This window comes from Streptomyces sp. TRM49041, assembly GCF_008271805.1.
GTDB lineage: Bacteria > Actinomycetota > Actinomycetes > Streptomycetales > Streptomycetaceae > Streptomyces.
The window spans coordinates 172017-285052 of the sequence record NZ_VSRY01000152.1; the positions used below are offsets into that span (position 1 = coordinate 172017).

The following is a 113036-nucleotide window of genomic DNA, read 5'->3' on the forward strand; positions in this document are numbered from 1 at the left end:
CGACACGAAGAACATCAGCGGCTGCATCAGCCCGCTGTTGAACTGCGCCCGGAACCCCGCCTCGTACAGCTCGTCGTTCTGCTCGCGGAAGTCCCGGGCCGCCTCCTCCTGCCGGCCGAAGACCTTCACCAGCGAGTGCCCCGAGTACATCTCCTCGACGTGCGCGTTCAGCTGCCCCGTGGCCTTCCACTGCCGCACGAACTGCGGCTGCGACCGCTTGCCGACCCGCGTCGCCACGACCACCGACACCGGCACGGTCACCAGCGCCACCAGCGCGAGCAGCGGCGAGATCCAGAACATCATCACCAGGACGCCCAGGATCGTCAGCGCCGAGTTGATCAGCTGGCCCATGGTCTGCTGCATGGTCTGGCCGATGTTGTCGATGTCGTTCGTCGCCCGGCTCAGCACCTCGCCGCGCCTGGACCGGTCGAAGTACGACAGCGGCAGCCGCTCCAGCTTCGCCTGCACGTCCTCGCGGAGCCGGTACACCGTCCGGTTGATCACCAGGATGGACATCCGGGTCGACACCAGCATCAGCAGCCCGGCGACCGCGTACACCGCCAGGGCCAGCAGCAGGACGTCCCCGACCGCGCCGAAGTCGATGCCCCGGCCCGGTGTGAAGTCCACCCCGGACAGCATGTCCGCGAGCCCGTGCTCACCGTCCGCCCGCAGGGCCGCGACGGCCTCCTCCTTCGTGCTGCCCTCCGGCATGCCACGGCCGACGACACCCGCGAACACCAGGTCCGTCGCCCGGCCGAGGATCTTCGGCCCGATCACCGCCAGCGCCACGCTCAGCACACCGGCCGTGACCATCACCCAGAGCGCGGCCCTCTCCAGGGCCAGACGCCGCAGCAGCCGCTTGAACGAGCCCTTGAAGTCCATCGACCGATCGCCCGGGCCGCCACCGGCCCGCATCATTCCGCCAGGACCGGCCATCAGGCAGCCTCCGCCTCGGTCAGCTGGGAGAGCACGATCTCCCGGTACGTCTCGTTGGTCGCCATGAGTTCGTGGTGCCGTCCCACGCCCACGACCCTGCCCTCGTCCAGGACCACGATCCGGTCCGCGTCACGGATCGTCGACACCCGCTGGGCGACGATCACCACGGTCGCCTCCGCGGTCTCACGTGCGAGCGCGGCCCGCAACAGGGCGTCCGTCGTGTAGTCCAGCGCCGAGAAGGAGTCGTCGAAGAGGTAGATCTCCGGCCTCCGCACCAGCGTCCGGGCGATCGCCAGCCGCTGCCGCTGCCCGCCGGACACATTCGTGCCGCCCTGCGCGATGGGCGCGTTCAGCCCGCCTTCCAGCTCCCGTACGAAGTCGGCGGCCTGCGCCGTCTCCAGGGCCTGCCACAGCTCCTCGTCGGTCGCGTCCGGCCGCCCGTAGCGGAGGTTCGTCGCGACCGTCCCCGAGAACAGATACGGCTTCTGCGGGACGAGCCCCACCGTACGGGCCATCAGCGCGGGGTCCAGCTGCCGCACGTCGACCCCGTCCACCAGCACCTGACCGCCCGTCACATCGAACAGCCGCGGCACCAGGCCCAGCAGCGTCGACTTGCCGCTGCCCGTCGACCCGATCACCGCGGTGGTCTCGCCCGGCCCGGCCGTCAGGTCGATGCCGTGCAGCACGGCCTCCTCGGCCCCCGGGTAGCGGAATTCGGCACCCCGGATCTCCAGGCGGCCGCGGCGGGTCAGCTCCCGCACCGGCACGGCGGGCGGCAGCACGCTCGTCTCCGTACGCAGCACCTCTTCGATGCGCTCGGCGCACACCTCGGCCCGCGGCACCATCATGAACATGAACGTGGCCATCATCACGGCCATCACGATCTGCATCAGATACGCGAGGAACGCGGTCAGCGCACCGATCTGCATCCCGCCGCTGTCGATCCGGTGGGCGCCGAACCAGACGACGGCGACGCTGGAGACGTTCACCACGGTCATCACCGTCGGGAACATCAGTGCCATCAGCCGGCCCGCCGCCATCGACACGTCGGTGAGCTCCTCGTTGGCGCCCTTGAACCGCTCGCGCTCGTAGGCGTCCCGGACGAACGCGCGGATGACCCGGTTGCCGGTGATCTGCTCGCGCAGCACCCGGTTCACCGAGTCCAGCCGCTTCTGCATCGTGCGGAACAGCGGACGCATCCGCATCACGATCAGGGTGACCGCGATACCGAGCACCGGCACCACGGCCAGCAGCACCGCCGACAGCGGCACGTCCTGCCCCAGCGCCATGACGATCCCGCCGACACACATGATCGGCGCCGACACCATCAGCGTGAACGCCATCAGCACGAGCGTCTGCACCTGCTGGACGTCATTGGTGGTACGGGTGATGAGCGACGGCGCCCCGAAGTGCCCGAGCTCCCGCGCCGAGAACGACTGCACCCGGTCGAAGACGGCCGCCCGCACGTCCCGGCCGAGCGCAGCGGCCGTGCGCGCGCCGTAGAACACTGCACCGATGTTGCCCGCGACCTGCACAACCGACACCGCGATCATCAGGGCGCCGTACCGCAGGATGTAGCCGGTGTCGCCGGTCACGACACCCTTGTCGATGATGTCCGCGTTGAGCGTGGGCAGATAGAGGGTGGCGCTCGTCTGGAGCAGTTGGAGCGCCACCAAGAGAAGTATGGGCCGTTTGTACGGCCCCAGATGGTTGCGGAGAAGTTGTCTGAGCACGGCTTCAACTATCGCCCGCCACCCGCGGCCGTTACGAGCGAGTTTCGCAGCGTCCGCTACGAGCCGAACGCTCCCGGGTGCAACTGGTCCCGCGTCGCCCCGTACTGCTGACGCACCGCCTGCCCCACCGCCAGCTCGTCACCCGGCTCGAACACCTGCGCCGCGGCGCCCTGCCAGGCGGGCGGCGCCTGCGGGGACAGCGTGCCTTGCGCAACCCCGAGCGCCCACGCCGCCTGCCGGGCGGCGCCCAGCGCCGTGTAGTCGGCGGGCTGCGGTACGACGACCTGCGCACCGAAGATCGCGGGCGCGGCGGCCTGCACGGCCGGCAGCTCCGCGGCGGCGCCCAGCAGGAACACCCGCCGCACCTCCACACCGCGCCGGCGCAGCACGTCCATCGCGTCGGCCAGCGAGCACAGCATGCCCTCGAACGCGGCCCGCGCCAGGTGCTCCGGCTTCATCGACTCGCGCCGCAGCCCGCTCAGCGTGCCCGCCGTGTGCGGCAGCGGCGGCGTCCGCTCACCCTCCAGATAGGGGAGCAGCACCAGCCCCGAGGCGCCCGGCGTCGACTTCAGCGCCAGCGCCGACAGCTCCTCCAGACCGTCCACACCCAGCAGTTCCGCGGTACCCCGCAGTGCCCGGACCGCGTTGGACGTGTGGACCACCGGCAGATGCGTCCCGACCGCGTCCGCGAACGCCGTGATCATCCCCTGGGGGTCGGCCGGCGCCTCGTGGTGCACCGCCATCACGGAGCCGGACGCCCCGAGCGACACCACGGCGTCCCCCGGGCCCAGGCCCAGACCGAACGCGGCGGCCATCGTCTCCCCGGTGCCCGCCGAGATCAGCAGCCCCTCGGGCGTCGTCCCCGCGGCCTCCGCCGGGCCGAGCACCTCGGGCAGCGCCACCTGGTGCCCCAGCGCCAGCTCCACCAGGTCCGGCCGGTACGAGCCGGTGGCCGCCGACCAGTACCCCGTGCCGGACGCGCCGCCGCGGTCCGTGGTCCGCCGGGCGGGCCGGCCCAGCAGCTGCCACACCAGCCAGTCCTGAGGCTGCAGCACCGCCGCGACCCGCCGCGCCGCCTCCGGCTCGGTCCGCGCCAGCCAGCGCAGCTTCGACACCGGCTGCGCCGACTGCGGTACGCAGCCCACCGCCTCCGCCCACGCCTGACGGCCGCCCAGCGCCTCGACCAGATCCGCGGCCGCCACCTGCGCCCGCTTGTCGTTGCCGACCAGCGCGGGCCGCACCGGCGCGCCCTGCTGGTCCAGGAGGACCAGACCGTGCTGCTGCGCGGACACCCCGATGGCCTGCACGCCCTCGAGCAGCCCGCCCGTGGCGGCCTCGCCGAGCGAGAGCAGCCACGCCTGCGGGTCCACCTCGGTGGCCTTCGGCTCGACGGGGTGCGCGGCGTACCCCTGCCGCAGAACGGCGCCCGTGTCCGTGTCGCAGACGACGATGCGCGTGAAACCCGACGAACTCTCCAACCCGGCGACTATCCCCATGAAGAAGATTCTGCCGTACTCCGCCCGGTATCCGGCCCGCCCGGAACACCCGTCTCCGAGGTGTCAGGCGTCACGTCGGGTGTCGGTCAGGTGTTACTGGTGCCCCAGTCGTCCTCGCCGGCCTGGCCGCGGCCCCGCAGCGAGCGGACCCGCTCGGCGACCGACTCGGGCATCCGGTCCCCGACCCTGTCGCTCACCACCCGGTACGCGCGGCCGGCCACCCCCCGGCCGGTCTGCGCGGCCGACTCGGCGGCGTTGCGCACGGCGGGGTTCTCCGAGAGCTCGCGTGCGGACTTCCGCAGCTGTTCGTACCGCTCGCGCCCGGCCCGGGTCCCGAGGACGTACCCGACGGCCAGTCCAACGACGAACGTGAGCTTGTACCGCATGGCTGCCACCCTTCCGTAGGCGTCGGTGCCGGCCGCCTGCCCGTGGGGGCTGACGTCACCCGGCCAGGCCGGGGCGATACCGATTGGCGGAGCACCCCCCAGCTTGCGCTAATGTATGTGTCGCAGCGAGCGAGCGCCGCCCGGAACGCCCCGGGTGGGTACGTTCGGTGCAACGCAGCAATCCCCTGTAGCTCAATTGGCAGAGCAGCCGGCTGTTAACCGGCAGGTTACTGGTTCGAGTCCAGTCGGGGGAGCGCGATCCCCTGTAGCTCAATTGGCAGAGCATTCGGCTGTTAACCGGAGGGTTGCTGGTTCGAGTCCAGCCGGGGGAGCGGTGACGAGAGAGGACCCTCCCGGGTCCTCTCTTTCGTTTTCTCGGCTGATCCGGAACCGTGCGGGGGCGGCGGCAGTCTTCAACGGTGTGCGTTGCCGACCATCCGGAGCAGGAGATCGTATGAGCGGCTATGCTGCGGCAGACGGCGCGCACAAATGTGCGCGACGCACCGCACGGGGCGGTAGCTCAGCCGGTTAGAGCAGCGGACTCATAATCCGTCGGCCGTGGGTTCGAGTCCCACCCGCCCCACCGTCTGCCAGTCGAGCAGAAACCTTCTTACCTGCAGATACGCAGGTCTGAGGGCCCTCACAGTCGCTGTGAGGGCCCTCACTGTAGCTCCGGCCGACACCAGCTCCCGGGACAGTCACGCGGCGGGTCGCGACGGGTTCACCCCATCGGCTGCGGGGCCGGAGACCGGGGTGAAGTCGGGCGAGGACCTCCTGGACGCGGCTCACCGGCTCGTCGAGGCGGAGGCGGGCGCGGGCGTTCACGTGGCCGAGGTGGCCGAGGTGGCCGAGGCGATATGGCGGCCGACGATCACCAGGGCATGCGGCAGGCGGCCGAGCGTGTCGGCGGGCTCGCACGGCGGGACCCGTACATACCCGCCGACGCCCGGGCCGGTGACCCGGACACCCGGGCCCTGGCCTCGCCCATGGCGTGTGCAGGGCGCGGCTCCAGGCGGCCGTCAGGTCCTTGTCGTCCGTGGTGAGCACGCGCATCAACGCCGGAAGGAGATCGGAATTGGGCCCGCGCAGCTGAATGACGAAATCATCCGGTGTGCGAATTCCGTCGTCGACTTCCGGCGTCTGCGACACGTGAGCCGTTCCCTCCCCTGAAGTGCCAAGACCGTTGATCCATGCGCGGGTCGGTGTCACCGTGCCGCCGCACGGTACGCCACCGTAGTCAACTGCGATCCCGCGTGATGGGCAGGGAGTCGGCCGGTCGGGAGCGGCCTCCGGTTCCCGGCCCGGGAAGATTCTCCGGCGGCCTTAGTATGCAACGCGACGGGGGCGTGGGGGAATTGAGCGGCGCGTGTTCCCGGTGAATTCGGCTTTGTCGCGCTGCTTCTGCCGCTCTTCTTCTGGGTGTTACATGGGGGCCTCGCCGGCGTGGCCGCGCCCGGTCTCCGCCCGGGCGGGGTGGAGACGGCGGCGATGGCCGCCGAGCCGACGACCACCGGGTCGTACGAGAGGAGCGCGTTGTAGCTGATGCCGCCGCCCTCGCTCGCGACGAACGCGCCGATCTGGTGGAGGAACCACATCAGGCCCAGCGCCGGGCCGCCCCGGCGTTTCCGGCCAGTGGGACAGAGCAGGGGTGCGCTGCTCTTCGTGGATGACACCTGGATCGGGGGCAGGAACCGCCTACGTTGTCCTACGGAATGTCTATTCATCAATAAGAGTGATGCGAATTCAGATTTTCGGCGCCTTCGCACAAGAATGACGAATCCCACGTCGTAGGAGGTGCTGTTGTCCCGCTCCGTCACCCCGACCGGTCCGTCCCACATGACGACGCTCGGATACGCCCTGTTCGCCACGCGATGGCTCCAGGCGCCGCTGTACTTCGGCCTCGTGGCCGCCCAGGGGGTATACGTCTACAAGTTCTTCAACGAGCTCTGGAGACTCATCGCGCACGTCCTGAGCGGCCAGGCCGACGAGACGCACGTCATGCTGGCCGTGCTCAAACTGGTGGACGTGGTGATGATCGCCAACCTGCTGATCATGGTGATCGTCGGCGGGTACGAGACGTTCGTCTCGCGCATCGGTCTGCAGGGCCACCGCGACCAGCCGGAGTGGCTGTCGCACGTCAACTCCAACGTGCTGAAGGTGAAGCTGGCCACCGCCATCGTCGGGATCTCGTCGGTGCACCTGCTCCAGATGTTCGTCGACGTGCACCACACGCCCGAGCACGACCTGCTGTGGGGCACGGTGATCCACATGGCGTTCATCCTCTCGGCGGCGATCCTGGCGTACATGTCCGGGCCCATGGCGCCGCACGGGGCGCGGGCGTCGCACGGGGCGAAGGCCGGCGGTGACGCGGAGGGCGGCTCGGTGACGGGCGATGCGTCGGTGCGTCGGGGCCCGGCGCCGGATGACGCGGTGACGGGCGACGCGGTGATGCGTGACGCGGTGGCCGTCGTGCCGCGGCAGGGGACGGCCTGGCGGGTCACCGCCGGGACGGAGGAGCGGATCGCGGCGGCCGGGTTCCCCGGGCGCAAACAGCTGGAGGCGTTCGACACCGGCCATCTGCGCGCCCCGGACCCGCTGGTCATCGACCGGCTGGGCCGGCTCGACTTCGTCGCGAGCCACGCCAACGTGGTGTTCCTCGGCGGCCCCGGCACCGGCAAGACGCATCTGGCCGCCGCGCTCGGCGTACGGGCCTGCGAGGCAGGGCACCGGGTGCTGTTCGCCACGGCCCTCGAGTGGGGCACCCGGCTGCGCCGCGCCCAGGCCGATGGACGGCTGGCCGACGAGCTGGCCTCGCTCGACGCGTACCCGCTGCTCATCGTGGACGAGCTCGGCTACGTGCCGCTCGACAAGGAGGCCGCCAACCTCTTCTTCCAGCTGGTCGCGCACCGCTATGAGCGCGCCTCGCTGATCGTCACCAGTGACCGGCCCTTCGGGCGGTGGGCCGAGGTGTTCGGCGACGGCGACACCGCGTCCGCCACCGTGGACCGGCTGGTCCACCACGCCGACGTCGTCACCCTGGAGGGCGAGAGCTACCGCACCCGGGGGCTGGAGACCGCGGCGGTCGCGGGATGGGCCGGACCGGGCGCCTGAGAACCCTTCGCGGCGCCGCGAAGGGCCCCGGACCTGCGCGGTCCGGGGCCCTTCGGCCGTGTGCGGTTCAGGTCACTCGATGACCAGCCGCACGTCGATGTTGCCGCGCGTGGCCTTGGAGTACGGGCAGTACGCGTGGGTCTTCTCCAGCAGATCGCGGCCGGCGTCGCCCTGGAGGTGGTCCGGGAGCTCGACGCGCATGACCACCGCGAGACCGAAGCCGTTGTCGGCCTCGTCCTTGCCGATGCTGACCTCCGCGGTGACCGAGGCGTCCTTGACGTCGATCTTCTCCTGGCGGCCTATCGCACCCATCGCGCTGGCGAAGCACGCGGCGTAACCGGCGGCGAAGAGCTGCTCGGGGTTGGTGCCCTTGTCGTTGCCGCCCAGAGCCTTCGGGAGGCCGAGCGGAAGGTCGATCTGGCCGTCGGAGCTGACGGCGCGGCCCTCGCGGCCGTTGGCCGTGGCGACAGCGGTGTACAGGGCGTTCATGTGCCCGTCCTCTCGGTCAGGGGAAAGTGCGTCGGCGTTATTTCTAGCAAGCAATTCAATTGCACACAACTTGATTGGGTGGGGGTAGCATGGTGGTATGCACCACACGGACACGCACGGCTCGCACGGCGGCGCGCGGGACGAGGACTTCCTCCGTCTCGACCACCAGATCTGCTTCTCGCTGCACGCCGCGACCCGCGCCTTCAACGGCGTCTACCGCATCGCCCTCAAGGACCTGGGCCTGACCTACCCCCAGTACCTCGTGATGCTGGTGCTGTGGGAGCACGGCGAGCTGCCCGTCAAGCGGATCGGCGAGCACCTGCGCCTCGACTCCGGCACGCTCTCCCCACTGCTGAAGCGGCTGGAGGCGGCCGGTTACGTGGAGCGGCGGCGCAGCCCCGAGGACGAGCGGTCCGTCACCGTACGGCCCACCCCGGACGGCACGGCGCTGCGACGGCGGGCCCTCGGGGTGCCGCGCCGCATCTCCGCCGTGACCGGGATGAGCCTGGACGAGCTTCGCGACCTGCGCACCCGGCTGGGCGCCCTGACCGACGCCCTGGACGAGCTCGGCGCCGACGAGCTGGAGAACCTCGCGAACTGCGCCGTCGAGCCGGTCGGCCCGGAGCCGGTCGGCCACGAGACGACCGGCGCGCAGGCCGGGGCCGCCTCCTAGGAGGGCGTCCGCGTCACACGATGCCGCGTACGACCCCCAGCTCCACCAGGTCCTGGGGGCGCAGCCGCAGTTGCTCGGCCGTGTGCGGGGCGTCTTCCGGCGGGCGCTTCAGTATCGCCGCCGCCGGCTCCGGGGCGATCACCGAGAAGTAGCTGTCGGGCGTCGCCCAGGTGTTGTCCGGCGCCGCGAGGGCCAGTGCCCCACCCGAGCCGCCCTCGCCGATCACCAGCGTCGTCACCGGGACCCGCGCCCCGGCCACCGCCGCGAACATGTCCGCGATGGCCGCGCCCGCGCCCGCCCGCTCGGCCTCCGCGTCATTCGCGGCGCCCGGCGTGTCCACCAGAGTCAGCACCGGCAGCCCCAGCCGGTCCGCGAGCCGGACGATCCGCGCGGCCGTGCGGTACCCGGCGGGCCTGGTCGCCGTCCCGCACTGGGCCGCGTACGCGATGCCGTAGCCGTCGCGGAGGCCGATCCCGCACAGCATCCCCGGGTCCGTACCGCCGCACCGGTCACCGACGAGCGGCAGACGTTCGGTGAAGTACGCGTCCAGATAGGCCTCCGCGCGCGGCCGCGCCGTGTCCCGTGCCCTCCGCACCGCTTCCCAGCCGCTCCCCGGGAGCCCGCCGCCCCCGCCGAGGGCCAGCGGTGGGGGAGCCGCGCCGGACGCGGGGCGGCTGAGCGCGGCCAGCCAGTGTCCCAGCGCCGTACGCAGCTCACCGGCCGGCACCACCGCGTCGACGTGCCCCGCCGCCAGCTGCCCTTCGGCCGTGTACGCCGCCGGGTCCGCGTCCGCGGGCCGCACTCGCGCCCCGGCGAACCCGATCTGCGCGCCGGGCAGGGCAAGGCGCACATCGGCGCCCGCGCCGACCGTCGCCCAACCGCCGCCGGTCGCCGGATCCCGCAGCACCGTGACGTGCGGTACGCCCGCGTCCCGCAGGAGCACCGTCTCGCGCGCGACCCGCTGGAGCTGGGTGAGCGCGACCATGCCCTCCTGCATCCGGCTCCCGCCCGTCGCGACCAGCGATACCAGCGGGACGCGGCGTTCGCGCGCGAGCCGGTACGCGGCACCGATCCGGTCGCCGGTGCGCTCGCCCAGCGAGCCGCCCAGGAAGCCGAACTCGAACGCCAGCAGCGCGCACGGCACGCCGGAGACCTCCGCCTCGCCGTACACCACCGACTCGTCCTCGCCGGTCCGCTCCGCCGCCCGGCCGCGCGCGGCGCCGTACCCCTCCCACGCGAGGGGCCCGTCGGGCGCCGCCGCCGTGCCTTCGGGAGCGGGCGGGGGGTGCTCGGTGAAGGCGTCCGTCACCAGCGCTATCGCCTCACGGGCCGTCAGCCGTGCCGTCGGCTCAGCCATGGAGGGCCCGCTTCATGACCTTGCCCATGTCGTTGCGGGGCAGCGCGTCCAGGTAGCGCACGACGCGGGGGCGCTTGTACGGGGCGAGCTGCGCCGCGACATGACCGGCGAGCTCCTCCGCCGACGGGGGCGCCCCCGGGTCGGCCGGTACGACCCAGGCCACGACCCGCTCACCCAGATCCGTGTCCGGCTCCCCGGTCACGGCCGCCTCGCGCACGGAGGGATGGCCGAGGAGCACGTTCTCGATCTCCCCCGCACCGATCTTGTAGCCGCCGCTCTTGATGAGGTCCGTGGCCTTGCGCCCCACGAGCCGTACCGACCCGTCCGCGTCCCGCACGGCCATGTCGCCGGTCCGGAACCAGTCGCCGTCGAAGGCGGCGGCCGTGGCGTCCGGGCGGTTCAGGTACTCCGTGAACAGGTTCGGCCCGCGCACCTGGATCTCGCCCACCGTCTCCCCGTCGTTGGTGGGGAGGGGCGTCCCGTCCTCCTGGACCAGTCGCAGCTCGACGCCGTGCAGCGGCAGGCCGACGGAGCCGGGGCGTGAACCGGGGGCGTTGGGGTCGATCCCCACGGAGCAGAGCATCAGCGTCTCCGTCATGCCGTACCGCTCGACGATCCGCCGCCCGGTCGCGGCGGTGATCCGCTCGTGGTCGGGCAGCGGCAGCGCGGCCGAGCCGGAGACCAGCAGCCGGGCGCCCGCGAGCGCCTTGGCCAGCTCCGGGTCCGTGTCGAGTGCCTCGGCGATGCGGTGGTACATCGTCGGCACGCCGAACAGCATGGTCGCGCCGTCCGCCAGTTCGCGCCGTACGCCCTCGGCCGAGAACCGGCCCAGGTGCCGGACGCTCCCGCCGCGGCGCAGCGGGCCGAGCACGCCGAGGACCAGGCCGTGGACGTGGAACAGCGGCAGCGCGTGGACGAGGACGTCGTCGGCGGTCCATGCCCAGGCGTCGGCGAGCGCGTCGAGCGTCGCCGCGACGGCCCGCCGGGGGAGGACGGCGCCCTTGGGCGGGCCGGTCGTGCCGGACGTGTAGACGATCAGCGCGGGGGCGTCGGGCCCTGGCTCGGCGGGCGGTCGCCCCGCTTCGTCCCCGGATGTGGGCACGTCGACGCGGGGCAGCCGGGCGAGGGGACCGGGGAGCTCGTCGCCGGGGGCGGCCAGCACCAGGGCGGGCGCGCTGTCGGTGACGATGTGCGTCAGCTCCCGCTCGCCGGTTCTCGGATTGAGCGGTACGGCCGGGACGCCGGCGAGCAGGGCGGCGACCACCGCGACGGCGGTCTCCGGGGCCGGTGTCGCCCACACGGCGACCCGTCCGGCGCCCGCCAGCCGGGGCGTCAGAGCGGCCGCCGCTGCCCGGAGTCCGCCGTAGGTGAGGGTGCGCTCGCCGAACCGCAGGGCGGGCCGCCGGTCGTCCGGTCCGGCGGTGAGCGCCGGAAAGAGGGAACTCACGGGTCGTCCTCCTCGCATCGCTGCACAGGCTGTCCCGCCATGGTCGCAGCCGCCACCGACAACACTGCGGCCGGCCGGGCCGCGCGGCCGAAAGGACCCGGTGAGGCCACCTCTGTCCGTCCGCGCCTCCGCCTGTCCGCCCGTCCGCCCGGCCGCGCCCGCGTCAAGACCCCGGCGGGGTGCCCGGCGCGGCCGGGCCGCGCTGGACCGCGTACACGTACACCGTCGCCGGAGCCTTCGGGCTCACGGGCCTTCAGGAGGCTCTTGCGGCTCAGCGCTTGAGGTGGAACCCCAGCAGCGCGCCTCGCTGCCGTTGCGCTCCGCGGGCGTGATGTCGACGTGCCCGCCGGTGCCGCTGAAGTGGCCCGTGCCGCCGGTGGCGGCGAACGTCACACACGTCGCCAGGTTCGCGACCTCCTCGCCGCCCGTGAAGACGAGGTTGCCCATGTCGGTGAGACGCACGGTGCCGTCGAGAAGGAGGCTGCCGCCTTCGAGGAACCGGATCCGGGTCGGCGCGTCACCGGCCTTCCTCCCGTTCATGAACGCGGGGTCCTCGGTGAGGACGGTGTCTCCGGGGTCCGTCTCGGTGAAGCTGCCGAAGGCCGGCTCCTGGCTGACGAGTACGCTCGCCGCCTCACTCGGCGTCGGCGAGCGGGTCCAGCGTCAGCGGCTCGATACGGCCTTCGAGCATCTCGCCGAGCCCGAGGACGGAGCAGACGTCCGGACGTTCGGCGATCTGGACGGGCATACCGGTCGCGTTGCGCAGCATCTGGTCCAGGCCGGGCAGCCGGGCGCTGCCGCCGACCATCATGATTCCTCGGTCGGCGAGGTCGGCGACCAGGTCGGGCGGGCAGTCCCGCAGTACCTTGCCGATGCCGTCGAGTACGGCGGTGAGCGGGGTGTGAATGGCCTGGCGCACCGCCGCGGTGTCCACGAGCACCGACCGGGCCAGGCCGGTCGCCACGTCCCGGCCGTGGATCTCCGTGGAGGACGGGCCCTGGGTGGTGAGGCCGTTGCCGTGCAGGGCCAGCTGGAGGGGGCGTACGGACTGGCTGGGCAGCATCAGCTCGTGCTGGTGGCGCAGGTACTGGATGACTGCGTGGTCGATGGCGTCGCCGCCGATCGGGATGCGCTCTGCGGTGACGATCGAGCCGAGGGAGAGCACCGCGACCTGGGTGGTCGCCGCCCCGCACACCAGGATCATGGTCGCGGTCGGCTGCGCGATGGGCAGTCCGCAGCCGACGGCCGCCGCGATCAGGGTGTCGACGAGTTCGACGCGCCGCGCGCCCAGCCCGACCATGGTCTCGATGGTCGCGCGCTGTGCGAGCGGGTCGCTGTCGTGCGGGGTGCAGGCGGCGGCGCGGAGCATCGGCTTGCGGCGCAGCTGACGGCGGAGCTTCTCGCCGAGGAGGCTGCAGAGCATCCGCTGGGCCATGTCGATGTCGACGACGCTGCCGCCGGAGACGGGGCGGACGACGCGGATGTAGTCGGGCGTGCGGCCGGTCATCTTCTCGGCGAACGCCCCGACCGCGATGAGGGCGCCGGTGCGGGTGTTCACGGCGGCCACGCTCGGCTCGTCGACGACGAGCCCGGCGCCCTTCACGAAGACCCGGGTCCTGGCGGCCCCGAGGTCGACGGCGACATGGCAGCGGCGCAACTGCTCAAGACTGACGGTCACGGCAGATCCTCCCGAGAGCGGTGTGTGTCTGCATCGTGCGATCAGCCGGGCCTACGCGCGCGCTGGGCTGCGCCGTAGGGGGTACGGACCTGACGGGTGGTCAGTCGAGTGGCGCAGGCGTCGCCCGGCGCGACACGCGCGCGGGGCGGGCGCACTATGGGAGGAGGGCACAACGCCAGGACGGAGGTGCGGACGTCATGGGTAGGTTCATGGACGTTCACCACGAGATGAAGGGCATCACCACGGAGCAGCTGCGTGAGGCCCACCAGGCGGACCTCGCCCACGAGAAGCCGGAAGGCGTGCACTTCGAGCGCGCCTGGGCCGACCCGCAGTCCGGGATCGTGTACTGCCTGTCCTCGGGGCCGTCGAAGGAGGCGGTGCAGCGCGTCCACGAGAAGTCCGGTCACAAGGCCGACGAGATCCACGAGGTACCCATCGAGGTGTGAGCGACCGGTCACGGTGGGTGCGATTACACCGTTACGTCCGAGGGGTCGAACAGGCGCACCCGAGTGAGGGTCTTCCACACGAGATCCTCACATGGTCTCCAGTGCTTGGGCTCGGTCCGCCGCATACTCTGCGGGCGCCATGGATTACTGCCACCAGTGTCAGCGGCACCTCAACGGAGCCCTGGCCTGCGCCGGGTGCGGTACGCCTGTCGAGGAGCTCCGGCGTGACGACCCCCACATATCCGCGGCGGACCGCGTCTTCGAGCTGGCTCGCGACGAGGAGGTGCCGCCGGCGGCACCTCGCCGTGCGCAGCGTGGCACGTCCCGCCGTGCCACCCGGGCGAGCGGCCGCCGGGCTCGCAGACGCCGCGGCCGCAACATCCTGCTCGGTTTCACGGGCCTGGTGCTGGCGGCGGGCGCCCTGAGCCTGGCCCGGCTGGCGATGGAGCACCCGGCGGGCGGCGGCCCGGCGACCGCCGTACGGCAGGACGACGTGGCCGAGCCCGAGCCGCTGCCCGACCCGTCAGACAGCGCCGAGCCCCCGGAGGACCCGGACACGGTCGACGAGTCCGCCTCCGTGTCGGAGCCGTCGGGCGGCGTGTCCGTCTCGGCCGACGCCGGCGCCGGCGAGGACGACGGCGAGGACGACGGCGGCGGTGGCGCGTCGGGTGTGCCGGGGGCCTCCGCGTCCGGCGACGGCGCGGGCGTCGGCTCCGAGGAGGGTGCCGGGCCGGACAAGGCCAAGGGCGGGCTGAAGGGCTCGTCGAAGCCGGACGCGTCCCCGTCCTCCTCCGCCTCGCTCCCCGCGTCGTCCTCCGTGGCGCCGTCGGCCACGTCCTCGGCGCCGATCGGCGACCCGGCCCCGGACCCCACCACGGTCACCCCCGCTCCGGCGTCCACGGAGACCTGCCGCCAGTGGCTGTGGTGGTGCTTCTGACCGCACGCCGAGCCGCGGGACCGGCCCTGCGCCGGCCCCGTCGCACAGCGGTGCGATCAGCGGTGCGCTGACCCTGGTCCGGAGCCGCGCGGCCCGGTGGGCGGGCGTTCGGGCGAGGGGCAGGCAGGCAGGCGGTCAGGCGGGCGGTTCGCCCAGCATGCGGCGCAGGAGGTCCCGCAGCAGGGCCCGTTCCGCCGCCGTCAGGCCGGCCAGCGGTTCGCGGGCGAAGTCCAGGGCCTCCCGCAGGCGGCGCGCGGTGGCGCGGCCCTCGGCCGTCGGGGCGGCCAGTTTGACGCGGCGGTCCGCCGGGTCGGGGCGCCGCTCCACGAGGCCACGGGCCTCCAGGCGGTCGACGATGCCCGTCACGTTGGACGGCTCGCAGCGCAGCGACACGGCGATGCGCCGCATCGGCATGGGCTCCAGCCAGAGCAGGCTCAGGACTCGCGCCTGGGCACCGGTCAGCGAGTGCTGCGCGGCGGCCTGCTCGTACTCCTCGTGGTAGCGGGCCACGACCGTGCCGATGAGTTCCACGACCTCGAGTGTGAGCGGGTCTGTGCGTGTGCTGGCCATGTCCACAAGCTTACCCCTTTACTTGACAACCTGAAATATCGAGGAGCATGGTTGTTTCACGTCATGAAACATCTCCAGGAGGCACGCAGCATGTCCGCACTCCCCGCCACCGGCCGTGAATGGCACCTCGTCGCCCGCCCGCACGGCTGGCCGAAGCCGGAGGACTTCGCGCTCCGCGAGGCCCCGGTCGCGGCGCCGGGCGAGGGCCGCATCCTCGTTCGCAACCTGCACTTCTCCGTGGACCCGTACATGCGCGGCCGCATGAACGACGTGAAGTCGTACGTCCCGCCGTTCCAGCTGGACCAGCCCATGGAGGGCGGCGCGGTCGGCGAGGTCATCGCCTCCGAGGCCGAGGGCTTCGCGGTCGGCGACCACGTCCTGCACGGTCTCGGCTGGCGAGAGTACGCCGAGGTGGCGGCCCGGCACGCCACCAAGGTCGACGGCTCCGTCGCCCCCCTCAGCGCCTACCTCGGCGTCCTCGGCATGCCGGGCCTGACCGCCTACGCCGGTCTCTTCGAGACGGCCTCCTTCAAGGAGGGCGACGCGGTCTTCGTCTCCGGCGCGGCCGGTGCCGTCGGCAGCCAGGTCGGCCAGATGGCCAAGCTCAAGGGTGCCTCCCGGGTGATCGGCTCCGCCGGCTCGGACGAGAAGGTCAGGCTGCTGGTGGAGGAGTACGGCTTCGACGCCGCCTTCAACTACAAGGACGGCCCGGTGGCCAAGCAGCTGAAGGAGGCCGCCCCCGACGGCATCGACGTCTACTTCGACAACGTCGGCGGAGACCACCTGGAAGCCGCGATCTCCTCGCTCAATGTGCACGGCCGCGCCACCATCTGCGGCATGATCGCCCAGTACAACGACACGGAGCCGGCCCCGGGCCCGCGCAACCTGGCGCTGGTCATAGGCAAGCGGCTGCGCCTCCAGGGCGTGCTCGTCAGTGACCACGCCGCCCTCCAGCCGCGCTTCGTCGAAGAGGTCGCCGGCTGGCTCCGCTCCGGCGAGCTGAAGTACAACGAGACGGTCGTCGAGGGCATGGAGAAGGGCGTCGACGCCTTCCTCGGCCTGCTCCGCGGTGACAACACGGGCAAGATGATCGTTTCACCTGCCCGCTAGGCTCCCTCCAGGCCGTCGCGATCGTGGGCGCGAGTCGCGGCGCATCACAGGAGGAACCTCTACATGTCCATCCAGCAGTCCGACGTCGTGTACACCGCTGTCGCCACCGCCGAGAACGGCCGGGACGGCCGCGTGGCCACGGACGACGGGGCGCTCGACGTGGTCGTCAACCCGCCCAAGGCGATGGGCGGCTCCGGTGCGGGCACCAACCCGGAGCAGCTCTTCGCCGCCGGCTTCAGCGCGTGCTTCCAGGGCGCGCTCGGCGTCGTCGCCCGTCAGGAGAACGCCGACGTGTCCGGCTCGAAGGTCACCGCCGAGGTCGGCATCGGCAAGAACGACGACGGCTTCGGGATCATAGTGAAGATCTCCGCCACGATCCCGAACGTGGACGCCACCACCGCCAGGGACCTCATCGAGAAGGCCCACCGGGTCTGCCCGTACTCCAAGGCGACCCGCGGCAACATCGAGGTCGAGCTCGCCGTCTGATCGCACGGACGCGCGCGCAGCACCTCACACGGCAAGGGCCGCGCCCCGCTCAGGGGGCGCGGCCCTTCGCCGTACGCGCCCGAGCCACGGGGTGAGGGGAGTCATGGGCCGCCCCGGGTCACGGAGAGACCGGAGGCACGGGCCGGCCGGCCAAGCCGCCTCGATAGGGTGACCCCATGGGTGATCTTCGCAAGGGCTTCGGCTATCTCGTGCAGGGGCAGCGGTGGGTCGGCCGGCACGGCCGCTGGTACGGCTTCGGGCTGCTCCCGGGCCTCCTCACCCTCGTCCTGTACGCGGGCGCCCTGACCGGTCTCGCCTACGGCGCCGACGACCTGACCGCCTGGGCGACGCCCTTCGCCGACGACTGGTCGTCGCCCTGGCAGGCCCTGTTCCGCGGCTTCCTCACCGTCCTGGTCTTCGCCCTCGGCCTGTTCCTCGCCGTGATCACCTTCACCGCGGTGACGCTGCTGGTCGGCCAGCCCTTCTACGAGTCGCTCTCCGAGGAGGTCGACCGCACCGAGGGCGGCTACGTCGCGCACTCCGGGCTGCCCCTCTGGCGCGAGCTGTGGATCTCCGCCAGGGACAGCCTGCGGATCCTGGTGCGCGTGGCGTTCTACGGCGTGCTGCTCTTCGCCGCCGGGTTCATCCCGGTCGTCGGCCAGACCGTCGTCCCCGTGATCGGCTTCTGCGTCTCCGGCTTCTTCCTCACCGAGGAGCTCACGGCCGTCGCGTTCCAGCGCCGCCGCCTCGAACTGAAGGAGCGCCTGGAGCTGCTGCGCGGCCGCCGCATGCTGACCCTCGGCTTCGGCGTCCCGCTGACCCTGGCGTACCTGGTGCCGCTGGCGGCGGTCTTCCTGATGCCGGGCGCGGTGGCAGGCGCGACCCTGATGGCCCGCGAACTCGCGCCCGCCGCGCAGGATCCGGACCCGGAGCCCGGCTCCCGGCCGTACAGCCTCCAGAAGGACTGAGGGCCGCCACCAGGGGCCGACCGGCCCGCCGCGGCCCTGTCTCCCATGTCCGTGGGGCTGGGTGTCAGCCCGGACCGAGCGGGCTCACGCCTGCCTCACCGCCCCGCGCCGACCGCGACCGTGATGATCGCGCGGACCTGTGCCGTGATCGCCGCCCTGTTCCGCAGGAACTCCGCGTCCTGCACCTCGCCCGTGTCGCCCTCGCCGAACCGCAGCACCGGCGTGTGCACATGCCCGCCCGGCAGCCCGGACAGCCCCAGACGGTCGCGGAGCAGGGTGGCCCGGTAGGCGATCTCGTTGGACAGGTAGTCACCCCCGCCGCCCGCACGGGCCGCCGACCCGGGCGTCGGCCCGTCGGGGCGCACCACCGGGCCGGATGCGCCCGCCGGCACCTCGGTCACCCGTGTGTTGTCGTACACCGGGAACGGACCGGTGTCCGCCGCCACGATCGCCGCGTACGGCAGGCTCGTCACCGTCCACTGCGGCTGCCCGGCCGGGTCGTCGACCGGCACGGTCCCGGTCACGGAGACGTTGTCGTTGTCCGGGAACCCGCCCCGCCAGGCCCCGTTGAACCGCTCGATGTCGAACCGTCCCACCCGGCCCTGGCTGACGGTCGTGAACAGGTCCACGCGCGGCAGCTGCCGGCGCAGCGTGCGCTCCACGGTGGCGTCCGCGAAGTCCTGCCAGCGCACCGGGAACACCGCAGTCTCCACCCGCGCCCACGATCCGTCCGACGTACGGATCAGCGCTCCGTCGAGGGCCAGCGCCGCCGCGCCCGACGGATTGCTGATCCGGATGTCCCGGTCCAGAGTGAACGGGTCGAACCCGGTCATCACCACACGCTTGACGCCGCGGCCCGCCGGGAAGCGGATCGAGTCCTGGCCGCGCGACGCCGACTCCAGCCGGTCGAGCAGCCGTGCCCGCGCCCCCGCCGAGAGTCCGAAGTCCGGCTCCCAGGAGCGCAGTTCCCGGGTCATACCGAGCCGCGCCCAGTACAGCGGCCGGTCGTCGTCCCGGGCCAGATCGCCACGCGCCGGGCCCCGGCCCTGCGCTCGGTCCACGGCCCGCCGCCACAGCGCCGACCCGTGCCGTACGACGGCCCGCTCGGCCTCCGCGTACGACCCCGCCCGCGTCAGCGCCGCCGCGAACCGCGGCGCCGTGGTGTCGAACCCGGCGCGCCGCAGGATCTCTCGCGGCACGGCCCGGTCGAGGCGGCGCTCCTCGACGGTGGAGCCCGGCGCCGCCTCCGCCGCCGTCCCGCCGGGGGACGCGGACGCCGGCGCTGTGCCGAGGGTGAGCCAGGTGACGACTGACGTGAGGGCGAGGCCCAGCGTGGTGGTGCGTATCCGTGGCACGGGAATCCTTCCGTCGGGTGCGGGAAGTATCCCGGCCCGCCCGCAACTCCCGCCACCACGCGTCTACTTGTTCTCCCCAGCCTCTGACGGCCCCGGCTGCTCCGACGGTCCCGGCCGCTCCGACGTCCCCGCCGGGCCGGACGAGTCCCGCATCCCCAACAGGCCCAGGAGGTCACGGAACGCCGATGCCATGTCCACCGCCTCCGGATCCAGCAGCCACTGGTACTGGAGCCCGTCCAGCACCGCCGTCAGCAGCGGAGCGGCGCGCTCCGGGGTGAGGCCGCCCGGCAGCCGCTCGCCGAACTCGGCCCGCAGCAGCGCCGCCATGTCGGCTCGCACCTGGGTGTAGCGGCGGGTGAAGAAGTCCCGCGCCGGGTGCTCCTCCGTGACGCTCTCGCCGAGCAGCGCCGAGAAGGTCTGGACGATGCCGGGGCGCATCGCGTTGTAGTCGACGAGCGTGGCCAGCAGGTCCAGCCGCCAGGCCCCCCGGCCGGTCGCCCCTGCGCCGCCCGTGTCCCACTGGTCGCGCTCCTCCAGCACGGCGACGAGCAGCGCCTCCTTGCTGGGGTAGTGGTGCAGCAGCCCCTGCTGGGTGAGCCCCGCCCGCTCGGCGACGGCCGCCAGCGACGCACCCCGGTAGCCGCGTTCGGCGATCACCTCGAAGGCCGCGCGGAGGATGTCCGCGCGGCGCTCCTCGCTCCTGGGTCTGGCAGCCGTCATCTCGCGCTTCCTTCCCGTCGTTCCCGCATCAGGACGGTACGCCATCCACGGACAGTGAAGTCACGAAGGGATAACAACGCCTACTGGTCGACAGATTGGAGGTCCACCATGGACGCTCACACCCCCCGAGGGACAGGAGGTGCGGTCATGACGGCCGACAAGGCGGTGGAGGCGGCGCTCGGCGCACTCGACCTGGACACCAAGGCGCGGCTCCTGGCAGGCCAGGACATGTGGACCCTCCCGGCCGTTCCCGCGATCGGCCTCGCGTCCCTCGTCATGTCGGACGGCCCCGTCGGCGTGCGGGGCGTCCGCTGGACCGCCGACGACCCGTCCGTCACCCTGCCGTCGCCGACCGCGCTCGCCGCCACCTGGGACCCGGACCTCGCCCGCCGCGCCGGCCGCCTCCTCGCCCAGGAGGCCCGCCGCAAGGGTGTCCACGTACTGCTCGCCCCGACCGTGAACCTGCACCGCTCGCCGCTGGGCGGCCGCCACTTCGAGGCGTACAGCGAGGACCCGTACCTCACCGGCGAGATCGGCACCGGTTACGTACGCGGTGTACAGGACGGCGGAGTCGCCGCCACCGTCAAGCACTTCGTCGCCAACGACGCCGAGACCGACCGTTTCACCGTCGACAACGTCGTCGCCCCCCGCGCGCTGCGCGAGCTGTACCTCGCCCCGTTCGAGGCGATCGTCCATGACGCCCGCCCCTGGGGCGTCATGGCCGCGTACAACCAGGTCAACGGCGTCACGATGACCGAGCACCGGCACCTCCAGACCGACGTCCTGCGAGGCGAGTGGGGCTTCGACGGGTTCATCGTCTCCGACTGGCTGGCCGCCCGCTCCACCACCGGGGCGCTGCGGGGCGGCCTCGACGTCGCCATGCCGGGGCCGTACACCGTGTACGGGGAGGCACTGGCCGCCGCCGTCCGGGCCGGGGCGCTCGACGAGGCGCTCGTCGACGCGGCCGTACGGAACGTGCTGCGCCTCGCCGCCCGAGTCGGTGCCCTGGACGGGGTCGAACCGGCCGTCACCGCGCTGCCGGAACCCGTCGACGGCGCGGCGCTCGCCCGCGAGATCGCCTGCCGCTCCTTCGTCCTCGTACGGAACGCGGACGACGTACTGCCCCTCGACCTCGACTCCGACCTCGACTCCGGCGCCGACTTCGACCTCGACTCCGGCCCCGGCCGCCGTATCGCCCTCATCGGCTCCGCCGCCCGCGACGCCCGGATCCTCGGCGGCGGCTCCGCCGAGGTCTTTCCCGCCCGTACGGTCTCCCCGCTCGACGGTCTCACGGGCGCCCTGCCCGACGGCGTCACTCTCACGTACGCCGTCGGCGCCACCCCCAGCGACGAAGCGTCCCCCGCCGGACCGGGGTTCACGCTGCGCGCCGTCTGCCGCGAAGCCACCGGCGCCGTCCTCGCCGACACCCCGCTGCCCACCGGTCAGATCCAGTGGCTCGGCACCGACCTGCCCGCCGGCGTGACGCACGAGAAGCTGCACAGCGTCGAGATCAACGGTATGTTCACCCCGCGCGCGAGCGGCGCCCACAGCTTCGGCACACGCGGCCCCGGCGCCTTCACGCTCACCGTCGCCGGGCGGACCCTGTACGACGGGGTCCAGGCGATGGGTGACGAGGCCGACCCGTTCGAGGCGTTCACCGGCACCCCCGTCGAGCGCGGCACGGTGGCCCTCACCGAGGGCGTACCCGTCCAGGTGTCCCTCCGCCACACCGTCGACCGCGGCCGGCCGCGCCCGCTGCCCGCCGTCGTGTTCTCGCTCGTGCACCGCCCGCCGCTCCGCGACCCCGACGAGCTGATCGCCGAGGCCGCCGCGGCCGCCCGCGCCGCCGACACCGCCATCGTGGTGGTCGCCACGACGGAGCGCGTCGAGTCCGAAGGCTACGACCGCACCGACCTGAAGCTCCCCGGCCGCCAGGACGACCTCGTAAGGTCCGTGGCCGCCGCCAACCCGCGCACGGTCGTCGTCGTCAACGCGGGCGCGCCCGTGGAGATGCCCTGGCGCGAGGACGTCGCCGCGGTGCTGCTCGGCTGGTTCCCGGGCCAGGAGGGCGGCGCCGCGCTTGCCGACGTCCTCCTCGGCGCCGAGGAGCCGGGCGGCCGCCTGCCCACCACCTGGCCGGCCACGCTCGCCGACGCCCCGGTCACCGATGTCACCCCGACGGACGGGGAACTCCACTACACGGAGGGCCTGTTCATCGGCTACCGAGCCTGGGACCGGGCGTCCGGTCCCGCACCCGCGTACCCGTTCGGCCACGGCCTCGGCTACACCACCTGGGAGTACGAGTCCCTGGAGGCCACCCCCACCACGGCCCGGGTCCAGATCCGCAACACCGGCACCCGCCCCGGCCGCGAGATCGTCCAGCTCTACGTCGCCCCCCGCGCCGACCTGGCCGAACGGCCCGCCCGCTGGCTCATCGGCTTCGCGACCGCCGAGGCCGCGCCCGGCGAGGCCGTCGAGGCGGAGATCCGGCTGGCGCCCCGGCTCTTCGACATCTGGGACGAGGAGGCAGAGGCCTGGACGACCGTGCCCGGCGTGTACGAGATCCAGGCAGGCCGCTCACTCACGGACTCCCGCCTCCGCGTCACCCTGGAACTCGACTGACGGCCCGGCCTCAGCGCGTCCCGAAGCCGTACCGCGTCTCAAGCCCGGCCCCGTCCAGGTGGTCCGGCGCGTACACCTGTGGCCGGGCTTCGTCGTCCACACCGTCACCAGACGGCCCGTCACCGGCGAGTACAGCTCGGCGACAAGACCGCGCCCCGGCCCGTCGGAGTCCGCGTCCAGCACGTCGCACCGCCGTGCCCTCGGCGAGCCGGCCCCCCACTCCTCAAGCTCAGTGATCACGCTCGCCGGGGCTACGCGGGCGGCCGCGCGGCGGTGACGGTACGGTAGGCGATCTCCGCCAGCCGCCCCTGACCGTCCTGGCTCGGATGGAACACGTCCCAGGGGCTCAACTGCTCCACGCTGAACCGGTGGTCGAAGACCGCGCCCCCGTCGTACCGGCACCGCTCGTCGCGGGCACAGACGTCCCGGAGCACCTCGTTGTAGGCGACCACCCGCTGCCGCACCGCGGCCCGGCGCTGCTCGGCCACCGCGCCCAGATCGTCGGCGTCGGCCAGCATCGACGCACAGACGCCCAGCTTCCACACCTGCCGGCCCACCGGATGGTCCCGCCCCGCCGACCAGAGCCGCCGCAGATCCGGCACGCTCGCCACGTACACCTGCGTCGTGGGCGCCGACCGTCGCAGCCGCGCCATCGCCGACTTGAACGACGTCCGGAAGTCGGTCACGGGCGTCATCAGGCCGACGGATGCGCGGCACGCGTCGTTCGCGCCCACCATGACGGTGACGAGGCCGGGCTTCAGCTCCGCCGCCTGCGCCATCTGCCCGGGCAGTTCCGCGACACGCGCGCCGGACCTGGCCAGGTTCCAGGAGCGTGACGCCAGCGCGGGCGCGCCGAGCAGGCGCAGCGCCAGGCTGTTCACCCGGGTGTCCGAACCGGTGGCCCAGGACAGCTCCGGACAGTCCGTCAGCACGCCGCAGGCGTCGAAGCCCCGGGTGATGGAGTCGCCGACCGCGGCGATCGACGCCGGACGGGTGTTCCACGCGGGGGTGGGGGAGGGGCTCGGCGAGGGGCTGGGCGGCGCCGCCGCGGGCCGTCGCCCGGCCTCGGCGGTGTTACCGCTTTCGGTGGACGCGACACACCCGGACAGTGCGGCACCGCAGATCAGGGCCATGACCGCCGCCACCGCGCCACCCCGCCGCGTCCGCGTCCGGCGCGTGCGGTCGGCATCCTGGCGAGTGAAAGCTTCGTGTCGACGGGCCACGGGACCGACCGTACGTCATCCCAAGCGCCCCGGCGCACGGTAGCTTTTCCCCGTCGAACCAGAGGCGCCTGGCCGACCGGCTCCGGTAAATTACATCAAGTCACAAGCTGTCCCTTTTGCGGAGTTTCGCTCCCGATGCTGTTTACTGAGGCCGCTGGGAAAAGGCGAACCTCGTCCCACCCTGGAGGTCCCGGTGACGACACGTGGAGTCCTGTACGTCCACTCCGCGCCGCGCGCGCTGTGCCCGCACGTCGAATGGGCGGTCGCGGGGGTGCTCGGCGCGAGGGTCCAGCTCGACTGGATCCGGCAGCCGGCCTCACCGGGCACCTGGAGAGCCGAGTTCTCCTGGCAGGGCGAACCGGGCACCGCCTCCAAGCTGGCCTCCGCGCTGCGCGGCTGGCAGATGCTCCGCTTCGAGGTGACCGCCGAGCCCTGCTCCACCGCCGAGGGGGAGCGCTACAGCGCCACGCCCGACCTGGGCATCTTCCACGCGGTCATCGGCATCCACGGCGACATCATGATCCCCGAGGACCGGCTGCGCGCCGCCCTGGCCCGCTCGGCGCAGGGCGAGACCCGGCTGGAGGCCGAGATCGCCAAACTGCTGGGCAAGCCGTGGGACGACGAGCTGGAGCCCTTCCGCTACGCGGGCGAGGGGGCCCCGGTCCGCTGGCTGCACCAGGTGGTCTGATCGCTCGGCGCGCCGTGTGCGTACACCCGCGTACGGAACCACTGCGCGTGCCCGCCCTCCGGGAGAGGCGAGAGGCCCCCGCCCGGACGGGTGGGGGCCTCTTCACGCGGTACGAGCGGTGCGTCAGACCGTCCGGAACGCCAGGACGACGTTGTGGCCGCCGAAGCCGAACGAGTTGTTGATCGCCGCGATGGTGCCCTCGGGCAGCTGACGGGGCTCGCCGCGCACGATGTCCGCGTCGACCTCCTCGTCCAGGTCGTCGACGTTGATGGTCGGCGGGGCCACGCGGCGGTACAGCGCCAGGACCGTCGCGACGGTCTCGATGCCGCCCGCGCCGCCCAGCAGGTGGCCCGTCATGGACTTGGTGGCCGAGATCGCGACATGGTCGAGGTCCTCGCCGAGGATCTTGCGCAGCGCCTTCACCTCGGCGACATCACCCTGCGGCGTCGACGTGGCGTGCGCGTTCAGGTGCACGACCTCCGACGGTTTGAGGTCCGTGTCGTCCAGCAGGTTCTGCAGGGCGGCGGCGATACCGCGGCCGGTCGGCTCGGGCTGCGCGATGTGGTGGCTGTCGGCGGACAGGCCCTGGCCCAGCGCCTCGCAGTACACGCGGGCGCCGCGCGCGGCGGCGTGCTCGGCCGACTCCAGGATGACCACACCCGCGCCCTCGCCCAGGACGAAGCCGTCACGGGCCTTGTCGTACGGGCGGGAGGCCTTCTCGGGCTCGTCGTTGCTCTTGGACATCGCCATCATGTTGGCGAAGGCCGCGATGGGCAGTGGGTGGATGGCCGCCTCGGTGCCACCCGCCACGACCACGTCGGCGCGGCCGGTGCGGATCATCTCGATGGCGTAGCCGATGGCCTCGGCACCCGACGCGCACGCCGACACCGGGGTGTGGACGCCCGCCCGGGCGTTCACCTCCAGGCCGACGTTGGCGGAGGGGCTGTTCGGCATGAGCATGGGCACGGTGTGCGGGGAGACACGGCGGACGCCCTTCTCCTTCAGCACGTCGTACTGGTCGAGGAGCGTGGTCACGCCGCCGATGCCGGAGGCGATGACGGAACCGAGCCGCTCCGGCGCGATGTTCTCGTCCTCGCCGGCGGGCGCGGTGTAACCGGCGTCCGCCCAGGCCTCACGGGCGGCGATGACGGCGAACTGCGCCGAGCGGTCGAGCTTGCGGGCCAGCGGCCGAGGCAGGACCTCGAGCGGTTCGACGGCCACCTGGGCCGCGATCTGCACAGGCAGGTCGGCGAAGCGCTCGCCCTCGAGGGGCCTGACGCCGGAGCGCCCGGCCATCAGCCCCTCCCAGGTCGAGGCGGAGTCGCCACCCAGCGGTGTGGTTGCGCCGATACCGGTGACGACCACGGTGCGATTGGTCGAGCTCACAGGAATTCTTTCTCCACGTGTAAGAGGTAAGCGTGAATATGGCGCCACCGCCGGGTGGCGAACCGATCAGGCCTGGTGCTTGAGGATGTAGTCGGCAGCGTCGCGGACCGTCTTGAGGCCCTTGACGTCGTCGTCCGGGATCTTCACGTCGAAGCGCTCCTCGGCGGCGACGACGACCTCGACCATGGACAGCGAGTCGACGTCCAGGTCGTCGGTGAAGGACTTGTCCAGCTGGACGTCCTCGGTGGGGATGCCGGCGATCTCGTTGACGATGTCGGCGAGACCTTCGACGATCTCTTCCAGGGTGGCGGCCATATCGGCGCTCCTTCGGTGTGTAGCTCTGGGTTTCTCAGAGGATGTGACGGCTTGCCGTCCGGTCCGGAAGATCGGAACGGTGCCTAGGGGAGGGTAACGACCGTCGCGGCGTAGACGAGCCCCGCCCCGAAGCCGATGACGAGCGCGGTGTCACCGCTCTTCGCCTGACCGGTCGCCAGGAGCCGCTCCATCGCGAGCGGGATCGAGGCGGCCGAGGTGTTGCCGGTGGTCTCCACGTCACGGGCGACCGTGACGTGCTCCGGCAGCTTCAGCGTCTTCACCATCGAGTCGATGATCCGCATATTGGCCTGGTGCGGGATGAAGACGTCCAGGTCGGCCACGGTGATGCCGGCCGCGTCGAGCGCCTGCTGGGCGACCTTGGCCATCTCGAAGACGGCCCAGCGGAACACCGCCTGGCCCTCCTGGGTGATGGCCGGGAACTTCTCTACCGAGCCGTCGCGGTAGTCCGTCCACGGCACCGTCTGCTTGATCGTCTCGGACTTGTCGCCCTCGGATCCCCAGACGGTCGGGCCGATCGCCGGCTCCTGGGCCGGGCCGACGACCACCGCGCCCGCGCCGTCGCCGAACAGGAAGGCCGTGGCGCGGTCCTCCAGGTCGGTCAGGTCGCTGAGCCGCTCGACGCCGATGACGAGTACGTGCTCCGCCGAGCCCTCGACGATCATGCCCTTGGCGAGCGTCAGGCCGTAGCCGAAGCCGGCACAGCCCGCCGAGATGTCGAAAGCGGCCGGCTTGTTCGCGCCGATCTGGTCCGCGATCTCGGTGGCGACCGCCGGGGTCTGCTTGAAGTGCGAGACGGTGGAGACGATGACGCCACCGATCTGCTCGGGCGTGATCCCGGCGTCCGCGATGGCCTTGCCCGCGGCCTCGACCGACATCGCGGTCACGGTCTCCTCGGGCGACGCCCAGTGGCGGGTCGCGATGCCGGAGCGGGAGCGGATCCACTCGTCGGACGAGTCGATCGTCTCGAGGATCACCTCGTTCGGCACGACACGGGTCGGGCGGTAGCCGCCGACACCCATGATGCGCGCGTACGGGGCGCCCTTGCTGGGCTTGATCTTCGCCATGCTCTGCGGCTCCTTGCTCCGGTTCAGGAGGCGGCGCCGGCGTGCTCGGCGATGAGCGCGCGTGCCGCGTCGAGGTCGTCGGGGGTCTTGAGCGCGAGCGTCTTGACCCCGGGCAGGGCCCGCTTGGCGATACCGGTGAGGGTGCCGCCCGGGCACACCTCGACCAGCGCGGTCGCGCCGAGCCGCTGGAACGTTTCCATGCAGAGGTCCCAGCGGACCGGGTTCGCGACCTGGCCCACGAGGCGGGTGACGACATCGGCACCCGTGGCGACGGTCTGCCCGTCCTTGTTGGAGACATAGGCGACCTTCGGGTCCGCCGGGTCCAGGCCCTGTGCGGTCTCCTCCAGCTTCGCCACGGCGGGCGCCATGTGGTGCGTGTGGAACGCGCCGGCGACCTGGAGCGTGATCACGCGGCGGACACCCTCGGGCTTGTCCGACTCCAGCGCGGCGATCTGCTCCATGGTGCCGGCGGCGACGATCTGGCCGGCGCCGTTCACGTTCGCCGGGGTCAGGCCGAGCTTCTCCAGGTGCGGGACGGTGACCTCGGGGTCGCCGCCGAGCAGCGCCGCCATGCCGGTCCGGGTGACGGCGGCGGCCTCGGCCATCGCCAGACCCCGGGTCCGTACGAGACGGAGCGCGGCCGTGTCGTCGAGGACGCCCGCGAACACGGCGGCGGTGATCTCACCGACGCTGTGGCCGGCGACGGCGTCCGGCGTGATGTCACCGAGCGCGGCCGCGGACAGCAGTCCGGCCGCCACCAGCAGCGGCTGGGCGACCGACGTGTCGCGGATCTCCTCCGCGTCTGCCTTCGTGCCGTAGTGGACGAGGTCCAGCCCGATGGCCTCCGACCACGCGCCGACACGGTCGGCGGCGCCCGGGAGATCGAGCCAGGGAGTCAGGAAGCCTGGCGTCTGAGCGCCTTGGCCGGGAGCGACGAGTACGAGCACCCTCACACTCTCTCTTGTGGACGGTCCTGGACGCCCGTGGGGACTAGGACGAAGAACCGTCGGGTGAATTGTTGATCCCCCACAAAACCCTAGGACTGTGTCTCGCTGTCGGCCAGACGCCCCAGGATCAGTGCGATCCGCAGCGTAAAGGCCGACCGTACATCGGACGGTGACCATCCGGTGACGTCCGTCACACGTCGGAGCCGGTAGCGCACGGTGTTGGGATGGACGAACAACATCCTGGCGGCCCCTTCGAGGCTGCTCGCCTGCTCCAGGTACACGCTCAGCGTCTCCAGGAGCGCCGAGCCCGCCTCCTCCAGCGGTCTGTAGATCTCCTCCACCAACTGCTCACGCGCGGAGGGGTCCGACGCGATCGCGCGCTCCGGCAGGAGATCGTCGGCGAGGACCGGCCGCGGTGCGTCCTGCCAGGCAGAACAGGCCTTCAGCCCGGCCGCCGCCGCCTGCGCGGACCGCGTCGCCGCCAGCAGATCCGGCACCACGGGGCCGGCCACGACAGGTCCGGCCGCGTACGGGCCGATCAGCGCCTTGGCGACGGCCAGGGGATTGTCGCTGCCGCCCGCGATCACCACGAGGCGGTCGCCGAGCACACCGGTGAGGACCTGGAGCTTGGCGTGGCGGGCCGCGCGGCGGATCGCCTCGACGGTCAGCTCGCTGTCGCCGTCCGGCGCGGTGCCGAGGATCACACAGACGTGCTCCGGCGAGTTCCAGCCCAGCGCGGCGGCCCGGCTGACCGCGCCCTCGTCGGCCTCGCCCGAAAGCACCGCGTTCACGACGAGGGACTCCAGCCGGGCGTCCCAGGCGCCACGGGCCTCGGCGGCCTGCGCGTACACCTGCGCCGTCGCGAAGGCGATCTCCCTGGCGTAGACGAGCAGGGCCTCGCGGAGTACGGACTCGTCGCCGGGGGCGGCGACCTCCTCGATGGCCGACTCCATGACCTCGATGGTGGTGCGGACCATCTCCACGGTCTGCCGCAGGGTGATCGCCCGGGTCAGCTCGCGGGGGGCGGTACCGAAGACGTCCGTGGAGATCGCCTGAGGGGTCTCCGGGTGCCGGAACCACTCGGTGAACGCGGCGATACCGGCCTGGGCGACCAGACCGATCCAGGACCGGTTCTCCGGAGGCATCGCTCGGTACCACGGCAGCGTCTCGTCCATGCGGGCGATGGCGTTCGCGGCGAGCCGGCCGGAGGACTGTTCGAGGCGCTTCAGGGTCGCTGCGTGCGGGTGGGCGTTGTTCGCTGCGGGTTCAGGCACGGGGACAAGACTGCCTTATCGGGACGGCGCTCCGCCCAGCCGGTCTACCGTTGGGCCCGTGATGTCACTGCACAGAGCCGGGGACCGGTACCCCGGCGGCGACCCGGACGCCGGGATCGAGACCCGGCACGCCTTCTCGTTCGGCCCGCACTACGACCCCGACAACCTCCGCTTCGGGGCGCTCATCGCCTGCAACGAGGAGCGGCTCGCTCCGGGTGCCGGCTTCGACGAGCACCCGCACAGCCACACCGAGATCGTCACATGGGTCGTCGAGGGCGAGCTGACGCACCGCGACTCGGCCGGGCACGCGACGCTGGTGCGGCCCGGCGATGTGCAGCACCTCAGCTCGGCGGGCGGCGTGCGGCACGTGGAGCGCAACGACGGGACGGCGCCGCTGACCTTCGTACAGATGTGGCTGTCCCCGCTGGAGCCGGGCGGCGAGCCGTCGTACGAGACCGTCCGCGGCCTCGCCGACGCCACCCCGTACGCCCTGCCCGCCGCAGGGGCGCTGCTGCATGTGCGCCGCCCGGCCGCGGGTGAGCGCACCGCCGTCCCGGACGGGGACTCCGTGTACGTCCACGTGGTGCGCGGCGGCGTGCGCCTCGCCGACGACGGCGCGGTGGCGGAGCTGGGGCCGGGCGACGCGGCCCGGATCACCGACGCGCGGGGCGTGGACCTGACCGCTGTCACGGCGGCCGAGGTGCTGATCTGGGAGATGACCCGGGCGGTGCCCGCCGGGAGCTAGGCGTGCTCGCTAGGCGCGGTCGCTGGTCGCGCTCGCTAGGCAGGGCTGCCCGGACGCCGGCGGAGTTCGGCGAGGACCGCGTCCGTGAACGGCGGCCACGCCTCGATCGCCCACTGGCCGAAGTCCCGGTCGGTGAGAGCGACGCACGCAGCCCGGGCGTCCGGGTCCACCCACAGGAACGTCCCCGACTGGCCGAAGTGCCCGAACGCGCGGGGTGACGACGAACCGCCCGTCCAGTGCGGCGCCTTGCTGTCCCGTATCTCGAAGCCGAGGCCCCAGCCGTTGGGCTTCTGGTGCCCGTAGCCGGGCAGGATGCCGGTCAGGCCCGGGTGGACGACCGTCATGGCCTCAAGGACCGTGCGCGCGTCCAGGAGCCGCGGTGCCTGCAGCTCCGCCGCGAACCGTGCGAGATCGTCGACCGTCGACACCCCGTCCTTCGCGGGCGAGCCGTCCAGCGTCGTCGCCGTCATCCCGAGCGGGACGAGGACGGCCTGGCGCAGATACTCCGCGAACGGGATGTCGGTCGCCTTCGCGACATGGTCCGCCAGCACCTCGAACCCGGCGTTGGAGTAGATCCGCCGCGTGCCCGGCGCCGCCGTCACGCGGGGCTCGTCGAAGGCCAGCCCCGAGGTGTGCGCGAGCAGATGCCGCACGGTCGAGCCCTCAGGGCCCGCCGGCTCGTCCAGTTCGACCGCGCCCTCCTCGTAGGCGACGAGCACGGCGTACGCCGCCAGCGGCTTGGTCACCGAGGCGAGCGGGAACCGTCGCCCGGTGGGTCCGTGGGCCCCCGCGAGGGTGCCGTCCGCACGGACGACGGCGGCGGCCGCGGTCGGCACGGGCCAGTTCTCGATCATCGCCAGGCTCTGCATGCGGACGAGGGTACTTGCTCGCCCCGGCACTTGCTTCGAGTGCACTCGAACGTCCTAGCGTGGGGGCCATGACGGTGATCGAGACCACCCCGGCGGACACCAAGGCCAGCACCGACACCACCGACACCACCGACGGCACCGACATCTGTGCTGCCGCACCGCCTCGGCACCCCCGCCCCGACGGGCAGGACCGCTACACCATCAGCGAGGTCGCCGCCTGGACCGGCCTCACCGCCCACACCCTCCGGTGGTACGAGCGCATCGGACTGATGCCGCACGTCGACCGCTCCGCCACCGGCCAGCGCCGGTTCACCAACCGGGACCTGGACTGGCTGACCCTGGTCGGCAAGCTACGCCTGACGGGCATGTCCGTCGCCGCGATGGTGCGTTACGCAGAGCTGGTGCGCGCCGGCGAGCACACCTTCGACGAACGGCGCGCACTCCTCGAGGCCACCCGCCAGGACGTGCTGTCCCGCATCGCGGAACTCCAGGAGACGCTCGCCGTACTCGACTTCAAGATCTATATGTATGCGGGCGCCCACGGGGCGCAGGAAGGGGCATGAGGATGACCGAGGGCCACACGATCAGCCAGGTCCGGCTCGGCACGACGGGCCCGATGGTCGGCGTCCAGGGACTGGGCGCCATGGGCATGAGCGAGTTCTACGGCGACACCGACGAGGCCGCGGCCAGGGACACCCTCGACGCCGCTCTGGAGGCGGGCGTCAACCTCATCGACACCGCCGACATCTACGGACGCGGAGCCAACGAGGAGTTCCTCGCCCCATTCGTCGCCGCCCACCGCGACGAGATCACGCTGGCCACCAAGTTCGCCGTCGTCCGCAGCGACGATCCGCGCTACCGCGGTATCCGCAACGACCCCGCCTACATCAAGTCCGCCGTCGAGGACAGCCTGCGCCGCCTCGGCGTCGATGTCATCGACCTCTACTACATGCACCGCCGCGACCCCGCCGTGCAGCTCGCCGAGTCCGTCGGGGCCATGGCCGAACTAGTACGGGAGGGCAAGGTCAAGCACCTCGGCCTCAGCGAGGTCACCGGCCAGGAACTGCGCGAGGCGCACGCCGTCCACCCCATCGCCGCCCTCCAGTCCGAGTGGTCGCTGTTCTCCCGGGACGTCGAGGAGAGCGCCGTGCCGGCGGCGGCCGAACTGGGCGTCGCCCTCGTGCCGTACTCGCCGCTCGGCCGGGGCTTCCTCACCGGTGCGTTCACCGACGCCGCCAAGGAGCTCACCGAGGGCGACTTCCGTCGCACCCAGCCGCGGTTCTCCGGCGACAACGCCCGCCGGAACGCCGCGCTCCTGGAGCCCGTCCGCACCATCGCCGCCGCCCACGGCGTGACCGCCGCGCAGGTGGCCCTCGCCTGGGTGCACCAGCGGGCCGCCGTCCACGGCCTCCCGGTCGTGCCCATCCCCGGCACCCGCAAGCGCGGCCGCCTTCTGGAGAACACCGCCGCCACCCACCTCACCCTCACCTCGGCCGAACTCGCCCTCCTTGACCCCATCGCCTCCCAAGTCACCGGCTCCCGCTACTCGGACATGTCCCACACCTCCGCCGCCCGCGAGGAGTAACCCCACCGGGTCGCCGACCTGCCGGCCCCGGCACCCCCCCGACACCCCCGACACTCCCGACACCCGCCACCCCCGGTACGAAGGTTCCGGCCCGCGCCCGGGCCCCCAGCGCCGGCCACGCCGTGCCCGCCGAACCCGTGTACCCCCCACCGGGCCTCAGGCCAGCCCGAGGGCGAAGGCCGTGAAGCCCGCCGCGAGGAGCCCCGCCGCTGCCCGGCGGGCCTTCGTGGCCTTCTTCCAGGGCGACTCGAAGCCGCAGGCGTACCGGGCTATGAGGGCCAGCAGCGCGGCGAACAGCGGCAGCCACGCGAGCCGGGCCAGGATCCATCCGACGGTCTCGGGGGCGGTGGTCAGGCCGGGGACCGCGCCTGCGGTCAGCGACGCGGGCACGGCAGCGGCCAGCATGGCCGTCTGGTGCCAGCACAGGATGGTCATCGCCGACAGGTTGACCACGACCACCGGCGCCCACAGCGCCGGCCTGCGCAGCAGCGCCCCGAGCCGGTCCCGCAGGAGTATCGCGGCGCCGCTCTGCACCGCCGCCAGGGCGAGGACGAGCAGCGACGGTGGATGCGAGTTGGTGCGGGCTTCGCCGGGTACGCCGACCATCGACGCCGGGTAGTGGAAGACGACGAGCAGAGCCGCGAACAGCACGGCGCCGCCTACGAACAGCACCCACGCCTCGCGCCTGCCGATCCGCCGTTCACCCCAGGACACTCCGAGCTGGTAGGCGAACAGCCAGCCCGGCAGCAGGTTGAGGACGCTCAGCCACGACGGCATGGCCTCGGCGTACGGGCCGTACCGCACCAGGTCTACGACGGCGACCGAGCCGAGCAGTGGCGCCGCCGCCCACGGGCCCATCACCCGCGCAGCCCGCACGCAGCAGGGCGTGAGCGCGGTCACGACCGTGTACACGCCGACGAACCACAGCGGCTGTATCACCAGCGTCGCCCCGGTACGCAGCGTGTCGCCGGGCACGCCCACCGCGGTACCCACCGCTATCAGCACGGCCCACACGGCGGTGACCCCCAGCACGGGCCGGCCGAGCCGGGCGATCCTGCCCCGCAGCCACTCCCCGGTGCCGGCTGCGCGGCGCCGGTAGGACAGCACGGACGCGTACCCGCCGACCAGAAAGAAGACGCCGAGCATCTGCAGCACCCAGCTGGCGGGCGCGAGGCCCCCGAACGTCGAGAGCGGGCTCGCGTTGTGGATCGCCCGCTCGCCGTCCAGCGTGAAGCCGCCGAGCATCCAGTGCCCGGTGGGCACGGCGAGCAGGGCCAGGGCACGCAACCCGTCGACGCCACGGTCCCGGTGGGCCGGCGTCCGCCGCTCGATCCGTTCGGCGAGTCTCATACCGCCACCCCCCGCGCGATCGCGGCGAACGTACGGAGCGACGCGGTGCCGGGCGCGAAGTACCCGCTGTGGCCCCGGGCGTCCCCGGCGGGCACCCGCCGCGCACCGAACGCGTCCGACGCGGGGTCGGAGCCGTGCCCGAGGCCCAGAAATTCGACGTTGGGCACCTTGGAGATCCAGTCGGTGGGGTCCTTCGCGGCCCACACCCGGGCGGACGTACCGAGCTCCGCGACGTTCCCCGCGCGCATCCCGGGTGAGCCGAACACCACCAGGTCCTTAGCCTTCAGCTCCGCGGCGGCCAGCCCGCACACCACGGAGCCGTAGCTGTGGCAGAACACGGCCGGGGCGGCGGCACCGGTGGCGGCGAGCCCGTCGGCCAGGCGGACCAGCCGCTCGGCGCCCACCTCGGCGAGGTCACCGGTCGCGGCGTCGAGGCCGACCCCGACCGGCGTGGTGTACCCGGCCCAGGCGATCACCGCCGTACGGCCGCCGGTCGCGGCGCGCAGCTGCTTCGCCATCCCGGCCGGCGTGCCGTACGAGTCATGGGCGCGGTCGTACGATCCGGCGTCGATGTCCGAGCCGGGCACCACGACCGCCACATGACGGCTGCGTTCCAGGTCCCCGAAGACCTCGGCGGCCAGCCCGCGGCCGCGCGGGTCGAAGGCGAGTATCCGCCGCCCCTTGAGACGTGCGTACCGCGCGTCACGGCTGACGGCGAGCGCGTTCGCCTCGTAGCGCAGCGCCACCGGCACACCGTCCAGGTTGCCCACGACGCCCGGGTGACGCCAGGTCAGCTGTTTCTGATCCTTGCGCGTCAGGCCGCGGAAGAACGCGGTGATCTCCGATGGTGAGGCCCGCGCGGGGTCCGGCAGGGTCCGCCCCAGTGACGTGTCCGCGCGCCAGGCCGAACTGCCCGGCGGCGGGCCGGTCATGGCCTGCTGCGCGGTCCCGGAGGCCCATCCCGCGGTCCCGGCGACGACGGTCGTCGCCAGCACGGCGGCCACCAGAGCCCTCTTGTAGCGGCGCATGACGCCCCCCTGTTTCTGCCTCGTCCGGTGTTGACGAGGAGGAAGCTAGGGAGACGACATATGAGCGATCGTCAACCCGGGGAGCCAACTGCGCAGTGATACCGGGGTAGGGGGTGTCCCACGCCCCACGCCCCACCGCAGCCGCGGCGGACGGGGCGACGCCGCTCGGCGTCAGGCCACGTCGCCGGGCGTGACCACCCCGGACTCGTAGGCGAAGACAACGGCCTGCGCCCGGTCCCGCAGGCCCAGCTTGGCCAGTACCCGGCCGATGTGCGTCTTCACCGTCTGCTCCGCCAGCACCAGATGCTCGGCGATCTCCTGGTTGGACAGGCCGCGGGCGACCAGCTCCAGGACCTCCGTCTCCCGTGGCGTGAGCCCGTTCAGCCGCACCGCACGGTCCTTGCGCGGTGCGGGCCGCTGAGCCGCGAAGTCCTCGATCAGCCGCCGCGTCACCGATGGGGCGAGCAGCGCCTCACCCGCCGCCACCACACGGACCGCGGCGATCAGGTCCGCCGGTGGGGCGTCCTTCAGCAGGAAGCCGGACGCGCCGGCGCGCAACGCCTCGTACACGTAGTCGTCCACGTCGAAGGTGGTCAGCATCAGGACCTTCGGCCGGTGTGTCACACCGGCCGGCGGGTTCAGCAACTCCCGTGCCGCGGCGAGGCCGTCCATCTCGGGCATGCGCACATCCATCAGGACCACGTCCGGGTGCGCTGACCTGCCCACCGCGACACCGGCCCGGCCGTCGGCGGCCTCCCCGACCACATCGATGTCGGGCTGCGCCGACAGCAGCGCGGCGAACCCCGCCCGCACCATGGCCTGGTCGTCGACGATGATCACGCGGATGGTCACGGGGGTCCCTTCAGACGGTCAGGGGAGCGGTGCGGTCAGCGGCAGCCGTGCCGCGACCCGGAAACCGCCGTCCGGCAGCGGTCCGGTGTCGAGCATCCCGCCGGTCAACCGTACGCGCTCCCGCATGCCCACCAGGCCGTGTCCCGTGCCGGACGTCTCCAGCGGTGAAGTCGGTTCGGTCGGCGGGCCGTTGACGACCAGTACGATCAGCCACTCCAGGTTGGGCGACCTCGACACGGACACCCTCGTCCGGGCGCCCGGTGCGTGCCGCACCACATTGGACAGCGCCTCCTGCACGATCCGGTACGCGGACAGGTCCACGGTCGGCGGCACCGTGCCCAGCTCCGCCGCCAGCGAGAGCTCGACGGGCGCACCCGCCCGTACCGTCGCCTCGACCAGTTGCTGCACCCGGTCGACACCCGGCTGCGGCGCCCGTTCACCCTCGGTGTTCTCGCTGCGCAGCACCGCCAGCAGCCGCCGCATCTCGGTGAGGGACTCACGCGCCGACGCCGCGATCGACGTGAACTCCTCGCGTGCGGCCTCCGGAATCCCCTCGATTCGGTAGGGCGCCGAGTCGGCCTGCACGGTGATCACCGACATGTGGTGGGCCACCACGTCGTGCAGTTCCCGTGCGATCCGGGCACGCTCCTCGAGCAGCGTCCGCCGGGCCCGCTCGGCCTCACTGATCGTCTCCTGTTCCACCAGCCGCCGCTTGGCGTCGCCGCGCTCGCGGAGCATGCCGGTTATCAGCAGGACGACCCCGCTGAGTACGAACATCACCAGGTGGAGATTGTCCCCCCGCTGCTGTGTGAACAGTTCGAACGCGAACCCGGCCGCGCCGGTCACCAGCCACACGCTGACCAGCGTCCGCCGCTGTTCGCGCAGCCCGACGGTGAGCATGAGCGCCAGGTAGCCGACTACGACCATCGGCGTCCAGGGCCAGGGTCTGCCCTCGCTCAGATCCGAGTTCATCGTCGCCAAGGCGCCGAGCACGTCGGCGGTGAAGACGATCCACCATGCCTGCAGCGGCCGGGAGACGGCCATAAGCAGCGGGGCGGTCTGCGCGGTGGCCAGCACCCCGGCGAACCCGCCGTTCACCCCGTAGTCCTGGATGAGCACGACGACGGTGACCGGCAGCAGTGAGGCGACGAAGGCGAGCGCCAGGACGTACGGCACGAGCCGCACCCACCGCGACGCGGCGTGCCCCAGCAGCCGCGCCCCCGGCTCCGTGGGCGTCGAAAGCGCGTTGCCCAGCGCCCGCAGGGCGCCCTGCAGGGCCTCCTGCAGGGCCCGCCCCGCATGCCCGGCGGGCGTGCCGGGTCCGCCGAGCCCCCGTGCGGGCGAGGGCGTCGGCGGGACGTCGGGCGGGGGAACGCTGCTCATGATCCGGTCAGCCTAGGCTCGGCCCGGCCGGTGCGGCGTCATACCAGGGAGCCAGTTCACCGCCTCATACCCCGGTATGACACGGCCGCCGTTGCGCCCGTACCGCCCGACTCACAGTCCCGCGCATGCAGGCCCCGCACCTCGCCCGCACCGCACGGCGCGTGCCCGGATGCCCGCGCGACTACAACTCCGCCAGCAGCTCGGCCTTCTTCGCCGCGAACTCCTCGTCCGTCACCAGTCCCGCCTGGTGAAGCTCGCCGAGGTGCCTGATGCGGTCGGCGATGTCCGCCGGGTCGCGCCGTCCGGCGGCCACGGGGACCGGGACCGGCACCGCGCCGTCCTGGTTCCGCACGGCCTGCAGCACGGCGGCCGCGAACGGCAGCGACTCGTGGACCGGCCCGTAGCCGAGGCCGAAGACGACCGCGGCCGGGTCCTGGTCGGCCTGGGCGGGCCGACTCTCGCCACCGCGCCGCAGCAGCCGCAGACAGCCGTCCAGGACGTCCGGCGACCGCCATTCGACGCCGCTGAGATCGCTCACCGCGAAGCTCTGGTCGCCCGCCTTCCACTTGGCGGACGACGCGCCCGTCCAGAACCAGCGGAACGACACATTCCGGCCATCGAAGGAAGCCTTGCCGTCGTACGCCTTGAACTGCAGGGGCGGTTCGGGCACCTTCACGAGGAACCGCTCGGCAACCTCGGAGCGCTCCTGCCCGAGGCGTGCCCGCAACTCGTCCGCGTAGTACTCGGCGAGGGTCTCCCGCTCTGCGGGCAGCACCAGCCGGTACGGGTCACAGCCCTCCTTCAGCTGGCCGTCGGCCGCTTCCATCAGAGGGTCTGCTCCCGTACGCGGCACCGCGTGCAGAACCACCGTGCCCCGCTTGCCCGGGGCGAGCGTCACCGATGCCAGCGCCTCGTGCGGGATACGTCTTTCGCGCAGCACCTGGAACAGCTTCGGCGCGCGGATCCCGCGTTCGAAGCGGATGAGCACGGCGTCGGGTTCGAACTCCCAGGTGGCATGATTTCCGGCCAGCACATCACCCATGCGCCTCATCGTATGCGGCGTGCGCCCGCGCGTCGCCCCTGGAAGAGGAGCGGAAATGGACTACCGTCCCCGACTTCTACGCGGGTCAGAGCGATGCGGCGCCGTAAATTCCACTCCGGCAGATGCCGTCCGCGTCGGCGCAGCGCACGCTGTCGTAGGCGCCGACCCCTATGTCCGCGAAGTTGCGCAGACTGTCCGTACCGGGCACGAAGTAGCCGCCGTGACCTGCGGCGCCGTCCGCGGACAGCAGCCGCGCGCCGAATTCGGGGGCCACCGGATCGGCGCCGTGTCCGAGCCCGCCGACGTCCAGGTACGGCACGTCGGCGATCCAGTCGTCGGCGTCCCGCATCGCCCATACCTGGGCCCGGGTGCCGAGCGCGGCCGCGTTCTCGGCCCGCATCCCGGGGCTGCCGGCCACGGCGATGTCGGTGACCCGCTCGGGCAGCCGGTGCGCGGCCAGTCCGCACACCACCGAGCCGTAGCTGTGGCAGAACAGCGAGACCCGTGATGTGCCGGGCAGCGCCCCGGTCAGGGAGACGAGCCGTACCGCGCCGTCCGCGGCGAGCCTCCCGGTGGCCGCGTCCATGCCGACGCCGGTGGGCGCGGTGTAGTCGGCCCAGGCGATGACGGCGGTACGGATGTCCGGCGCCGCCTCGCGTTGGGCGGCGTACAGCGACTCGGCCATGCCGACCGGTGCCGTGTACCGGCGGGCGGTCTTCTGGAAGGTCAGCAGATGGGTGTCGACGCCCGGCACGACCACCGAGACCCGCTGGGCCTTCTCCAGGTCACCGAACACCTCCGCGACCCTGCCGTTGCCCGACGGGTCGAAGGCGAGGATCTGCCTGCCGTCGCTCATGAGGGACGAGAAGCGGTGGACCCGCCGTACGGCCTCGTGATGCCCGTCGGCGGAGAGCCTCCGGTCCTCCACGCGCACGCGTTCGGCGGCGAGCGCCCTGTTGAGCGTCCGCTGGTTGGCGCGGTAGCGCAGGGCCACCGGCACCCCGTCGAGATTGCCCACGACGAGCGGGTGTTCGTCGGCGAGCCGCGCGCGCTGTCCGGGCTTCAGGGAGGCGAAGAACGCGGCCACGGCGGTCGGCGGCGACGCCGGGTCCGGCAGCGTACGTGCGCCGATCCGGCCGGTGCGCCATGAAGCCATCGCCGTGTCCCACGAGTCCCGCACTCCGTCGCGCGGGCGCTGTTCGGTGGTCCAGCCGGTCGTGGCGAGGAGGACGAAGACCACCGAGAGGGCGAGCATGGTGCGCCAGACGGTGAGCGTGGGGGAGGCGATGAGAGAAGTCACTACGAGACACCCTAGGAGACGCCGAAGGCCGCCCAGGTCGACCGTGACGTAGATCACGGTTCGACGTGCGTGTGCGGGGAAGAGCCGGGCTGTGCGCACGGCGATGTCACCACCTGTGCGTCACCCCCAGGGGTGTGGCTACGGAGTGTGGGGGCTCTCGGTGTGCCCCCAGGGCCTCGGGGGCGGCGCTTTTTCGCCAGTCCGAGACCCTGTGGTTCGCCCTGCCTCGGTCTGGGTCTCGCGCCTGTCGTGGTGGGCGCGACCGAGGTCGTCGTCGGGCATGTCCGGCATGGGGCCGGCCTTCATCGTCGCGGGTGTCGTGGCCGTCGTCGCCGCCCTCGGCGTGCCCGGTGGCCGCGGTGTCACCCGTCCGGGTGGATCCGGCAGACAGCTCTTCCCATCGAAGGTCACGCAGCGTCAAGCTGTGGCGAGGCGTTCAACACGGAGCGTCACGACACGGGGGTAGATTCAACATGCGTACGACATCACGGCCTTACTTCACCGCGACCGCGCTCGGCGTCACAGCGGTCGCCGTCGCGGCCCTCTCCACCTGCGCCGCACCGGCCGACGCCGCGACGCCGTCCCGCCTCGGCCCGTGCGACAGCGGACAGCTCTGCCTCTGGGAGAAGGAGGAGTTCAACGGCACGCGCCTGACACACGAGCTGGCCACCACCGACATCGAGAGCTGCATCCCGCTTCCCGCCGGCACGACCGCCGCGGCCCTGGCCAACCGCACGGGACGGCCCGTCACCACCTACCAGTCCGCGACCTGCGCCGAGACCGGCGAGTTCGAAACCTACCCCGGGGGCGGCACCTGGGTGCCCCGCTCGCCCTACCAGGTGCGGGCCTTCAAGATCTGGGAGAACTGATCCCGGACGCGGAGCTCTGCTCCGGCACCGGGCTCCCCGCCGTGCTTCCCATGGGGCTTCCCGCTGGGCTTCCGGACAGGCTCATCGGCGGATGCCCCGACGACTCGGCGGACGGGGTCCCCGAGAGCCGGGCGACCTCCGCCCGCAGCTCGCGGACCTCGTGCGTCAGGGACTCCAGGAGTGCCGTCCTGTGACGCTCCTCGGCGTCGTCCCGTTCGAAACGGGAGATGAACCACGCGGCGATGTTCGCCGTGACCACACCCAGCAGCGCGATGCCCGACAGCATCAGACCCACCGCCAGCAACCGCCCGAGCCCGGTCGTCGGCGAATGGTCTCCGTAGCCCACGGTCGTCATCGTCGTGAACGACCACCACACCGCGTCGCCCAGGGTCTTGATGTTCCCGCCGGGCGCGTCCCGCTCCACCTGGAGGACGGCCAGTGAGCCGAACATCAGCAGCCCCGCCACTGAGCCCGCCACATACGTCGTCAGCGTCACCTGCGACGCCATCCGGCCCCGCCTGCCCATCAGCAGCAGCGCCGACACCAGCCGCAGCAGCCGCAGCGGCTGTATCAGCGGAAGCAGCACCGCGAGGAGGTCCAGCCAGTGACCACGCACGAAAACCCACCGCGACGGAGCGAGGAAGAGCCGCACGAGGTAGTCGACCGCGAACGCCCCCCACACCAGCCACTCCACGGCGATGCACAGCTTGTGCACCCAGGGGGCCGCGTCCGTGGCGACGATCGAGACGGCGTACGCGACACCGAACACCACCGCCAGCGAGAGCAGCGGCCTCTGTGTGCGCTCTTCCCACCGGACCTGCGCCGTCGGTTCCTTCATGCCGCGCATACTAAGGGGCGCCCCGGGGGCCGGGCGCCCGCGCACCCAGACCCCCCACGGCACGTCTCAGGCGTCGCCGCCCGCCGGGCCCGGGTCGGCCGCCGCCACATCCAGCAGCTGGTAGCGGTCTACCGCCTGCTTCAGCACCGAGCGGTCCACCTTGCCCTGCCGCGCCAGCTCCGTGAGCACCGCCAGCACGATCGACTGCGCGTCGATGTGGAAGTAGCGGCGGGCCGCACCCCGGGTGTCCGCGAAGCCGAAGCCGTCCGCCCCGAGCGAGGTGTACGGCCCCGGCACCCAGCGCGAGATCTGGTCCGGAACCGACCGCATCCAGTCGGAGACGGCCACGAAAGGACCCTCCGCGGACGAGAGCTTCCGCGTCACGTACGGAATACGCGGCTCCTCCTCCGGGTGCAGCAGGTTGTACTTCTCGGCCTCCACCGCGTCGCGGCGCAACTCGTTCCAGGACGTCGCCGACCACACGTCCGCCCGGACGTTCCACTCCTCGGCCAGGATCCGCTGCGCTTCCACGGCCCAAGGCACGCCCACACCGGACGCCATGATCTGCGCCGGGATCGACCCGGCCTCACCGGCCCGGAACCGGTGGATGCCCTTGACGATGCCCTCCACGTCGACGTCGGCGGGCTCCGCCGGGTGCTGGATCGGCTCGTTGTAGACGGTCAGGTAGTAGAAGACGTCCTCGCCGTGCGGATGCTCCTCCGAGGAGCCGTACATCCGCCGCAGCCCGTCCTGGACGATGTGCGCGATCTCGAACCCGAAGGCCGGGTCGTACGCCACACAGCCCGGGTTCGTCGAGGCGAGCAGCTGGGAGTGGCCGTCCGCGTGCTGCAGACCCTCACCGGTCAGCGTCGTACGGCCGGCGGTCGCACCGAGGACGAAGCCGCGCGCGAGCTGGTCGGCCATCTGCCAGAACTGGTCGCCGGTCCGCTGGAAACCGAACATCGAGTAGAAGACGTACACCGGGATGAGCGGCTCGCCATGCGTGGCGTACGCCGAGCCCGCCGCGATCAGCGACGCCGTGCAGCCGGCCTCCGAGATCCCGTCGTGCAGCATCTGCCCGGTCGGGGACTCCTTGTAGGCGAGCAGCAGCTCCCGGTCCACGGCCTCGTACTGCTGGCCCAGCGGGTTGTAGATCTTGGCGCTCGGGAAGAACGAGTCCATACCGAAGGTGCGGTACTCGTCGGGCGCGATCAGCACGAACCGCTTGCCGATCTCCTTGTCCCGCATCAGGTCCTTCAGCAGCCGCACGAACGCCATCGTCGTCGCGATGGACTGCTGCCCCGACCCCTTCTTCACCGCCGCGTACGTCTGGTCGTCCGGCAGCGTCAGCGGCTTCGACCGCACGACGCGGGTCGGCACATAGCCGCCCAGCCCCTTGCGGCGGTCGTGCATGTACTGGATCTCCTCCGACTCCCGGCCCGGGTGGTAGTACGGCGGAAGGCCGGACTCCAGCTCGCTGTCGGGGATCGGCAGGTGCAGCCGGTCGCGGAACCGCTTCAGATCGTCGACCGTGAGCTTCTTCATCTGGTGCGTCGCGTTGCGGCCCTCGAAGTTCGGGCCGAGCGTCCAGCCCTTGACCGTCTGGGCCAGGATCACCGTCGGCTGGCCCCTGTGGGCCTTGGCCGCGGCGTAGGCCGCATAGATCTTCCGGTGGTCGTGACCGCCGCGGCCCAGGTGGAGCAGCTGCTGGTCGGTCATGCCCTCGGCCATCGCGCGCAGCCGGTGGTCGTCGCCGAAGAAGTGCTCCCGGATGTACGCACCCGACTCGGTGGCGTACGTCTGGAACTGCCCGTCCGGCGTGGTGTTCATCCTGTTGACCAGGATCCCGTCCCGGTCCTGCGCGAGCAGTGGGTCCCAGGACCGGTCCCAGATCAGCTTGATCACGTTCCAGCCGGCGCCGCGGAAGACCGACTCCAGCTCCTGGATGATCTTGCCATTGCCGCGCACCGGGCCGTCCAGGCGCTGCAGATTGCAGTTCACGACGAAGGTCAGGTTGTCCAGGCCCTCGCGGGCGGCCAGGGTGAGCTGCCCCAGCGACTCCGGCTCGTCCATCTCGCCGTCGCCGAGGAACGCCCACACGTGCGACCGCGACGTCTCGGCGATGCCACGCGCCTGCATGTAGCGGTTCATCCGCGCCTGGTAGATCGCGCCCAGCGGGCCGAGGCCCATGGAGACCGTCGGGAACTCCCAGAAGTCCGGCATCAGCCGGGGGTGCGGATAGGACGACAGACCGTTCGGGTACTTCGACTTCTCCTGGCGGAAGCCGTCGAGCTGCGTCTCGTTCAGCCGGTCGAGCAGGAAGGCGCGGGCGTAGATGCCGGGCGAGGCGTGGCCCTGGAAGAAGATCTGGTCGCCGCCGTCACCCTCGTCCTTGCCACGGAAGAAGTGGTTGAAGCCCACGTCGTACAGGGACGCGGAGGAGGCGAACGTGGCGATGTGGCCGCCGACGCCGATACCGGGCCGCTGCGCACGCGAGACCATGACGGCCGCGTTCCAGCGCGTCGCGTTGAGGATCCTGCGCTCGATCTCCTCGTTGCCGGGGAAGAAGGGCTCGTCCTTGGTCGCGATGGTGTTGACGTAGTCCGTGCTGCGCATCTCGGGCACGGCCACGCGCTTCTCGCGGGCCCGCTCGATCAGGCGGAGCATCAGGTAGCGAGCGCGTTCGCGGCCCCGCTCGTCGACGGCGGCGTCGAGGGAGTCGAGCCATTCCTGGGTCTCTTCCGGATCGAAGTCCGGGACCTGGCTGGGAAGGCCGCCAATGATGATCGGGTTGCGATCGGATGCGGAAGCCACGCTGTTCCTTCGCTGTTCGATGTGCCTACGGGGGATGGCCTGCGGGCAGGGGTGTCGGCTCTGTGGTCGTCGCCACCATCGTGTACCCCGTGAGCGCCCACGTCACCTCTACCGGGGGGTAACCCGCATCGGCCGGCCCGTGGCGAGTGCGGCCAGGCTGCCGGCGCGGTGCCCGACGGGCACGCAAGGAATACAACGCCCTAAAGTGGGTCAAGAGGTGTGGTGTGTGTCACGACCTCGGGAGGATGGGTACCCGGAGTTGCGGCAAGACGGCCCCAAAAGTCACCGTTTCGGCGGTCTAGGTCGCCGGGTACTTGCGCGATCCGTCCAGCACGTGTGGACTACGCCCAATGCCACGCGTACGCGCGCGGCCCAAGCACTTTCCCATTCATGATCAGGAGGCAAGCCGTGAGCGCGACCGCGGACCACGCGGAGGAGCGGACCAACCCGGCCGCAAGGCTGGGGTTCGAGCCCGGACAGGTGGTCCAGGAGATCGGCTACGACGACGATGTCGAGCAGGAGCTCCGTGAGGATATCGAGGCCGTCATCGGCCAGGAACTCGTCGACGAGGACTACGACGATGTCGCTGACGTCGTCCTGCTGTGGTTCCGCGACGACGACGGCGACCTCACGGACGCGCTGGTCGACGCCATCGGCCTGATCGAGGAGGGCGGCCAGATCTGGCTGATGACGCCCAAGACCGGCCGGGACGGCTACATCGAGCCCAGCGACATCAACGAGGCCGCACAGACCGCGGGCCTGTCCCAGACCCGGAGCATCAACGCGGGCAAGGACTGGGCCGGCAGCCGTCTGGTCACCCCCAAGAGCAAGGCCAAGCAGCGCTGACCGTCGCTCCCCGCAGCCCTGGGGCCCCCGCCGAGCACATCGGCGGGGGCCCCGTTGCGTAGGGTGGGACCCCACCGCACCGGTCCACCGAAGGGATGCGTTTGTCATGGCGATCGAGGTCGGCACGAAGGCCCCGGACTTCGAACTGAAGGACAACCACGGGCGCACCGTGCGACTCGGCGACTACCGCGGCGAGAAGAACGTCGTGGTGCTCTTCTACCCGTTCGCGTTCACCGGCGTCTGCACCGGCGAGCTGTGCGCGCTCCGGGACCAGCTGCCGCGCTTCGTCAACGACGACACCCAGCTGCTGGCCGTCTCCAACGACTCCATCCACACCCTGCGCGTCTTCGCCGAGCAGGAGGGGCTGGAGTACCCGCTGCTCTCGGACTTCTGGCCGCACGGCGAGGTCTCCCGGGCGTACGGCGTCTTCGACGAGGAGAAGGGCTGCGCGGTCCGCGGCACCTTCATCATCGACAAGGACGGCATCGTGCAGTGGACGGTCGTCAACGGCCTGCCGGACGCTCGCGACCTGAATGAGTACGTCAAGGCCCTCGACGCCCTCTGATGCCGGTGGGGCGGCGGGCGGCCACCGTGTCGAGTGGAGGCTCGGCGCCCGCGCGGCTGTACGCCCGTACAGCCGACACCTGTGATTCGTCGGTTCAAGAGCCTGCTCACGACGGGAACCCGTCACTAGGATCCAGTCGTTGATCCGATGCCAACGCACGACGGGGGCGCTGCCCCTGGAAACCAATGGAGGGACTCGTGGGAGTCAGCCTCAGCAAGGGCGGCAACGTCTCGCTGACCAAGGCCGCACCCAACCTGACCGCCGTCACGGTCGGTCTGGGCTGGGACGTCCGCACCACCACCGGTACGGACTTCGACCTGGACGCGAGCGCTCTGCTGCTGAACGACCAGGGCAAGGTCGCCACCGATGGCAACTTCGTCTTCTTCAACAACCTGAAGAGCGCCGACGGCTCCGTCGAGCACACCGGTGACAACCTCACGGGTGAGGGCGAGGGCGACGACGAGCAGATCAAGGTCAACCTCGCGTCGGTCCCGGCCGACGTCGACAAGATCGTCTTCCCCGTCTCCATCTACGACGCCGAGAACCGCCAGCAGTCCTTCGGCCAGGTCCGCAACGCGTTCATCCGCGTCGTGAACCAGGCCAACAACGACGAGCTGGCGCGGTACGACCTGAGCGAGGACGCCTCGACGGAGACCGCGATGGTCTTCGGCGAGCTCTACCGCCACGGCGCGGAGTGGAAGTTCCGCGCCATCGGCCAGGGGTATGCCTCGGGTCTGCGCGGCATCGCGCAGGACTTCGGCGTGAACGTCTGAGCCGAGAACGCAGCTTCGTCCGGCGCCGCACCCGTCCGTGCGGCGCCGGACGTGCCCTTTTCCGCACCGCACGGCACACGGGCACCGCGCGGCACAGGGCGGGGGCGCACAACCACGGCGCACCGGTACCGCGCGGCGGCCCGCAGGGCCGCGGTGACCGCGGCACGGGCGCGTCACACGGACGCATGACACGCAGTACGTCACCGGGGAGGATCATCGTCATGGGCGTCACGCTCGCCAAGGGAGGCAACGTCTCCCTCTCCAAGGCCGCACCCAACCTGACGCAGGTGCTGGTCGGACTCGGCTGGGACGCGCGCTCCACCACAGGAGCGCCCTTCGACCTCGACGCCAGCGCGCTGCTCTGCCAGTCCGGCAGGGTCCTCGGCGACGAGTGGTTCATCTTCTACAACCAGCTCTCGAGCCCCGACGGCTCCGTCCAGCACACCGGTGACAACCTCACCGGTGAGGGCGACGGCGACGACGAGTCGCTGATCGTCGACCTCACCGCGGTCCCGGCCCACTGCGACAAGATTATTTTCCCGGTCTCCATCCATGAGGCCGACAACCGCGGCCAGACCTTCGGCCAGGTCAGCAACGCCTTCATCCGCGTCGTCAACCAGGCCGACGGTCAGGAGCTCGCCCGCTACGACCTGAGCGAGGACGCCTCCACGGAAACCGCGATGATCTTCGGCGAGCTGTACCGCTACGGCGGCGAATGGAAATTCCGGGCAGTGGGACAGGGGTACGCGTCCGGGCTTCGAGGGATCGCTCTAGACTTCGGGGTCAATGTTTCCTAAAGCTCGTCACAGGGTTCGTTCAAGGCCCGGCGCGCTCGGCGTGGAGGAACCCCTCCCGCAGGCTTCGCCCGGGGGGACCCCCAACACGATTGGGTAGTCAGTGGTTCTGAAAACCTTCGGCTGGTCGTTCGCCGTCACGGCGGCCGGCCTCGCCTTCGCCGCCTGGCAGTGGGGGTGGGAGGCGTTCGGGATCGTACTGATCCTGTCGATCCTCGAGATCTCCCTGTCCTTCGACAACGCGGTCGTCAACGCCGGAATCCTCAAGAAGATGAATGCCTTCTGGCAGCGGATCTTCCTGACGATCGGCATCCTGATCGCGGTGTTCGGCATGCGACTGGTCTTCCCCGTCGTCATTGTGGCGATCAGCGCCCAGGTCGGTCCCGTCGAGGCCGTCCAACTGGCACTCGACCAGCCGGAGCAGTACGAAGCACTGGTCACCGACGCGCACGCGGCCATCGCCGCCTTCGGTGGAATGTTCCTGCTGATGATCTTCCTCGACTTCGTCTTCGAGGAGCGCGAGTTCAAGTGGCTGGCGTGGCTGGAGCGCCCGCTGGCGAAGCTCGGCAAGATCGACATGCTGTCGGTCTGCGTCGCCCTGATCATCCTCCTGCTCACCGCCGTCACCTTCGCGACCCAGGCACACACCAGCACCGGTCATGTGGACAAGGCGGCCACGGTGCTGCTCTCCGGCGTCGCCGGCCTGATCACCTACCTGGTCGTCGGCGGCCTCTCCGGCTACTTCGAGGACAAGCTGGAGGAAGAGGAGGAGCGCGAGCACGAGGAGGAGGAGAAGGCCAAGCAGCAGGGCAAGCCGGTCTCCGCGGTCGGCCTGGCCGGCAAGGCCGCCTTCTTCCTCTTCCTGTACCTCGAGGTCCTGGACGCGTCCTTCTCCTTCGACGGCGTCATCGGCGCGTTCGCCATCACCAACCACATCTTCTGGATGGCGCTCGGCCTCGGCATCGGCGCCATGTACGTCCGGTCGCTCACGGTCTACCTCGTCCGCCAGGGCACCCTCGACGACTACGTGTACCTGGAGCACGGTGCCCACTACGCGATCGGCGCTCTCGCCGTGATCCTGCTGATCACCATCCAGCACGAGATCAGCGAGATCATCACCGGCCTCGTCGGTGTCTTCCTCATCGCGGCGTCCTTCCTCTCCTCCGTGCGCCGCAACCGACTCCTCGCGGAGGCGGAGGGCGGCAACGCGGACGGCCCCGGCGAGAAGCAAGAGATCTCGTCCGGAGTGTGACGACCACTGCATGAGACCGGGGTGTGACCACTCCGGCAATGCGGAACGCTTCTGAGCGGGGCGGCCGGGTGCTCCCGGCCGCCCCGCACGCGTATCAGGACACTGGGGGTGGGGCATGGCCTTCTGGGACAGCCTGTGGCAGAACAAGGCGGCGCAGTTCGACTCGGGCAGCGCCGCCTCCAACACGATCGATCTCACGCGGCGGCGCCCGACGATCTCGCTCACCAAACAGGGCGCCGCGACCGGCAATCTGCGTGTCAACCTCTCCTGGAAGATGCGTACATCCGATATCGAGGGCAGGTCCCGGCAGAGCGGCCGGCTGCTGCGGCACCCTCTCAAGTTCTTCCAGCCCGAGCCGGTCCAGGCCCACACACAGGGTGTGGCCACGGTCGACCTCGACATCGGCTGCCTGTACGAACTCACCGACGGCAGTAAGGGCGTCGTACAACCGCTGGGCGGCTACTTCGGCGACCTCAACGACCCGCCGTACGTGAAGCTCAGCGGCGACGACCGGTTCGGCTCACCGTCCGGCGAGACGATCTTCGTCAACCTCGACCACCGCGACGACATCAAGCGGCTGCTGTTCTTCGTCTACATCTACGACCAGACACCGGCCTTCGACCGCACCCACGCCAAGATGACGCTCTACCCGAGCAACGGCCCGCGCATCGAGATCGAACTCGACGAGCGCGCTCCCGAGGCACGCTCCTGTGCCGTGTTCCTGCTGGAGAACGTCAAGGGCGAACTGCTGGTGCGCCGCGAGGTGAAGTTCGTCTACGGCTTCCAGGGCGAGCTGGACCGGATGTACGGGTGGGGCATGCAGTGGGGGCGGGGCTTCAAGGCGGGAACGCCCTGACGACAGACGGGCGCCCACTCCCCTTGCGGGGCGCGGCCCCCCCGTGCGGGTCGCGGCCGCCCCCCTGCGGGTCGCGGCCGCCCGCGCCGCCGCTCAGCCGCGCATGAACTGGGGCCCCATGGGCGGTAGCTGGAAGTGCGGGTCGGGCACGGGACCCGCGGCGGCCGCAGGGGCCGGGTGGGCCGCCGGGGCCGCGTGGGGGTAGCCGTACGCGGGCTGCGGCGCCGGGGAACCGTACGGCGGCGCGGAGGTGGGCTGCGGGTACCCGTACGCGGGCTGCGGTGCCCCGGCGTGCGGGTAGCCGTATGCGGGCGGGGCGGCGGGTGCGGGCGGCACCACCGGGGCGACCGCGGGCGGCGTCAGCGGGGGAGCGGGGATCGCCTGCGTGGCGGCCTCGGGCTCCACGTCCGGCGCCGCGGCGGGGGCCGGCTCCACATCCGCGTCCGGCTCGGCGTCCGGCTCGGCGTCCGCGTCCGGCTCGGCGTCCGGCTGCGCTGCCGCTGCCGCTGCCGCTTCCTCCACGTCTTCGCCTTCGGCCTGGCCCTCGCTCCCGTCCTCGTCGACCGAGATGCCGAACGCCGTGGCGAGCCCGATCAGCCCCGACGGGTAGCCTTGGCCCACCGCGCGGAACTTCCAGCCGTCCCCCCGGCGGTACAGCTCGCCGCAGATGATGGCCGTCTCCTCGCCCGTCTCCGGCCGGACCTCGAACAGCGCCAGCGGCTCGGTGCCCTCGTCGGCGTCGGCGGCCGCGTCGTACAGCAGAATCCGCAGATCCGGTACGCGTTCGAAGGTGTCGCCGTCCGAGGACGCGGCGAGCACCACCTGGTCCACCGAGGGGTCCAGCGCCGCCAGGTCGGCCTCGACCGTGTCGGTGAGTCCGTCCTCCACGCGCTTCTTCGGCAGGTGCCGCACCAGCCCGGAAGGGTGCCGCGGCTGGTTGTAGAAGACGAAGTCCTCGTCGGAACGCACTTGCCCGTCCGAGCCGAGCAGCAGGGCAGAGGCGTCCACGTCGGGGACCCCCGGGCCAGGGGTCCAGCACAGTACGGCCCGTACGGCCGCGGCGTCGAGCGGGACGTTCGAGCCCTTCGGCATCTCGTGCGTCATGCCCGTCATCCTGCCTGGCCGCCCTCCGAAGGGACAACGCGGGGGCCCGTCCCGGGCACGGCGCACCCCGTCACCTGGCGTTCATGTGGCCGGGGAACCGGTGGCACCTCTCCTTACGTACTATTACCGGCCACATGTCATCAGGCCGTATGGCAGTACGCCACGGCAGTACGGGGAATCCGCATGCGTCATTTCGGGCATATCTCGCCTGCCGAACGGGCCGGGCTGTTCCACCAGGAGCCGTGCGCGTTCGACGCGCACTCACCCGCGCGGGTGCTCGCGGCGGCCCTCGGCGCGACCTTGTACAGCCCCGCGACCCGCCCCAGGCTCGCCGACGACGTGTTCAAGCAGGTCGCACGCGGGGTCGTGTCGATGGTGCTGTGCCTGGAGGACTCCATCGACGACGGCGACGTCGAGACGGCCGAGGAGAACCTCGTACGCCAGTTCACCGACCTTGACGCGCGGAGCGGCGACACGCCCCTGCTCTTCGTCCGGGTCCGCGAGCCCGAGCAGATCCCCGACCTGGCACGGCGGCTCGGCCCGGCCGCACGGCTGCTGTCCGGATTCGTACTGCCCAAGTTCACCGAGAAGCGCGGCGGGCCCTTCCTGGAGGCCCTCGAGGCGGCCGAGAGCGAGCCCGGCATCGCGGAGGCGCTCGGCGGCCGCCCCCTGTACGCCATGCCCGTCCTGGAGTCGCCCGAGCTGCTCCACCTCGAGACCCGCGCCGACACCCTCGCCGGAATCGCCCGCTCCGTCGCCGCGTACCGCGACCGGGTCCTCGCGCTCCGGCTCGGTGTCACCGACTTCTGCTCCGCTTACGGGCTGCGCCGCTCGCCCGACATGACCGCGTACGACGTCCAGATCGTCGCCCATGTCATCGCGGACGTCGTGAACGTCCTCGGCCGTGCCGACGGCACCGGCTTCACCATCACCGGACCGGTGTGGGAGTACTTCCGCCTCCAGGAGCGGATGTTCAAGCCGATGCTGCGACGCAGCCCCTTCATGGAGGGCCGGGCCGAGGCCCTGCGCACCGCGCTCATCGAACACGACCTGGACGGGCTGCTCCGCGAGATCGAACTCGACCGGGCCAACGGCCTGCTGGGCAAGACCTGCATCCACCCCTCCCACGTCCAGCCCGTGCACGCCCTCTCCGTCGTCAGCCACGAGGAGTACAGCGACGCCCGTGACATCCTCCACCCGGAGCGGAACGGCGGCGGGGTCGTGCGGTCCGCGTACACGAACAAGATGAACGAGGTGAAGCCGCACCGCGCCTGGGCGCAGCGCACGCTTCAGCGGGCCGAGGTGTTCGGCGTCGCCAAGGCGGACGTGGGGTTCGTGGAGCTGCTCGCGGCGGGCCTGGCCGTCCGGTGAGCGGCGCGCGGCGGCACCCGGCAGAGCTTCAGCACCTGAGAGAGAAGAGGCACATCATTCACAGCGCGGTGTGGACCGGAACATGGGTCGCCGAGCGGCTCGGCGTGGAGCTCACCGGACAGCAGGCGGACGAGGAACTGCGCGGCCTGCTGGGCCTGGCCCTGCGTAACAACAAGAAGCGGGCGCACCTCCTCGTCTCCAACGTGCTGGGCAAGCACGTGCCGCAGAGCCCCGCGGTGGTGCGGCGGTCCGGCTACGAGCTGGGGCGCCGCGTCCGCGCGCTGCTGGGCGACGCCGAGGCGCGGCGCGCGGTCGTGCTCGGGTACGCGGAGACGGCGACCGGGCTCGGCCACTGCGTCGCCGACGGCCTGGCCCTCGCCCCGTATCTGCACTCCACCCGCCGCCCGGTGCCCGGCGTGGCCCGGGCGGCCGGGTTCGAGGAGTCGCACTCCCACCACACCTCGCACCTCCTGCTCCCCGAGGACCCGGAGCTGCTGGCCGGACCGGGGCCGCTGGTGCTGGTCGACGACGAGTTCTCGACCGGCAACACCGTCCTCAATACCGTGCGGGCGCTGCACGAGCGGTACCCCCGCGCGCGGTATGTGATCGTGGCGCTGGTCGACATGCGCTCGGCGGAGGACCAGGGACGGCTGGCGGAGTTCGCCGCCGAGATCGGCGCGCGGGTGGACCTGGTGACCCTCGCCGCCGGGACGGTACGCCTCCCGGCCGGCGTCCTGGAGCGGGGCCGCGCCCTGGTCGCCGCCCACGAGACCCCGCCGCCCGCACGGGCCGGCGACGTGGCGGCGGTACGGCGGGTCGACCTGCGCTGGCCCGCGCGCGTCCCCGACGGCGGCCGTCACGGCTTCACCCCGGACCACCGGGCCCTCCTGGACGAGGCGCTGCCGGCCATGGCCGACCGTCTGGCGGAGGCGCTGGACCTGGACGGGGCACCGCGCGGAGCCGCCGCGCAGCGCCTCCGCTCCCGCCCCCGCGTCCTGGTCCTCGGCTGCGAGGAGCTCATGTACGCGCCCCTCGCCCTGGCCGCCGCGCTGGAGAGGCGGGCCCCGCACGCCGACGTACGGTTCTCGACCACCACCCGGTCGCCGGTCCTCGCGGTCGACGACCCCGGGTACGCGATCCGGACCCGGCTGGTCTTCCCCGCCCACGACGACCCCGCCGACGGGCCCGGCGACCGGTACGCCTACAACGTCGCGGGCGGCGGCTTCGACGCGGTGGCCGTCGTCGTCGACTCGGCCGCCGACACGCCCGTACTCCACGCCCCGGACGGCCTGCTGGCGCAGCTCGTCGCGCACGTGCCGCACGTCGTACTCGCCGCCCTCCCCTCGTACGTACCCGACGCGCTCGACGTTCCGGACGCACCCCGCGTAGCCGAGGTTTCCCGCGTATCGCCCGTTTCCCGCGTATCCCCCGTTCCGGAAAGAGCCGGCATGCCACCCGAGCCGCTGCGCGGACCCGCGTTCTCCTCCTACGCCCCCGACGAGGTCGGCTGGCTCCTCCAGGACCTCTCGGACGTCGAGCTGGAGGCGCCCACGGAGGAGCGCGAGGAGGCCGTCCAGCGCGGCGGCGCCCACTACGCCGAGTCGCTCCCCGTCGAGTACCAGCCCAGCGACGACTACCAGAAGCTGTTCCGCGCCGCCCTCGACGGCTCGGCCGCGCGGATCGCCCGCGCCGTCGGCGCGGTCACCGAGACGGTCCTCGCCGAGCGGTCCCCGCGTCCCGTCCTGGTGTCGCTGGCCCGCGCCGGCACCCCCGTCGGCGTACTGATGCGCCGCTGGGCCCGGCACCGCCACGGCCTGGATCTCCCCCACTACGCCGTGTCCATCGTGCGCGGCCGGGGCATCGACACCAACGCCCTGCGCTGGCTGCGCGCCAACCACGACCCGGCTGACGTCGTGTTCGTCGACGGCTGGACCGGCAAGGGAGCCATCACCCGCGAACTCGCCGAGGCGCTCGCCGACTTCCCGGACTTCGACCCGGAGATAGCCGTACTGGCCGACCCCGGCTCGTGCGTCCGCACCTACGGCACCCGCGAGGACTTCCTCATCCCCTCAGCCTGCCTCAACTCCACGGTCTCCGGCCTCGTCTCGCGCACCGTCCTCCGCGCCGACCTCGTCGGCCCGGACGACTACCACGGCGCCAAGTTCTACCGGGAGCTGGCGGGCGTGGACGTGTCCGGGGACTTCCTGGACGCGATCAGCGACCGTTTCGACGAGGTCGCCGACGCCGCCGGCGCGGACGCCGCCCGGCTCGTCGCCGAGGACCGCACCCCGGCATGGGAGGGCTGGGAGGCCGTCGAGCGGATCAGCGAGGAGTACGGGATCCACGACGTCAACCTGGTCAAGCCCGGAGTCGGCGAGACCACCCGGGTCCTGCTGCGCCGCGTCCCCTGGAAGGTCCTCGCCCGGCGCGGCGCGGGCCCCGACCTGGACCACGTAAGGCTGCTGGCCGAGCAGCGCGGTGTACCGGTGGAGGAGGTCGACGGCCTGCCGTACACATGCGTGGGCCTCATCCACCCGAAGTACACGCGCGGCGCGACGGGCGCGGACGGGCGGGCGGTGACGGCGCCGTGAACACTCCGCGTACGACCCCCGGCGCGTCCGCCGCGACGCCCGCGTCGCCCGTGTCCCCCGCCTCCGCCGCGACGCCCGCGTCCCCCGCACCCGCCGTGATGCCCGCCTCGCCCATGACCACCGCCTCGCCCGCCACGGCTCCGGTGCCCGCGACGACCTCCGCGCCCGCGACGCGGTCGCCCGACGCCCTCGTCGCCAGCGACCTCGACCGCACGCTGATCTACTCCAGCGCCGCGCTCGCGCTCACCGCGCCCGACGCCGAGGCGCCGCGTCTGCTGTGCGTGGAGATCTACCAGGGCAAGCCGCTCTCGTACGTCACCGAGGCGGCCGCGGGACTGCTCGGCGAACTCGCCCGTACGGCCGCGTTCATGCCGGTCACCACCCGCACCCGCGAGCAGTACCGGCGCATCCGGCTGCCCTGCCCGCCGCCCCGGTACGCCATCTGTGCCAACGGCGGCCACCTGCTGGTCGACGGCGAGTCCGACCCGGACTGGCGGGCGGCGGTCGCGGCGCGCCTGGCCGACGAGTGCGCGTCGCTGGACGAGGTACGGGCGCATCTGCTCGCCGCCGCCGACCCGGCCTGGCTGCTCAAGGAGCGGGTCGCCGAGGACCTCTTCGCGTACCTCGTCGTGGAGCGCGCCCTGCTGCCGGACGGCTGGCTGGAGGAGCTGGCCGCGTGGGCCGGCACCCGGGGCTGGACGGTCTCGCTGCAGGGCCGCAAGGTGTACGCGGTGCCGAAGCCGCTCACGAAGAGCGCGGCGGTACGGGAGGTGGCGCGCCGCACCGGGGCCCGTACGGTCCTCGCCGCGGGCGACTCGCTGCTGGACGCCGATCTGCTGCTGGCCGCCGACCGCGCATGGCGGCCCGCTCACGGCGAGCTCGCCGACGCGGACTGGCGCGCGGGCAACGTCGAGGTGCTACCGGACCGGGGTGTCGAGGCGGGGGAGGAGATCCTGCGCCGGTTCCTGGCGGCGGCGAGAGGCCCGGGCGTGGTGGGCTGAGGCCGTGGCCGGGACTCCGGCCGTACGGAACTGTGCCGGACGGCGCGGCGGCCGGGCTCTCCGCCCGGTCACCGTTCCCGCCCGGCCGGCGTTTCTCCCCCGGCCAGCGGTCCTCTGCCCGGGGTCAGCCCCCGCAGCACCCGCCTCCGCAGCAGCCACCGCCCCCGCCCGCGGGCTGTGCGGCGGCACCCCTCGCCGTACCGCTCGCGGTGCCGCCGACCGCGACCGTGGACAGCAGCTTCACCGTGTCGTCGTGACCGGTCGGGCACGCGGCGGGCGCGGAGGACTCCGCCATGGGGCGGCTCAGTTCGAAGGTGTCGCCGCACGTGCGGCAGCGGTATTCGTAGCGAGGCATACGCACAGGTTATAGGGGATGTCGATCCCGGGGCCCGTGCCGTTCCCGCCCGGACAGCCCGCACAGAACCAGCACCACGCCGAGGCCGAAGCCGGCCAGGACGTTGGAGGGCCGGAACGCCAGGACGTTGAGCCGGGTGTCCAGCAGGGCGAGGTTGACGAACCCACTGACCAGGAAGGCCGTACCGAGCACCAGGTCCAGCGTCGACACGAAGGTGCCGCCGAGGGCCGCGCCCAGGAGCAGCAGGAGCCCGGCGCAGAGGGAGAGGAGGCTCAGCGCGCCGTTGGTGCCCAGCCCGGCGACGGTGGCGCCGTCGGTGTCGAAGAACCCGACCGGGCGGAAGAGCCCGAGGCCGCCGAACAGCAGGAGCAGCACCCCGGCCGACGCGGCCCCTGCCCGGGGCGCCTGGCGCCTGGCGTGGCGCCACGACGGGAGGAGGCGGTGGGCGGCCATGGGGCCTCCAGGGTGTTGCTGGTGTACGGCCAGAATAGAGCCGGACAGCCACGAACTGGAGGGCTCCGGGCCCTGTCCTGCGCCCAAGCCGCACAGAACTCCCAAGCCCGCCCCGGCAGCCGACCCGGAAGCCCGCCCCGGCAGCCGACCCGGAAGCCCGCCCCGGCAGCCGACCCGGAAGCCCAGGCCGCCCTAGCCCCGGCCCGCGCCCCCGCGCTCCCCGCGGATCTGCTCCACGACCCGGGCCGCGGCCGCCCGCACCGCCTCCGTCTCGGTGAGGAAGTGCCAGTAGTCGGGGTGCCGCCCCTCCAGGCCGCCGATGGCGCGGTCGAGGCGGGCGACCGCGTCGTCGAGGGGCCGGGCGTGCCGGGGGTCCGGGGTGTGGCGGCCGGCCATGGCGAGCCGCTGCGCGTCGCGGATCGCGAAGCGGGTGCGCTCGATCTCCTGCTGGGGGTCCTTGGACACGGCGTTCAGCCGCTGCAGCCGGTCGCCGGCGGCGGACACCGCCTCGTCGGTGGCGTTGAGCAGTGCCCGTACCGTACCGAGCAGCGCCGTCGCGTCGGCCCAGCGCTGCTCCTCGCGCGCGTGCCCGGCCTCTCCCAGCTTCGCCTCGGCCCGTCGCACGTTGTCGGCGGCCTGCGCCGGTACGGGCTGGAGGTCCTGCCAGCACGCGGCGCTGAACCGGCGGCGCAGCTCGCTCAGTACCGGCTCCACGGAGGCGGCCCGGTTGGCGAGGGCCTGCGCGCGCGTACGGAGGGAGACCAGGCGCTTGTCGGTCTCGGCGGCCCGCTCGGGCAGGCGCTCGGCCTCGGCGCGTACGGCTTCGGCCCCGCGCACGACGTGGTCGGCGCGCTGGAGGGTCTCCGTCACGCCGTGCTGCCCGGCGCCCTGGTTGAGCCGCGTCAGCTCGGGCGCGAGGGCGGCGAGCCGTGCGGCCAGGTCGTCGGCGCGGAGGCCCGAGGCGCGTACCGCGTCCAGGGCTTCGCTCGCGGCGAGCAGCGCGGCGCGGGCCCGTTCGACGGCCGGGGCGAGCCGGGCCAGTTGGGTCTCGGCCTTGTCGAGGAGCGGCCCGAGCCGCTGCTCGAACCGCTCCAGCTCCCCCTTGACGCGTACGAGATCGTCCTTGGCGCGGGTCAGATCGGTGCGCGCGCGGGCGGCGACGGAGGCTTCGAGGTCGACCCGGTCGAGGTCGTAGCTGTCCACGGCGTCGATGTAGGCGTGGCTCACCTCGTCGATGCGCCGCCCGAGCTCGGAGAACTCGTCGGCGGCGCGGCGCGCGTCGGGGGAGCCGTCCACCGCGGTGATCGTCTCGATGGAGATGCGCAGGCCGCGCTGGGCGGTGTCCAGCTCGTAGAAGGCGGCGGCCGCGTCGTCCTTCGCGGCCTGCGCGTCGGCCCGCTGGCTCTCGGCGCGCCCGCCGCCGAACCAGCGCCGCGTACCGCCCCCGCCGCCACCGGCGAAGGCGGCGGCCGACGCGGTGACGAGCAGCGGCAGTGGCAACAGCACGAGGGCGAGCACATCGTTCGCGTACCGCCGTGTGCGTCTCACCGTCACGTCCGCTCCCCGTACCGTCCGACTCCGTGCTGGGCCGGTTCATTCTCCCACCAGGTACGACGAACGGGGGAGCGGATCAGTTCGCGGTGCGCACGGTCACCGCTCGCCGCTTGGACCCCGAGTGCCGCGACCAGCACTCCGATCACCGTACAAGCGGTCCGACGAGGAACACGATCCGTGACCACGGAGGCTCCCCCAGACCTGACCAGCCCCACCCCGACGAGCCCCAAGGTCACGGTTTGCGAACCCCACCCAGGGGCCATGTACGCTGTTGCCTCACTCCACGGGTGCGTAGCTCAGGGGTAGAGCGCTGCTCTTACAAAGCAGATGTCGGCGGTTCGAAACCGTCCGCGCCCACCGCGCTGACCAGCGCTGCAGCATCAAGAAGGGCCCTCCGAAGATCATCTGGAGGGCCCTTTGGGTGTCTGTGGGGACAATGTGGGGACGCGGGTCTACGCGACCGCCTCCGTGGGGACAGGCGAGGGTGCGGCCGGGGATTCCTGGCCCTTGCGTGGCACGAGCGCCAGGGGCGCGTCGGCCGCCGCCTGTTCCATCTGCGGCAGCACGCTGGTGTAGGTGTCGGCGGTGAGCTGGTACGAGGAGTGGCCGAGCAGGGACTGGATCGTCTTCATGTGGACGCCGGCCGCGAGGGAGAGCGTCGCGGCGCAATGCCGCAGGTCGTGCAGCCGTACGGGCGGCAGGCCGAGCTTCTCGACGAGCCGGGCGAAGACCTGGGAGAGGTACTCCGGGTGGTACGGCCGCCCGTCCTCCCAGGTGAAGACGCGCCCCGAGTCGACGTAGGGGCCGTACTTCTTCGGCTCCTTCTGGTGCTTCTCCTCCCACTCCACGCGCTCTGCCTGCTGCCTCCGCCTCCAGAACAGCAGGAGCTCGCGGGACTGGGCGTCCAGCAGGATCGTGCGGGCGCCGCTGTCGCTCTTGGGGGTGTCCTCCCAGACGTCGTATGAGAAGGAGACGAGCTGCTCCGTGATGTGGACGACGCCGGTCTGCAGGTCGGTCTCTGCCCAGGGCAGGCCGGCCGACTCGCCCCGCCTGGGCCCGCGGAAGATCATGAGGTGGAACATCGGGTAGAGCCGGTGCTCGGCGACGCCGTCGAGGAACTCGCCTGTCTGCTCCGGTGTCCAGACCATCACGGGCCCGGGTTTCTCGCCGGTCTCGCGCCAGCGGGCGACGCGCTCACGGGTCCAGATGAAGGGCTTGGGCGGCGTGTACTTCGGCAGCACGACGTGCTTCGTCCAGTTCTCACTGATGAGCTTCTCGGTCAGTACTGCGTAGTCCAGAGCCGAGCTGAGTTCGTTCTTCATCTTGAGCTGGGCGCCGGGGCCGGTGATGTGGCGGGGCTTCCTCCGCTCGTCGCGCAGCGCCTGCTTGGCGTCGTTCCACCGCTGGCGCAGCTCGAGTGGGCGCGGTCTCGCGGCGGCTTTCCACGCCGTGTGCGCGGCGTCGACCTCGGCTTCGGCGGCGGCTGCCGTGGCGCGGTTCGCCGCGTGCGTCTCGTTGTCGCGCCAGATCTGCTCGAACATCTCCTGGATGTGCCGGGTGCGGAGGTCACGCATCTTCAGATGGCCGAGGTGCGGGACGAAAACGCGGTCGATGTGGTCCTGGTAGCCCTTCCTGGTCGACCGCTTGAGGTTGACCTTCTTCTCGATCCAGCGCCGTAGGAACTGCTCGACGGTCTCGTCCGAGAGGACGTCGATGCCTCCTTGGGCCTGGTCCCAGATCGCTTGGGCTTCGTCCTCGGCCTTCTTCTTGGTGAGGAAGCCGCCCTTGCGTGCTCTTCGTCGCTTGCCGCCGGGGCCGTTGGGCAGTTCGACGTAGTAGTACCAGGTGCCGTGGTCGCGCTTGCTCAACTGTGGGCAGTCCGCGCCGATTTCCTTCGTCTTTGGCCTGCCGTCGCTGCCGAGTAGTGGTTCGCCGTCTTCGCTGGTGACGGGTGTCCTGCAGGCGCAGCGCTTGTAGACGGACCCCTTGAACACGTTGTCTCCCCTCCGGTGCTGAGCAGTGTCGGCGTCATCCCGAACGCACCCGATCATATGTGGAGACAGTTACATGTCTCCCTGATATCGTCGGCGTAGATGGATGGCCTGGTCGATTTGGTGTCTGGCTGGTGTGCGCTCGGGTTTGCTCGCCCTGCACGTGCACATACCTATGTGGTGGCGGTCTGATTCCGGGTGTAACCCATTTGGGTGGACGCGGATCTTGGCGCCCTCGCTGAGGAGACTCTAGGCCCGGCCGGGACTGTCCGGGAGGCGCGGGGGCGAGACGGGAGAGCCTGAACATGGGTGGTCGTCGAGATTCAGCCACGCGCGGTGCGGCGCCTGGCGACGGTGCCGGGATGACGCGGGAGGAAGTGCTGGAGCTGCCGGTAGCGATCGACGTCCTGACCGCCGGCAGGGCGTTCGGCCTCGGCCGGAACACGACGTACGAGTTGATCAATGCCGGAGAGTTCCCGGTGAAAGTCCACCAGTACGGCAAGGGCAACCGCAGGGTCCTGACCTCCGAGCTGTGGGCGGCACTCGGGGTGGAGCCGAAATAGAGGCGGGCGCGAGGGGGCGACTCGGCCGCCCCCTCGCCGCCGCCGCGGAGTCGCCCAGCCCCCGACGCAGCCCGCTCAATTGAGTGGGCTGCGACCCCGCGCCCCGGGAAGCGCTACGCGCCCTGCCAATGGCGATCGACGTGTCGACTGCGGAGGCGTTCGGGGTGGGCGGGACGCTGGCCTATCGCCTGGTGCGCGATGGCGAGTTCCCCGTGGCTGTGATCCGAGCGGGCAACAAGCTTCGGGTCCGCACGGCGGACGCGTGGGAGGTGCTGGGTGTCGGGCCGGGCTGACGGGGCCGCGGAAGCAGCGACTCACGTGAGTCGCTGCACGTCGCCGAGTCTGCGACTTGTCGCGGGCGGCGCTGGGGTGACAGCGGCGCTTCCCCGGGAAACACCTGCCCGGTCCGGAGGGGTGGAACAGCCGTGCTGAACCCAGTGCGCTGTCAGCCAGCGGGGACGCGCTGTCGACTGCCCCGCCCTCGCTGAGAGTCGACTCCTGCTGCAGGGCGCAGCCTCCGTCGGGGTTGGCGGGGAGGCCAACCCCGACGGAGGCCAATGACGAGTTGGCATACTTTGACTATGCATACTGCGAGTCTGCAGGTCGTGGCCCGTCGCAGAGGTGGTCTGCCCTCGCTGGATGTAACCGCCGGGTAGGTAGACGAGGCTGGAACAGGTCGGCTACGGTGCCGCGAACCCAGTTGGTGTGCACATTGTGTAGACCATTACATGTCGGGCTGACAGTGATGGGTTCTGGCATACCCTGGTGCAGGGGGATACCGGGGGATATGGGCTGGAGAGGTGATGAGGGCATACGGCCACGAGACGGACGGAGTGACTGCCGTCCCCGAGGAAGCCGCCTACTTGGCGGCGGCGGCTGAGCGCCTGCTGGAGGGTGCGGCGACGCTCGCGGACACCGCGCAGTGGATGACGGAGACCGCCGGGCCGACAGTGTTCGGGCGGCCGTGGTCGCCGACGACGCTACGTCGCAGACTGCGCAATCCCGGGATCGCGGGACTGCGGGAGAACGCGGACGGTGAGCTGGTGAAGGGGCCGGCCGAGCCTCTCGTCGACCGCGACACCTTCGACGCGCTGCAGGAGTTGTTCACGCGCAACGAGCGAGGTCAGGGCAGTAAGCCGGCGCATGTCCATCTGCTGTCCGGGGGGACCGCGGTGTGCGACTTGTGCGACAGTCCGCTGGTGTCCCGGTCTACAGCGAACGGCGGGCGCGGATACGTCTGCGAGACCGCGGGATGCGGCAAGGTCCGGATCGCTGCGGAGCCGCTGGACAAGTACGTCGCCGAGCGTGCCATCGCGAGACTGGGGCGCGCGGGCATGATGAAGCGGCTGGCCGATCTGCGGGACGGGTTTGTCGCGGAGTCCGAGGAGGCCGCCAGGTTCCTGGACGGGCTGCGGAGCCACAAGGATGAATTGGCCCGGGCCTTCGGGGCGAAGGATCTGAGTCTTGGGGAGTTCAAGAAGGCGAAGGAAGCTCTGGAGGCGCGGCGCTCGCAGGCCATGGCCGCCATGCGAAGGGGTAAGTACCTCGGCGAGCTGCCGGAGTTGACTGTCGAGGCGCTGGTCGAGTGGTGGAACGAGACTGCGGGTCAGGAGCAGCGGCGGGCACTCTTGCAGTTGATCGTGGCCGAGGTGCGAGTCGGCCCGGCCGCGGTACGTGGATCACGCCGATTCGACGAGACTCGGTTCGACATCCTCTGGCGGTAGGGGAGTTCTGCCGCTGGCCGTCGGTCTACAGAGGGAGGAGCTGTCGGAAGCGGACCCCTTCGTCCGCACATATGTTTGCGCTCCGGTGGATCGGGTCGTAGTCTAAACGATCTCGCGCTCTGTGTAACGCTTAGTCACCGACCGTGCTGCGCCCGGTGCTACCTACGAGGGAGCGAGTCGGGGCGCAGGGAGTCGCCTGCGTCATAGCTTTGGGGAGAAGTGCGTGGACGGGCGTATCTCGCTGGCCGCAGTGAAGGGGTGGGTAGAGGTGGACGGGGCCGAGGGCGTCGGTGTCGGACATGAGGGCAGGGAAGAGGAGCTGGCGCTGGAATGCCTCAAGGTCCTGATGGGCGCGGACGTGGAGTTCGAGCCCTCTGATTTGGGGCCGACATGTGTTGAGGCAGAGTTTAGCTAGCTTGGCAAGTCATTTCGAGGGTGCGCCCCGGTGGTCTCTGTGGACTGCCGGGGCCTCCGTGTTTGACGTTCGGGCGCCCGCGAAGGTTGCGCGAAATCAAAGTAAATGACACTTGACGTTCATGAGTTGGTGATCATAGAATGTAGTCACAACCTCACAGGAATCCATCCTGCGAGACCGAAGAGTGCGAGGAGTCAGTGACATGAGCGTCAGCGAGGCGAGCATCGAGGTCATCGCCATCCCCCTCGGTGAGATCGAGCCCAACCCGGACCAGCCCCGGAAGTTCTTCGACGAGGCCAAGCTGGAAGAACTGGCCGCCCAGTTCCGCTCGGTCGGCCAGCTCCAGCCGATCGTGGTCCGCCCAGCCGGCGACCGGTTCCAGATCGTGATGGGCGAGCGCCGCTGGCGGGCCATGCATCTGGTGGAGGGTGCCACCGCCATCGAGGCCAAGGTCGTCTCGAGCGTCGACGACGAGAACGCGTTCATCATGGGCATCTCCGAGAATGTCGGCCGTGCGGACATGACCCTCATGGAAGAGGCGCAGGCGTACGCGGACCTGGTCGGGTTCGGATACCAGGCGGAGCGCATCGCGGAGATGTTCGGCAAGACCACCGACTACGTGAAGTGGCGGATGGACCTGCTCAACCTCACCACGGACATCGCGGAGCTCGTCTCCGCGGGCAAGATCAAGGCGGACTTCGCCTGGTACCTGTCGAAGCTCACGCCGGCGAACCAGAAGGTGGCCGTCACCCGGTACATGAAGGGCGACTTCAGGACGGAGACCGACGCCTCCACCTTCGCGCAGGCCCTGCGGATGAAGGAGAACCAGGAGGGCTTCTTCTCCGAGAAGGAGCTGTCGGAGAAGGAGAAGGAGGACAAGGCCAAGGAGCGCAAGCAGGCCAAGTCCAAGGTGGACCACGTCGAGCGCGCGGGCGGGCTGCTGGAGGAGCTGGCGAAGCTGACGCCGTCGGAGCTGGCCGAGCTGTTCGAAGGCGAGGTCGGGAAGCAGCTGGACGCGGTGGAGCGGGTGCGCAAGGCGGCGGCTGAGGCGGTGAAGAAGCTGCGGAAGGCGAAGGCGATGTCCGAAGCGAAGCAGCTGACGGTCCGGCCCGAGCTGGAGGTCGAGCCCGAGGCGGAGGATCTGACTGAAGAGGGGCCGAGCGAGGCGGAGCTGGCTGATCTGGAGGCCGCAGAGCCGACGGAAGTTGAGCTGGAGGAGGCGGCCTGATCGGTCAGGTTTCAGTGGCCGGGCCCCCCCGCGGTGGGGTGCCCGGCCACTGGTCTTTGGGTGCCCGGCTGGCGGTGCGGGCGCGGCGCCTGGGGTGGGGCGGAAGTGGGGTGCAAGTGGGGTGCGCCGGAGTCTGGGAGGGGTCTCCGGCGGGCTCGCCTGGAGGGGGGTGTCGGAGTGCCCGCGAGCGCACCACAGGTATAAACATAGCTTGACGTTCAGGCTGACTGACGATAGAATGTAGTTCTCAAGTTTGCTCCATGTCAACTCAAAAGTGGATCCCGGAAAGAGAGTCAGTCAGGGCTGGCGGGGTCAGTGACCTGGCGAGCCAGTTCTCGATGTAGAGAGAGGCGTGGCAATGCGTTCTGTGGAGTTCGAAGGGAAGAAGTGGGTCCCGGCTGACGGCGGCGACCAGTGCGACGGCCTGGAGGTGCAGCTCATTCAGCAGGCCATGCGGGCGGCGAACGCGGCGTGGGAGGAGTGCAGGGTCCAGTGGGGCAAGGTCAGGGAGGAGTGCGAGCGGAGCGGTATCCCCCGCGTGGAGGGCGAGAGCCTCGAAGAGGCCATGCGGCAGGCGGGCTTCGGCGGGACTGAGGTCGAGGACCGGATCCTTGAGTGTCGAGCCCTGGCTCTGCGTCATCGGCGGCAGGCGAGTCACTGGTCCTTCGTGGCGCGATGGCTCCTCGACCAGTTCTGGACCGAGGTGGAGGCCCCCGAGTCGGATCGGCTCATCCTCGGCAAGTTCCAGGTGGAGGGTCAGGGCGTCAAGTAGTGAGCATCTGGGGTGGGTTCACGGTGCCGTGAACCCACCCCATTTCGGGTGTAGAGGTCTCTCCGTGCTGGGACGTCGGGTCCTGCGCCGGAGCGAAGAGGGGAAGGGAAAGTATGAAAGTGCTCATCGAGGAGAACGGAACGCTGGGCCCGGAGCAGGCAGCGGCGCTCCTGCGCTCAGGGGTGGTGACACCAGGGTGCGGTTGGCTGACGGCGGCGCTGGCCACGGTGATCCCGTGCCGGGTGTGCGGCGTGCGGCTGAGGGTTGAACCGGTGCGGGCATCGGGCGGCACCACCGTGGCCGTGGACGGCGAGGGCCGGCTCGTGTTCGGCTCCGGCAGTACGTCCCACGATGCGCTCGGGGTGCAGCTGTGTGACGGCTGCTTCGAGTTGGCCGGGTGGGAGAACACCGACAGCGATGAGGGCCACGACCAGGAGCCGGACCCGGACTGCCCGCTGTGCGGCGGCACCGGGGCGGCGTGAAGGAGGGGCATGTTCGAACTGTTCACGCACAGGTACCAGGGCTTCGAGCCCGCGATGGGAGTCCCGGTGCGCATCACCCTGTCCGCGCCGAGATGGACCCTGCCGTATCCCCTGGAGCACCAGGTGCGGGAAGCCGCGCCCAGCCGGACGTACTTCGGGTCGCCGCGGACTGACTTCGAGAGGGCGTACCGGGCGCAACTCGACAGCTTCGGGGTTGGCTTCTTCGGCCCTCGGTTCCAGCAAATCGCTGTCGAAGGACGGGATTTGCGGCTGGTGCTGCTGTGCTTCGAAGACCTGGCGAAACCTGGGGAGTGGTGTCACCGGCGGATGTTCGCGGCCTGGTGGCGGGAGCAGACTGGGGCGCAGGTCCGGGAACTCGGGCCGCTGAGGCCGGAGTACGAGCAAGGGACGCTGATGTGAGCGCTGAGCAGGGAAGACGGAACTGGCTGGATATGCGACCGGAGGACTTCGAGAAGTCACTGGAGCCCAAGCCGGCGCCGCCCGGGCAGATGCAGCTGTTCCCGCCTGGCCCGGCGCAGCCGAAGTCACGGCGGAAACCTCCGATTGAGCCGTGCGCGTTCGGCACGATGGATCTGCTGGACCTTGTCGACCCCGATGAGTAGGTGAATTCGCTCCGGTTCATGGGGCGTTGTGCAGGTGGCGGGCGTGGCGTCGCGCCCGCCACCTGTGTTGAGACAGATATCCGTCTGATAGGTTCGATGTGTTGGCGGGGCGATCTTCCCGATCGGGCCCCGTCGCGCGCCGGTAGTGCACCTGGTAGCACGCCCCGCCCCCGGTGGGGAGGAGCTCGTTCGAGTCGGGCCCGGCGCTCGAGGATGCGTCCGCACAGGCATGTGGTGTGGAGCCGACCAGCCCCGGAACCAACCCCTCCAGGCGTCCCCCGCGCCTCCTGGTTCCCCGACGGTCCGGCACGGCAGGACCAGCCCCCTGCCCCTCCGGCCCCGTATCCCACTCCTGTTCAGCCTGAGACGAGAAGCGCGACCACGATCGGCCGCCCAACGTGGCCGGCCCCGTGAAGGGGAGGCCCTGGTGTTCCACGGTTCGATCCCCGCCGATCTCCGCGCGGTCATCCACGAGCACACCGCCACCTGGCGCGGGCAGGCCGAGGACATCTACGTCGGCTGCTCGGGAAACTTCACCATCGAACGCGTCCTGCACGACAGCGGCTTCCGTCTCCACGGATGCGACGTGCAGCTGTACTCGTCGGCGATCGGCTGGTACCTCGCAGGGCAGGAACTGCCCATCGTCATCCGGCCCGAGTCGGCCGGCGAACTCGACTGGCTGGCCCCGTATATGGACGGTCGGGCCGGGACGCTGGCCGTGGTGCTGCTCGGCTCCCGGTTCTTCCAGTGGCTCGGCCGAGGCGAGCACCCGTACTACGGGCGGATGCTCGGCGCCTACCAGAAGCAGTTCCCGGAGCTGCACGCCAAGACCGTCGCGAAGATCGAGGCACTGCCGCTGCGCCTGGCCTCGTATGCGCCGATGGACGTGAACGAGTGGCTTGCCGAGCATGTGCCGCCAGACGTGCCGGTGGTGGCCTTCCCGCCGTTCTTCGCCGGGGACTACGAGAACCAGTTCGCGGCGCTCGACAAGCACCTGGACTGGCCGGCTCCGGAGTACCCGACGCTGGACGGCTCCGCGAAGCAGACCCTCATCGAGCGCATCACCGACCGGCCCCGCTGGGTCCTCGGCCTGCATTTCGACGTTGAGGAGCTCGCCGATCACCTGCGCGGCCAGGTGCAGACCGCCAACCGCGGGGTGCCGATCAACGTGTACTCCTCGGTGCCGCGCTCCCGGGTCGTACGGCCCAACCAGCGCCTGGAGCCGGTCAAGTCCCCGCGGCTCGTACCAGGCCAGCGTCTCGGCGGGACGCTGTCGCTCGCGCCGCTCACGATGGGGCAGTTCGCGACGCTGCGGTCGCAGTACATGAACCACAACATCCGCCCGGGCACGCCGACGATGGCACTCGCGGTCCTGGTCGACGGCGTGGTGGTGGGCGCGTTCGCGTTCTCCACGCCGAAGTACGACCCGCACAACGTGTACCTGCTGTCCGACTTCCCTGTAGCGCCGACGTCGTACGGGCGGCTGGCGAAGCTCGTGCTGTACGCGGCGCTGTCGACCGAGGCGCAGTTCCTCACGCAGCGTGCCATGAACACCCGCCTCACGCGGCTGAACACCACGGCTTTCACGCAGCGGCCAGTGTCGATGAAGTACCGCGGGCTGATGCGCCTGAACTCCCGTAAGGACTCCGCCGATCCGGCGTACCGCTACCAGCTCGACTACGGCTGTGAGCTCGGCCGCTGGACCCTCGCCGAGGGGTTCGCGCAGTGGCAGGCCAAGCACGGGCAAGCGGAGGGACTCAAGGAGGAGACGAACCGTTGAGCCAGTCCATCAAGCCCCGCATGGTCGAGGGCGACCCGCGCGACCTGACACTCCTGGACGTGAACGCCCGCTTCATGCGGCACGAGCAGTTCCAGCGCCTGGTCGCCAACATCCGCGAGGACGGCTCGCTGACCTCCACGCCGCTGGTGTGGAATGACGCCGAAACCGGACGGCGGATCGTGCTGTCGGGGAACCACCGCACCAAAGCGGCGATCGAGGCCGGCCTGGAGCGGATCTTCTGGCTGGAGATCACCGAACCGCTCCCGCGGCAAAGGCAGATCGCGCTGCAGCTGTCCCACAACGCGATCGCGGGCGAGGACGACCCGGCCACCCTCAAGGCGCTGTACGAGGAACTGGAAGACGTCTCGATGCGCCTGTACTCCGGGCTGGACGACAAGACCCTCGAACTCCTCGACGAGGTCACCGTCCACAGCCTCGCCGAAGCGAACCTCGACTTCGCCACGGTGCAGATCGTCTTCCTCCCGGACGAGAAGGAGGCCGCGGAGAAGGCGCTGGAGTCCGCCCGCAAGGCGGCCTCAGCCGATGCGAGATGGCTTGCCCGTATCGACCAGTACGAGGCCGTGCTCGACGCGCTCGACACGACGAAGGGCGCGCACAACATCGGCAATGTCGCCGCGGCCTTCGCGATCATCCTCGCAGTCTTCGAGCGGCACCTCGGCGAGCTCGCGGAAGGCTGGTACGACCCGGACGAGCCAGCGGCCAAGCGCAAGGGACACGCCCCCATCGAAACGGTGCTCGGCACCCGCACCATGCCGGCCGCCGCCGCCGCGGTCGTCCAGCAGGCCATCGACCGCATGATCCGCGCCGAGGGCCTGCCGACGGACCAGCGATGGCGCGCCCTGGAACTGTGGGCCGCCGACTACCTGGCGGGTGCGGCATGAGGCAGCCCGGCGTCCAGGCCGGCCAGGTCTGGGCCGACAACGACAAGCGCTCCGAAGACCGCACCCTGCGCGTGGATGCGGTCGACGCCCGGTACGCGCACTGCACCGTCCTCACCGCGGCCACGCCCGGAGGCCGCACCGGGCACCGGGTACGCATTCTCGTCGAGCGCATGTGCCCGACCAGCACCGGCTACCGGCTCCTCCCCGAAGCGGGTGCCGTATGAACGCCGCCCGGATCGCCGAGCAGCAGCTGTACCGCAAGCTCCTCGCCGAGCGGTACGGCCCGCTGGACAAGCTGGAAGCCGAACGCTACCCCGTGGCCGCTACCGCCCCGGAACGCGCGGCCGTAGCGAGCGAGGAGCAGTGGCGCCGCCAGGTCCGCGAGATCGCCACCCGCTACGGCTGGGAGCTCGCCTACCACACCGCCGACTCGCGCCGCTCGGATGCCGGATGGCCCGACGAGGTCTTCGGGCACATCACGCAACGCCGCACGCTCTTCGTCGAGTTCAAGTCCGATACCGGGCGCCTGCGCCCCGAACAGCGCGTGTGGCTGGCGCACCTGGCCGACAGTGGCTTCGAGGTCGCCGTATGGCGCCCCCGTGACCTGCACACCGTGCTGCGCGTCCTCGGCCCGGCCAAGCAGCGCGCCGCCCTACCGCCGACATTTGGGAGGTCCGCCGCATGACCCCGCACAACCAGCCCCACGACGCGGTGGCACTCGCATCCGAGCGTGACCAGCTGCACGCCGAGCTGGATCAGCTCACCGGCGTGCAGCGCGCCGCCGCGAAGCTCGCCCGCACGCTGACCGAGCACCTGGCCGATGAACCGTTCCGCCTCGCGGATCAGCTGGCGGGGCTCCTCGAGGGCGAGCTGGAGCCGGACGAGATCGAGGAGACATTCCGCGGATGAACCTCGCCAAGGACGCCGCCTCCTGGGAGCGCACCGTGTCCGTCACCCCACTGTCCGACGACGTACGGCGCAAGGCCGCTCTTCAGGTTGCCGGCCAGGCCATCGGCTTCACCAAGGAGCAGCGCCAAGCCGACTGCGCGGAGCTACTGGAACACCTCGGCCTCCTCGACCCGAACCTGCGCGGCAAGACGACCACCTGAAGTGAGGACTCCCTCGCGGCAGTGAACCGGCGCATCACAGGAGGACGGAGCGGAACGAGGCAGGAGCACCAAGCGGATGGCAGAGAGCGCCGAAGCATGGGAGCGGCGGCCAGGCGAATCGGCCGCCGCGTGGGAGGCGTTTGCCTGCTACCGCGACCTCGGCCTCTCACGCAGCATCAGCAAGGTCACCGATAGCCTCCGCAAGGCCCGGACCCTCGTCGAGCGGTGGTCGGTCACGCACCAGTGGGTGATCCGCGCCGAGGCGTGGGACCGCGAGCAAGACCGCCTGTGGCGCGCCGAGCGTCAGCAGGCCGCCCGCGAGGTCGCGCGACGCCACGCCCGGCTGGCCTCCGCAGCCCAGGCCAAGATCGTCGCTCAGCTGCAGCAGCTCGACCCGTCCCGCCTCAGCCCCTCCGACGTCATCCGCTGGCTGGAGGCCACCGTCCGCATCGAGCGCCAGGCGTACGGCATCGACCTCGTCGAAGCCGCCGCCACGAGCGGCACGCCGGGCATCCCCGACGTGAGCGAGCTGACCGACGAGGAGCGCCGCGCTCGCATGGAACAGCTGCGCCGCGAGCTCGAGTCCCGCATCGGCGCCGTCGACGGTGATCAGCCGTGACCGACCGCTTCAACGGGCTCCCGGACCCGGCCGGCATCTCCGACGCCCAACTGCATGCCGAGATCGCCGCGCTGCTGGAGGCTGACGAGAAGGCCGCCCGCCGCTGGGCCTGCGACCGGCCCGGCTGCGACGGCATGCCTCACGAGGGCTGGCTCCACCACCACGCTCGCGCCGCGCAGCGCGTCCCCGCCGGGGCATGGGCGGCCTGGATGCTGCTCACCGGCCGCGGCTGGGGCAAAACTCGCACAGCATCACAAACCGTCCATGAGTGGGCCACCATGCCCGGCACGATGATCGCCGTCGTCGCCAAGAACGCCACCCTGGTCAAGGAGATCTGCTTCGAATCCCCCAAGTCCGGCCTGCTGTCCGTCATCCCGCCCGAAGACATCCGCCGCTACAGCCCCGGCAACGGCCTGACCATCCTCCGCCTGAAGAACGGCTCCGCGATCTACGGCTTCGGCGCCGAGACCCCTGACAACCTCCGCGGCTTCGCCTTCGACAAGGGCTGGCTCGACGAGTACGCCGCCTGGAACCGGCACACCGCCCAGTCGGTGTACGACATGCTGTGGTTCTGCCTGCGCGAAGCCCCCGCCCCGCAGGTCGTCATCTCCACCACCCCGAAGCCGCTCCCGCACGTCAAGCGCCTGGTCGAGCGCGGCCGTCGCCCCGGCTCCACCGTGGTCCTCACCACCGGCCGCACCGAGGACAACCGCGCCAACCTCTCCCCGGCCGCACTCGCCGAACTCGACTCCGAGTACGGCGGCACCCGCCTGGGCCGCCAGGAACTCGACGGCGTTCTCCTCGAAGACGTCGAAGGCGCCCTGTGGAAGCAGTGGATGTTCGAGGTCGAGGGCTTCCGCATCGCCCGCACCGCGATCCCGCCGCTCGACCGCCTGGTCGTCGCCGTCGACCCGGCGGTCACCACGACCGACACCGCAGACATGACCGCCTTCACGGTCGCCGGCCGCTCCTACCTGCTGGAGCAGATGTACGGCGACCGCCGCCCCCGCGGCTATGTCCTCCACGCCGAACAGGACCGCCACACCCCGACCGCCGCGATGCGCCGCGCCGCCGCGCTCTACCACGAGCAGCAGGCCGACTGTGTCGTCATCGAGGCCAACAACGGCGGCGACTACCTTCCCGCCCTCCTCGCCGAGGTCGACCCGACCGTCCCGTGCCGCGTCGTCCACGCCACCCGCGGCAAACGCGCCCGGGCCGCCCCGGTGGCGATGCTCTACGAGCAGTCCCGTATCACCCACGCCGGCCCGCCCCGCACCTTCGCGGTGCTGGAGGAACAGATGACGACGTACGTCGGCGCCTCCGAGGCGGAGGAGAAGTCCCCGGACCTCCTCGACTCCTGCGTCTGGGCACTGACACATCTCTTCCTCGACGCGTCGGCTGTCGGCGCCCCCTCACGCCCTTCGGACAGCCGCCTCTCCGGCCGCCGCTGATGGGCCCGGTCGCGCTGACATCAGGTGCGACGGGCGATAGCGCCGCCTTGAAGGCACTACGTCATACAGTCGTTTTTCACGCAGAATGAAGCCCCACTCGACCTCATGCGTAGATCCCGGCCTCCAGATTTCCAAAGATCTCATTCCACTCGTTGTGGGGGTTCTCGAACGGGAGCGGATCGATGTTCTGAATGCTCACCCTGACCGCGCTCACGTACTCGTTCAGAAGCACTTCAGCGTCTTCTTCATCACTGAGCTCGGAGCATTTTCCCTCGGCAACCGCGGCGGAAATGATGGTCTTGACGAACGATGACAGGTCTGCGTGAAGCATCGATGGCCTCATCGACCCTTCGGCGAACTGGTACACGACGCCGTCAACGGGATCAATCGCCACCATGCTGATGGGGAAATATCCGAGCTTCACCCACCGGCTGACGTCAGGGCTTACCTGCCAGCCGAGTTGCAGCAGTTGCTCATAGGAACAAAGGTGCTCGGCATCGAAGTCCGGACCGATCTTGAAAAGCAGTTCCAGATCCGGAACCGCAGGCACTCCCACGTTGACGAGGAAGTCGACAGCTTCGTCACGAAACCCGTACCTTTGCGCCACTTCGGCTGTGATTCGGTACACGTGAGCATCTCCCACGGCCTGAACCAAGTCGTCGTGACTCAGCCTGAACAACATCACCGAGCGTCTCCCTCTGTCATCATGCCTCTGTTGAGTCCATGCTTCTTATGCCATTCTTCCAGATTTCGGCGGTACTCCCGATGTTCAGCGTCTATCTTATACTTCGATATCGGGTTGCCGTTCTCGTCCTTGGCGTTCTGGTCGTAGGAGACGGAGTGGGTGACTTCCAGGTCCTTGTCGAAGTATTTCGCAACCCATTGGTCGCACCATGAGGGTGGGTTCTGGCACGGCTCGCGCTCGGTATAGAGGGCCCGGATATTATCCTCTCTGCCGTGCCTGAGCACGGGATATCCGATGGTGCGTTCCGAGTGAACGCCCTTACTGTGGCCGACGAGGATGACTTCCTCGCCATCGTCGCCAATGTATCTGGCGGCGGCGTAGTTGCCGCCCTTGTAGTCCCCTTTTGAGTAACGGGCGAGCTGGGTGGCGTAGGCGAGGTCACTGGTTTCGCCCTTCCCCAGCCTCCTTGACTTGACGCGGTCTGCGGACGGGCCACCATCCGAGATCGGGTAAGGATTGGCCTCGGGGCTGCGCGGGCGCCATGCAGTGCCGTTGCTCTCGAGTATTTCTCTGAGGCCGGACTCGTTTCCGCTCACTCGGGTCGGAGTGCTGCCGTCCGTGTGTAGCTGTACGACGCTTCCGTCAGTGTTGAGGAGGTACATGGGCACGTCGCCCTCGTCGTCGACCTTGCAGCGGTCGAAATCCCGCTTGCGTGCCTCGTCGTTCTCCTTGTGGTCCTTTCTGCTCTTCTTGAGCTTCCCGCCGTGGTCTTCGAGCGTGTCGGAGAAGGCGTCAGTCTTCTTCTCGACTGCGTCTTCGGCCTTGTCCATCACGACGGCGAGCTTGTGGAAGCGACCGTCCTTCTTCATGGAGCCGCGGCGTTTGCCGCCATCTCCCTTGAAGGAACCTTTCTTCTTGTCGAAGTTGTCGCGGGTCTCCTGGTATCCGCCGTGCGCCCGGTCGAACTCGTCGAATTCGATCAGGAGGTCTGACGCCAGGTCGGCGCCGCCGCTGGCGTAGCCGTTCAGATCTTCGTCGTCCGCCGAGGTGAGGCGGTCTGTGAAGACGTCCTCGATCTTGGCGAGGATCCTGTTCTCGATCTTCTCTGTGACGATGTCGCCGATCTGGTCGATGGCGTAGTCGATGGCTTCCTGGACGGCGATGCGGCAGGCGGTTATGGCAGCGGCGGACAACAGGGCACTGAGCCCGGCCGTGAAGAACATGCCGACGATGCCCGCCGTGGCGGTCGCGGCGGTGGCGGTGAGTTCGGCGACGCAGACGGCCTTGCAGCCTTCGATGAGCACAGCGCAGTCGTCGAGCGCGTCGCCCAGGTCGTCGAGTCCCTTGGCGAACTGGGTGATGTCCGTGGTGGTGAGCTTGCCCCAGCGACGGTCGATGGCGTCGACGGTCTTGCCTTTGCTCTTGCCGGCAACGATGTGGGAGCACGCGCGGTTTCCGTCGGCGATCGCGTCACGCAGACCCTCGGCCAGTTTCCGGTAGTCCTTGGCGCTGTCCCGGACGTCGTCCTCGTCAATCTGTGGCCACTGGATGCCGATGAGGTCCATGACCTCCACAAGCTCGTCGGGTAGCTGCTTCCCCACGATGGCACCATCCCCCTGTGGTCAACTCGCCCTCACTCTTACCTTCGAAGGAGTGACAGTCAACCAGAGGTGGACGCCCAGGAGCTGCATCGGCTTCGGGCCCAAGTCACCTGGGCAGCAGGCAGGTCAGCGACTCGTGAGTACCGATGAGCACCTCGTCCCGGGACGTCACGGTGACAGCGTTGACGGGTGGACCAGGCCGGAACAACCGGACCTCCTCCACATCCAGGCGGCGGTGTTCCACCAAGCCGTCCCCCCATCCCATGACGAGTACCAGGCCCGTCTCCGTATAGGCAGCATCCACCGAGACGACGGGGCAGGATCGCGTAGCGACTGGAACCGCCAGTGGTGCGGCCGCTGGGGCCCACGCGCGGACGGTGCCGTCGGCGCCACCGCTGTACACGATTGCCGCTGATGCACCGTCACTGCCACGGGATGGGGCGGCTATCGCCAGCGCGTTGACCGGCCCCTGGTGAAGTCGCGCTGTGCGCGTGGCGGAATCCGAACCTGGTGTGAGCAGGTGCAGGGACCCGTCCGCATCACCGACGGCAGTCGTCTCCCCTGTGGACGCTAGAGATGTTCCCCGCGTACTCAACAGCAGGGCGGCGAGCGACTGGACAAGTCGCTTCGTGGGCGTGAGCTCTTCGAGCAGGGCTTGGAGCCCCGAGCCACGCCCTTCGCGTACTGCGGGCATCTGCTGTGTGCACAGACGTCCGCGACTGTCCAGGGCCAAGAGCGTGCCGTCTGCCAGCGGTGCGAGGGATACGACTTGAGGGACTGGATCAGCAAGACGTCCTGTGGGCGCGCCACTGCCAGCGTCCACGGCGCGCAGAACGCCAGCATGGTCTGCCAGTATCAGCTGCCCGACGGCCTTGGCTGAAGACAGGACCGGGCCCGGCCACGGCGGTAGGACGTCCTCCCGAACGCGGCTCCATCCCACCATCCATGGCGTAGAACTCGCCATGTCCGTCAGAGCCGGGGCGAAGCGCGGATCAGCACCGTCACCCAGCGCGGTCAGCAGGACCAAGGCTCGTTCAGCCGGTTCCTGGTCCCGGCACAGTGACTGCCCCGCACGCAGCCATGCTGTGCGCAGGCCGCCGTGCTCGTCCGTATCGACCGCGTAGGCGGTGGTGACCTCCCATGGATCGGCGGCGCAGACCGCCACAGGGTCGTCAAGGTCCGGCCTCTTCCCCGGGCGAGGCGTCACCACCTGCTCGGAGGCGTTCCGGCCAGCGGCGCGGCGCTGCGCGAGCCAGGCTTCGTAGCGGGCCGCGTCCGTCCATCGGGCCTCATCGACATTCAACACGGCTGCATGCCCTTCACTCGGCAAACGATCCGCGAGGGCCCCGGTACGGGCCTCGGTGACCAGCCGGACATGCTCCAGACGCAGCAACGCCAAGACCAGAGCAGCGTGTTCTTCGGGATCGGCGCTCGCATGCAGATCCGCCAGCACGATCACCGTACGGCGCTGATCCGCCTGCAGAGCCTCCACCAGCTCGCCGGGCGTTCGCGCGCTCACCCACAGCTGATCCGCGAGTGTCCATACCGTGGTGTGGACACTCTGCCCGCCCAGCGGGACGAAAGCATGCACTGCCCGCTCTGCCACTGCACCCTGCTGGGTGCCGTGCCCCACCAACCAGGCCAGAAGAAGCGACTTGCCGCGCCCCGCTGCGCCGGTCACAAGACACAGCCGAGGTGCGGCGGGATCCGCCAGCCATCCGAGGAGTGCAGCAGCCGCCGGTTCCTTGCCTGCCGCCGGTCGCCCCCACCCCTTTCGAGTCACCGGCGGTGATCCTGTTCAGCTGTGTGCGTGATCAGCTCTTTGAGGCCCGACTCGCGGGACTCCGCGGTGGCGCCGTAGTCGAAGCTGTGCGTGAACTCGGCACGGAGAAAGGTGTTGCGCATCCAGACAGCGCAGTAGTGCCCGGGCATTATGCAAGGCTCCAGTTCACAGTGGACCCGGCGCACCTGCTCGGCCGCCACGCCCTCAGCGGCGATGCGCTGCCAGATCAGCTCCTCGGGGTGCAGTCTGCCCGGACCGGTCGCCTCGGTGACGATCTGCTTCTGCCCCGAGCCGTCGACGTACTCGAATGCCGCAGAAAATGGGAAGTTGAGGGTGTGACGCACGTCGTCTAGCACCCGCGGCCACCAGCTCTCCCGCTCGGCGAACGCTGCCGCGTCCACCCGTCGCACCTCGGCGTACACCTCCCGAAAGGCCGCGGCCGCCTCTGCCAGACTCCGCGACAGGGCGATCGCGGGTACCGCCCTGTCCAGCGCCGCCATCGCCGCGTTGAACGCCGACACGTCAGAACTGACGAACATGTCCGGCTCGTCTGCCTCCAGCATCACTGCCTGCACAGCGCCGTCAGGCCGTACGCATATGTGGGCCAGCCCGTCACCGCCGATCCGCAGCCAATTCGACAACTCGGCAGGCGGACGCGGCAACCCATGGTGCGCCGTGTACACGCCGAGCTGAGTAGCGTCATTCTGGTCGGCGGCTGAGAAGTACGGAGCGACCAGCAGCGGCACGCCCACCCGTTCCACGTCGTGACGCGCCGCCTCGGGCAGCTGCGTCCCATGGGTGCCGGAAAGCCCGAATCGTCGCATTCCCTGCTTGCCGAAGTGGGCGGTGGCCGAGTCCGGCGACGGCGATGACATGGGTGCTACCTCACACAGCGGATGGTTGGTCTTCCACGACCTTAGCCCGCCTTCGTCGGGTCAGACCTTTACGGCTGGGGTTCGGCGAGATCGGCAGAGTATGAGCATGAGGCGGACGTACGGGATCTCGGACGATCACGAAACAGCGTCGCCTCCGGGTATTAGGCTCCGTCGCTTTCTTGACCCGCATGGAGGAGCCGATGCGACGCTGGCGGAGCCTAATCATCGATACGTGGGGGGCGCTTGGGTACAAGCCGGCGTTCCAGAGGGCCTCGGAGGGCCGACTCTCAGGACTCCCAGGACACGCTGGCGCGTCCTGGGTGCCGGAGCCGGACCGCCGACGGCTGGCGGCATACACGCTGCTCGCCGCGTACGACACGAACCAGGCGGCCGCTCTGCTTGGCGAGGACGGAGTGGACCGGCGCGAGTATGGGGATCCGGCGTTGATCGTCGACCAGACGCTTACGCACCTCATCGGCGAGACACAGCAGATCGTTGTGAGCGAGGCGGACGACAATGAAACGGCGCGTGCGGCGGAGGCCCTACTCAGGGAGTGGGCGGAGCGCGAGCATCTGTGGATGCGGATGCAGCACGCCGAACGCAACGCTGTGCTGCTCGGCGACACTGTGTACCTCCTGGCGTGGTCGCGGACGAAGGGGCGCCCGGTCCTGAAGAGCATCGACCCGGGCTTCTACTTCCCCGTGTTGCCCGACGATGCCGTCGACGCGGACGAGTACCCGACGCGAGTCCATCTGGCGTGGGAGACACCGGCTGATCCGGCGTCGGGCCGCAAGGGCACGCTGCGTCGTGTCACGTACGAGCTCGGCCCGGTCGATGCCGACGCCGCCGAAAGCCGCGCGTATCCCTGGTCCACGCAGCCGGCCGACATCACTTGCTACCTGACGGACGCCGAGTGGGATCTGGAACACGTCGGCCGCGCGGGCGCCATCGACGCGCTCTCGCCGGGCCGAGCCCGGTTCCGTACGAATGCGGACGGGGAAGTGCTCGACCGGCTCGACCTGCACATCGACTTCATCCCGATCATCCACGTACCCAACACCATCAACGGTGCCGAGCACTTCGGCCAGTCGACCCTGCTGAAGGCCACCCAGCTCCTTGACGATCTCGGCGCTGCCGACACGGACAGTCAGCGTGCTTCGGCGACAACCGGGTCACCGATCATCGGCCTCTCCGGCGCCCGGCTGCCGGTCGACCGTGCTTCGGGCCGGCCACTGCCGGTACAGGTGGAGCCGGGGATGGTCTGGCCACTCGGGGAGACCGGCCAGCTCACCACGGTGGACACCTCCGCCCAGTTGTCCGAACTCCGCGCCTATGTGGAGGGACTACGCGACCGGCTGTCAGTGATCACCCGGCTTCCAGCCAGCGTGCTCGGCACCATGGACGCCTCGCAGGCGGCCTCCGGCTACGCAATGCAGCTGAGCTTCGGCCCGCTGGACGCCATGGTCCGCTCCATGCGGCTCGCGCGGGCGGCCAAGTATCCGCTGCTGCTGAAGATGGTGCTGCGCCTCTACCAGGCCGCCGGTGTGCTGCCGTCAGGGCAGCAGCCCCAGGCGTCCATCGCTTTCGGCTCCTATCTGCCGACCGATCAGGCCAGCGTCCTTGACCTGGTGGTCAAAGGTGTCACTGCCGGTGTCCTCTCCCTGGAGACGGGGGTGCGCATGCTCGTGGACGCCGGCTTCCCCATCGAGGATGCGGCAGAAGAGGTCGCCCGCATCTGGGAGCAGCGCGAGACGGAGCTCGGAACTGGCGGGATCGTCAACGAGATGTAGTCGGCCATGGCCTCGCCACAATCCTCGGCGGGCACCGCAGCACGAGGCACTCACGCCGACGGTGCGGTGAAGGTTAGACTCCGCCCGACGCGGGGGCGTCTGGGCAAGGAGTCTGCCCATGACCGCACGAACACGACTGCCGCTGCCGCTCGCACCACTCGGCTACCGCCGCGACGGCCGCCCCATCTTCCCGATCCTCGGCGCTTCCCCCGACGACCCTGGGAACTCGCCAACCGGGGAGACGACATCGGAGAGCACCGACACAGCGACTGTGACCATCCCGCAGGAGGAGCTGTCCCGCCGCTTCGCCCGGGAGAAGGACCAGGGCCGCCGCGCCGGCGTGCGTGACCTCCTCAGCCAGCTCGGTTTCGAGTCGGCGAAGGCCCTGACGGAGTACGTGCAGGCCCAGCGCGAGGCGGACCAGCAGCAGAAGGACGCCGAGCAGGCCCGCCTCTCGGAGGCGGAGCGCCGGGAGCAGACCGCCGCGGAACGCGAGCGGCAGGCGCAGGAACGCGAGGCCGCAGCCGTCGCCCGGGAACGAGACGCCGCACGCCGCGCCGTGCTGGTCGGCTTGGGCGCCACCGGCACCGAACTGGAGGACGCCGTCGTCCTGCTCGGCCGCCTCGTCGACCCGGATGCGGACGACACCGCACTGGCCCGGGCCGCCGACGAGCTGAAGGAGCGCCGCTCGGAACTCTTCGGCCAGCGGGCTCCGCAGCCACCCGCGGTCCCGCCCTCGGGCAGCCCCTCCAACATTCCCGGTCGCTCGGGCGGAACTCCGTCCCGCCCGGGCCAGCTTGGCCTGGACATCGCCCGCCGCCGCGGCCACCTCAAGAGCTCCTGACCCCGGCACGCCTTCGGGGACCGCGCCCCGCCCCCATCCCCGCGGACGGCGGCACCGCCTGGTGTCCGTACAGACTCGCCGCCACATGGCCTGCCCGGAGGAACCTGGCGTGGATCTTCAGCTGACCACCTACTCCGAGTCCGCCACCGCCGACCGCCCCTGGTTGGCGTCCCGGCACGGACTCGACACCCCGCTCACCATCACCCTGGACACCACTCTCTTCACCCAGGACACCCACTACACCCCACCCGCCCCCGGACAGCCTCGCAACGTCATGAGGGCCGGCATCCCGCTGGGCCGCCTGACCGCGACCGGCCTGTACGGGCCGTGGGACGCAGCGGCCACCGACGGCCGGGCCGCCTTCACTGGCGTCCTCCTCACGGACGTCGCCTTCGCCCCGGGCAGCGGACGTGCCGGCGCGGCCCTGCTCTGGCACGGCGTGATCGCTGCCGCCCACGTACCCGGCGGACTCGACCCGGCCGCCATCACCGCTTCGACGGCACAGATCCACTTCGTCTGACGCCCCGCGACCTGCTGAGGAGCCCCGCCCACCATGCTCGACACCCTGCTGCGCGACATCGACACGGCTGACCTCAACGCCTTCGCCCGCACCATGACCACCCCGGCCGACTTCGAGCTGACTCGCACGGTCATGCCCGAACGGCGCCTGAACTCCGTCAAGTTCCGCATCAAGAGCAGCAAGCGGCGCGTGAACGCGGCGAAGTTCCGCGCGTATGACGCCGAGACCGCCGTCGCCCGCCGCCAAGCCGAGAAGATCATCACTGAGGGCATGCTGCCGCCCCTCGGCCAGAAGCTGATCGTCGGCGAGCTGGAGCAGATCCTCCTCGACACGTCCCGCGGAGCCGACGCTTCAGAGTTCGTCGAGCTGCTCTACGACGACATCGAGCGCCACGTCGAGTCCATCCACAACCGCATGGAACTCGCGGCCGGCGACCTCCTCATCGACGGCAAGTTCAGCCTCAACGGCGAGAACGGCCTGACACTGGAGGCCGACTTCGGCGTGCCAGCCGCCAACATGCCCACTGCCGCAAGGCCCTGGTCCGATCCGACCAGCGACCCGATCGCGGACGAACTGCGCTGGATCGAGTATCTGCGCTCCATCGGCGCCCCGCTGCCGGCCCGCGTCATCACCTCGTACAAGGCCCGCGCGACCCTGGCCGCGAGCGATGCCTACCGCGCGGCGTACTACGGCAGCGTCAACGGCTCCACCACCCCCACCGCGGTCCTCGCCCCCAACGAGGTCGAGGTCGTCCGCGCCCGCTACAACCTCCCGCCGATCACCGTGTACGACGTGCAGATCTCCGTCGACGACACCTACCAGCGGGTGATCCCGGAAGACCGCTGGATCCTGCTGCCGCCGAACCCGGAGTCCTGGGCGGAGACCCAGTACGGCATCACCGCCGAGTCCCTGGTGCTGACCTCCGGCACCAACCCGGCCATCACCCGCGAGGACGCACCCGGCATCGTCATCACCGCCGGCCACCAGGACGACCCGGTCCAGGTCTGGACGAAGGGCTCCGCGGTCGCCATGCCGGTCCTCTACGTCCCCGACATCCACATCACCGCGAAGGTCCTGTGATGCCCGCCGCCTCCCGCACCCTCTCCACCGCGGTCTTCGTCACCGACCCCAGGACCCACGAGACCCTGCTCCTCCAGCCCGGCACGGAGGTCACCGACGCCGCCCTCGCCGACCAGATCACCCACCCCGAAGCCTGGGCACCGGAGCCCCAGCGCCAGCCCCGCCGCACCAAGGCCGAGGCGTCGTGACGCTCACCGACGCGGAGTACGCCTACCTCCGCTCTGAACTCGGCGAGGCTGACCGTACGGACCTTGACGCCCGCTACCAGCGCCTCGGCTCGGTCCAGGCCGTCGCCGCGGAGGTCCTCCGAGAGCGTAAGGCCGCCCTTGTCTCCGACCCCCTGGCCGTCACGGTCCAGGGGGTCGCCACGGTCAACAACGCGGAGAACGTCAGGGCCCTCGAGCGCCAGATCGCGGCCCTGGAGGACACCACACCGAACGAGAACGCGTACGTTTCCCCGGCGCCGCTGCTACGCCGAAGAAGCCGTTGACCTACGCGGCCTGGGCTCCGGGACGCTTGAAGACCTGCTGGCCGTGCCAGAGGACGAACTTCGGATCGATGACGGGGCGTCCGGGACGGGGCGTTGCGACCTGCTGCCCGTGGAGGGTGTCGACGGCCTGCCCCGCCCGACTGCGTGCCACGTACAGCTCGGAGACCTGGATCCGCAGGTCAGGCAGAAGCCCGAGGACGCCGAGGTCGAAGAGGGTGTGGTGGAGGGAGCACAGGGCCAGCCCGTTGTTGATCTCGTCCGGGCCGTCCTGGCTGTGCCAGCGCACATGCGCGGCTTCGAGCCCCACCGGATTTCGGCTGAGTGCGCCGTCGAACCCGCAGAAGGCGCAGGCGTACGCGTAGGCGTGCAGCACCTCCTCGGCGAATCCGGCCCGCCGCTTACGCCGCTTTCTCTCCGCCGGCATGTGCACGGCCTCATCGAGCCCGGTCAGGTCCAGGCCGACGGCGTCGCAGATGGGTGCCTCCAACGCGGGCGTGAAGTGCTGCTCCAGTAGGAGCCGTGCGGCCGCTGCGAGGGTGGCAGGCTCGGCCAGCAACGTCTCGGTCTCGGGGCGGAGTCGCCCGTGCGCGCCGCGCGCCCGCAACCAGCTGCCCCGCTCCGGAGCGTCCGGGGCAATGGCGTTGCCGTCCCGGTCCCGCACGTCCCACAGCTCGCGCTCGAGGTGTACGAATGGCATCGCGGCCCGCTCCCGTGCCCGGGTCCGGCTGATCACAGCCGGCCCGAAGTCGTTAATGAGCCGACTGACGGGCTCTTCCGCCTCGTCGTATCCGACCGCAGCGCTCCCGGCGGCGGCGAATCGTCCGAGCAGCCAGAGCACGAGCAGCGGCTTGTGCGGGGCTCGGCGATTGCCTATCTGCGCCCGCCGCAGGGCGGACAGGAGGCTCATGAGTTCGTCGCGCGTCATCACGGACCTACCCTGCCATTCACGGGCTGTTGAGCCCCGCCCCCTGGGGGCGAGTGCGACCCTCCACCGTGATCAAGAGCCTGCGCTGACGCGGATGACCGGATCTTCGGGATGGCAAGGCCCACGCTGAGGCATCATTGGAACCCGTTATTCACGTGAACGATCATGGTGCCATCAGCAAGGAGGCGATGGATGTCTGGGGGAGACCTCCTTCGCCTTGAGGACCTCACCCCGGGGCGGGTGATATCGGGCATAACTCCCGGCATCGATGTTGTGATCGTCGCGCGCCAGATGTTCGGTGCTGCCGCACAGGTCACCTATCGCCGCCCTGACGGCACGGTCGATGAGGCGATCCTTTATCGGGAGGACGAGTGCCGACTCGCTTCAGGCGATTCCTCCTCCCCTCGCCAAGGATTCGACGCCGATCCCGAACTGTTCCGCCTCGCCGCGGAGGCTCTGCGTATCCGCATGGCCGCTCGCGGTGACGCCATGCTCGCAGTCTCCACGAGCGTCCTCGACCCCCTGCCTCACCAGATCCAGGCGGTCTACAACGAGCTGCTTCCCCGTACACCGCTCAGGTTCCTACTGGCCGACGACCCCGGCGCAGGCAAGACGATCATGGCTGGCCTCTATATCAAGGAGCTGGCCCTCCGCGGCGACCTGGAACGATGCTTGATCGTCGCCCCAGGCGGCCTCGTCGAACAGTGGCAGGATGAGCTCCTGGAGAAGTTCGGGCTGAACTTCACCCTGCTCACCAAGCAGCTGGTCGACGCCACGATCGACGGCAACGTCTTCGACAAGCACCCCCGTCTCATCGCACGCATGGATGCTCTGGCACGTTCCGACGAGCTGCAGGAGCGACTGGCCGAGTCCGCGTGGGACCTGGTCGTCGTCGACGAGGCGCACCGCATGAGCGCCAGCTACTTCGGCACGGAGCTGAAGACAACCAAGCGATACGAGCTCGGCCGACTCCTGGGCCGGGTTACGCGGCACTTCCTCCTCATGACCGCGACCCCGCACGCCGGCAAAGAAGAAGACTTCCAGCTGTTCATGGCGTTGCTCGACGGTGACCGCTTTGCGGGGAAATACCGTGATGGTGTGCACCAGCATGACGCATCAGGTCTGATGCGCCGCATGGTCAAGGAGGACCTTCTCACCTTCGATGGCAAGAAGCTCTTTCCCGAGCGACGTGCCTACACCGTGCCGTACCAGCTCTCGCGGGCCGAGCAGGAGCTGTACGAGCGAGTCACAGAGTACGTACGCGACGAGATGAACCGTGCCGAACGGCTAGATGGCCGACGAGGCAATCAGGTCGGCTTCGCCCTCACGGTTCTGCAACGCCGCCTCGCATCGAGCCCCGAGGCAATCGCCCGCTCGCTGGAGCGTCGCCGGAAGCGGCTGGAGGCTCGCAGGGAGGAGACGCATGCCGCGAAGCGGCATGCCGACCTTGCGGCCGTGGTCCCTCAATCCACTTCATCGGCTGCCGTGGCCGGGATGGAGTCGCTGGACAGTGAGCTGGACGAGCTGTCCGGTGAGGAACTTGAGAACCTCGAAGAGCAGGTCGTCGACTCTGCCTCTGCGGCCCTGACCATTGCAGAGCTGGCGCAGGAAATCGACAGCCTTCGCGAGCTGGAGCACCTGGCCAGCCGCGTCCTTGCTCTGGGCGAGGACCGTAAGTGGCTGGAACTCTCCGCGCTGCTGCAGGACAACGAGCACATGCGCGATGCCCAGGCGCAGCCGCGCAAGCTGATCGTGTTCACGGAGCACCGTGACACCCTCGAGTACCTCTCCCGCCGCGTCCGTTCACTCATCGGACGTCCTGAGGCCGTCGTAGCCATCCATGGCGGCACTCCGCGTCAGCAGCGCCGCGGCGTCCGGGACGCCTTCAACCAGGACCCGGACGTCCTGGTGCTCATCGCCACAGACGCAGCGGGTGAAGGTCTGAACCTCCAACGCGCGCACCTCATGGTCAACTACGACCTGCCATGGAACCCGAACAGAATCGAACAACGTTTCGGTCGCATCCACCGCATCGGCCAGACCGAGGTCTGTCACCTGTGGAACCTGGTAGCAGACAACACCCGCGAAGGTCAGGTGTTCCAGAGGCTGCTGGACAAGATCGAGCAGCAGAGCAAGGCGTACCAGGGCAAGGTCTACAACGTCCTCGGCGAGATCTTCGAGGGCGAACCCCTGCGCGAGTTGCTGGTCACGGCAATCCGCTACGGAGACCAGCCCGAGGTGAAGGCCCAGCTTGACCAGGTCATCGATGCCCGAGTCGGGGAACGAGCCGTCGAACTGATCAAGGGACTCGCCCTTGACGCCCAGGTCATGGGAATTGAGGACGTTCACAAGGTGCGGCTGCGCATGGAGGAAGCACAGGCGCGACGACTGCACCCGCACTATGTGCAGGCGTTCTTCCGCGACGCCTTCGCCCGTCTCGGCGGTCAGCTCAAGTCCCGCGAAGCCGGCCGCTCCGAGATCACTCATGTGCCGGTCGTCCTGCGCGAGGCGGGACGCCTCGGTGACGGGCTCGGCGGCATGGTGCAGCGCAAGTACGAACGGGTGTGCTTCGACCGAGAACGCATCACCATCCCAGGCAAGCCTCGCGCCGATCTCATCGCACCAGGACACCCCCTGTTCGACGCTGTACTGAACGAGACGGTCCGCCTCCACGGCCACCTGCTCAGCAAAGGGTCAGTTCTGGTAGACGCTGCCGACTCGGGCGACCAGCCGCAGCTGCTCGTCGCCCTGGAGCAGGACATCGTGGACGGCCACCGACGCGCCGTAGACCGGGCCTTCGCGTTCACCGAACTGCTGCCCGACGGAACGGCCCGAAACGCTGGCCCGGCGCCGTACCTTGACTACCGGCCGCCGACGGCGCTGGAGGCCAAGGCCATAAAGCTCCTCTTGGACGCCGAATGGCTGCGCGACGGCGGTAGCGCTCGTGCCTTGGACTGGGCGATCCGGGAGGCCGTACCCGAGCACCTCGCCTCGACCCGTGAACGACTCCTTCCAGTCGTCGACCGCACCCGCACTCAGGTCGAGCAGCGCCTCAAGCAGGAGATCAGCTACTGGTATGCGCAGGCCGGCAAGCTCGAGCAGAACCTTGCCGAAGGCAAGCGAGTCCGATACCGGCCGGAGAGAGCGCGCTCGTGGGCGGAGGAACTCGAGCTACGCCGTGAACAGCGGCTCGCTGACCTGGCGAAGGACGGCTCCCTGCAGCCCAAACCACCCGTGGTGGCAGGACACGCGCTCATCGTCCCGATCGGCTGGCTGGCCAAGGCCGTGGACACCGCGGACGACGGCGCTGCCCACCCCCCGCTGCACGCTGTTGACGGCTACGAGACCGATCGCCGTGCGGTTGCTGCTGTGCTGCGTGCGGAGCGAGCCCTCGGGCGTGTCCCTGAGGAGATGGCACACAACAACCCGGGCTATGACATTCGCTCACTGACCCCAGAAGGCCGCCTCGTCCACATCGAGGTCAAGGGCCGTCGCGTAGGGGCAGAGGAGTTCTACATAAGCCGCAACGAGATCCTGGTCGCCAAGAACCGCCGCGACCAGCATCGCCTCGCTCTCGTCACCGTGCACCCAGACGGGCCGGAGCACGACGAGGTGCGATACCTGACCAATGCTTTCGCCGACACCGAGTTCGGGGATTTGAAAGCCGAGGGGCTCCTGCTGTCGTGGCCGGACGCCTGGACAAAGGGAGGAGCTCCTCTGTGAGCATCGGGATGGACAACGAGTCGACGCCGCGGAAGCGGAAGCTCATCGAGGTTGCGCTGCCGACGGAAGCGATCAGCAGGGCCAGCAAGGCGGACAAAGACCGCAAGGTCGGCACGATCAAGAATATCCACAAGTGGTTCGCGCCTATGCCAACGCCGGCATGGCGGGCGCTGCTGTTTGCGGCCGTGGTGGACGACCCGGGCGACGAGGAGAAGCGTGCGGAGCTGCTGGAGATCATCGAGGACCTGGTCCCGAAGACCGGCACGGCACCGTCGGCGGAGGCGCTGAAGCGGGCAAAGGCTGTACTGGCCGAGCAGGAACAGGAACTCCCCACTGTCCTGGACCCATTCTGTGGTGGTGGCTCCACGTTGGTAGAGGCACAGCGCCTCGGTTTCCCGACGGTGGCGAGTGATTTGAACCCTGTGCCGGCTCTGGTGACCCGTGTCGAGACCCAGCTCGTTCCGGCTGTACTCGGCAAGCCCCCCGTTGCTGGCGACGATGGCGCCTTCGAGGACACCGCAGTTGACCCGATGGCCGGGCTGCTTGCAGACGTCCGGCACTACGCCAAGTGCGTTGAGGACGAGGTCAAGATTAAGGTGGGGCACCTGTATGAGCAGGCGAAGGACGGAGATGTCGCTGCGTGGCTGTGGGCTAGGACGGTGCCCTGCGCTGACCCTGCCTGTGGCATCGCAATGCCTCTCTACAGCTCGCCCTGGCTGAGTAAACAGAAGGGCCGGGAGGCGTGGCTGAAGCCCGTGCTCGAAGGCCACCGAGTGCTGTTCGACATCGGCGAGGGCAAAGCGACTGAGGTGCCCGCCGCTCCAAAAAGGAGTGGCGCACGCGGCAAGTTCTCCTGCCTAGCTTGCGGAACCGAAATTGACGAGGCGTACGTTCGAAGTGCAGGAAATTCTGGACTTCTTGATACGCAGATCCTGGCGATTGCTGTAGATGGCGACTCCGGGCGTCGATTCCTTCCCGCGCCTGAAGGATTTGAGGCTGCGAACATTACACCACCTGTCGATGCGCCGGACATTGAACTTGCTGAAAATTCAAAGCAATTCAGCACGCCGCTTTACGGGCTGCACCGGCAGGCCGACCTCTACACTCCGAGGCAGCTATGGCTTCTGGCCGCATTCGCGGAAGCGGTTGCCAGCGTGCCGCAGCAGATTGAGCATGACGGCGGAGATCCCGATCAGGTCGCAGCGATCAGCTCGATCCTTGCTCTCTGCGTAAGCAAGCTTGCCATGGCCAACTCAACGCAAGCTCGCTGGCAGATTGATTCTCGACATGGTTCGGCCAAGGCTCAGCCTGCTTTCGGCCGGCAGTCCTTGCCGATGGTGTGGGACTTTGCCGAAGTGAATCCCTTTTCCAAGTCTGCAGGGGGCTGGGCGAGTCAGCTTAAGTCATTGATGAGCGGGCTTTCCGCTCTCCCTCGCGATGTACGTCCTGGCCAAGTGGTCCAGGAAGACGCTCGGCGTTCTGGGGCTGGAGTTGCTCGTGGTAGCGCACTAGTGGCTACCGATCCGCCCTACTTCGCCCAGATTCCATACGCCGACCTGAGTGACTACTTCTACGTATGGCTCCGACGCGCTACAGGAAGAATGCATCCTGATCTATTTGGAACCATGGCTGCACCGAAGAGCGACGAGCTGGTAGCAAATCCGTACCGCCACGGAGGCCCTGAGAACGCTCGACAATACTTCATTAATGGGTTTACCGAGGTTTTCTCCTCCCTTAAGGGAGCATCCCGGCCAGATCTGCCGCTGATTGTGATCTACGCCCATCGGCAGGAAGAAGTGAAGGAGGGAGGACTGACGTCCTCCGCCTGGGACGCTCTCCTTGAAGCCATTTTGGCGGCGGGATTGAGCGTTGTAGGAACCTGGCCACTTCACGCGACGCACAGCTCCCGCCAAGTAGGGCAGGGGGCGAGTGTCCTCGCCTCCTATGTGGCGATGATCTGTCGCCCGCGTTCAGAAGGTGCTGGCGTACTGGATCGTAGGGGATTCCTTCAGGCTCTCCGCCGTGAACTCCCGGAGCGCATTAAGCCGCTACAGCAGAGCTCCATTCCGGCAAATGACCTCGGTCAGGCGGCGTACGGACCCGGCATGGAGATCTTCTCTCGGTACACGCGAGTGACTGAGCCCGACGGCTCGCCAATGCGTGTCCGAGCAGCCCTCTCCCTCATCACTAAGGCACTCGATGAACTCCTCTCCGAATACGAAGAGGACTTCGATACCGATACGCGATGGTGCATTAAGTGGTTTGAAGATCACCAATGGGAGAGTGCCGATTACGGCAAGGCTGAGCAAATGGCTCATCGCTACAACACCTCCGTTCCTGGCCTTGTGCACGCAGGTGTCGTGAAGTCGACGGCTGGGAAAACAACTCTGATCAAGCCCGCCGACCTCCCCGCCAAGTACGACCCCACCACCGACGACCGCCTTACCGTCTGGGAGGTGGCTATCCACCTGTCCCGCCTCATCGAGGGCAAGGGCCCCGGCACCGGCATCGACGCGGCCGGTGAACTCCTCGCGCGCGCCCGTACGCGCTCGGGAATCGACGAGGACACGGTGAAGGGCCTGGCCTACCTCCTGCACAACATCTGTGAGAACCGGGGCTGGACGGAGAGCCAGCGGTGGTTCAACAACCTCGTGAGCTCGTGGCCGGACCTGCAGACCGCGGCTCGGGCCGCTGAGAAGCGAGGCGTGAGGGTAGAGGCAGACCAGCTGTTCTGATCAACGTAGCCGAGAGTGCACGAGGGGGCGGGCATGCAGGGCGTCGAGACGGCGCATGGCGCCAGCAGTACGGCAGACACCACGGAAGAGATAGAAGACAGGACTGCGGACACCATGGCACAGAGCAACCGCGACCGGATCGGCCGCATGATCGAGTTGCTGCCGGACGGACTGCTCCCGCTTGTGGAACGGGAGATGGCCAAGCGGCAGGGGGAGGGGTGGTTCGATGACGCGGCGGCGGAGGAGCGCGAGAAGGGGCGCAGCCTGGCCTCGAAGCGCGACCCGCAGTTCCTGCTGAACGTTCTTCAGCGCTATTGGGCTTCCTACTTCCGCCACTCCCTGCCGGGTGCCACTCGTGGATACGCCAGCGAGGTGAACGACGTACGCAACCGGTGGGCCCACAACCAGCCCTTCAGCGCCGACGACACCGTACGAGCTCTGGACACGGCCGAGCGGCTCTTCACATCTGTGGGCGCCGCTACCGACCTGGTCGAGCAGGTTCGTAAGTCCCGTATAAACCTTCAGCGGGACGTGATCGAGGCGGAGACAAGACGGCAGACCCGGCGTGCGGCTGCCATGCCGAGCATCGCCGCCGAGGGGCTCAAGTCTTGGCGCGATGTGCTTGTCCCGCACCAGGATGTGGCACGCGGCGACTTCAACGCCTCTGAATTCGCTGCCAATCTGGCAGAGGTCGCGAAGGGTGAGGGGGCGCCCGAGTACACCGATCCAGAGGAGTTCTTCCAGAGGACATACCTCACTGAGGGGCTGCGCGACCTGCTGAGCAAGTCTCTCCGGCGTATTTCCGGTGACGACAACGCGTCGCCGACGGTGAACCTGCAGACCAACTTCGGCGGCGGTAAGACACACTCGATGCTGGCGCTGTACCACCTCTACTCGCCGGGGCTTCAGCCGCAGCGACTTCCGCAGGAAATGCAGGAACTCATCGCGGCCGCGCCCTCCGGACTGCCCGAGGAGGAGGTGCGGCGTGCCGTGCTCGTGGGGACGGCACTGGCACCGGGCCAGCCTCATGAGAAGCCGGACGGCACCAAGGTCAACACGCTGTGGGGCGAGTTGGCCTGGCAGCTGGGCGGTCGGCGTGCATACGACGTCATCGCTGAGGCGGACAAGACACGTACCAGCCCCGGGTCCGAGCTGCTGCAGGATCTGCTCGCTGCCTACGCACCCTGCTTGATCCTCATCGATGAGTGGGTCGTCTACGCGCGCCAGCTGGTCAGCAACGACAACCTCGCGGCCGGCACGTTCGAGACACACTTCTCGTTCGCCCAGTCCCTGACGGAGGCTGTCCAGGCAGTGGCGGGCGCGCAGCTGGTCCTCTCCATCCCGGCCTCCGAAGACGGGAAGGACGACAAGGGGGACACGGACGAAATTGGCGGCGAGGCTGGTCAGATCGCCCTGGACCGGCTCCAGAAGGTCATCCACCGCAAGGCGGATGCCTGGCGACCGGCAAGCTCCGACGAGTCCTTCGAGATCGTGCGACGACGTCTGTTCGAGACGCCCTCGGGTGCCGTCCAGGCGGAGATCAACAAGGTCGCCAGACTCTTCAGCCAGTTCTACGGCACCTACAAGCGAGACTTTCCGGCCGGCGTGGACAGCACCGACTACGAGCGTCGGATCAAGTCGACGTACCCGATCCACCCCGAACTCTTCAGCCGCCTCTACGAGGACTGGTCGACGCTCGACCGCTTCCAGCGCACTCGCGGTGTGCTGAGGCTCATGAGTGCGGTCATCCACGCCCTCTGGCGGGACCAGAACAAGAGCCCCATGATCATGCCGGGCGACATCCCGCTCGACGATCAGCGCGTCGCCAGCGAGCTCACCCATTACCTGGAGGACCGCTGGAAGCCCATCATCGACGCCGACGTTGATGGGCCGGACTCGACCCCTGTCTCCGTGGACAACGAGAAGACCGTCCTCGGCCAGCGGGCAATGAGCCGACGTATTGCACGCACCGTCTTCATGGGGTCCGCCCCCACCATCAAGGCTGCCAAGAAAGGTCTGTCCGAGCCGTACATCAGGCTGGGCATGGCCATCCCCGGGGATGCCTTGGGCAACTTCCGGACCGCCCTCAACACGCTCGCAGACCGGTCGACGTACCTCTACAGCGATGCCGACCGCTACTGGTACGACACGCACGCGAACATCACGCGAACGGCCAAGGATGAAGCGGAACGACTCATCGGCCGAGACGAGGACGTGTGGGCCGAGATCGTCCGGCGTCTGAGCCCGATTCAGCATCGGCGTGGGGATTTCGGCGCCGTGCACATCGCGCCGCAGCACACGAAGGAGGTTCCGGACCTCGACCAGGCGCGGCTGGTCCTGCTTCACCCGAAGTACGTGCACCGCGGTGGCAAGGACATCCCAGACACGCCGGCTCTGGAGTTTGCCGCAGAAGCGCTGTCCTCCCACGGCACCAGAAACCGGAAGCATCAGAACATGCTGGTGTTTCTCGCGCCCGACAAGAAGGACATGGGCGACCTCATGGAGGCTGCCCGTGAGTACCTCGGGTGGAAGAAGGTGCTCGACCGCCAGATGGAGCTGGATCTCACCGAGAGTCAGCGTCGCCAGGCGCAGACCCGGCGTGATCAGGCGAACGAGAAGGTGGAGCTTCGAATCGGCGACGCCTACCGATGGGCCCTCATCCCCGAACAGGACGCGGGTGCCCCGATCGTGTGGGAGCACCTCAAGGTCGATGGCGGGCGGGCGGATGACGCGGCTGTACGCACTGCCGACCGTCTCCGGCGGGAGGGCTTGCTGTACCTTCAGCAGGCTCCGGCCCTGCTCTATCAGAAGCTCTCTGGGCCGCTGTTCCGCATCTGGGAGCAGGACGGACATATCTCGGTGGGTCGGCTCTGGGAGCTGCACACGGCCTACCCGTACATGAACCGCCTGGTGAACCGTCTGGTCCTTGACCAGGGCGTCGAGGACGTCCTGTCCATGGTGACCTGGGAGACGGAGGGATTCGCCCTGGCCTCCGGGTACGGCGAGAACGACGGCCGCTATCAAGGATTGGTACTGCCAGGCGGCAACGCCAAGTTCGGGCAGATCACCGACGCTACTCTCCTCGTCCGTCCGGACGCGGCAATCAGGCAGCGTCAGCAGGCAGAGGAGGAAGCGGCGCAGAAGCGTGAGGCGGCCTCCGACACTTCCTCGAACAAGTCGGAGGAACCTGCTGCGAGCGGCGGCACCACCTCGGGAGAGACGGCGAAGCCGCCCGCCAGCCCGGGGCAGCCCGTCATCCCCCGGGTGCCGACGCGCTTCTACGCCACCGCTCAGCTCACCCCTGAGCAGTACAGCAAGAACGCGACCAAGTACGTCTTCGAGATCCTTCAGCCCCTCGACGTCATCGGCACGGAGGTCGAGGTCACGATTGAGATCCAGGCCAAGCGCCCGGAGGGGTTCGCGGAGGACAAGGTCCGCGTCCTCACCGAGAACGCCAACACCCTGAAGTTGAACGCTGAGTTCGAGGTCGAATAGAGGCGCAGGCGTGAGGGTGCTTGCCGTTCCCCCGAGCGGCCAGCACCCTCACGTTCGTTATCCTGATGGGCACAGATCGTGACGGGGGAGCGTGAATGGCTGCACGAAACCGGGACAGGACAGTTCATTTCTACGAAATCGCCGACGCGAAGGAACCTGCCTCCCGGATGGGGCACCGCAATTGGGCTGCTGAACTCCGGCAACTCCGTGACCTTCCGCTTACGCAGCGCACCGTCGAGTCGGCTGGCGAGACCCTGATCGGCGCCGTAGACCCCCTCCAGCCGGCCCCTCACCTGCTGGTGGCGAAAGTCCGCAAGGACAAGCCGCAGCAGATCAACTTCGACGACGGGTCGTTCAGCTACCTACAGCTCGCCGCCAATAGGGGGCTGATCGACGTCACGACGGTGTACTTCCTCTCCTTCGGTAACGTCGTGGCCACAATGGGTGGTGGCATCTCGGCCCCACGTGTGCGTGCGATCCAGCGCTGGTTCAACGGTATGCACCTCATCGGCGAGGAGATCGCGCTCCGTCCCGTTGTTGACGCCCGGTCTCGCGACAAGTTGGCCCGCGCCAGCGCAGTGGAGAAGGTGACCATCCGCGTACTTCCCGAACCCCACGACAGTCCGTCAGCGCTGCGCAGCAGCTCGGACATTGGCACGGCGCTCAGCCGGATGCACGAGGAGTATCCGGACATGACGATCACGTTGACTCTGGAGGTGCCCAAGAAGCCACGGTGGTACTCGCTGCGACGCCGTGCGCGGGGGCACCGGCAGCTGCTGGACTCTACTTCCGCTCTCGCTGCAGACATCAGTGACTGGCTCGACAACACCGATGCGGTTGATACCGCCCGAGCGGTGGCACATATCGAGGAGTGGGACCAGCAGGCGACCGACGAGAAGATCGACTTCGTCGCAGAACGCATCACGGCGAAGTGCAGGGTCCCCCTCGAGTCGACCGACGGGCACTCGATCGACCTCCACGTGGCCCTGACCGAATTGGAGCGCGTAGCTCTCGAGCACGAACGAGTGCTGAGGGCCGCTGTCGGTGCCGACGTCTAGGCTGGAGCGCGACAGGGGGAAGTCTTTCTACTGGTCGTGCAGGGGGATTCGCGATGCCTGGCACTGGGGTCGGACCACGGCGACTGCTCAACAAGTGGCGTGCGCGGCCAGGCTATGACTGGCTGATTGTCATCGTCGTGCTCGGGTTGCACTTGGCCTGGGTCCGGTGGACCAATGGCGGTGATCTGCTCGGGAAGCCGGGGCGCGAGCAACGGCTGCAGATCTATACGGCAGGAGCCACGGTTGTGGCGGTCGTCGGCAGCTTCGTCACAGCGGCCGTTGCCCTGTACGCCGCGGCGTCGGGAAGACGCATGCGGACACTGCGCACCGCTGACCACCTGGCGTCGCAGTTCCGCCGGAACTGGGTCAGCATCCTGTCGGCGACCCTCTTGATCGCCGGCGTCTGTCTCCTGGCCACCATCCTGGACGTGACCAAGAGCGACCCGGGCGGCGTCCACTGGATGGTTGAAGCCGCACTCATCCTCGGGGTAGCGCGGGCGTATCGACTTCTGTGGTTGTTCAACGCGGTCATCATGGCTTCGGATCGGGATCTGGCAGACCGGACTCCAGACGCTCGACAGCCGCAGACGTGAGTGGGACCGGTTCCTTCCGGCAGCAGAGCCGGGTGAGCGCGTGGAGGGCGCGGCGCGGGGATGCAATGACTGCCGTGGCCGCTGAGGGTTCCACAAGCGGTGCGTCCCTCAACAGAGCTGAGGGACGCAGCTGTGAATCAGCTCGCAGCTACGGACGCGGTGAGCCGTTGGCGAAACCATTCCACCGCGGCTTGGACCCCTTCCTGAAGCTCTACGGGGGCGACTCCCGGAAAGAGAGCCCGTAGGCGCGCGCTGTCGGCCTGCGAGTGGGGCACGTCGCCGACGCGACCCGGCACGTGGTTCCGAAGGACCGGGCGGCCCGTCGCCGACTCGATCTCCTGGATCAGGCTCAGCAGCGAGGTGCGTGTCCCGAAGGCCAGGTTTACGGGGCGAGAGTCGACGACTCGGCGGAGGAGGGCGTCGGTGAGGACGCGGCAGGCCGTGCCCACGTAGGTGAAGTCGCGCGTCTGTGTGCCGTCGCCGTGTATGGTCACCGGCTGGTCGGCGAGGGTGGCGCTGATCCACTTCGGAATGACGGCGGCGTAGGCGTGGTCGGCGCGCTGGCCAGGGCCGTAGACGTTGAAGAGGCGGAAGGGGAGGACCGGCAGGTCGAAGCTGTGGTGATAGGCGCTCAGGTATGCCTCCGTCGTGAGCTTGGTGACCGCGTACGGGCTCATCGGGGCGGATGCGAGGTCCTCGTGTTTCGGCAGGTGGGGGTTGGCGCCGTAGACAGAGGACGAGGAAGCGGCGATCACGTGCGGGCCGCCGGCACGGCGGGCGGCCTCGAGGACCTGGATGGTGCCGGTCGCGTTGGCGTGGTGGCTGGCCAGGGGGTCTCGCAGAGAGCGCGGCACAGAGGGGAGGGCGGCCAGGTGGACGACAGCGTTGGCGCCTTGGAACGCCTGGTCGAGGAGAGCGGCGTCTTGGACATCTCCTTCGAAGAAGTCCACGTCGAGGCCGGCGAGGCTTGCCTTGTCCCCGGTGGAGAGGTTGTCGACGACCCGGAGCTGGGTGATCTGGGGCTGCCCGGTCAGGGCGCGGACGAGGTTGCCGCCGATGAACCCGGCGCCGCCGGTAATCACGATCTTCACGCTGTTTCCCTTCAGAGAGAGTCGACGTGGGCGCCGGTGAGTCGGCGGCGGCAGTCGAGAATGTATGGGGCGTGTGCGCTGATCAGCGGGTAGTCGAAGGCGTCATGGTCCGCGAGGAGGACGACGGCATCGGCCGCGGTGAGATGGTCGGCGGTCACGTCGACCCGGTGGAGACACTCCAGGCCGGAGGCACGAGGATGTGCATCGTCCAGGACGTGGGGATCGGCGGCCTGGATCTCGGCGCCCATGCCGGTGAGGAGCTCGGCGATGCGAGCGGCCGGCGTCTCACGGGCGTCTCCGGTGTTGGCCTTGTACGCCAGGCCGAGCAGCAGGATCCGGGAGCCCTTGAGTGGCTTCCCACGCTCGTTGAGGCCCGCCACGAGACGCCGGACCACATAGTCGGGCATGTGGTTGTTGACGTCGTTCGCCAGCTCGACGAAGCGGAAGTTCTGTCCAAGGGTCCGTTCGACCCGCCACGACAGGTACGACGGATCGACGGGCAGGCAGTGTCCGCCGACACCCGGGCCGGGGGTGAAGGGCATGAACCCGTACGGCTTGGTGGACGCCGCGTCGATGGCCGCCCAGATGTCGATGCCGAGGTCGTGGGCGAAGGTCGCCAGCTCGTTGGCGAGGGCGATGTTCACGTGCCGAAAGGTGTTCTCGAGGAGCTTGGTCAGCTCCGCCTCCTTGCAGCTGGCGACAGGGACGACCGTGTCCACTAGGGACGCGTAGAAGTCGCGGACCGCCTCCATGGAGGAAGGGGTGATACCCGAGATGACCTTGGGCGTGTTCTCCAGTCTCCAGGTGGGGTTCCCAGGGTCGATGCGCTCCGGGCTGTAGCCGAGGTGGAAGTCGCGGCCGGCGGTCAGCCCGGAACTACGCTCCAGGAGCGGGCGGAACACCTCCTCGGTCGTCCCGGGGTACGTGGTCGACTCCAGGACGACGATCGCCCCACGGGTGAGGTGGCGGCCGAGCGTCCGTGCCGCGTCCTCGACGTGCGACAGGTCCGGCGCGCCGTCGCGCAGCGGAGTCGGGACGGTGACGATCGCCACGTCGAACCCGGCACAGTCGGACGGGTCGATGGTCGGCCGGAAGACGCCGGCGGTCAGAAGCGGCGCCAGCCGCCTGTCCGAGATGTCCTCGACGTACGACTCGCTGAGCACGAGCCGCTTGATCCGTCCGGCGTCCACGTCGAGGCCGACGACGTCGTGCCCGACCTCGGCGGCTCGTACCGCCAACGGGAGCCCCACGTATCCCTGCCCCACAACGACGACGCGGAGCCGACGGGTGTCGTGATTCCTGATCATGCGGTCCACCTCGCTGAAGTTGGGGGTTGGGGTGTCGGGGACTTACACGCGGCGCGGTAGCCGCGGTATCCGCGGTGGGCGGTGGCCGTAAGATGGGGAGCGCCTCGGCCGTACGAGACTCGCTTGGCCGCCTGTCTCGGACGGCCGAGTGCTTTTCCGGCGCGGCATGGGGAACCCGGAAAACCCGCGGGCTGGCCAAACCCCCGGTTCGATACGATGACGGTGGCTTGCAGTCCCGTTCCGTCACCATGCGTGACACTGACGTGCGATCGGAGTGATCGCGTCGGCTGCGGCCTCCCGACCTGGGCCCGCCGTGGCAGCGCCACCGGCGCCGTACGTACGAAATGGAGCATCCGAGGATGGCTCGACACCTGGTAACCAGCGCGCTTCCCTACATCAACGGGATCAAGCACCTGGGCAACATGGTCGGGTCGATGCTTCCGGCGGATGTGTACTCCCGGTACCTCCGCCAGCGTGGCCACGACGTCCTCTACATCTGCGCCACCGACGAGCACGGCACGCCGGCCGAGCTGGCCGCCAAGGAGGCCGGTCTGACGGTCGCCGAGTTCTGCGCGCAGGCCCACGACGCACAGAAGGCCGTGTACGACGGGTTCGAGCTGGCCTTCGACTACTTCGGCCGCAGCTCCTCGCCGCAGAACGTCGAGATCACCCAGCACTTCGCGCGGAAGCTGCACGAGAACGGCTTCATCGAGGAGCGGGCGATCCGCCAGGTGTACTCGCCTGTCGACGGCCGATTCCTGCCGGACCGGTACGTCGAGGGCACCTGCCCGCACTGCGGCTACGACAAGGCCCGCGGCGACCAGTGCGAGAACTGCACCCGCGTGCTCGACCCGACCGACCTGATCAACCCGCGCTCGGCGATCAGCGGTTCCACGGACCTGGAGGTCCGCGAGACCAAGCACCTCTTCCTGCTGCAGTCCAAGCTCCAGCACGAGGTCGAGGGGTGGATCGCCACCGTCAGCGCGGAGTGGCCGCACCTGTCCACGTCCATCGCCCGGAAGTGGCTGACCGAGGGCCTGAACGACCGGGCCATCACCCGTGACCTCGACTGGGGCGTGCCCGTGCCGGCCGATACCTGGCCCGAGCTCGCGGCCGAGGGCAAGGTCTTCTACGTCTGGTTCGACGCCCCGATCGAGTACATCGGCGCGACGAAGGAGTGGGCGGACGCCGCTGGTGACGGCGAGACCCGCGACTGGAAGTCTTGGTGGTACGACGCCGACGACACCGTCCGCTACACCCAGTTCATGGCGAAGGACAACGTCCCCTTCCACACGGTGATGTTCCCGGCCACCGAACTCGGCGTCCGCGAACCGTGGAAGAAGGTCGACGTCGTCAAGGGCTTCAACTGGCTGACGTACTACGGCGGTAAGTTCTCCACTTCCCAGAAGCGTGGCGTCTTCACGGACGCGGCCCTGGAGATCCTGCCCGGCGACTACTGGCGCTACTTCCTGATCGCCAACGCCCCCGAGTCGGACGACTCGTCGTTCACCTGGGAGCACTTCACCGCCACGGTGAACAAGGACCTGGCCGACACCCTCGGCAACTTCGTCAACCGCGTGCTGTCCTTCTCCCGCAAGCGGTTCGGCGACGAGGTCCCGGCCGGCCGCGTGGCCGGCGAGGCGGAGGCGAGGCTGGGCGAGGAGATCGCGCGGCTGCTGGCCGAGTACGAGGAGCACATGGAGGCGCTCGATTTCCGGAAGGCCGCCGCCGCTCTGCGCGCCCTGTGGTCCGCGGGCAACTCCTACCTGGAGGAGAAGGCGCCCTGGCTGGAGATCAAGGCCGACCCGGACGGCGCCGCGCTGACGCTTCGTACCGCGATGAACCTGATCCACCTGTACGCGGTCGTCTCCGAGCCGTTCATCCCGACCACGGCCGCAGCCATGCGTGGGGCCTTCGCTCTGGAGAACGACACCGCGACCTGGGTGACCGGCGACCAGGCCAAGGCCCTGGACGTCGTCCCGGCCGGCACCGCGTTCACCGTGCCGCCCGTGCTCTTCGCGAAGATCACGGAGGAGGACCTGGAGTCCTACCGCGAGCGCTTCGGCGGCGCCCCGGAAGCCTGACAGGCGTCCCCGCACTCGTACCGTCCCGACCTTCACCGGGCGGTACGGGCGTTGAGGAGGGCGGGCAGGTCCACGGGCGAGACGTTCATGAGCCGCACGCGCGGAGCCGGGCCCCCGATCTCCACACATGTGACTCCGGCGGACCCGGGCACGTGCTGGAGGTACCGGTCGAAGCCATTCCCCGTGAGCCACAGCAGCAGGCAGGCAATGCCCCCGCCGTGCCCGACGAGTACGGTGGTTCGCCTCGCCCCGGAGCAGACCTCGTTCCAGAGATCCACGTAGCGGGCCTGGACGTCTTCTGAGGACTCGCCGCCCGGCGTCCGGAGCTGGTGGATCGGCACACCGTGGCGAGCGGCCTCGGCGGCGGCGAGTTCCCTGGGCCGGCCCCCGAGGTGACCGCTGTCTTTGGCGGCCAGACGCTCGTCGACGCGGACATCGGCCGGGGCGAGCGCAGCGGCGAGAAGCTCGGCCGACTCCCGGCAACGGGACATCGGGCTGACCAGCATCCTGTCCACGGCGACCCCGGCCGCCGTGAGGCAAGCACCGACCAGCCGGATGTCGGCGCGCCCGCGTTCGCTGAGCCGACCGCCGACCGCGCGGCCTTGGTGGATGCCCAGGAGGTTCTCTTCCGTCTCGCCGTGCTTGATCAGGTAGATGTGCTGGGTTTTCATGGCGTCGTGTCCCCTCATTCCCGTCAGTCCCAGTGGCGGACGTCGACGCGCGTGGAGACGGCGGCGGCGACGTCGTCGTGCTCGGCTTGGTTCATGGCGGGGAAGCGGTCGTGGTGCCACTCGACGTAGAGGACGGAGACGAGGTCGATCGTCCCGTCGGCGAGCAGCTTCCTGAGCACGGGGTATTCGGCGCCCTCGATGTCCATCTTCACGACGACGAGGTCCTCCGGTGCGGCGGTCCGGCGGAGCCAGGCGCTGAAGTCCACCGCGGGGACGGGGACGGGCGAGCTGTAGTCGATCTGCTGGTCGTACATGGGCGGGACCCGCTTGCCGGGCATCACGGTGGAGCTCTCGTGGTGGCCGAGGAAGAGGTCGATGGTCCCGTCCTCGGTCCACACCGCGCTGGGGGAGACCTCGATCAGGCCGGCGTGCTGGGCTCGCTCCACGTTCGCGCGGATGGAGGGGAGCAGGGTCGGGTTGGGCTCGAAGGCGTAGAAGTCGTGGTCCGGGAGCTCGTGCATGAATTGCCTCAGCACGATTCCGAGGTTGGCGCCGCAGTCGACGAAGATCTTGCGCATGTGGTGTTGTCCTCCAGATTGGTCATCGGAGCGCTGAGGTCGATCTCCCGTACGACGCGATCGGCGAGCAGGACGAAGTCGCCGGTCTCGGGGAGGTAGCAGCGCTCCTCGTAGCGGATGGTGATGCGGCGGACGGGCTCCTCGCCGTGGTAGGCGGGCAGATCGCCCCACCGGTAGAGCTGGCCCCCGGGCGCCTTGAGGTGACGCAGCCACCGGGGCAGGGGGCTCTTCCGAGTACCGGCGTTGAGCCCGGTGAACATGGAGGTGAGGAAGGCGATGTGCTCGGCCGACCGTTCCTCGTTCCTGTGTGTTCGGCCGTAGGTCTGCTTGAGCTGGTGCAGCCGGTCCTGGTCACCGCGGGCCTGGACGAGGAGATCCCGGAGCCGCTGGTCCCAGACGATTCCGAGGTGTCCGTGGAGGACGGGCTCGTCCGTCAGGAAGTAGCCCTCGACGCGGCCGAACTCGCGCTCGTACGGGCACATGTAGTCGTTGTAGAGACCCCGTGTCGCGCCGGAGACGGTCTCCACCTGCCAGTGGATGCGGGCGGTGAAGGGCGCGTCCCACCACCCCAGATGCCAGGGCTGCCACAGCAAATCGGCGGTGCTGAGCAGCATCACGGTGAGCGCGACCAGTGCGGCTGGCCATCCGAAGGCCGTTTCGTACCCTCTTTCGGGAAGCAATCCGAAGGCCGTCGCGAGTCCGATGTTGGCGGCGATGTTCTCCCAGAAGAAGATGCCGGAGGCCAGGGCGACGGCGATGTTGAAGAGTGCGGTCGCCACCAGGATCGCGATCAGCGGTCGGCGGTCGAGGAAGGCGACCAGCCCAGCGGCCTCCACCACCATCGTGAGGATGTTGACGGGGCGGTCCACGACCCTCGCCCGGCACAGGAGCCGGGATACCGTCCTGGACGGGAGGAAGCGCGCCCAGCCCCAGGAGTACGCCGAGGCCATGAGGTAGTGCGTGCGGTTGTGCCAGGCCCAGGACCAGGGGCGCGGCCCCAGACGGGCCTTGCTCCAGGCCGGCTTGACGTAGTGCGACAGCGAGACGCAACCGAGTACCAGCACCAGACCGGCCGTGGAGCCGGAAGGGGCCGGGGCGAGGACCGCGGTCATGACGAACCAGGCGAGGTAAGCCTTCAGCAGGCGTACCGGCATCATCGCGTGGTGCTGCCATCCGTGCAGCCTGCCACAGAACACGGCGATCCACGCCACCAGGGCGGGGGCCCAAAGGCACGAGGTGACGGCGAGGAACAGGAGGAGCAGCTTGTCCCGACGCTGGGGACCGATGGGCAGCGTGACGTCGTAGTCGCTCGTGGTGCCGCGCCAGGTCAGCAGGGCGATCATGGAGACGACGAAACAGTGCAGCGGCCCGGGCAGGGGCGACGGCCGGAGGGACAGAGGGGCGATGACCGTGACAGCCGCGGTCACGGCCAAGGACGTGGGGTACCGGGCGAGAGCGCGTACCGCGGGGGAGACACCGAAGCGGTAGCAGGTCACGACGGCGGCTACGACCGCCGCGGTCGCCACGTACGAGGGAATCGGCGGAGTCGACATTCCCGGCTACCCTGCGATCGGCGCGGGCACCGGCCAGCCGACCGCCGGCAGACTCTCCAGGTATGAGGCGATCCGCTCCCGGGGGTCGGAGGAGAGGTGCCGATCCCGGTGACGTACGACGTTGTCCCGAAGCTCTCGGCTGCGGTTGAGGAAATCGAGTATCGCTCCGCGGTCGATGCGCAGCGCGGATGTGCCCAGTTCCGCTTCCTGGACGACCTTGGCGCACCAGTGCTGGTCGTATGTGGGCAGCGGCACCAGGTGGACCGGTTTGCCGAGTACGAAGGCTTCGCTGATGAGGTTGAAGCCGGCGTTGGAGAAGACGGCCTCGGACCGCGCCATGTCCGTGATGAACGCCTCGCGGTCGAACGTACAGATCTCGATCTTGCCGTGGGCGTACTTGCGTAGATTGCCGATCTCCGTCGGCTGCACGTAGATCCGCAGAGCGCGGTCTGGCACGTACTGGCGGAAGACCGAGGCGAGGGTGCCTACCGACTCTTCCGGGCCGTGGTCGAAGTAGCGCGAGAAGTAGGCCGTGGCCAGGGGCTCCGTGGTGACCGGAGTGGAGCGCACCGAGTCGGGGATGACCGGGGCGATGAACTCCAGCCTTCGGTCGTCGGCCGCCAGCGGAACGTAGGAGCAGATGAAGGACCGGTCGACGCGAGGTGCGAAGTAGCGCAGTCGCTGCTCGTCGGCGGTGCGGGCGTACCGGCCGACGGCCGGCAGGTTGAGGTGCCGGTACTTGCTCTGCTGATCGACGGAGATCAACGGTCGGCCGAAGTGATAGGCCAGGCGCGGGGTGTTGGGCTCGTAGTCGGTGATGAACACGTCAGGGACGCCGGTCTCGCGAAGGATCCGCCGCAGGCGGAGGTGCTTGGTGAAGCCGACGGGTGCCTGCCGCATGTTGTCGCGTATCGCGTCGCTTGCATGTATGCGGTCCCCACGGGCGAGAAGCGTCGGCATCCACCCCTCCCACGCGGTGAAGCCGAGGTCCCGGAAGTACTCGACGCGTGCAGCTCCGTTGGTGACGATCCGCACCTTGTGCCCGCGGTCGCGGAGGTACTGAGCGATCACGCTCTGCCTGACGGAGTGGCCCATGCCGATGCCGTTGACACCGACGACCACGTTGAGCGGCCGTACGTATTCAGACACGACGATCCTTTCTGTCAGGAGAGGCGGGTGATGACGTTGCGGGTGATCGCTGCCACTTGGGGGTCGGTGGCCAGCAGGCGAGCCCAGTCGGTAGTGGCGGCGGTGAAGACTGTGCCAGCGGCGGTGAAGAGGCCGAGCGTGGCCGCACGGGGACTAGGCAACGGCTCACGAGCGGCAAAGTTCCAGTCCGAGGGGAGCTCGGCGATGCCGAGGATCTCGAAGTCCTTGGGCGTGCCGTCCTGGCCGGTGGGACACGGGCGGCCGGCGGCGTCGGGCTCGTAGGCCGCGCCGTCGCATTCGTAGCCGATCAGCGCCCCATCGTGTCCGAGACTGTCGCCCGTCCTCAGCCCCGTGCCAGAGAACGCCCAGTGGCCGGCATCCGTGACGGTGAACCCGAGGGGAGCGCGGGTACCGTCCCAGTGACCACCGCCGTTGCGGTAGCTCACGCCGAGGAGGGCGTTCTCCGGCTCCGACTCCCACCAGTGGTCCGGGCACCCGTACGAGCTGTCCGGGTCGGTGTCGGCGGACGCACCGGGCGGGAACTTGTCGCAGGACAGCGCTGTTCCGTCCGGGGTGACTCCGACTCGCCACCAGCAGGTGTTGGCTCCGAAGTTGGCGATATGGCCGCCAGAGTCCCGGAAGGCGGTCACGTGTCGGCGAATCTCGGCGCTCCAGTATTCATCGTGGCCGGCGGAGACCAGGAGGCGGTATCCGTCGTGCAGGAGCAGCCCGTCGTGGAGGTCCAGGTCGGTGCAGTAGTCGGCCTCGATCCGGTTCCGCTCCATCCAGGCGATGAAGGGTGCGTCCCAGTGCGCGAATGTCTGCCGGGGCGACGACGGGTCGTACGCGTCAGGCAGGCCCTTCACCGGCCCGCCGACACCGCCTCCGGGGCGGCGCGTCGTGACCTGGGAGGCGCTGTAGAGGCTGCCTCCACCTGCGGTGTTGTACGCCTGATACGTGAAGGTCGGGATCTTGTACAGAGCCCTGCGGCCTGAGGGAGCGGAGGGGGTGACGACCAGCAGGATGCGCGCCTCTCTGGCATCCAGCGACGGTATGCCGGACGCGCGCTCGGTGCTGAGCACCGCGATGTACACCCCGGAACGCCACTCAGGAGGTACGAGGAACTCGTACGCGGGCCACTGCCAGTCCGCGTCGAATCGTCCGGGGGAGGCGGCGCGGCCGGGCCACTCGATGTGCCCCGCGTGCTCCGGCGTCGCTCCCCAACGGTAGAAGTCGACGTGGAACCGCGGGGCGGACGTCGCGATGTGCAGTCGGACCACGTCACCGGCGCGGACGCTCGGCCGGTTCGGGTAGCCGTTGATGGTGGTCACGCGCTCTCCCTGGGACGCGCCACACCCGCCAGATGGAAGCGGTCGATCGCCTCGACGTGGGTTTCCCAGCCCAGACCGTTCAGCTGGGAGGAGAGCTCGGCGGGGTCGCGGAGCACCTTCACGGCGAGGTGACGGGAACCATCGGCCAGGGTTCGGTGGACCGTCGGTACCGGTATCCCGTCCGCCGGTTCCTCAATCGCCGCCTTCGCCGGCGAGTCGTCGAGGAACACCACGCGACCACCGGGCATCAGCGCCCACCTCAGCAGGTCCCAGAAGGGCTCCATCTCCATCGGCGGCACGTGACTGAGCCAGAAGGCGAAGAAGACCGTGTCGTACTGACGGTCCGGCTCCCAGTCGAAGACATCCGCCTCGATGAAGCGGGTCGCGGTGCCCCGCATGCGGCCGCGGGCCCGACGGAGCATCTCCGGCGCCGCGTCCAACGCGGTCAAGCTGCGGGCCCGGCGGGACAGCAACCGCGTCCACTGGCCCGTGCCGCAGGCGATCTCCAGGACGTCACCGCCGACCGGCAGCGAGTCCAGGGCCTTTGCGAGCCGGGGCATGTCCATGCGGGTGCTGTACGTGGCGTCGTACTCGTCGGCTCGCGCTTGGTAGTAGGCGATCTGGCCTCCGGACCAGTCCCCCGGGCCGTCCTGTCGCTTCTTAGTTCCGGTCACGCTGTGACCACTCCTCTCGGCTGTCTGCGGAGCGGCGGTGCTCCGCGCTGAGAAGACTGCCGAGTGTCGCCGGACAGCGGGCTGCCGTGGCGTCGCACTCGCGATGCAGCACCGCCGCTGGCCGGAGCGGCGGGTGAGCCCTCGGCCCGACCTGACCGGGATGGCCCGGGTGTCGCATCCGTGCTGAACTCCCGTCGCAGCGAAGGCCCTACGCCGCTGGTCAGACCGCCCTACCCTGTTACCGTCGTCGGTGTCGGTCGAAGGAGCTTCGGTGGCCACAGTGCAGCGCTGGACCGGACGGGAGGCGCGCGCTCTGCGGCTCGCGACGCGTCGGAGTGTGCGTGGCTTCGCGTCCTACCTCGGCGTCAGCGACCGGACGGTGTCCAACTGGGAGGCTCGGGGCGAGGAGATCGTCGTCGCCCCGGACTCCCAGGCGTTACTCGATACGGCGTTGGAACGGAGCGACACGGAAGTGCGGCAGCGCTTCTGGGACTCCGTCGGAATGCCAACGCCCTCGGTCGCGTCGGCACCGGACCACTACCTCCCGATACCCGTTCCGGAGCCCGGCTTGGTGTACAGGTCAGAAGATCTCGAAGGGCTCGTCTCCGTGCTTCGAGAGGCGGCGCAGGACGGCAGCGTCGCCACGGTCGCCCTGTGCGGCCCCGGCGGGTTCGGGAAGACAACGCTGGCCACCCAGGTGTGCCGCGAACCCCGAGTCCGGGACTCCTTCTCGGAGATCCTCTGGGTGGAGACCGGCGAGGGATGCACGGCCGCCAGGGTCGTCGAGCTGATCTCCGACCTGTGCGTTCACCTCGACGGCAACCGCCCGTCCCTGGCGGATCCCGAGCAGGCCGGATTCCACCTCGCCCGTCTGCTCCAAGGACGACGCGCGCTCCTCGTCGTCGACAACGTCTGGTCCGCCACCGACCTCGGCCCGTTCCTGCTCGGAGGCGAGGACTGCGTACGGCTCGTGACCACGCGGAACGTGCGCGTGTGCCCAAGCTCCACCCGAGTTGTGCGTCTGGGGCCCATGGCACCAGGCGAGATCCGGGAACTGCTCGTCCGCAACGTCGGGGCCCTGGACGATGCCGAGGCCGCGCGCCTCGCGGGCGTGTGCGGAGGGTGGCCCCTGCTCGCGTCGATCGTTGGGGCGAACGTCTCGCAGGAGGTCGGCTCCGGAGCCCCGGCCGGTCGCGCCGTGACGGAGACAAGCGCGGCGATCCGCGCGTACGGTCCTCAGGCGTTCGACGTGTGGGACTCCGACCAGCGCAAGAACGCCATCGGACAGGCGCTCGAGTCCAGCCTCCGTAGCCTTGCGGAGAGTGTCTCGATCGCCGGGCGCACGGACCTGCGGGACCGGTACCTCTCGCTGGCCGTGTTCCCTCCATCGATGCCCATCCCTATGTCGGTACTCACTCGCTGGTGGGGCACTGTGGACGGATGGGCTCCCCACGTGGTGCGGCAGTTCTGCAGAGTGCTGTCCGACCGCTCCCTGATCGGTGCCTACCTCGCCGACCGGAACGCCATCGTGCTGCACGACGTGTTCCGGTCCTACCTGCGCCATCTGATCGGCGACCACTGGGCGACGCTTCACCGGTCCCTGGTGGAGGCGTACCGGCAGAGTACGGGCGGTGCCTGGGAGACCCTGGGCGAGGACGAGGGATACCTGTGGCGCCATCTTCCCTATCACCTGCGGGAGGCCGGCCTCGATGCTGAACTCGTCAGCCTGCTGGCCTCGCCTCCGTACGTCATGCGCAAGGTCGCACTCGTCGGACACCAGTCGTTGACTGCGGACGCCGCCGTACTCGACGCGCTGCCCGGGCGGCATGAAGTTGACCACCCGCAGCACCAAGTGTGGGCGACCGCCCGTGCCCTGACCGGCGCCGGGTATCTGCTGAGCGGGCTGGAGTCCCCGGCCGACATCGCCTCGACGCTCTCGATCGTGCTGCGCCGCGCACCCCTGCCCGAGGCCACCCGATCCCTGGGCAGCATCGCTGGGGAGGGGCAAGTACTCGTCCCGAAGTGGCTGCTGCCCCCGGAGGAGAACTCCGCGGCAGTAACGGACCGCGGTCACATTGGTGCCGTCGTCAGCGTGTCCGCCGTCCGTGACCTCGTGGCGTCGGGTGGCGAGGACGGGGTGGTCAGGCTGTGGAACCTGAACACGGGTCGGCTCCTTCGAGCCCATGAGGCCCATACAGGTTGGGTGTTCGCCACCGCGCTCTCCGCCGATGCGATGGTCCTCGCATCGGCGGGAGACGACGGGGCGATCCGGCTGTGGCGCACGGACACCGGCGAACCTGTCGGGGTGCTGCCCGGGCACAACCGCCGGATCCGCAGCCTCGCCTTCTCCTCAGCCGACCCCGTCCTGGTCTCCGGTGCCGAGGACGGAGCCGTATGCGCGTGGGACCTGGAGCGGCTCGTGCCCCTGCGGACGATGCGGGCAGCCGGCACCCCCGTTTGGTCCGTGGCGATCGGCGGGGACTCCGACTCGCTCGTGGCCGTGGCTGGCGAGGACGAGTTCGTCCGCCTCTTCGACCTGCGCACCGGCCGCCTCCTGGACGAACGCGCGGTACACCGTGACTGGGTTCGCTCCGTGGCCTTCGCCCCGGGGTCCTCCCTCCTGGCCTCCGGATCCGGCGACCGTTCCGTAGCCGTGTGGGATGCGGCCGACGGAAAACTCGCGCTCGTCCGCCGGATCACGGACCTCAAGGCGCGCGTGCGCGCCGTCGCTCTGTCCCCGCACGACGACGTCCTAGCCGCCGCCACCGAGGAGCCGAGGATCCAGGCGTTCTCGGCGGAGAGCCCGGTGGGCGAGACGCTGCTCCCACAGGGCGTGGACTGGGTGCGCTCACTCGCCAGAACGGGCGACGGCACCGTGATCGCCGGATGCGAGGACGGTGCTGTTCGCGTCTGGACCGTGGGGAAGAGCAGGCTCAGGACCCTGGTCAGCGGCTCCAACACCGTGTGGTCCACGCAGTTCGCGGCCGGCGGACGTACCGCCGTGGTCGGCGACGGGGCCGGCGGCGTCGACGTCATCGACACCACGACCGCGACAGTCAGCCGGAGGCTGCCCGCCGCCCATGGACGCGTCTGGTCCCTGGCCTGCGGCGAGGAGCACGTCGCCGCGGCCTGCGGCGACGGGGCGGTCAGGGTCTGGTCGCTGCCCGACACGGCCTGGTCACTCACCCTGAACCAGGACACCCCGCGTACGTGGGCCGTGGCGATGGCCCGTTCGACGCCTCGTATCGCCGCGAGCACGGGCGACGGACACATCCGGTGCTGGGATCTCCCCACCGGGACGCCGTTGTGGAGCCAGGACGTGCACGCCGGTCGGTTGCGGTCGCTCTCCTTCGACGACAGTGGAGACCTCCTGGCCGCCTGCGGTGGTGACGGCTCGGTGCGCGTCTGGCACGCCCCCACCGGGGAGTTCAGGAGCCGGTTCAGCAGCCCCAGCGGCTGGGCCCGCGCCGTCACCGTGGACGGTCCGGGCAACCGCGTAGCGGTCGGTGCGGGGACTGGCGACATCGCGGTACGCCACCTGGGGACGGACCGGTTCACCTCCCACCTCTCCGGCCACACGGGCCGCATCCTCATGCTGGGCTTCATGAGCGACGAAGACTGCCTGGTGTCAGCCGCGGCGGACGGGACCGTGCGCGTGTGGTCGCTCAGTGAGCAGCGGCAGACCGCCAAGGTCAGGGTGGACGCCTCGCTGCATTGTGCGGCCTTCGAACCCTCGACGGGCGAGGTGCTGGTAGGGAGCGCGGCCGGGGTCGTGGCTCTGGAGATCATGGACACGTGAGAGAAGCGAAGGGCTTGGACACTATGACAGAGAAGATCTCCCGCGCCTCGCGCGAAACGGCCGTTGCCTCCGGCTCAGCTGCTGCGGCCGCCGCGCCGGTCATCCTGAGCAACGAGCGCGGCTCGTTCGCGTGGGGTGTGCTGGCCAAGCGCCACCCTGCCCTCATTCAGCAGGTACGGGACGCCTTCCCGTACGGCCGTCGGCAGCACGAAGCCCTCGACGCCCTGCTGGACGAGAGCAGCAACGGCGTCGTCGAACCCCTGGCTCCTGAGGAACCCGACCACGGGCGCTGGGCAGACTGGGGGCGGGGGCACTTCGGGCGATCCTGGTACGACGCCCCATTCCTGTGGGCGGAGAGTTACTTCTACCGCAGGCTCCTCGCCGCGGTCGGGTACTTCGGTACCGGTCCGTGGCAGGGAGTTGACCCCTTCGCTCCGTTCAAGCAGGCCGAACTACGGGGCGAGGCAGTGGAGGAGGAACTCCGGGCCCTGGACGCGCTCGCCGACGCTCCGGCCGGTGAGCGGGCCACGGCCCTGCTCCACGCCTCGCTCTGGGGTAACCGCGCGGACCTCGGCTTCCGCGCCTCGGGGGAGTCCCCAGCCGGTGAGGTCGCTACCTCCGCGCTGGTCGCCGACGACAGCGCCGCGCTGTGGCAGCTCCTGCCCGCCGGAGCTTCCGCGACCGTCGCCGTGGTGGCCGACAACGCGGGACGCGAGCTGATCCCGGACCTGATCCTCATCGACCACCTCCTCGAACACCGGCATGCCGAGCGGGTCGTGCTTCACGTCAAGCCCTACCCGTACTACGTCTCCGACGCGATGACCGCGGACGTCGTCGACTGCCTCCGCCGCCTCACCGAGGCGCCCGGCGAAGCCGGCCGGATCGGCGGCCGACTCTGGAAGGCCATGGCTGCGGGAGCGGTGGAGGTCTGCACCCACACGTTCTTCTGCGCTCCGCTGCCGTACGAGGAGATGCCCGAGGACCTTCGGAAGGAGTTCGCGGGCGTCACGCTCACCATCCTGAAGGGCGACCTCAACTACCGTCGCCTGGTGGGTGACCGCCTTTTGGACGCCACGACATCGTTCGCCGAGCTCACCGCCTACTTCCCAGGTCCCGTCGCGGCCCTCCGCACACTGAAGTCCGACGTCATCGCTGGCCTGCAGCAGGGAACACTGGATGACCTCGAACGGTCCGGGGCGGCCTGGCGTACGAGTGGAACGCACGCCCTGATCCAGGTCCGAAAGTAGCTCCGAGGGGCATGGTACGGGCGAGCTGGAGAGCGGATCTGGCCACTTCGAGCGGTCGCGTGGTCCGGATTCGAATGGTCTTTCCCCGTCAGCGACTCGTGACTGGTTAGGGTGATCACCTTCCCCACGCCCACGGTGTGGTCCTATCGAAACCACAGGGAGTAACAGTGCGTCCGCAGTTGCGCATGTGGCCCGTGGTCCCGCTTGCCGTTCTGGCGACGGCGTGTGCCGCGTCCGACCAGCAGCCGGACACGTCCGCCAAGCCGAACTCCGGGCAGTACGTGGCTACAGCACCCATAAACACCGGCAAAGTGACCGAGGGCTCCGTCTGCGAAGCCACACTCACAGAGGCCCAGCAGAAGGCCATCGGGGTGTGGGAGGCGACGCCGATGTCCGGCAAGGGCGAGGTCAGCTGCTATTTCTCCATGACCCCCGATGAGGACAACCCGGCCGGCTACGTGGTCTCCATGTTCAAGAACGAGGATGCCCTGCTGGAGACAGCCGACGGCACGGACCCCAGCCCCACGAAGGCCGTTCCGGTCACAGTGAAGGGACGCGGTGCGGCCCAGCAGGTGATGTACGGCGACGACTGGCGGGCGTCGCTCACGGTGGACCTCGGTGCCGGTCAGTTCCTCTTCATCGAGAGGTACTCGCCGGCTCACATGGTGTCCGAACCGGACCTCAACGCTCAGGCACGCAAGGTCGCCGAGCAGGTGTTGGCGAATCTGGAAAGGGGCGGCGCCAAGGGGATGTGACGGCCGACGCTCACCGCTGTCAGCGACAGGAGGTGCCACCCGTGAGGGGATAGCACTCGCGCCGGGTGAACGGGCACACCTGGGCGGGTCTGCCTCGGTACTCAGCCATCCGGGCGGCACGCTCAGCGCGGATCAGTTCTTCCGCTTCAGCGAGACTGGCGAGGCCGAGTCCTTCGGTCCACGCTGCACGCGCGACCTCGCGGATCGTCATGAAGGCGAGTTCGGGCAGCGGCTCATCGGCCCGATCACGTGCAGCCCTTCTCCGTGCGGCTCGACCGCTGTTGGCACTGGCCGCGGACGGCGAGGCGTGCTCGAGTGCGCGCTCGCGAAGGATCAGCTCTCCGGCCCTGTCGACCGATCCGGCGATCGAGGTGCCCCAAACCCCAGAGAAGAACCCGTGGTCCGCCTGTGCCATGCACATTCGGGTGGCGATGGACAGCGCTCGGCGTTCGACGATCAGGGCCTCCAGTTCCTCAACGGAGCGCCCACCGGGGGTGTGGGCACGCTGAGCAGCCAGACGAGACGGCAGGAAGTCACGGAGAACCAGCGCCTTCACCAGCACCTCGGCCGCGCCTCGTACTGCGACCGCGTAGGGAACGACGTCAGTCATGAAGCCACGATGTGCTCACGGCCGCGCGGCACGCTGGGACACACGGAAACTGGCCCATCGGTGTGTCCGGAGGGCTATCCTGCGCAGCTCGTTCGGCTTGACAGAGACGAACCGGAGCTTAGGCTCCGCCGGTGACGACGCCGAATCGCTTCCAGATGACCTTCGACGGGCGTGCGTATGCCCTCGCTGTAGACGGCAGGGACGTGAGCGAGGACGTCGCTGCCGTGGATCTGCACGCTGATGGTCACGATGTGCCACGCGTGGTGCTGCATCTGCGCCCGACCGGGACATGGCCCGCCGAACTGGATCTCCTCGCTCGGGTCGAGGTCGGCGCGCCCCCGGACCCCGGCCCGGCGGCCGCCGCGTTTCTGGAGGCGTTGGACCCGTTGGAGGTGGAGCGCGCGGCCCTGGCACGGATGGACCTGGAGAACGTGCCGGGCGGCGGTACGGCGGCGGTGATGCGGCAGTTGACGGAGTGGGCCCGTGGCGCTTGATCTCTCGGGGGTGCGGCGGGTCGTGGAGGGGATGCTCGACGACGAGGTCCAGCTGTGGAGGGATGCGGACGGCGCCTCTGGCGACGAACTGGACGAGCAGACAGGAGCGTTGAAGCCTGAAGGCGGGGTGGCGGTTCTGCTGTGGGAAGGGTCAGGGGCGATCGTACGGCCCGGACAGCTTTCGCCCGTCCCGCCCCTGGATGGGGCTCCCGCCGCGCTCCCCGGTTCGACCGCGTACCGGGCGCTGCTGCCGTTGTCGGCGCCGCCGATGATGCCCGACGACGTACTGAGCGTGCCCCGGTCCGCGCGAGACGAGCAGCTCGTCGGGCGCCGGTTCCGGGTGGCGGAGGTCGCGGTCGGTACGTACGCGGTGGTGCGCATGGTGCGCTTGGAGGTGATCGGCTGATGGCGGTGAACCCGCACCCCAACGCCCATCCCGACGCGGCGGCGTTCCGCGACCCGATCGAGCTGGCTGCCGCCCTCACGCGCCTCGGGCCGGCTGTCCGGGCCCGTACGCGGGCGATCACCCGGCACCACGCGATGCTGCTGCGGGTGCGGATCCAGAAGAACGCCTCCGGGCGACCGGGGCCGAACGTGATCACTGGGCAGTACCGAGCTTCCTGGGACGTGAAGGTGACCGCAGGCGGAGGGCGCGTGAGTGCGGTGGTGTTCACGGACGCGCCGCAGTCACGGCGGCTGGAGTACGGGTTCGTCGGCGTCGACCGGCTGGGGCGCCGGTACCGGCAGCCGCCCTATCCGCACATCGAGCCCGCGTTCCGGCAGACCGAGCCCGGGTTTCTGGACGCCCTGCGCAAGGGGGTGCTGCCACGGTGAGCCCCCCTCGGCTGCCGCTGACGCGGGCGCTCGTCAACGTGCTCGGCGCCGGCACAGGTCGGCCGTGTGGGCTTGGCGTGCTGCCGCGGACGGCGGACGGAAAGACCGCGGCCTTTCCGTATCTGATCCTCGACAGCCTGCCCGGTGAGTTCTCCGGTCCGTCGTTCGGGGACTGGCAGGCCGACGCGACCTGGACGTACCAGGCGACGAGCGTGGGCGAGCGAGCCGATCAGGCACAGTGGCTCGGTGACCGGGTGCGGGTGGTGGTTGCTGACCGGCTGAGGAACCTCGCGGTTCCCGGGATGCGCGTGATCGACCGGGAGTTGACCTACGACGCCGACGGAGAACCGGTTGACGGCTCACAGGGCAGTATCGTTACCTACGTGCAGCGGTTCACGATCACCGTGACGCCTGCCTGATCCTCTTCTCACCGCGGAGCCACGCGGACGCCCGGCCGACGAACGTGCCCGGCGCAGCACCCTTCCGGGAGTGCCCGTGGCTCAGCAGCGCTTCATGCGGCGCGGCATCACCAAGATCCTCTGGTTGAAGGATGTCGCCGCCGAGACCATGATCCCCACTCGTGTGGAGATCTCCGCTCCGAACGCGACCGACCTGACCGAGGCGATCAGCGATGTCGACGGCTGGTCGCTGACGAACGAGGCGATCGAGACGCCGGACATGGCGTCGACCTTCTCGTCCTCGATCCCGGGGAACGACAAGGCCGACAACTCCTCGATCACCTTCTACGAGGACCAGCTCAGCGACACCATCGAGACCCTGCTGCCCAAGGGCGCGATCGGCTTCGTCGTCTTCCTGCGCAAGGGCGACGTCCCCGGGTCGAAGTCGATGGACACCTTCCCGGTGCAGGTGGCCTCGCGCGCCGCGCAGTACAACGCGGGCAACGAGGCCGCGAAGTTCCAAGCGATCTTCTCGATCACCTCCCCGCCGGCGCTCGACGCCGCCGTCCCGGCCGCCTCGACGGGGACCGCCTGATGGCCGCCGGGAGCAAGGGCGCGGTGTCGTGGGAGCAGAAGATGGAGCGGCTGCGCCGCCGCTCGCTTCCAGAGCGCGTTCTTCGGATCTGCGACGACACAGCACCGCAGGCAGAGTACGACGAGGCCAGGCGGGCCGCCGACCGGGCCCGACTGCTGGCCGAGAGCGACACGGACAACGGCGTGTTCGCCGAGCGGGCCCGCCTCGCCGCCGAGCGCTGCGAGGCGGCGCGCGAGGCGCTCGACAGGGCGTCGGTCTACCTCACCTTCCGCGCGCTGCCGCGCCCCGTCCTCGAGGAACTGCTTCACGCGCATCCACCGACCGACGAACAGGCCGCCGACGGAGCCGCGTTCAACCCCGACACCTTCCCGGCCGCGCTGAT

General features: G+C 69.9%; 105 protein-coding genes and 5 tRNA genes (2 of these 110 cut by a window edge). 64 read left to right on the forward strand and 46 right to left on the reverse strand.

Annotation, left to right across the window (positions count from 1 at the left end; translation table 11 throughout):
• The 4 genes from FVS66_RS23805 to FVS66_RS23820 form a co-directional block, all read right to left on the reverse strand.
• Positions 1-936, reverse strand: the start of a protein-coding gene (locus FVS66_RS23805; RefSeq protein ID WP_149183226.1) for an ABC transporter ATP-binding protein. 996 nt of this gene lie to the left of the window's left edge; 936 of the gene's 1932 nt are visible here — the first part of the coding sequence; it begins with the start codon at positions 934-936; its stop codon lies off the left edge, out of view.
• Positions 936-2669 carry an ABC transporter ATP-binding protein gene (locus FVS66_RS23810; protein ID WP_149183227.1) on the reverse strand — a complete coding sequence of 578 codons (1734 nt, stop codon included), beginning with the start codon at positions 2667-2669 and terminating at the stop codon, positions 936-938. Before FVS66_RS23810 ends, FVS66_RS23805 begins: the two co-directional genes overlap by 1 nt.
• A 56-nt stretch (positions 2670-2725) precedes the next feature.
• Positions 2726-4165 (reverse strand): FGGY family carbohydrate kinase, encoded by a 1440-nt coding sequence (locus FVS66_RS23815; RefSeq protein WP_149183228.1) that lies wholly within the window; start codon positions 4163-4165, stop codon positions 2726-2728.
• Between the two features lie 86 nt (positions 4166-4251).
• Complete coding sequence (locus FVS66_RS23820) at positions 4252-4551, reverse strand: YtxH domain-containing protein (RefSeq protein WP_149183229.1); 300 nt, start codon at positions 4549-4551, stop codon at positions 4252-4254.
• Between the two features lie 181 nt (positions 4552-4732).
• On the opposite strand from FVS66_RS23820, the gene FVS66_RS23825 reads away from it, so the two are divergent.
• The 4 genes from FVS66_RS23825 (at position 4733) to istB (ending at position 7662) form a co-directional block, all read left to right on the forward strand.
• Positions 4733-4805 (forward strand) — tRNA-Asn (locus tag FVS66_RS23825).
• 5 nt (positions 4806-4810) lie between these two features.
• Positions 4811-4883 (forward strand) — tRNA-Asn (locus FVS66_RS23830).
• Positions 4884-5060: 177 nt separating this feature from the next.
• Positions 5061-5134, forward strand: a tRNA-Ile gene (locus FVS66_RS23835).
• Between the two features lie 1253 nt (positions 5135-6387).
• A complete protein-coding gene (gene istB / locus FVS66_RS23840; RefSeq protein ID WP_187645681.1) occupies positions 6388-7662 on the forward strand; it encodes an IS21-like element helper ATPase IstB in 1275 nt (424 codons plus the stop codon).
• 72 nt (positions 7663-7734) lie between these two features.
• Here the strand turns inward: istB and FVS66_RS23845 are convergent, their stop codons facing one another.
• Entirely contained in the window at positions 7735-8151 is a 417-nt protein-coding gene (locus FVS66_RS23845) for an organic hydroperoxide resistance protein (protein ID WP_149183231.1), read from the reverse strand.
• Positions 8152-8248: 97 nt separating this feature from the next.
• Between FVS66_RS23845 and FVS66_RS23850 the strand changes: the two genes are divergently transcribed.
• Entirely contained in the window at positions 8249-8824 is a 576-nt protein-coding gene (locus FVS66_RS23850) for a MarR family transcriptional regulator (RefSeq protein WP_149183232.1), read from the forward strand.
• A 13-nt stretch (positions 8825-8837) separates the two neighbouring features.
• On the opposite strand, the gene FVS66_RS23855 is transcribed toward FVS66_RS23850, so the two are convergent.
• The 4 genes from FVS66_RS23855 to FVS66_RS23870 form a co-directional block, all read right to left on the reverse strand.
• Positions 8838-10181 (reverse strand): carboxyl transferase domain-containing protein, encoded by a 1344-nt coding sequence (locus FVS66_RS23855; protein ID WP_149183233.1) that lies wholly within the window; start codon positions 10179-10181, stop codon positions 8838-8840.
• Positions 10174-11628 carry an acyl-CoA synthetase gene (locus FVS66_RS23860; protein ID WP_149183234.1) on the reverse strand — a complete coding sequence of 485 codons (1455 nt, stop codon included), beginning with the start codon at positions 11626-11628 and terminating at the stop codon, positions 10174-10176. Before FVS66_RS23860 ends, FVS66_RS23855 begins: the two co-directional genes overlap by 8 nt.
• Before the next feature lie 243 nt (positions 11629-11871).
• The gene (locus FVS66_RS23865; RefSeq protein ID WP_149183235.1) at positions 11872-12168 is read right to left on the reverse strand and encodes a hypothetical protein; all 297 of its coding nucleotides are present in this window, start codon (positions 12166-12168) and stop codon (positions 11872-11874) included.
• A 94-nt stretch (positions 12169-12262) separates the two neighbouring features.
• Positions 12263-13306: a rod shape-determining protein gene (locus FVS66_RS23870; protein WP_149183236.1), complete on the reverse strand. Its 1044-nt coding sequence runs from the start codon at positions 13304-13306 to the stop codon at positions 12263-12265.
• 197 nt (positions 13307-13503) lie between these two features.
• On the opposite strand from FVS66_RS23870, the gene FVS66_RS23875 reads away from it, so the two are divergent.
• Together FVS66_RS23875 and FVS66_RS23880 are read left to right on the forward strand one after the other, a co-directional pair.
• On the forward strand, positions 13504-13752 hold the full coding sequence (locus tag FVS66_RS23875; RefSeq protein ID WP_149183237.1) for an SCO4226 family nickel-binding protein: 249 nt from the start codon (positions 13504-13506) through the stop codon (positions 13750-13752).
• A gap of 139 nt (positions 13753-13891) precedes the next feature.
• A complete protein-coding gene (locus FVS66_RS23880) occupies positions 13892-14689 on the forward strand; it encodes a hypothetical protein (protein ID WP_149183238.1) in 798 nt (265 codons plus the stop codon).
• A gap of 135 nt (positions 14690-14824) precedes the next feature.
• On the opposite strand, the gene FVS66_RS23885 is transcribed toward FVS66_RS23880, so the two are convergent.
• Positions 14825-15259: a MarR family transcriptional regulator gene (locus FVS66_RS23885; protein WP_149183239.1), complete on the reverse strand. Its 435-nt coding sequence runs from the start codon at positions 15257-15259 to the stop codon at positions 14825-14827.
• A gap of 90 nt (positions 15260-15349) precedes the next feature.
• Here FVS66_RS23885 and FVS66_RS23890 point away from each other — a divergent pair, with 90 nt between their 5' ends.
• The 3 genes from FVS66_RS23890 to FVS66_RS23900 all read left to right on the forward strand — a co-directional run bounded on the left by FVS66_RS23890 (position 15350) and on the right by FVS66_RS23900 (position 17823).
• On the forward strand, positions 15350-16369 hold the full coding sequence (locus FVS66_RS23890; protein WP_149183240.1) for an NADP-dependent oxidoreductase: 1020 nt from the start codon (positions 15350-15352) through the stop codon (positions 16367-16369).
• Positions 16370-16432: 63 nt separating this feature from the next.
• The gene (locus FVS66_RS23895) at positions 16433-16855 is read left to right on the forward strand and encodes an organic hydroperoxide resistance protein (protein WP_149183241.1); all 423 of its coding nucleotides are present in this window, start codon (positions 16433-16435) and stop codon (positions 16853-16855) included.
• Positions 16856-17031: 176 nt separating this feature from the next.
• Positions 17032-17823 (forward strand): EI24 domain-containing protein, encoded by a 792-nt coding sequence (locus tag FVS66_RS23900; protein WP_149183242.1) that lies wholly within the window; start codon positions 17032-17034, stop codon positions 17821-17823.
• A 95-nt stretch (positions 17824-17918) separates the two neighbouring features.
• Here FVS66_RS23900 and FVS66_RS23905 read toward each other — a convergent pair whose 3' ends face one another.
• Both FVS66_RS23905 and FVS66_RS23910 read right to left on the reverse strand, forming a co-directional pair.
• A complete protein-coding gene (locus FVS66_RS23905; protein WP_187645666.1) occupies positions 17919-19178 on the reverse strand; it encodes a pyroglutamyl peptidase in 1260 nt (419 codons plus the stop codon).
• Positions 19179-19241: 63 nt separating this feature from the next.
• Positions 19242-19898, reverse strand: a complete 657-nt coding sequence (locus tag FVS66_RS23910; protein WP_149183243.1) for a TetR/AcrR family transcriptional regulator — start codon at positions 19896-19898, stop codon at positions 19242-19244.
• A 147-nt stretch (positions 19899-20045) separates the two neighbouring features.
• Here FVS66_RS23910 and FVS66_RS23915 point away from each other — a divergent pair, with 147 nt between their 5' ends.
• Complete coding sequence (locus tag FVS66_RS23915) at positions 20046-22520, forward strand: glycoside hydrolase family 3 C-terminal domain-containing protein (protein WP_149183244.1); 2475 nt, start codon at positions 20046-20048, stop codon at positions 22518-22520.
• Positions 22521-22771: 251 nt separating this feature from the next.
• Here the strand turns inward: FVS66_RS23915 and FVS66_RS23920 are convergent, their stop codons facing one another.
• Positions 22772-23653, reverse strand: coding sequence for a GDSL-type esterase/lipase family protein (locus FVS66_RS23920; RefSeq protein WP_149183429.1), 882 nt, complete (start codon positions 23651-23653; stop codon positions 22772-22774).
• 283 nt (positions 23654-23936) lie between these two features.
• On the opposite strand from FVS66_RS23920, the gene FVS66_RS23925 reads away from it, so the two are divergent.
• On the forward strand, positions 23937-24431 hold the full coding sequence (locus FVS66_RS23925; protein ID WP_149183245.1) for a DUF3145 domain-containing protein: 495 nt from the start codon (positions 23937-23939) through the stop codon (positions 24429-24431).
• Positions 24432-24554: 123 nt separating this feature from the next.
• Here the strand turns inward: FVS66_RS23925 and fabF are convergent, their stop codons facing one another.
• The 5 genes from fabF to FVS66_RS23955 form a co-directional block, all read right to left on the reverse strand.
• The gene (fabF, locus tag FVS66_RS23930; protein WP_149183246.1) at positions 24555-25817 is read right to left on the reverse strand and encodes a beta-ketoacyl-ACP synthase II; all 1263 of its coding nucleotides are present in this window, start codon (positions 25815-25817) and stop codon (positions 24555-24557) included.
• Positions 25818-25883: 66 nt separating this feature from the next.
• Positions 25884-26132 carry an acyl carrier protein gene (locus tag FVS66_RS23935; protein ID WP_149183247.1) on the reverse strand — a complete coding sequence of 83 codons (249 nt, stop codon included), beginning with the start codon at positions 26130-26132 and terminating at the stop codon, positions 25884-25886.
• An 83-nt stretch (positions 26133-26215) separates the two neighbouring features.
• Entirely contained in the window at positions 26216-27217 is a 1002-nt protein-coding gene (locus tag FVS66_RS23940; protein WP_149183248.1) for a ketoacyl-ACP synthase III, read from the reverse strand.
• A 23-nt stretch (positions 27218-27240) separates the two neighbouring features.
• Entirely contained in the window at positions 27241-28164 is a 924-nt protein-coding gene (locus FVS66_RS23950) for an ACP S-malonyltransferase (RefSeq protein ID WP_149183250.1), read from the reverse strand.
• Positions 28165-28253: 89 nt separating this feature from the next.
• Complete coding sequence (locus tag FVS66_RS23955; RefSeq protein WP_149183251.1) at positions 28254-29438, reverse strand: helix-turn-helix domain-containing protein; 1185 nt, start codon at positions 29436-29438, stop codon at positions 28254-28256.
• 61 nt (positions 29439-29499) lie between these two features.
• Here FVS66_RS23955 and FVS66_RS23960 point away from each other — a divergent pair, with 61 nt between their 5' ends.
• Positions 29500-30183, forward strand: a complete 684-nt coding sequence (locus FVS66_RS23960; protein WP_149183430.1) for a pirin family protein — start codon at positions 29500-29502, stop codon at positions 30181-30183.
• Positions 30184-30218: 35 nt separating this feature from the next.
• Here the strand turns inward: FVS66_RS23960 and FVS66_RS23965 are convergent, their stop codons facing one another.
• Positions 30219-31052: a serine hydrolase domain-containing protein gene (locus tag FVS66_RS23965; RefSeq protein WP_149183252.1), complete on the reverse strand. Its 834-nt coding sequence runs from the start codon at positions 31050-31052 to the stop codon at positions 30219-30221.
• A gap of 68 nt (positions 31053-31120) precedes the next feature.
• Here FVS66_RS23965 and FVS66_RS23970 point away from each other — a divergent pair, with 68 nt between their 5' ends.
• Together FVS66_RS23970 and FVS66_RS23975 are read left to right on the forward strand one after the other, a co-directional pair.
• Positions 31121-31615 (forward strand): MerR family transcriptional regulator, encoded by a 495-nt coding sequence (locus FVS66_RS23970; protein ID WP_149183253.1) that lies wholly within the window; start codon positions 31121-31123, stop codon positions 31613-31615.
• A gap of 2 nt (positions 31616-31617) precedes the next feature.
• Entirely contained in the window at positions 31618-32637 is a 1020-nt protein-coding gene (locus tag FVS66_RS23975) for an aldo/keto reductase (protein WP_149183431.1), read from the forward strand.
• A gap of 156 nt (positions 32638-32793) precedes the next feature.
• On the opposite strand, the gene FVS66_RS23980 is transcribed toward FVS66_RS23975, so the two are convergent.
• The 6 genes from FVS66_RS23980 to FVS66_RS24005 form a co-directional block, all read right to left on the reverse strand.
• Entirely contained in the window at positions 32794-33987 is a 1194-nt protein-coding gene (locus FVS66_RS23980) for an acyltransferase (protein ID WP_149183254.1), read from the reverse strand.
• Complete coding sequence (locus tag FVS66_RS23985; protein ID WP_149183255.1) at positions 33984-35015, reverse strand: alpha/beta hydrolase; 1032 nt, start codon at positions 35013-35015, stop codon at positions 33984-33986. Before FVS66_RS23985 ends, FVS66_RS23980 begins: the two co-directional genes overlap by 4 nt.
• A 171-nt stretch (positions 35016-35186) precedes the next feature.
• Positions 35187-35867, reverse strand: a complete 681-nt coding sequence (locus FVS66_RS23990) for a response regulator transcription factor (protein ID WP_149183256.1) — start codon at positions 35865-35867, stop codon at positions 35187-35189.
• A gap of 18 nt (positions 35868-35885) precedes the next feature.
• Positions 35886-37250, reverse strand: a complete 1365-nt coding sequence (locus tag FVS66_RS23995) for a sensor histidine kinase (protein ID WP_149183257.1) — start codon at positions 37248-37250, stop codon at positions 35886-35888.
• A gap of 181 nt (positions 37251-37431) precedes the next feature.
• Complete coding sequence (locus FVS66_RS24000) at positions 37432-38292, reverse strand: DUF4429 domain-containing protein (RefSeq protein ID WP_187645668.1); 861 nt, start codon at positions 38290-38292, stop codon at positions 37432-37434.
• A gap of 85 nt (positions 38293-38377) precedes the next feature.
• Entirely contained in the window at positions 38378-39592 is a 1215-nt protein-coding gene (locus FVS66_RS24005; protein ID WP_149183259.1) for an alpha/beta hydrolase, read from the reverse strand.
• A 473-nt stretch (positions 39593-40065) separates the two neighbouring features.
• Between FVS66_RS24005 and FVS66_RS24010 the strand changes: the two genes are divergently transcribed.
• A complete protein-coding gene (locus FVS66_RS24010) occupies positions 40066-40461 on the forward strand; it encodes a peptidase inhibitor family I36 protein (protein WP_149183260.1) in 396 nt (131 codons plus the stop codon).
• Here the strand turns inward: FVS66_RS24010 and FVS66_RS24015 are convergent.
• Entirely contained in the window at positions 40442-41308 is an 867-nt protein-coding gene (locus FVS66_RS24015; protein WP_399226165.1) for a potassium channel family protein, read from the reverse strand. The genes FVS66_RS24010 and FVS66_RS24015 overlap by 20 nt on opposite strands.
• A gap of 57 nt (positions 41309-41365) precedes the next feature.
• The gene (gene aceE, locus FVS66_RS24020) at positions 41366-44113 is read right to left on the reverse strand and encodes a pyruvate dehydrogenase (acetyl-transferring), homodimeric type (RefSeq protein WP_149183262.1); all 2748 of its coding nucleotides are present in this window, start codon (positions 44111-44113) and stop codon (positions 41366-41368) included.
• 408 nt (positions 44114-44521) lie between these two features.
• Here aceE and FVS66_RS24025 point away from each other — a divergent pair, with 408 nt between their 5' ends.
• The 6 genes from FVS66_RS24025 to FVS66_RS24050 all read left to right on the forward strand — a co-directional run bounded on the left by FVS66_RS24025 (position 44522) and on the right by FVS66_RS24050 (position 49199).
• A complete protein-coding gene (locus FVS66_RS24025; RefSeq protein ID WP_149183263.1) occupies positions 44522-44959 on the forward strand; it encodes a DUF3052 domain-containing protein in 438 nt (145 codons plus the stop codon).
• 106 nt (positions 44960-45065) lie between these two features.
• Positions 45066-45524: a peroxiredoxin gene (locus FVS66_RS24030; RefSeq protein ID WP_149183264.1), complete on the forward strand. Its 459-nt coding sequence runs from the start codon at positions 45066-45068 to the stop codon at positions 45522-45524.
• Positions 45525-45721: 197 nt separating this feature from the next.
• Positions 45722-46297, forward strand: coding sequence for a TerD family protein (locus FVS66_RS24035; RefSeq protein ID WP_149183265.1), 576 nt, complete (start codon positions 45722-45724; stop codon positions 46295-46297).
• Positions 46298-46518: 221 nt separating this feature from the next.
• Complete coding sequence (locus tag FVS66_RS24040; RefSeq protein ID WP_149183266.1) at positions 46519-47094, forward strand: TerD family protein; 576 nt, start codon at positions 46519-46521, stop codon at positions 47092-47094.
• Between the two features lie 100 nt (positions 47095-47194).
• Positions 47195-48343 carry a DUF475 domain-containing protein gene (locus tag FVS66_RS24045; RefSeq protein WP_149183267.1) on the forward strand — a complete coding sequence of 383 codons (1149 nt, stop codon included), beginning with the start codon at positions 47195-47197 and terminating at the stop codon, positions 48341-48343.
• A gap of 115 nt (positions 48344-48458) precedes the next feature.
• Positions 48459-49199 carry a Tellurium resistance gene (locus FVS66_RS24050; RefSeq protein ID WP_149183268.1) on the forward strand — a complete coding sequence of 247 codons (741 nt, stop codon included), beginning with the start codon at positions 48459-48461 and terminating at the stop codon, positions 49197-49199.
• Positions 49200-49292: 93 nt separating this feature from the next.
• On the opposite strand, the gene FVS66_RS24055 is transcribed toward FVS66_RS24050, so the two are convergent.
• The gene (locus FVS66_RS24055) at positions 49293-50312 is read right to left on the reverse strand and encodes a TerD family protein (protein ID WP_149183269.1); all 1020 of its coding nucleotides are present in this window, start codon (positions 50310-50312) and stop codon (positions 49293-49295) included.
• A gap of 174 nt (positions 50313-50486) precedes the next feature.
• On the opposite strand from FVS66_RS24055, the gene FVS66_RS24060 reads away from it, so the two are divergent.
• From FVS66_RS24060 to FVS66_RS24070, 3 genes are all read left to right on the forward strand, one after another.
• Positions 50487-51674, forward strand: a complete 1188-nt coding sequence (locus FVS66_RS24060) for an HpcH/HpaI aldolase/citrate lyase family protein (RefSeq protein ID WP_149183270.1) — start codon at positions 50487-50489, stop codon at positions 51672-51674.
• A 68-nt stretch (positions 51675-51742) separates the two neighbouring features.
• Positions 51743-54265 (forward strand): phosphoribosyltransferase, encoded by a 2523-nt coding sequence (locus FVS66_RS24065; RefSeq protein ID WP_187645669.1) that lies wholly within the window; start codon positions 51743-51745, stop codon positions 54263-54265.
• Between the two features lie 113 nt (positions 54266-54378).
• On the forward strand, positions 54379-55266 hold the full coding sequence (locus tag FVS66_RS24070; protein WP_262387182.1) for an HAD family hydrolase: 888 nt from the start codon (positions 54379-54381) through the stop codon (positions 55264-55266).
• Between the two features lie 124 nt (positions 55267-55390).
• Here FVS66_RS24070 and FVS66_RS24075 read toward each other — a convergent pair whose 3' ends face one another.
• The 3 genes from FVS66_RS24075 to FVS66_RS24085 form a co-directional block, all read right to left on the reverse strand.
• Positions 55391-55621: a zinc ribbon domain-containing protein gene (locus tag FVS66_RS24075; protein ID WP_149183271.1), complete on the reverse strand. Its 231-nt coding sequence runs from the start codon at positions 55619-55621 to the stop codon at positions 55391-55393.
• Positions 55622-55630: 9 nt separating this feature from the next.
• Complete coding sequence (locus FVS66_RS24080; RefSeq protein WP_149183272.1) at positions 55631-56074, reverse strand: DUF4383 domain-containing protein; 444 nt, start codon at positions 56072-56074, stop codon at positions 55631-55633.
• 192 nt (positions 56075-56266) lie between these two features.
• The gene (locus tag FVS66_RS24085) at positions 56267-57628 is read right to left on the reverse strand and encodes a hypothetical protein (RefSeq protein ID WP_149183273.1); all 1362 of its coding nucleotides are present in this window, start codon (positions 57626-57628) and stop codon (positions 56267-56269) included.
• Between the two features lie 285 nt (positions 57629-57913).
• On the opposite strand from FVS66_RS24085, the gene FVS66_RS24090 reads away from it, so the two are divergent.
• Positions 57914-57985: transfer RNA gene (locus tag FVS66_RS24090), tRNA-Val, on the forward strand.
• Positions 57986-58080: 95 nt separating this feature from the next.
• On the opposite strand, the gene FVS66_RS24095 is transcribed toward FVS66_RS24090, so the two are convergent.
• Positions 58081-59622, reverse strand: a complete 1542-nt coding sequence (locus FVS66_RS24095) for a site-specific integrase (protein ID WP_187645670.1) — start codon at positions 59620-59622, stop codon at positions 58081-58083.
• 359 nt (positions 59623-59981) lie between these two features.
• Between FVS66_RS24095 and FVS66_RS24100 the strand changes: the two genes are divergently transcribed.
• The 17 genes from FVS66_RS24100 (at position 59982) to FVS66_RS24175 (ending at position 71287) form a co-directional block, all read left to right on the forward strand.
• A complete protein-coding gene (locus tag FVS66_RS24100; RefSeq protein WP_149183275.1) occupies positions 59982-60182 on the forward strand; it encodes a DNA-binding protein in 201 nt (66 codons plus the stop codon).
• A gap of 128 nt (positions 60183-60310) precedes the next feature.
• On the forward strand, positions 60311-60475 hold the full coding sequence (locus FVS66_RS35200; RefSeq protein WP_187645671.1) for a hypothetical protein: 165 nt from the start codon (positions 60311-60313) through the stop codon (positions 60473-60475).
• Between the two features lie 510 nt (positions 60476-60985).
• Positions 60986-61906 carry a recombinase family protein gene (locus FVS66_RS24105; protein ID WP_149183276.1) on the forward strand — a complete coding sequence of 307 codons (921 nt, stop codon included), beginning with the start codon at positions 60986-60988 and terminating at the stop codon, positions 61904-61906.
• Between the two features lie 223 nt (positions 61907-62129).
• Positions 62130-62321 (forward strand): hypothetical protein, encoded by a 192-nt coding sequence (locus tag FVS66_RS24110; RefSeq protein ID WP_149183277.1) that lies wholly within the window; start codon positions 62130-62132, stop codon positions 62319-62321.
• A 202-nt stretch (positions 62322-62523) separates the two neighbouring features.
• Entirely contained in the window at positions 62524-63549 is a 1026-nt protein-coding gene (locus FVS66_RS24115) for a ParB/RepB/Spo0J family partition protein (protein WP_149183278.1), read from the forward strand.
• Positions 63550-63907: 358 nt separating this feature from the next.
• Positions 63908-64321, forward strand: a complete 414-nt coding sequence (locus FVS66_RS24120) for a hypothetical protein (protein WP_149183279.1) — start codon at positions 63908-63910, stop codon at positions 64319-64321.
• A 113-nt stretch (positions 64322-64434) separates the two neighbouring features.
• A complete protein-coding gene (locus FVS66_RS24125; protein WP_149183280.1) occupies positions 64435-64803 on the forward strand; it encodes a hypothetical protein in 369 nt (122 codons plus the stop codon).
• 9 nt (positions 64804-64812) lie between these two features.
• Positions 64813-65223 carry a hypothetical protein gene (locus tag FVS66_RS24130; RefSeq protein WP_149183281.1) on the forward strand — a complete coding sequence of 137 codons (411 nt, stop codon included), beginning with the start codon at positions 64813-64815 and terminating at the stop codon, positions 65221-65223.
• Between the two features lie 339 nt (positions 65224-65562).
• Positions 65563-65634 (forward strand) — tRNA-Gly (locus tag FVS66_RS24135).
• Between the two features lie 219 nt (positions 65635-65853).
• Positions 65854-67206 carry a hypothetical protein gene (locus tag FVS66_RS24140; RefSeq protein WP_149183282.1) on the forward strand — a complete coding sequence of 451 codons (1353 nt, stop codon included), beginning with the start codon at positions 65854-65856 and terminating at the stop codon, positions 67204-67206.
• A complete protein-coding gene (locus FVS66_RS24145) occupies positions 67203-68108 on the forward strand; it encodes a ParB/Srx family N-terminal domain-containing protein (RefSeq protein ID WP_262387169.1) in 906 nt (301 codons plus the stop codon). The genes FVS66_RS24140 and FVS66_RS24145 overlap by 4 nt, the downstream gene beginning before the upstream one ends.
• Entirely contained in the window at positions 68105-68332 is a 228-nt protein-coding gene (locus FVS66_RS24150) for a hypothetical protein (RefSeq protein WP_149183283.1), read from the forward strand. The genes FVS66_RS24145 and FVS66_RS24150 overlap by 4 nt, the downstream gene beginning before the upstream one ends.
• On the forward strand, positions 68329-68793 hold the full coding sequence (locus tag FVS66_RS24155) for a VRR-NUC domain-containing protein (RefSeq protein ID WP_149183284.1): 465 nt from the start codon (positions 68329-68331) through the stop codon (positions 68791-68793). The genes FVS66_RS24150 and FVS66_RS24155 overlap by 4 nt, the downstream gene beginning before the upstream one ends.
• Positions 68790-69017: a hypothetical protein gene (locus FVS66_RS24160; RefSeq protein ID WP_149183285.1), complete on the forward strand. Its 228-nt coding sequence runs from the start codon at positions 68790-68792 to the stop codon at positions 69015-69017. Before FVS66_RS24155 ends, FVS66_RS24160 begins: the two co-directional genes overlap by 4 nt.
• Positions 69014-69217: a hypothetical protein gene (locus tag FVS66_RS24165; protein WP_149183286.1), complete on the forward strand. Its 204-nt coding sequence runs from the start codon at positions 69014-69016 to the stop codon at positions 69215-69217. Before FVS66_RS24160 ends, FVS66_RS24165 begins: the two co-directional genes overlap by 4 nt.
• 76 nt (positions 69218-69293) lie before the next feature.
• The gene (locus FVS66_RS24170; RefSeq protein ID WP_149183287.1) at positions 69294-69836 is read left to right on the forward strand and encodes a hypothetical protein; all 543 of its coding nucleotides are present in this window, start codon (positions 69294-69296) and stop codon (positions 69834-69836) included.
• Positions 69833-71287, forward strand: coding sequence for a terminase large subunit domain-containing protein (locus tag FVS66_RS24175; protein ID WP_149183288.1), 1455 nt, complete (start codon positions 69833-69835; stop codon positions 71285-71287). Before FVS66_RS24170 ends, FVS66_RS24175 begins: the two co-directional genes overlap by 4 nt.
• A gap of 103 nt (positions 71288-71390) precedes the next feature.
• On the opposite strand, the gene FVS66_RS24180 is transcribed toward FVS66_RS24175, so the two are convergent.
• The 4 genes from FVS66_RS24180 to FVS66_RS24195 all read right to left on the reverse strand — a co-directional run bounded on the left by FVS66_RS24180 (position 71391) and on the right by FVS66_RS24195 (position 76231).
• Positions 71391-71969, reverse strand: coding sequence for an SUKH-4 family immunity protein (locus tag FVS66_RS24180; protein ID WP_262387183.1), 579 nt, complete (start codon positions 71967-71969; stop codon positions 71391-71393).
• Positions 71969-73573, reverse strand: coding sequence for a nucleic acid/nucleotide deaminase domain-containing protein (locus FVS66_RS24185; protein ID WP_149183290.1), 1605 nt, complete (start codon positions 73571-73573; stop codon positions 71969-71971). Before FVS66_RS24185 ends, FVS66_RS24180 begins: the two co-directional genes overlap by 1 nt.
• Before the next feature lie 106 nt (positions 73574-73679).
• Positions 73680-75254 (reverse strand): hypothetical protein, encoded by a 1575-nt coding sequence (locus tag FVS66_RS24190; protein ID WP_262387170.1) that lies wholly within the window; start codon positions 75252-75254, stop codon positions 73680-73682.
• 98 nt (positions 75255-75352) lie between these two features.
• Positions 75353-76231 carry a nucleic acid/nucleotide deaminase domain-containing protein gene (locus FVS66_RS24195; protein ID WP_149183292.1) on the reverse strand — a complete coding sequence of 293 codons (879 nt, stop codon included), beginning with the start codon at positions 76229-76231 and terminating at the stop codon, positions 75353-75355.
• 320 nt (positions 76232-76551) lie between these two features.
• On the opposite strand from FVS66_RS24195, the gene FVS66_RS24200 reads away from it, so the two are divergent.
• From FVS66_RS24200 to FVS66_RS24225, 6 genes are all read left to right on the forward strand, one after another.
• Positions 76552-78021, forward strand: coding sequence for a hypothetical protein (locus tag FVS66_RS24200; RefSeq protein ID WP_149183293.1), 1470 nt, complete (start codon positions 76552-76554; stop codon positions 78019-78021).
• 118 nt (positions 78022-78139) lie between these two features.
• Entirely contained in the window at positions 78140-78865 is a 726-nt protein-coding gene (locus FVS66_RS24205) for a hypothetical protein (RefSeq protein ID WP_149183294.1), read from the forward strand.
• Between the two features lie 109 nt (positions 78866-78974).
• Complete coding sequence (locus FVS66_RS24210; protein ID WP_149183295.1) at positions 78975-79385, forward strand: head decoration protein; 411 nt, start codon at positions 78975-78977, stop codon at positions 79383-79385.
• A gap of 33 nt (positions 79386-79418) precedes the next feature.
• Positions 79419-80465, forward strand: a complete 1047-nt coding sequence (locus tag FVS66_RS24215) for a major capsid protein (protein ID WP_149183296.1) — start codon at positions 79419-79421, stop codon at positions 80463-80465.
• Complete coding sequence (locus FVS66_RS24220; RefSeq protein ID WP_149183297.1) at positions 80465-80653, forward strand: hypothetical protein; 189 nt, start codon at positions 80465-80467, stop codon at positions 80651-80653. The genes FVS66_RS24215 and FVS66_RS24220 overlap by 1 nt, the downstream gene beginning before the upstream one ends.
• Positions 80650-80955 (forward strand): hypothetical protein, encoded by a 306-nt coding sequence (locus FVS66_RS24225; RefSeq protein WP_149183298.1) that lies wholly within the window; start codon positions 80650-80652, stop codon positions 80953-80955. The genes FVS66_RS24220 and FVS66_RS24225 overlap by 4 nt, the downstream gene beginning before the upstream one ends.
• Position 80956: 1 nt before the next feature.
• On the opposite strand, the gene FVS66_RS24230 is transcribed toward FVS66_RS24225, so the two are convergent.
• Positions 80957-81880 carry a phosphorothioated DNA-binding restriction endonuclease gene (locus FVS66_RS24230; RefSeq protein WP_187645672.1) on the reverse strand — a complete coding sequence of 308 codons (924 nt, stop codon included), beginning with the start codon at positions 81878-81880 and terminating at the stop codon, positions 80957-80959.
• A 192-nt stretch (positions 81881-82072) separates the two neighbouring features.
• Here FVS66_RS24230 and FVS66_RS24235 point away from each other — a divergent pair, with 192 nt between their 5' ends.
• From FVS66_RS24235 to FVS66_RS24255, 5 genes are all read left to right on the forward strand, one after another.
• Positions 82073-85603, forward strand: a complete 3531-nt coding sequence (locus tag FVS66_RS24235; protein WP_149183300.1) for a helicase-related protein — start codon at positions 82073-82075, stop codon at positions 85601-85603.
• Complete coding sequence (locus FVS66_RS24240) at positions 85600-88338, forward strand: DUF1156 domain-containing protein (RefSeq protein ID WP_149183301.1); 2739 nt, start codon at positions 85600-85602, stop codon at positions 88336-88338. The genes FVS66_RS24235 and FVS66_RS24240 overlap by 4 nt, the downstream gene beginning before the upstream one ends.
• Positions 88339-88371: 33 nt before the next feature.
• The gene (locus FVS66_RS24245; RefSeq protein ID WP_222946975.1) at positions 88372-91833 is read left to right on the forward strand and encodes a DUF499 domain-containing protein; all 3462 of its coding nucleotides are present in this window, start codon (positions 88372-88374) and stop codon (positions 91831-91833) included.
• A 95-nt stretch (positions 91834-91928) separates the two neighbouring features.
• Positions 91929-92891, forward strand: coding sequence for a hypothetical protein (locus tag FVS66_RS24250; RefSeq protein ID WP_149183302.1), 963 nt, complete (start codon positions 91929-91931; stop codon positions 92889-92891).
• 53 nt (positions 92892-92944) lie between these two features.
• Positions 92945-93484: a hypothetical protein gene (locus FVS66_RS24255; protein ID WP_262387171.1), complete on the forward strand. Its 540-nt coding sequence runs from the start codon at positions 92945-92947 to the stop codon at positions 93482-93484.
• A gap of 137 nt (positions 93485-93621) precedes the next feature.
• On the opposite strand, the gene FVS66_RS24260 is transcribed toward FVS66_RS24255, so the two are convergent.
• Both FVS66_RS24260 and FVS66_RS24265 read right to left on the reverse strand, forming a co-directional pair.
• Complete coding sequence (locus FVS66_RS24260; protein WP_149183303.1) at positions 93622-94575, reverse strand: NAD-dependent epimerase/dehydratase family protein; 954 nt, start codon at positions 94573-94575, stop codon at positions 93622-93624.
• Between the two features lie 11 nt (positions 94576-94586).
• Complete coding sequence (locus FVS66_RS24265) at positions 94587-95882, reverse strand: nucleotide sugar dehydrogenase (protein WP_149183304.1); 1296 nt, start codon at positions 95880-95882, stop codon at positions 94587-94589.
• 359 nt (positions 95883-96241) lie between these two features.
• Between FVS66_RS24265 and metG the strand changes: the two genes are divergently transcribed.
• The gene (metG, locus tag FVS66_RS24270; RefSeq protein ID WP_149183305.1) at positions 96242-97966 is read left to right on the forward strand and encodes a methionine--tRNA ligase; all 1725 of its coding nucleotides are present in this window, start codon (positions 96242-96244) and stop codon (positions 97964-97966) included.
• Between the two features lie 32 nt (positions 97967-97998).
• On the opposite strand, the gene FVS66_RS24275 is transcribed toward metG, so the two are convergent.
• From FVS66_RS24275 to FVS66_RS24300, 6 genes are read right to left on the reverse strand one after another with little or no spacing between them, the layout of a single operon-like run.
• The gene (locus tag FVS66_RS24275; protein ID WP_149183306.1) at positions 97999-98637 is read right to left on the reverse strand and encodes a histidine phosphatase family protein; all 639 of its coding nucleotides are present in this window, start codon (positions 98635-98637) and stop codon (positions 97999-98001) included.
• A gap of 23 nt (positions 98638-98660) precedes the next feature.
• On the reverse strand, positions 98661-99215 hold the full coding sequence (locus FVS66_RS24280; RefSeq protein WP_149183307.1) for an FkbM family methyltransferase: 555 nt from the start codon (positions 99213-99215) through the stop codon (positions 98661-98663).
• Positions 99167-100768 carry a hypothetical protein gene (locus tag FVS66_RS24285; RefSeq protein ID WP_149183308.1) on the reverse strand — a complete coding sequence of 534 codons (1602 nt, stop codon included), beginning with the start codon at positions 100766-100768 and terminating at the stop codon, positions 99167-99169. Before FVS66_RS24285 ends, FVS66_RS24280 begins: the two co-directional genes overlap by 49 nt.
• 6 nt (positions 100769-100774) lie before the next feature.
• Positions 100775-101917 carry a glycosyltransferase family protein gene (locus tag FVS66_RS24290; RefSeq protein ID WP_262387172.1) on the reverse strand — a complete coding sequence of 381 codons (1143 nt, stop codon included), beginning with the start codon at positions 101915-101917 and terminating at the stop codon, positions 100775-100777.
• A gap of 14 nt (positions 101918-101931) precedes the next feature.
• Positions 101932-103248: a N,N-dimethylformamidase beta subunit family domain-containing protein gene (locus tag FVS66_RS24295; RefSeq protein WP_149183310.1), complete on the reverse strand. Its 1317-nt coding sequence runs from the start codon at positions 103246-103248 to the stop codon at positions 101932-101934.
• A complete protein-coding gene (locus tag FVS66_RS24300) occupies positions 103245-103922 on the reverse strand; it encodes a class I SAM-dependent methyltransferase (RefSeq protein ID WP_149183311.1) in 678 nt (225 codons plus the stop codon). Before FVS66_RS24300 ends, FVS66_RS24295 begins: the two co-directional genes overlap by 4 nt.
• 271 nt (positions 103923-104193) lie before the next feature.
• Here FVS66_RS24300 and FVS66_RS24305 point away from each other — a divergent pair, with 271 nt between their 5' ends.
• The 3 genes from FVS66_RS24305 (at position 104194) to FVS66_RS24315 (ending at position 109723) form a co-directional block, all read left to right on the forward strand.
• A complete protein-coding gene (locus FVS66_RS24305; protein ID WP_149183312.1) occupies positions 104194-107721 on the forward strand; it encodes an NB-ARC domain-containing protein in 3528 nt (1175 codons plus the stop codon).
• A 23-nt stretch (positions 107722-107744) separates the two neighbouring features.
• The gene (locus tag FVS66_RS24310) at positions 107745-108968 is read left to right on the forward strand and encodes a damage-control phosphatase ARMT1 family protein (RefSeq protein WP_149183437.1); all 1224 of its coding nucleotides are present in this window, start codon (positions 107745-107747) and stop codon (positions 108966-108968) included.
• A 167-nt stretch (positions 108969-109135) separates the two neighbouring features.
• Complete coding sequence (locus FVS66_RS24315) at positions 109136-109723, forward strand: hypothetical protein (protein WP_149183313.1); 588 nt, start codon at positions 109136-109138, stop codon at positions 109721-109723.
• A gap of 19 nt (positions 109724-109742) precedes the next feature.
• Here the strand turns inward: FVS66_RS24315 and FVS66_RS24320 are convergent, their stop codons facing one another.
• Positions 109743-110333 (reverse strand): hypothetical protein, encoded by a 591-nt coding sequence (locus FVS66_RS24320; protein WP_149183314.1) that lies wholly within the window; start codon positions 110331-110333, stop codon positions 109743-109745.
• A 131-nt stretch (positions 110334-110464) separates the two neighbouring features.
• Here FVS66_RS24320 and FVS66_RS24325 point away from each other — a divergent pair, with 131 nt between their 5' ends.
• The 6 genes from FVS66_RS24325 to FVS66_RS24350 all read left to right on the forward strand — a co-directional run.
• Positions 110465-110827, forward strand: a complete 363-nt coding sequence (locus FVS66_RS24325; protein WP_149183315.1) for a hypothetical protein — start codon at positions 110465-110467, stop codon at positions 110825-110827.
• On the forward strand, positions 110817-111233 hold the full coding sequence (locus tag FVS66_RS24330; RefSeq protein WP_149183316.1) for a DUF6093 family protein: 417 nt from the start codon (positions 110817-110819) through the stop codon (positions 111231-111233). Before FVS66_RS24325 ends, FVS66_RS24330 begins: the two co-directional genes overlap by 11 nt.
• The gene (locus FVS66_RS24335) at positions 111233-111661 is read left to right on the forward strand and encodes an HK97 gp10 family phage protein (protein WP_149183317.1); all 429 of its coding nucleotides are present in this window, start codon (positions 111233-111235) and stop codon (positions 111659-111661) included. The genes FVS66_RS24330 and FVS66_RS24335 overlap by 1 nt, the downstream gene beginning before the upstream one ends.
• A complete protein-coding gene (locus tag FVS66_RS24340; RefSeq protein ID WP_149183318.1) occupies positions 111658-112080 on the forward strand; it encodes a hypothetical protein in 423 nt (140 codons plus the stop codon). Before FVS66_RS24335 ends, FVS66_RS24340 begins: the two co-directional genes overlap by 4 nt.
• Positions 112081-112156: 76 nt before the next feature.
• Entirely contained in the window at positions 112157-112654 is a 498-nt protein-coding gene (locus FVS66_RS24345; protein WP_149183319.1) for a hypothetical protein, read from the forward strand.
• Positions 112654-113036: the 5' portion of a hypothetical protein gene (locus FVS66_RS24350; protein ID WP_149183320.1), read on the forward strand. The gene runs 154 nt beyond the window's last position; the window shows 383 of its 537 coding nt (coding positions 1-383); it begins with the start codon at positions 112654-112656; its stop codon lies beyond the right edge, outside the window. Before FVS66_RS24345 ends, FVS66_RS24350 begins: the two co-directional genes overlap by 1 nt.

Excerpts from the sequence above, each read along its gene's own strand:
- FVS66_RS23815 (WP_149183228.1), bottom strand. The coding sequence starts at position 4,165 with ATGGGGATAGTCGCCGGGTTGGAGAGTTCGTCGGGTTTCACGCGCATC.
- FVS66_RS23820 (WP_149183229.1), bottom strand. The coding sequence starts at position 4,551 with ATGCGGTACAAGCTCACGTTCGTCGTTGGACTGGCCGTCGGGTACGTC.
- istB (WP_187645681.1), top strand. The coding sequence starts at position 6,388 with ATGACGACGCTCGGATACGCCCTGTTCGCCACGCGATGGCTCCAGGCG.
- FVS66_RS23845 (WP_149183231.1), bottom strand. The coding sequence starts at position 8,151 with ATGAACGCCCTGTACACCGCTGTCGCCACGGCCAACGGCCGCGAGGGC.
- FVS66_RS23850 (WP_149183232.1), top strand. The coding sequence starts at position 8,249 with ATGCACCACACGGACACGCACGGCTCGCACGGCGGCGCGCGGGACGAG.
- FVS66_RS23855 (WP_149183233.1), bottom strand. The coding sequence starts at position 10,181 with ATGGCTGAGCCGACGGCACGGCTGACGGCCCGTGAGGCGATAGCGCTG.
- FVS66_RS23865 (WP_149183235.1), bottom strand. The coding sequence starts at position 12,168 with ATGAACGGGAGGAAGGCCGGTGACGCGCCGACCCGGATCCGGTTCCTC.
- FVS66_RS23875 (WP_149183237.1), top strand. The coding sequence starts at position 13,504 with ATGGGTAGGTTCATGGACGTTCACCACGAGATGAAGGGCATCACCACG.
- FVS66_RS23880 (WP_149183238.1), top strand. The coding sequence starts at position 13,892 with ATGGATTACTGCCACCAGTGTCAGCGGCACCTCAACGGAGCCCTGGCC.
- FVS66_RS23885 (WP_149183239.1), bottom strand. The coding sequence starts at position 15,259 with ATGGCCAGCACACGCACAGACCCGCTCACACTCGAGGTCGTGGAACTC.
- FVS66_RS23890 (WP_149183240.1), top strand. The coding sequence starts at position 15,350 with ATGTCCGCACTCCCCGCCACCGGCCGTGAATGGCACCTCGTCGCCCGC.
- FVS66_RS23895 (WP_149183241.1), top strand. The coding sequence starts at position 16,433 with ATGTCCATCCAGCAGTCCGACGTCGTGTACACCGCTGTCGCCACCGCC.
- FVS66_RS23900 (WP_149183242.1), top strand. The coding sequence starts at position 17,032 with ATGGGTGATCTTCGCAAGGGCTTCGGCTATCTCGTGCAGGGGCAGCGG.
- FVS66_RS23910 (WP_149183243.1), bottom strand. The coding sequence starts at position 19,898 with ATGACGGCTGCCAGACCCAGGAGCGAGGAGCGCCGCGCGGACATCCTC.
- FVS66_RS23915 (WP_149183244.1), top strand. The coding sequence starts at position 20,046 with ATGACGGCCGACAAGGCGGTGGAGGCGGCGCTCGGCGCACTCGACCTG.
- FVS66_RS23920 (WP_149183429.1), bottom strand. The coding sequence starts at position 23,653 with ATGGCCCTGATCTGCGGTGCCGCACTGTCCGGGTGTGTCGCGTCCACC.
- FVS66_RS23935 (WP_149183247.1), bottom strand. The coding sequence starts at position 26,132 with ATGGCCGCCACCCTGGAAGAGATCGTCGAAGGTCTCGCCGACATCGTC.
- FVS66_RS23940 (WP_149183248.1), bottom strand. The coding sequence starts at position 27,217 with ATGGCGAAGATCAAGCCCAGCAAGGGCGCCCCGTACGCGCGCATCATG.
- FVS66_RS23960 (WP_149183430.1), top strand. The coding sequence starts at position 29,500 with ATGTCACTGCACAGAGCCGGGGACCGGTACCCCGGCGGCGACCCGGAC.
- FVS66_RS23965 (WP_149183252.1), bottom strand. The coding sequence starts at position 31,052 with ATGCAGAGCCTGGCGATGATCGAGAACTGGCCCGTGCCGACCGCGGCC.
- FVS66_RS23970 (WP_149183253.1), top strand. The coding sequence starts at position 31,121 with ATGACGGTGATCGAGACCACCCCGGCGGACACCAAGGCCAGCACCGAC.
- FVS66_RS23975 (WP_149183431.1), top strand. The coding sequence starts at position 31,618 with ATGACCGAGGGCCACACGATCAGCCAGGTCCGGCTCGGCACGACGGGC.
- FVS66_RS23980 (WP_149183254.1), bottom strand. The coding sequence starts at position 33,987 with ATGAGACTCGCCGAACGGATCGAGCGGCGGACGCCGGCCCACCGGGAC.
- FVS66_RS23985 (WP_149183255.1), bottom strand. The coding sequence starts at position 35,015 with ATGCGCCGCTACAAGAGGGCTCTGGTGGCCGCCGTGCTGGCGACGACC.
- FVS66_RS23995 (WP_149183257.1), bottom strand. The coding sequence starts at position 37,250 with ATGAGCAGCGTTCCCCCGCCCGACGTCCCGCCGACGCCCTCGCCCGCA.
- FVS66_RS24000 (WP_187645668.1), bottom strand. The coding sequence starts at position 38,292 with ATGGGTGATGTGCTGGCCGGAAATCATGCCACCTGGGAGTTCGAACCC.
- FVS66_RS24010 (WP_149183260.1), top strand. The coding sequence starts at position 40,066 with ATGCGTACGACATCACGGCCTTACTTCACCGCGACCGCGCTCGGCGTC.
- FVS66_RS24015 (WP_399226165.1), bottom strand. The coding sequence starts at position 41,308 with ATGCGCGGCATGAAGGAACCGACGGCGCAGGTCCGGTGGGAAGAGCGC.
- FVS66_RS24030 (WP_149183264.1), top strand. The coding sequence starts at position 45,066 with ATGGCGATCGAGGTCGGCACGAAGGCCCCGGACTTCGAACTGAAGGAC.
- FVS66_RS24040 (WP_149183266.1), top strand. The coding sequence starts at position 46,519 with ATGGGCGTCACGCTCGCCAAGGGAGGCAACGTCTCCCTCTCCAAGGCC.
- FVS66_RS24050 (WP_149183268.1), top strand. The coding sequence starts at position 48,459 with ATGGCCTTCTGGGACAGCCTGTGGCAGAACAAGGCGGCGCAGTTCGAC.
- FVS66_RS24055 (WP_149183269.1), bottom strand. The coding sequence starts at position 50,312 with ATGACGGGCATGACGCACGAGATGCCGAAGGGCTCGAACGTCCCGCTC.
- FVS66_RS24060 (WP_149183270.1), top strand. The coding sequence starts at position 50,487 with ATGCGTCATTTCGGGCATATCTCGCCTGCCGAACGGGCCGGGCTGTTC.
- FVS66_RS24070 (WP_262387182.1), top strand. The coding sequence starts at position 54,379 with ATGACCACCGCCTCGCCCGCCACGGCTCCGGTGCCCGCGACGACCTCC.
- FVS66_RS24075 (WP_149183271.1), bottom strand. The coding sequence starts at position 55,621 with ATGCCTCGCTACGAATACCGCTGCCGCACGTGCGGCGACACCTTCGAA.
- FVS66_RS24080 (WP_149183272.1), bottom strand. The coding sequence starts at position 56,074 with ATGGCCGCCCACCGCCTCCTCCCGTCGTGGCGCCACGCCAGGCGCCAG.
- FVS66_RS24100 (WP_149183275.1), top strand. The coding sequence starts at position 59,982 with ATGACGCGGGAGGAAGTGCTGGAGCTGCCGGTAGCGATCGACGTCCTG.
- FVS66_RS35200 (WP_187645671.1), top strand. The coding sequence starts at position 60,311 with ATGGCGATCGACGTGTCGACTGCGGAGGCGTTCGGGGTGGGCGGGACG.
- FVS66_RS24105 (WP_149183276.1), top strand. The coding sequence starts at position 60,986 with ATGAGGGCATACGGCCACGAGACGGACGGAGTGACTGCCGTCCCCGAG.
- FVS66_RS24115 (WP_149183278.1), top strand. The coding sequence starts at position 62,524 with ATGAGCGTCAGCGAGGCGAGCATCGAGGTCATCGCCATCCCCCTCGGT.
- FVS66_RS24120 (WP_149183279.1), top strand. The coding sequence starts at position 63,908 with ATGCGTTCTGTGGAGTTCGAAGGGAAGAAGTGGGTCCCGGCTGACGGC.
- FVS66_RS24125 (WP_149183280.1), top strand. The coding sequence starts at position 64,435 with ATGAAAGTGCTCATCGAGGAGAACGGAACGCTGGGCCCGGAGCAGGCA.
- FVS66_RS24130 (WP_149183281.1), top strand. The coding sequence starts at position 64,813 with ATGTTCGAACTGTTCACGCACAGGTACCAGGGCTTCGAGCCCGCGATG.
- FVS66_RS24150 (WP_149183283.1), top strand. The coding sequence starts at position 68,105 with ATGAGGCAGCCCGGCGTCCAGGCCGGCCAGGTCTGGGCCGACAACGAC.
- FVS66_RS24155 (WP_149183284.1), top strand. The coding sequence starts at position 68,329 with ATGAACGCCGCCCGGATCGCCGAGCAGCAGCTGTACCGCAAGCTCCTC.
- FVS66_RS24160 (WP_149183285.1), top strand. The coding sequence starts at position 68,790 with ATGACCCCGCACAACCAGCCCCACGACGCGGTGGCACTCGCATCCGAG.
- FVS66_RS24165 (WP_149183286.1), top strand. The coding sequence starts at position 69,014 with ATGAACCTCGCCAAGGACGCCGCCTCCTGGGAGCGCACCGTGTCCGTC.
- FVS66_RS24170 (WP_149183287.1), top strand. The coding sequence starts at position 69,294 with ATGGCAGAGAGCGCCGAAGCATGGGAGCGGCGGCCAGGCGAATCGGCC.
- FVS66_RS24180 (WP_262387183.1), bottom strand. The coding sequence starts at position 71,969 with ATGTTGTTCAGGCTGAGTCACGACGACTTGGTTCAGGCCGTGGGAGAT.
- FVS66_RS24195 (WP_149183292.1), bottom strand. The coding sequence starts at position 76,231 with ATGTCATCGCCGTCGCCGGACTCGGCCACCGCCCACTTCGGCAAGCAG.
- FVS66_RS24205 (WP_149183294.1), top strand. The coding sequence starts at position 78,140 with ATGACCGCACGAACACGACTGCCGCTGCCGCTCGCACCACTCGGCTAC.
- FVS66_RS24215 (WP_149183296.1), top strand. The coding sequence starts at position 79,419 with ATGCTCGACACCCTGCTGCGCGACATCGACACGGCTGACCTCAACGCC.
- FVS66_RS24220 (WP_149183297.1), top strand. The coding sequence starts at position 80,465 with ATGCCCGCCGCCTCCCGCACCCTCTCCACCGCGGTCTTCGTCACCGAC.
- FVS66_RS24230 (WP_187645672.1), bottom strand. The coding sequence starts at position 81,880 with ATGACGCGCGACGAACTCATGAGCCTCCTGTCCGCCCTGCGGCGGGCG.
- FVS66_RS24235 (WP_149183300.1), top strand. The coding sequence starts at position 82,073 with ATGTCTGGGGGAGACCTCCTTCGCCTTGAGGACCTCACCCCGGGGCGG.
- FVS66_RS24245 (WP_222946975.1), top strand. The coding sequence starts at position 88,372 with ATGCAGGGCGTCGAGACGGCGCATGGCGCCAGCAGTACGGCAGACACC.
- FVS66_RS24250 (WP_149183302.1), top strand. The coding sequence starts at position 91,929 with ATGGCTGCACGAAACCGGGACAGGACAGTTCATTTCTACGAAATCGCC.
- FVS66_RS24255 (WP_262387171.1), top strand. The coding sequence starts at position 92,945 with ATGCCTGGCACTGGGGTCGGACCACGGCGACTGCTCAACAAGTGGCGT.
- FVS66_RS24265 (WP_149183304.1), bottom strand. The coding sequence starts at position 95,882 with ATGATCAGGAATCACGACACCCGTCGGCTCCGCGTCGTCGTTGTGGGG.
- metG (WP_149183305.1), top strand. The coding sequence starts at position 96,242 with ATGGCTCGACACCTGGTAACCAGCGCGCTTCCCTACATCAACGGGATC.
- FVS66_RS24275 (WP_149183306.1), bottom strand. The coding sequence starts at position 98,637 with ATGAAAACCCAGCACATCTACCTGATCAAGCACGGCGAGACGGAAGAG.
- FVS66_RS24280 (WP_149183307.1), bottom strand. The coding sequence starts at position 99,215 with ATGCGCAAGATCTTCGTCGACTGCGGCGCCAACCTCGGAATCGTGCTG.
- FVS66_RS24285 (WP_149183308.1), bottom strand. The coding sequence starts at position 100,768 with ATGTCGACTCCGCCGATTCCCTCGTACGTGGCGACCGCGGCGGTCGTA.
- FVS66_RS24310 (WP_149183437.1), top strand. The coding sequence starts at position 107,745 with ATGACAGAGAAGATCTCCCGCGCCTCGCGCGAAACGGCCGTTGCCTCC.
- FVS66_RS24320 (WP_149183314.1), bottom strand. The coding sequence starts at position 110,333 with ATGACTGACGTCGTTCCCTACGCGGTCGCAGTACGAGGCGCGGCCGAG.
- FVS66_RS24335 (WP_149183317.1), top strand. The coding sequence starts at position 111,233 with ATGGCGGTGAACCCGCACCCCAACGCCCATCCCGACGCGGCGGCGTTC.